This window comes from Mycobacterium sp. 852002-51152_SCH6134967, from assembly GCF_001667105.1.
Lineage (GTDB): Bacteria > Actinomycetota > Actinomycetes > Mycobacteriales > Mycobacteriaceae > Mycobacterium > Mycobacterium neumannii_A.
Map to the genome: position 1 here is coordinate 1 of NZ_LZIK01000016.1, position 115,343 is coordinate 115,343.

97 protein-coding genes and 1 pseudogene (1 of these 98 running past the window's edge) are annotated in these 115,343 nt (G+C 68.5%); 68 read left to right on the forward strand and 30 right to left on the reverse strand.

Annotated features, from left to right (window positions below):
• Nucleotides 1-109: 109 nt before the first annotated feature.
• Nucleotides 110-340: pseudogene (locus tag A5790_RS04685) on the forward strand (transglycosylase family protein); the annotation flags it as partial.
• Between the two features lie 145 nt (nt 341-485).
• Here A5790_RS04685 and A5790_RS04690 read toward each other — a convergent pair.
• Nucleotides 486-1,067, reverse strand: coding sequence for a VOC family protein (locus A5790_RS04690; protein WP_066841638.1), 582 nt, complete (start codon nt 1,065-1,067; stop codon nt 486-488).
• The gene (locus A5790_RS04695) at nt 1,064-2,230 is read right to left on the reverse strand and encodes an FAD-dependent oxidoreductase (RefSeq protein ID WP_066841639.1); all 1,167 of its coding nucleotides are present in this window, start codon (nt 2,228-2,230) and stop codon (nt 1,064-1,066) included. The genes A5790_RS04690 and A5790_RS04695 overlap by 4 nt, the downstream gene beginning before the upstream one ends.
• Before the next feature lie 72 nt (nt 2,231-2,302).
• On the opposite strand from A5790_RS04695, the gene A5790_RS04700 reads away from it, so the two are divergent.
• From A5790_RS04700 to proB, 11 genes are all read left to right on the forward strand, one after another.
• Complete coding sequence (locus A5790_RS04700; RefSeq protein WP_066841640.1) at nt 2,303-4,336, forward strand: S9 family peptidase; 2,034 nt, start codon at nt 2,303-2,305, stop codon at nt 4,334-4,336.
• A 10-nt stretch (nt 4,337-4,346) separates the two neighbouring features.
• Nucleotides 4,347-5,606 (forward strand): trans-acting enoyl reductase family protein, encoded by a 1,260-nt coding sequence (locus tag A5790_RS04705; protein ID WP_064396853.1) that lies wholly within the window; start codon nt 4,347-4,349, stop codon nt 5,604-5,606.
• An 85-nt stretch (nt 5,607-5,691) separates the two neighbouring features.
• Nucleotides 5,692-8,343: a valine--tRNA ligase gene (locus A5790_RS04710; protein WP_066841641.1), complete on the forward strand. Its 2,652-nt coding sequence runs from the start codon at nt 5,692-5,694 to the stop codon at nt 8,341-8,343.
• Nucleotides 8,340-9,815 (forward strand): folylpolyglutamate synthase/dihydrofolate synthase family protein, encoded by a 1,476-nt coding sequence (locus A5790_RS04715; protein WP_082961579.1) that lies wholly within the window; start codon nt 8,340-8,342, stop codon nt 9,813-9,815. The genes A5790_RS04710 and A5790_RS04715 overlap by 4 nt, the downstream gene beginning before the upstream one ends.
• The gene (locus A5790_RS04720) at nt 9,812-10,204 is read left to right on the forward strand and encodes a DUF4233 domain-containing protein (protein WP_066841642.1); all 393 of its coding nucleotides are present in this window, start codon (nt 9,812-9,814) and stop codon (nt 10,202-10,204) included. The genes A5790_RS04715 and A5790_RS04720 overlap by 4 nt, the downstream gene beginning before the upstream one ends.
• Nucleotides 10,205-10,243: 39 nt before the next feature.
• A complete protein-coding gene (gene ndk / locus A5790_RS04725) occupies nt 10,244-10,651 on the forward strand; it encodes a nucleoside-diphosphate kinase (protein WP_066841800.1) in 408 nt (135 codons plus the stop codon).
• A gap of 306 nt (nt 10,652-10,957) precedes the next feature.
• Complete coding sequence (locus tag A5790_RS04730; protein ID WP_066841643.1) at nt 10,958-13,831, forward strand: Rne/Rng family ribonuclease; 2,874 nt, start codon at nt 10,958-10,960, stop codon at nt 13,829-13,831.
• A gap of 183 nt (nt 13,832-14,014) precedes the next feature.
• Entirely contained in the window at nt 14,015-14,338 is a 324-nt protein-coding gene (gene rplU / locus A5790_RS04735; protein WP_066841644.1) for a 50S ribosomal protein L21, read from the forward strand.
• Between the two features lie 46 nt (nt 14,339-14,384).
• On the forward strand, nt 14,385-14,651 hold the full coding sequence (gene rpmA, locus A5790_RS04740) for a 50S ribosomal protein L27 (RefSeq protein ID WP_064396842.1): 267 nt from the start codon (nt 14,385-14,387) through the stop codon (nt 14,649-14,651).
• A gap of 83 nt (nt 14,652-14,734) precedes the next feature.
• Nucleotides 14,735-16,180 carry a GTPase ObgE gene (obgE, locus tag A5790_RS04745; RefSeq protein ID WP_064396840.1) on the forward strand — a complete coding sequence of 482 codons (1,446 nt, stop codon included), beginning with the start codon at nt 14,735-14,737 and terminating at the stop codon, nt 16,178-16,180.
• Complete coding sequence (proB, locus tag A5790_RS04750; protein WP_066841645.1) at nt 16,177-17,301, forward strand: glutamate 5-kinase; 1,125 nt, start codon at nt 16,177-16,179, stop codon at nt 17,299-17,301. The genes obgE and proB overlap by 4 nt, the downstream gene beginning before the upstream one ends.
• A gap of 9 nt (nt 17,302-17,310) precedes the next feature.
• Here the strand turns inward: proB and A5790_RS04755 are convergent, their stop codons facing one another.
• The 4 genes from A5790_RS04755 to A5790_RS04770 form a co-directional block, all read right to left on the reverse strand.
• Entirely contained in the window at nt 17,311-17,982 is a 672-nt protein-coding gene (locus A5790_RS04755) for a hypothetical protein (protein ID WP_156656305.1), read from the reverse strand.
• Complete coding sequence (locus A5790_RS04760) at nt 17,979-18,830, reverse strand: NAD-dependent protein deacetylase (RefSeq protein ID WP_066841646.1); 852 nt, start codon at nt 18,828-18,830, stop codon at nt 17,979-17,981. Before A5790_RS04760 ends, A5790_RS04755 begins: the two co-directional genes overlap by 4 nt.
• Nucleotides 18,831-18,949: 119 nt before the next feature.
• Nucleotides 18,950-19,453, reverse strand: a complete 504-nt coding sequence (locus A5790_RS04765) for a hypothetical protein (RefSeq protein ID WP_066841647.1) — start codon at nt 19,451-19,453, stop codon at nt 18,950-18,952.
• A 172-nt stretch (nt 19,454-19,625) separates the two neighbouring features.
• On the reverse strand, nt 19,626-20,165 hold the full coding sequence (locus tag A5790_RS04770) for a cysteine hydrolase family protein (RefSeq protein WP_064396824.1): 540 nt from the start codon (nt 20,163-20,165) through the stop codon (nt 19,626-19,628).
• Between the two features lie 43 nt (nt 20,166-20,208).
• Between A5790_RS04770 and A5790_RS04775 the strand changes: the two genes are divergently transcribed.
• A complete protein-coding gene (locus A5790_RS04775; RefSeq protein ID WP_066841648.1) occupies nt 20,209-22,263 on the forward strand; it encodes an NAD(+) synthase in 2,055 nt (684 codons plus the stop codon).
• 126 nt (nt 22,264-22,389) lie between these two features.
• Here A5790_RS04775 and A5790_RS04780 read toward each other — a convergent pair whose 3' ends face one another.
• The 5 genes from A5790_RS04780 to A5790_RS04800 all read right to left on the reverse strand — a co-directional run bounded on the left by A5790_RS04780 (nt 22,390) and on the right by A5790_RS04800 (nt 25,771).
• Nucleotides 22,390-22,992, reverse strand: a complete 603-nt coding sequence (locus A5790_RS04780) for an isoprenylcysteine carboxylmethyltransferase family protein (RefSeq protein ID WP_066841802.1) — start codon at nt 22,990-22,992, stop codon at nt 22,390-22,392.
• Between the two features lie 20 nt (nt 22,993-23,012).
• Entirely contained in the window at nt 23,013-23,624 is a 612-nt protein-coding gene (locus A5790_RS04785; RefSeq protein WP_066841649.1) for a cation transporter, read from the reverse strand.
• Nucleotides 23,624-23,953 carry a helix-turn-helix transcriptional regulator gene (locus tag A5790_RS04790; protein ID WP_066841650.1) on the reverse strand — a complete coding sequence of 110 codons (330 nt, stop codon included), beginning with the start codon at nt 23,951-23,953 and terminating at the stop codon, nt 23,624-23,626. Before A5790_RS04790 ends, A5790_RS04785 begins: the two co-directional genes overlap by 1 nt.
• 94 nt (nt 23,954-24,047) lie before the next feature.
• The gene (locus tag A5790_RS04795) at nt 24,048-24,884 is read right to left on the reverse strand and encodes an enoyl-CoA hydratase/isomerase family protein (RefSeq protein WP_066841651.1); all 837 of its coding nucleotides are present in this window, start codon (nt 24,882-24,884) and stop codon (nt 24,048-24,050) included.
• Nucleotides 24,881-25,771 (reverse strand): ribokinase, encoded by an 891-nt coding sequence (locus tag A5790_RS04800; RefSeq protein ID WP_066841652.1) that lies wholly within the window; start codon nt 25,769-25,771, stop codon nt 24,881-24,883. Before A5790_RS04800 ends, A5790_RS04795 begins: the two co-directional genes overlap by 4 nt.
• 74 nt (nt 25,772-25,845) lie before the next feature.
• Between A5790_RS04800 and A5790_RS04805 the strand changes: the two genes are divergently transcribed.
• The 11 genes from A5790_RS04805 to A5790_RS04855 all read left to right on the forward strand — a co-directional run bounded on the left by A5790_RS04805 (nt 25,846) and on the right by A5790_RS04855 (nt 34,311).
• Nucleotides 25,846-27,102 (forward strand): glutamate-5-semialdehyde dehydrogenase, encoded by a 1,257-nt coding sequence (locus A5790_RS04805; RefSeq protein ID WP_064396812.1) that lies wholly within the window; start codon nt 25,846-25,848, stop codon nt 27,100-27,102.
• Between the two features lie 15 nt (nt 27,103-27,117).
• On the forward strand, nt 27,118-27,993 hold the full coding sequence (locus A5790_RS04810; protein WP_066841653.1) for a MoxR family ATPase: 876 nt from the start codon (nt 27,118-27,120) through the stop codon (nt 27,991-27,993).
• Nucleotide 27,994: 1 nt separating this feature from the next.
• The gene (locus tag A5790_RS04815) at nt 27,995-29,443 is read left to right on the forward strand and encodes a VWA domain-containing protein (RefSeq protein WP_066841654.1); all 1,449 of its coding nucleotides are present in this window, start codon (nt 27,995-27,997) and stop codon (nt 29,441-29,443) included.
• A 55-nt stretch (nt 29,444-29,498) separates the two neighbouring features.
• Nucleotides 29,499-30,170 carry a nicotinate-nucleotide adenylyltransferase gene (gene nadD, locus A5790_RS04820; protein WP_082961581.1) on the forward strand — a complete coding sequence of 224 codons (672 nt, stop codon included), beginning with the start codon at nt 29,499-29,501 and terminating at the stop codon, nt 30,168-30,170.
• Complete coding sequence (gene rsfS / locus A5790_RS04825; RefSeq protein WP_066841656.1) at nt 30,167-30,568, forward strand: ribosome silencing factor; 402 nt, start codon at nt 30,167-30,169, stop codon at nt 30,566-30,568. Before nadD ends, rsfS begins: the two co-directional genes overlap by 4 nt.
• 20 nt (nt 30,569-30,588) lie before the next feature.
• A complete protein-coding gene (gene gpgP / locus A5790_RS04830; protein WP_066841803.1) occupies nt 30,589-31,248 on the forward strand; it encodes a glucosyl-3-phosphoglycerate phosphatase in 660 nt (219 codons plus the stop codon).
• Complete coding sequence (gene octT, locus A5790_RS04835) at nt 31,238-31,960, forward strand: diglucosylglycerate octanoyltransferase (RefSeq protein WP_066841657.1); 723 nt, start codon at nt 31,238-31,240, stop codon at nt 31,958-31,960. The genes gpgP and octT overlap by 11 nt, the downstream gene beginning before the upstream one ends.
• Entirely contained in the window at nt 31,951-32,787 is an 837-nt protein-coding gene (locus tag A5790_RS04840; protein WP_066841658.1) for a DegV family protein, read from the forward strand. Before octT ends, A5790_RS04840 begins: the two co-directional genes overlap by 10 nt.
• A 140-nt stretch (nt 32,788-32,927) precedes the next feature.
• Nucleotides 32,928-33,212 (forward strand): ArsR/SmtB family transcription factor, encoded by a 285-nt coding sequence (locus tag A5790_RS04845; RefSeq protein ID WP_369829765.1) that lies wholly within the window; start codon nt 32,928-32,930, stop codon nt 33,210-33,212.
• Nucleotides 33,209-33,694, forward strand: coding sequence for an SRPBCC family protein (locus tag A5790_RS04850; RefSeq protein ID WP_066841660.1), 486 nt, complete (start codon nt 33,209-33,211; stop codon nt 33,692-33,694). The genes A5790_RS04845 and A5790_RS04850 overlap by 4 nt, the downstream gene beginning before the upstream one ends.
• An 8-nt stretch (nt 33,695-33,702) precedes the next feature.
• Nucleotides 33,703-34,311 (forward strand): maleylpyruvate isomerase family mycothiol-dependent enzyme, encoded by a 609-nt coding sequence (locus A5790_RS04855; RefSeq protein WP_066841804.1) that lies wholly within the window; start codon nt 33,703-33,705, stop codon nt 34,309-34,311.
• Nucleotides 34,312-34,330: 19 nt separating this feature from the next.
• Here A5790_RS04855 and A5790_RS04860 read toward each other — a convergent pair whose 3' ends face one another.
• The 3 genes from A5790_RS04860 to A5790_RS04870 are packed head-to-tail and all read right to left on the reverse strand — an operon-like array spanning nt 34,331 to nt 37,009.
• Nucleotides 34,331-35,383, reverse strand: coding sequence for a dihydrodipicolinate reductase (locus tag A5790_RS04860; protein WP_066841661.1), 1,053 nt, complete (start codon nt 35,381-35,383; stop codon nt 34,331-34,333).
• Nucleotides 35,384-35,406: 23 nt separating this feature from the next.
• Entirely contained in the window at nt 35,407-36,213 is an 807-nt protein-coding gene (locus A5790_RS04865) for an SDR family NAD(P)-dependent oxidoreductase (protein ID WP_197696710.1), read from the reverse strand.
• 37 nt (nt 36,214-36,250) lie between these two features.
• Nucleotides 36,251-37,009, reverse strand: a complete 759-nt coding sequence (locus tag A5790_RS04870; RefSeq protein WP_231987602.1) for a hypothetical protein — start codon at nt 37,007-37,009, stop codon at nt 36,251-36,253.
• A gap of 112 nt (nt 37,010-37,121) precedes the next feature.
• Between A5790_RS04870 and A5790_RS04875 the strand changes: the two genes are divergently transcribed.
• The 3 genes from A5790_RS04875 to holA are packed head-to-tail and all read left to right on the forward strand — an operon-like array spanning nt 37,122 to nt 40,449.
• Entirely contained in the window at nt 37,122-37,943 is an 822-nt protein-coding gene (locus tag A5790_RS04875) for a ComEA family DNA-binding protein (RefSeq protein WP_066841662.1), read from the forward strand.
• Nucleotides 37,944-37,948: 5 nt separating this feature from the next.
• A complete protein-coding gene (locus A5790_RS04880; protein ID WP_066841807.1) occupies nt 37,949-39,493 on the forward strand; it encodes a ComEC/Rec2 family competence protein in 1,545 nt (514 codons plus the stop codon).
• 14 nt (nt 39,494-39,507) lie between these two features.
• The gene (gene holA / locus A5790_RS04885; protein ID WP_197696717.1) at nt 39,508-40,449 is read left to right on the forward strand and encodes a DNA polymerase III subunit delta; all 942 of its coding nucleotides are present in this window, start codon (nt 39,508-39,510) and stop codon (nt 40,447-40,449) included.
• Between the two features lie 15 nt (nt 40,450-40,464).
• Here the strand turns inward: holA and rpsT are convergent, their stop codons facing one another.
• On the reverse strand, nt 40,465-40,725 hold the full coding sequence (rpsT, locus tag A5790_RS04890) for a 30S ribosomal protein S20 (protein ID WP_064396786.1): 261 nt from the start codon (nt 40,723-40,725) through the stop codon (nt 40,465-40,467).
• 157 nt (nt 40,726-40,882) lie between these two features.
• On the opposite strand from rpsT, the gene A5790_RS04895 reads away from it, so the two are divergent.
• The 3 genes from A5790_RS04895 to A5790_RS04905 are packed head-to-tail and all read left to right on the forward strand — an operon-like array spanning nt 40,883 to nt 44,349.
• Nucleotides 40,883-42,523 carry a circularly permuted type 2 ATP-grasp protein gene (locus tag A5790_RS04895; RefSeq protein ID WP_318284634.1) on the forward strand — a complete coding sequence of 547 codons (1,641 nt, stop codon included), beginning with the start codon at nt 40,883-40,885 and terminating at the stop codon, nt 42,521-42,523.
• A gap of 15 nt (nt 42,524-42,538) precedes the next feature.
• Entirely contained in the window at nt 42,539-43,510 is a 972-nt protein-coding gene (locus tag A5790_RS04900; RefSeq protein ID WP_064405768.1) for an alpha-E domain-containing protein, read from the forward strand.
• On the forward strand, nt 43,510-44,349 hold the full coding sequence (locus A5790_RS04905) for a transglutaminase family protein (RefSeq protein ID WP_066841664.1): 840 nt from the start codon (nt 43,510-43,512) through the stop codon (nt 44,347-44,349). Before A5790_RS04900 ends, A5790_RS04905 begins: the two co-directional genes overlap by 1 nt.
• 4 nt (nt 44,350-44,353) lie before the next feature.
• Here the strand turns inward: A5790_RS04905 and A5790_RS04910 are convergent, their stop codons facing one another.
• Nucleotides 44,354-45,214, reverse strand: coding sequence for a ribonuclease Z (locus A5790_RS04910; protein ID WP_066841665.1), 861 nt, complete (start codon nt 45,212-45,214; stop codon nt 44,354-44,356).
• A gap of 207 nt (nt 45,215-45,421) precedes the next feature.
• On the opposite strand from A5790_RS04910, the gene A5790_RS04915 reads away from it, so the two are divergent.
• Nucleotides 45,422-45,850, forward strand: a complete 429-nt coding sequence (locus A5790_RS04915; protein ID WP_066841666.1) for a CBS domain-containing protein — start codon at nt 45,422-45,424, stop codon at nt 45,848-45,850.
• Nucleotides 45,843-46,448: a GNAT family N-acetyltransferase gene (locus A5790_RS04920; RefSeq protein ID WP_066841667.1), complete on the forward strand. Its 606-nt coding sequence runs from the start codon at nt 45,843-45,845 to the stop codon at nt 46,446-46,448. Before A5790_RS04915 ends, A5790_RS04920 begins: the two co-directional genes overlap by 8 nt.
• A gap of 100 nt (nt 46,449-46,548) precedes the next feature.
• Here the strand turns inward: A5790_RS04920 and A5790_RS04925 are convergent, their stop codons facing one another.
• Nucleotides 46,549-47,160: a type II toxin-antitoxin system PemK/MazF family toxin gene (locus tag A5790_RS04925; protein WP_066841668.1), complete on the reverse strand. Its 612-nt coding sequence runs from the start codon at nt 47,158-47,160 to the stop codon at nt 46,549-46,551.
• A 21-nt stretch (nt 47,161-47,181) separates the two neighbouring features.
• On the opposite strand from A5790_RS04925, the gene lepA reads away from it, so the two are divergent.
• Nucleotides 47,182-49,095, forward strand: a complete 1,914-nt coding sequence (gene lepA / locus A5790_RS04930) for a translation elongation factor 4 (RefSeq protein WP_231987609.1) — start codon at nt 47,182-47,184, stop codon at nt 49,093-49,095.
• 6 nt (nt 49,096-49,101) lie between these two features.
• Nucleotides 49,102-49,821, forward strand: a complete 720-nt coding sequence (locus A5790_RS04935; RefSeq protein WP_066841670.1) for a sensor domain-containing protein — start codon at nt 49,102-49,104, stop codon at nt 49,819-49,821.
• Between the two features lie 481 nt (nt 49,822-50,302).
• Here the strand turns inward: A5790_RS04935 and A5790_RS04940 are convergent, their stop codons facing one another.
• Both A5790_RS04940 and A5790_RS04945 read right to left on the reverse strand, forming a co-directional pair.
• Nucleotides 50,303-52,339, reverse strand: coding sequence for a glycoside hydrolase family 15 protein (locus A5790_RS04940; RefSeq protein WP_066841671.1), 2,037 nt, complete (start codon nt 52,337-52,339; stop codon nt 50,303-50,305).
• Nucleotides 52,340-52,396: 57 nt separating this feature from the next.
• Nucleotides 52,397-53,638, reverse strand: a complete 1,242-nt coding sequence (locus A5790_RS04945) for an FAD-dependent oxidoreductase (protein WP_082961582.1) — start codon at nt 53,636-53,638, stop codon at nt 52,397-52,399.
• 32 nt (nt 53,639-53,670) lie between these two features.
• On the opposite strand from A5790_RS04945, the gene A5790_RS04950 reads away from it, so the two are divergent.
• From A5790_RS04950 to A5790_RS04975, 7 genes are all read left to right on the forward strand, one after another.
• Nucleotides 53,671-53,868, forward strand: coding sequence for a hypothetical protein (locus A5790_RS04950; RefSeq protein WP_066841672.1), 198 nt, complete (start codon nt 53,671-53,673; stop codon nt 53,866-53,868).
• Between the two features lie 139 nt (nt 53,869-54,007).
• Nucleotides 54,008-54,100, forward strand: a complete 93-nt coding sequence (locus A5790_RS26480) for an Ms4533A family Cys-rich leader peptide (protein WP_353612094.1) — start codon at nt 54,008-54,010, stop codon at nt 54,098-54,100.
• Nucleotides 54,101-54,216: 116 nt separating this feature from the next.
• A complete protein-coding gene (locus A5790_RS04955) occupies nt 54,217-55,230 on the forward strand; it encodes a sulfate ABC transporter substrate-binding protein (RefSeq protein ID WP_066841673.1) in 1,014 nt (337 codons plus the stop codon).
• Nucleotides 55,227-56,114 (forward strand): sulfate ABC transporter permease subunit CysT, encoded by an 888-nt coding sequence (gene cysT / locus A5790_RS04960; RefSeq protein ID WP_082961583.1) that lies wholly within the window; start codon nt 55,227-55,229, stop codon nt 56,112-56,114. Before A5790_RS04955 ends, cysT begins: the two co-directional genes overlap by 4 nt.
• Entirely contained in the window at nt 56,111-56,923 is an 813-nt protein-coding gene (gene cysW / locus A5790_RS04965; protein ID WP_066841674.1) for a sulfate ABC transporter permease subunit CysW, read from the forward strand. Before cysT ends, cysW begins: the two co-directional genes overlap by 4 nt.
• 14 nt (nt 56,924-56,937) lie before the next feature.
• Nucleotides 56,938-57,981 carry a sulfate/molybdate ABC transporter ATP-binding protein gene (locus A5790_RS04970; protein ID WP_066841675.1) on the forward strand — a complete coding sequence of 348 codons (1,044 nt, stop codon included), beginning with the start codon at nt 56,938-56,940 and terminating at the stop codon, nt 57,979-57,981.
• Between the two features lie 68 nt (nt 57,982-58,049).
• Nucleotides 58,050-59,117: a trans-aconitate 2-methyltransferase gene (locus A5790_RS04975; RefSeq protein WP_066841676.1), complete on the forward strand. Its 1,068-nt coding sequence runs from the start codon at nt 58,050-58,052 to the stop codon at nt 59,115-59,117.
• A 3-nt stretch (nt 59,118-59,120) separates the two neighbouring features.
• Here A5790_RS04975 and A5790_RS04980 read toward each other — a convergent pair whose 3' ends face one another.
• Genes A5790_RS04980 through A5790_RS04990 form a run of 3 tightly spaced genes read right to left on the reverse strand, consistent with a single transcriptional unit; the run spans nt 59,121 to nt 62,219 of the window.
• Nucleotides 59,121-59,828, reverse strand: coding sequence for a sirohydrochlorin chelatase (locus A5790_RS04980; protein WP_066841677.1), 708 nt, complete (start codon nt 59,826-59,828; stop codon nt 59,121-59,123).
• Nucleotides 59,829-59,835: 7 nt separating this feature from the next.
• Nucleotides 59,836-60,540, reverse strand: a complete 705-nt coding sequence (locus A5790_RS04985; protein WP_066841678.1) for a phosphoadenylyl-sulfate reductase — start codon at nt 60,538-60,540, stop codon at nt 59,836-59,838.
• The gene (locus tag A5790_RS04990) at nt 60,537-62,219 is read right to left on the reverse strand and encodes a nitrite/sulfite reductase (RefSeq protein WP_066841679.1); all 1,683 of its coding nucleotides are present in this window, start codon (nt 62,217-62,219) and stop codon (nt 60,537-60,539) included. Before A5790_RS04990 ends, A5790_RS04985 begins: the two co-directional genes overlap by 4 nt.
• A gap of 409 nt (nt 62,220-62,628) precedes the next feature.
• Between A5790_RS04990 and hemW the strand changes: the two genes are divergently transcribed.
• From hemW to A5790_RS05010, 4 genes are all read left to right on the forward strand, one after another.
• The gene (gene hemW / locus A5790_RS04995) at nt 62,629-63,768 is read left to right on the forward strand and encodes a radical SAM family heme chaperone HemW (protein WP_197696718.1); all 1,140 of its coding nucleotides are present in this window, start codon (nt 62,629-62,631) and stop codon (nt 63,766-63,768) included.
• Between the two features lie 118 nt (nt 63,769-63,886).
• Nucleotides 63,887-64,402, forward strand: a complete 516-nt coding sequence (locus A5790_RS05000; protein ID WP_066841681.1) for a sigma-70 family RNA polymerase sigma factor — start codon at nt 63,887-63,889, stop codon at nt 64,400-64,402.
• Nucleotides 64,399-65,106: an anti-sigma factor gene (locus A5790_RS05005; RefSeq protein ID WP_066841682.1), complete on the forward strand. Its 708-nt coding sequence runs from the start codon at nt 64,399-64,401 to the stop codon at nt 65,104-65,106. The genes A5790_RS05000 and A5790_RS05005 overlap by 4 nt, the downstream gene beginning before the upstream one ends.
• A 180-nt stretch (nt 65,107-65,286) precedes the next feature.
• A complete protein-coding gene (locus A5790_RS05010; protein ID WP_066841683.1) occupies nt 65,287-70,470 on the forward strand; it encodes a type I polyketide synthase in 5,184 nt (1,727 codons plus the stop codon).
• Between the two features lie 89 nt (nt 70,471-70,559).
• Here A5790_RS05010 and A5790_RS05015 read toward each other — a convergent pair whose 3' ends face one another.
• The gene (locus A5790_RS05015; RefSeq protein WP_066841684.1) at nt 70,560-72,242 is read right to left on the reverse strand and encodes a (2,3-dihydroxybenzoyl)adenylate synthase; all 1,683 of its coding nucleotides are present in this window, start codon (nt 72,240-72,242) and stop codon (nt 70,560-70,562) included.
• Nucleotides 72,243-72,344: 102 nt separating this feature from the next.
• Here A5790_RS05015 and A5790_RS05020 point away from each other — a divergent pair, with 102 nt between their 5' ends.
• Nucleotides 72,345-75,830, forward strand: coding sequence for a non-ribosomal peptide synthetase (locus tag A5790_RS05020; protein ID WP_066841685.1), 3,486 nt, complete (start codon nt 72,345-72,347; stop codon nt 75,828-75,830).
• Nucleotides 75,831-75,834: 4 nt separating this feature from the next.
• On the opposite strand, the gene A5790_RS05025 is transcribed toward A5790_RS05020, so the two are convergent.
• A complete protein-coding gene (locus A5790_RS05025) occupies nt 75,835-76,698 on the reverse strand; it encodes an LLM class F420-dependent oxidoreductase (RefSeq protein ID WP_066841686.1) in 864 nt (287 codons plus the stop codon).
• Between the two features lie 122 nt (nt 76,699-76,820).
• On the opposite strand from A5790_RS05025, the gene A5790_RS05030 reads away from it, so the two are divergent.
• The 8 genes from A5790_RS05030 (at nt 76,821) to mbtG (ending at nt 96,385) form a co-directional block, all read left to right on the forward strand.
• Nucleotides 76,821-78,647 carry an ABC transporter ATP-binding protein gene (locus tag A5790_RS05030; protein ID WP_066841687.1) on the forward strand — a complete coding sequence of 609 codons (1,827 nt, stop codon included), beginning with the start codon at nt 76,821-76,823 and terminating at the stop codon, nt 78,645-78,647.
• On the forward strand, nt 78,644-80,380 hold the full coding sequence (locus A5790_RS05035) for an ABC transporter ATP-binding protein (RefSeq protein ID WP_066841811.1): 1,737 nt from the start codon (nt 78,644-78,646) through the stop codon (nt 80,378-80,380). Before A5790_RS05030 ends, A5790_RS05035 begins: the two co-directional genes overlap by 4 nt.
• A gap of 249 nt (nt 80,381-80,629) precedes the next feature.
• Nucleotides 80,630-81,376, forward strand: coding sequence for a thioesterase II family protein (locus A5790_RS05040; protein ID WP_066841688.1), 747 nt, complete (start codon nt 80,630-80,632; stop codon nt 81,374-81,376).
• Nucleotides 81,366-82,697 carry a polyketide synthase gene (locus A5790_RS05045; protein WP_066841689.1) on the forward strand — a complete coding sequence of 444 codons (1,332 nt, stop codon included), beginning with the start codon at nt 81,366-81,368 and terminating at the stop codon, nt 82,695-82,697. The genes A5790_RS05040 and A5790_RS05045 overlap by 11 nt, the downstream gene beginning before the upstream one ends.
• Nucleotides 82,697-85,636, forward strand: coding sequence for a mycobactin polyketide synthase MbtD (gene mbtD / locus A5790_RS05050; RefSeq protein ID WP_066841690.1), 2,940 nt, complete (start codon nt 82,697-82,699; stop codon nt 85,634-85,636). Before A5790_RS05045 ends, mbtD begins: the two co-directional genes overlap by 1 nt.
• Nucleotides 85,633-90,720, forward strand: a complete 5,088-nt coding sequence (locus tag A5790_RS05055) for a non-ribosomal peptide synthetase (RefSeq protein ID WP_066841691.1) — start codon at nt 85,633-85,635, stop codon at nt 90,718-90,720. Before mbtD ends, A5790_RS05055 begins: the two co-directional genes overlap by 4 nt.
• Nucleotides 90,690-95,087 (forward strand): non-ribosomal peptide synthetase, encoded by a 4,398-nt coding sequence (locus A5790_RS05060; protein ID WP_066841692.1) that lies wholly within the window; start codon nt 90,690-90,692, stop codon nt 95,085-95,087. The genes A5790_RS05055 and A5790_RS05060 overlap by 31 nt, the downstream gene beginning before the upstream one ends.
• Nucleotides 95,084-96,385 (forward strand): NADPH-dependent L-lysine N(6)-monooxygenase MbtG, encoded by a 1,302-nt coding sequence (gene mbtG / locus A5790_RS05065; RefSeq protein WP_066841693.1) that lies wholly within the window; start codon nt 95,084-95,086, stop codon nt 96,383-96,385. The genes A5790_RS05060 and mbtG overlap by 4 nt, the downstream gene beginning before the upstream one ends.
• Nucleotides 96,386-96,392: 7 nt before the next feature.
• Here the strand turns inward: mbtG and A5790_RS05070 are convergent, their stop codons facing one another.
• Nucleotides 96,393-96,728 carry a type II toxin-antitoxin system VapB family antitoxin gene (locus A5790_RS05070; RefSeq protein ID WP_066841694.1) on the reverse strand — a complete coding sequence of 112 codons (336 nt, stop codon included), beginning with the start codon at nt 96,726-96,728 and terminating at the stop codon, nt 96,393-96,395.
• Between the two features lie 177 nt (nt 96,729-96,905).
• Between A5790_RS05070 and hrcA the strand changes: the two genes are divergently transcribed.
• The 8 genes from hrcA to era all read left to right on the forward strand — a co-directional run bounded on the left by hrcA (nt 96,906) and on the right by era (nt 104,185).
• Nucleotides 96,906-97,937, forward strand: coding sequence for a heat-inducible transcriptional repressor HrcA (gene hrcA, locus A5790_RS05075; protein ID WP_064398940.1), 1,032 nt, complete (start codon nt 96,906-96,908; stop codon nt 97,935-97,937).
• 33 nt (nt 97,938-97,970) lie between these two features.
• Entirely contained in the window at nt 97,971-99,116 is a 1,146-nt protein-coding gene (dnaJ, locus tag A5790_RS05080; protein ID WP_066841695.1) for a molecular chaperone DnaJ, read from the forward strand.
• A 68-nt stretch (nt 99,117-99,184) separates the two neighbouring features.
• Nucleotides 99,185-99,925 carry a 16S rRNA (uracil(1498)-N(3))-methyltransferase gene (locus A5790_RS05085; protein WP_066841696.1) on the forward strand — a complete coding sequence of 247 codons (741 nt, stop codon included), beginning with the start codon at nt 99,185-99,187 and terminating at the stop codon, nt 99,923-99,925.
• A 105-nt stretch (nt 99,926-100,030) separates the two neighbouring features.
• The gene (locus tag A5790_RS05090; RefSeq protein ID WP_064419604.1) at nt 100,031-101,074 is read left to right on the forward strand and encodes a PhoH family protein; all 1,044 of its coding nucleotides are present in this window, start codon (nt 100,031-100,033) and stop codon (nt 101,072-101,074) included.
• An 8-nt stretch (nt 101,075-101,082) separates the two neighbouring features.
• Complete coding sequence (gene ybeY / locus A5790_RS05095) at nt 101,083-101,619, forward strand: rRNA maturation RNase YbeY (RefSeq protein WP_064398947.1); 537 nt, start codon at nt 101,083-101,085, stop codon at nt 101,617-101,619.
• A complete protein-coding gene (locus A5790_RS05100; protein ID WP_066841697.1) occupies nt 101,616-102,941 on the forward strand; it encodes a hemolysin family protein in 1,326 nt (441 codons plus the stop codon). Before ybeY ends, A5790_RS05100 begins: the two co-directional genes overlap by 4 nt.
• Before the next feature lie 6 nt (nt 102,942-102,947).
• Nucleotides 102,948-103,274, forward strand: coding sequence for a cytidine deaminase (locus A5790_RS05105; RefSeq protein WP_066841698.1), 327 nt, complete (start codon nt 102,948-102,950; stop codon nt 103,272-103,274).
• Complete coding sequence (gene era / locus A5790_RS05110) at nt 103,271-104,185, forward strand: GTPase Era (protein ID WP_066841699.1); 915 nt, start codon at nt 103,271-103,273, stop codon at nt 104,183-104,185. Before A5790_RS05105 ends, era begins: the two co-directional genes overlap by 4 nt.
• Nucleotides 104,186-104,189: 4 nt before the next feature.
• Here the strand turns inward: era and A5790_RS05115 are convergent, their stop codons facing one another.
• Nucleotides 104,190-104,738 (reverse strand): CAP domain-containing protein, encoded by a 549-nt coding sequence (locus tag A5790_RS05115; RefSeq protein ID WP_064398955.1) that lies wholly within the window; start codon nt 104,736-104,738, stop codon nt 104,190-104,192.
• An 11-nt stretch (nt 104,739-104,749) separates the two neighbouring features.
• Nucleotides 104,750-106,267, reverse strand: a complete 1,518-nt coding sequence (locus A5790_RS05120; RefSeq protein WP_066841700.1) for an amidase — start codon at nt 106,265-106,267, stop codon at nt 104,750-104,752.
• Nucleotides 106,268-106,330: 63 nt separating this feature from the next.
• On the opposite strand from A5790_RS05120, the gene recO reads away from it, so the two are divergent.
• Genes recO through A5790_RS05135 form a run of 3 tightly spaced genes read left to right on the forward strand, consistent with a single transcriptional unit; the run spans nt 106,331 to nt 108,471 of the window.
• The gene (gene recO, locus A5790_RS05125) at nt 106,331-107,191 is read left to right on the forward strand and encodes a DNA repair protein RecO (protein ID WP_064426169.1); all 861 of its coding nucleotides are present in this window, start codon (nt 106,331-106,333) and stop codon (nt 107,189-107,191) included.
• Nucleotides 107,121-108,020: a decaprenyl diphosphate synthase gene (locus tag A5790_RS05130; RefSeq protein ID WP_066841701.1), complete on the forward strand. Its 900-nt coding sequence runs from the start codon at nt 107,121-107,123 to the stop codon at nt 108,018-108,020. The genes recO and A5790_RS05130 overlap by 71 nt, the downstream gene beginning before the upstream one ends.
• 25 nt (nt 108,021-108,045) lie before the next feature.
• Nucleotides 108,046-108,471 (forward strand): hypothetical protein, encoded by a 426-nt coding sequence (locus A5790_RS05135; RefSeq protein WP_066841702.1) that lies wholly within the window; start codon nt 108,046-108,048, stop codon nt 108,469-108,471.
• Here A5790_RS05135 and A5790_RS05140 read toward each other — a convergent pair.
• Both A5790_RS05140 and A5790_RS05145 read right to left on the reverse strand, forming a co-directional pair.
• On the reverse strand, nt 108,460-108,867 hold the full coding sequence (locus A5790_RS05140) for a Fur family transcriptional regulator (protein WP_066841812.1): 408 nt from the start codon (nt 108,865-108,867) through the stop codon (nt 108,460-108,462). The genes A5790_RS05135 and A5790_RS05140 overlap by 12 nt on opposite strands.
• Before the next feature lie 10 nt (nt 108,868-108,877).
• A complete protein-coding gene (locus A5790_RS05145; protein ID WP_066841703.1) occupies nt 108,878-109,252 on the reverse strand; it encodes a metalloregulator ArsR/SmtB family transcription factor in 375 nt (124 codons plus the stop codon).
• A 155-nt stretch (nt 109,253-109,407) separates the two neighbouring features.
• Between A5790_RS05145 and A5790_RS05150 the strand changes: the two genes are divergently transcribed.
• The gene (locus A5790_RS05150; protein ID WP_066841704.1) at nt 109,408-110,802 is read left to right on the forward strand and encodes a glycine--tRNA ligase; all 1,395 of its coding nucleotides are present in this window, start codon (nt 109,408-109,410) and stop codon (nt 110,800-110,802) included.
• A 276-nt stretch (nt 110,803-111,078) separates the two neighbouring features.
• On the opposite strand, the gene A5790_RS05155 is transcribed toward A5790_RS05150, so the two are convergent.
• Nucleotides 111,079-113,085: a YgcG family protein gene (locus A5790_RS05155; RefSeq protein WP_066841705.1), complete on the reverse strand. Its 2,007-nt coding sequence runs from the start codon at nt 113,083-113,085 to the stop codon at nt 111,079-111,081.
• A gap of 59 nt (nt 113,086-113,144) precedes the next feature.
• On the opposite strand from A5790_RS05155, the gene A5790_RS05160 reads away from it, so the two are divergent.
• Nucleotides 113,145-114,401, forward strand: coding sequence for a deoxyguanosinetriphosphate triphosphohydrolase (locus A5790_RS05160; protein ID WP_066841813.1), 1,257 nt, complete (start codon nt 113,145-113,147; stop codon nt 114,399-114,401).
• 31 nt (nt 114,402-114,432) lie between these two features.
• Nucleotides 114,433-115,343 carry the start of a DNA primase gene (gene dnaG / locus A5790_RS05165; protein WP_066841706.1) on the forward strand. The gene runs 1,021 nt beyond the window's last position, so only the first 911 of its 1,932 coding nucleotides appear in the window; its start codon is at nt 114,433-114,435; its stop codon lies beyond the right edge, outside the window.

Below are 115,343 nucleotides of genomic sequence, written 5' to 3' on the forward strand. Positions count from 1 at the left end.
GATGAACGTTCGTACTGCAGTGAGCAAGGGCTTCTTGGCCGCGGCGATCTCCGGAGCGCTTGCGATGGTGCCGATGGCATTGTCCGAGTCGTCGTTGGCCACAGCCAACGCCGATTCGGTGAACTGGGACGCCATCGCCGAATGCGAGTCCGGTGGCAACTGGGCGATCAACACGGGTAACGGCCACTATGGGGGTCTGCAGTTCAAGCAGGCCACCTGGGCCGCCAACGGCGGTGTCGGCAACCCCGCGACCGCGTCGCGCGCCGAGCAGATCCGCGTTGCCGAGAATGTCCTGCGCACCCAGGGCCTGAAGGCGTGGCCGAAGTGCGGACCCCGCGGCGCGACGCCCGCCGTATGGACCACGCCGTCGGGTCCGTCCGCTCCGACCGCACGGACGATGCCTGCCTCGGCGACCGGTTGCGCTTCGATGTCGTCCAGCGGCCTGTTCGGCTTCGTCAACCCGCGTCAGATGTGCACCGCGCTGCTCAACCCGATCGGGACGATCGCCGGAGCACGCTGAACTCGTTGCCCTGCGGGTCGCTCAGCGCCCCGGGAGCCGAGTCGACGCTCCACTGCCAGCGGTTGGGAACGACACGGTCGTCGTCGACGCGGACGAACTTCCAGATGAGGTCCTCCCAACCGGCCGACCCGTAGAGCCACCGCGGCGTCCCGTCGGGACCGTCCCGCAGTTCGGCTCCCACCCGGGGCGCCCACCAGGCGGCGAGCTCTTCGGGCCGGTCGCTGTCCGTGCAGACGGCGAAGACGCGGGCGGGCGGGCCTCCTCCCGGGTCCTGCGGGAACGCGCAGAATTCGTTGCCCTCGATGTCCGCCAGCATCGTCCACCCGGTGTGCTCGGCGAGGACGCGGGCGCCGAGGTCGAGGAGCGACGCGACATCGCGGACGTAGAGGTCCACGTGGACGCGGTTCTTCACCGTCTTCGGGCAGTTCTGCGGTCGGAAGACCAACAGTCTGCGCTGGGCCTCGGCGCCGAGGACCGCGGCCCAGAAGGCGGTCATCGCCGGCGGGTCGGCCGCGTCGACGACCAGCGGGCCCAGCCGCACGGTCACACCGCGAACAAGTCACGGTCGGTCGGCAGCTTGAACGCCGACCGCGACGCCACATCGGCCAGGTGGCGGGCCACCAGGGCTTCGGGTCCCAGCACCGTCGCACGGCTCACGAGCGCACTGATCGCCGGCGGCAGATTCATGACGCGCCCGATGAACCGCGATTCGCGGACCAGCGAGCGGACCCGCGGGCGGCGGAACTTCACGAACCGCGCGAAGGCGGTGGCGACATCGTCGTCGTCATCGAGGAACCTCGCGAGGATCGCGGCGTCCTCCAGTCCCTGACAACCGCCCTGTCCGAGGTGCGGGCGCATCGGATGCGCGGCGTCACCGACCGTCACGACCGAACCCCGCGACCACTGGCGGGCCTCGTCGCGGTCGTAGAGGTCGTTGCGCAGGACGGCCTCAGGGTCGGTGGCGGCCAGGATCTCGGGGATGGGCGCGGCCCACGACGCGAACCGTTCCTGGAGGTAGGGCAGTTCACCCTGCGGCGCCGTCGTCCCCTCGGGTACGCGTTCGGTGGCGAACCAGTAGGTGTGGTCCTCTCCGAGCGGCACGTGGCCGAACTCGACCGCGGGTCCGAGCGTCTCGCCCGCGAGCTCAGGATCGATCGTGCTCTCAGCCACTCCGCGCCACGCGCTGTAGCCGACGTATTGGTTGTGCAGCGGTCCGTTGAGATGACGGGCGACCATCGAATGGGTGCCGTCGGCGCCCACGACGGCCTCGGCCTCCAGCACCGCTGAGTCGGCCAGCCTGATTCTCACGCCGTCGGCGGTCGTCGCCAGCGCCTCGGCCGCCACTCCGGCTTTCAGGGTGCCGTCGGCGAGCGCACCGGCCAGGATCGACGTCAACGCCGAGCGGCGGATGACCACGAGAGGTTCGCCGAGGGCCGTGATGAGGCGTTGCCGTTCGGGTCGCCGCAGCCAGCTGCCGTCACGCCAACGGGCCGCGCCCGCGGTGACCCGGCCGCCGGCCTGACGCACCGGGGCGCCGAGGCCGATGTCGTCGAGTGCGGCCAATGCGTTGGGCCAGATGCTGATTCCGGCGCCGGACGACGTGTCGGCGTGCTCCTCGACGAGCGTGACGTCGTGTCCGCGCTGTTGCAGCGCGACGGCGCTCGCCAGCCCGGCGATGCCTGCCCCGACAACTACGATCCGCTTCGGCATCTGTCGAACGTAGCGCGCCGAGCCCGCAGTTCGTGCAGAGAAGGCGTCCGATCGGTGTGCTACGAACGGGGCATGATCGCGACGGCCCCCGACGCCCTGTCCACCTCGTCTCGCGCCCCTTTCCACGACCTCGACGAGTACGTCGCGTTGCCCCGCCTCTCGGGGCTGGCGCTGTCGCCGGACGGAACACGATTGGTGACCACCGTCGCCCAACTCAACGACAAGAGAACCGAATACGTCAGCGCGGTCTGGGAGCTCGATCCCGCCGGTGCCCAACCGGCACGCCGACTGACGCGAGGGACCAAGGGCGAGTCGGCGCCCACGTTCGCGGCCAACGGCGATCTGCTGTTCATCGCCATCCGCCCGACCCCCGATGACGACGAGCCGCCCGCCGCGCTGTGGCGGCTCCCGTCGACCGGCGGTGAGGCGGCGCAGGTGTTGGCGCTTCCCGGCGGCGTCGAGGCGGTGCGCCCCGCCCGCGAGGAGGACGTGGTTGTGGTGCGCTCACCGCTGATGCCGTCGGCACGGACCATCGACGACGACCGTCGGCTCCGGTCCCTGCGCAAGGACAACAAGATCACCGCGATCCTGCACACCGGGTATCCGATCCGCCACTGGGACTCCGATCTCGGGCCGGGCGAGCCGCACCTGCTCGGCGTCGCGTTGACCGACGATTCCGCCCGCGGTGAGGACGTCCGCGACCTGACCCCCGCGCCGGGCGCTGCATTGCGCGACTCCGACTTCGACGTCAGTTCCGACGGGCGCTTTCTGGTCACCACGTGGCAACGGCCCGCCCCCGGCGCGTCTCGGCATTCGGTGTTGATGCGAATCGACCTCGACAGCGGCGAACGCACGGTGGTGGTGGAGGAGGCCGCCGCCGACGTGTGGAGTCCGTCCATCTCCCCGGATGGTTCGACCGTCGTCTACCTGCGCGAGACGTTCTCGACGCCCGACACCCCACCGCGAATAACGCTGGGCTCCATCCGATTCGGTGACAGTCCACGCGTGCTCACCGACGATTGGGACCGGTGGCCGGCATCGGTGACATGGCTGCGGGACGGCTCGGCGGTGATCGTCACGGCCGATCAGGACGGCAGGGCACCGGTCTTCCGTGTCGACCTCGCCGACGGCGCGGTGACCCAGCTGACCTTCGACGATTACTGCTACTCCGACGTGGTGGTCGCTGCGGGCGGTGTGCTGTTCGCGTTGCGCAGCTCCTACGCCGCGCCACCCCACCCCGTGCGCATCGACCCCGACGGCGCGATCACCGAACTCCCGTGTGCGGCGTTGCCGCCGCTGCCGGGAACGCTGACCGAACTCGAGGCGACCTCCGCCGACGGCACGCGGGTGCGTTCGTGGCTGGCGCTGCCGGCGGGTAACGGCGAGGCACCGCTGCTGTTGTGGATCCACGGCGGCCCGTTGGCCAGCTGGAACGTGTGGTCGTGGCGGTGGAATCCGTGGCTGCTGGCGGCTCGCGGGTATGCGGTGCTGCTGCCCGATCCCGGGATGTCCACCGGTTACGGGCAGGACTTCATCGCACGAGGTTGGGGCGCATGGGGCGGTGCCCCGTTCGAGGATCTGATGGCCCTCACCGACGCCGCATGCGCGCATCCGCGCATCGACGCGTCCCGCACCGCGGCGATGGGTGGATCGTTCGGCGGTTACATGGCCAACTGGGTCGCCGGCCACACCGACAGGTTCGACGCGATCGTCACCCACGCCAGCCTCTGGGCGCTCGACCAGTTCGGCGCCACCACCGACTCGTCGTACTACTGGCTACGCGAGATGACGCGCGACATGGCGCAGGCGAACTCGCCGCACCGCCACGTGGGCGACATTCGCACGCCCATGCTGGTCATCCACGGTGACAAGGACTACCGGGTGCCGATCGGCCAGGCACTGCGGCTCTGGTACGAGCTGCTGACCCACTCCGCGCTGCCCGCCGACGCCGACGGCGACAGCCCGCACCGGTTCCTGTACTTCCCGTCGGAGAACCACTGGGTGCTCACACCCCAACACGCCAAGATCTGGTACCTGGTGGTCCTCGGGTTCTTGGCCAGGCACGTGCTCGGTGAGGACGTCGAGGTGCCCGAGACGCTCGGGTAGCGTCGCGACCATGAGCGCACCGGAGCGGGAATTCGACATCGTCTTGTACGGAGCAACCGGGTTCGTCGGGAAACTCACCGCCGAATACCTGGCCAGGACGGCGCCGGACGCCCGGATCGCGCTTGCAGGTCGATCGCACGACAAGCTGATCGCGGTCCGAGACTCCCTGGGTGGCAAGGCCGCCTCCTGGGCGCTGATCACCGCGGACGCGTCGCAGCCGTCGACACTGAACGCGATGGCCGCACAAACGCGCGTGGTGGTGACCACGGTGGGGCCTTACGCGAAGTACGGTCTGCCGTTGGTCGCGGCGTGCGCGGCCGCCGGCACCGACTATGCGGACCTGACCGGTGAGTCGTTGTTCATCCGCGAGAGCATCGACCAGTACCACAAGCAGGCCGCCGACACCGGCGCCCGGATCGTGCACTCGTGCGGATTCGATTCCGTCCCATCGGATCTCACGGTGTTCGCGTTGTACCGGCGCGCGCAGCAGGACGGCGCGGGCGAACTCACCGACACCAACCTTGTGGTGCGCTCCTTCAAGGGCGGGGTCTCCGGCGGCACGGCCGCGTCGATGATCGAGGTCATGCGGGCGGCGTCGTCGGACGAAGAGGCGCGACGGGTGATGAACGACCCGTACACGCTCACCCCCGACCGCGCCGCCGAACCCGAACTGGGCGGTCAACCCGATCTGCGGTGGCGGCGGGGCGCGGAGATCGCACCGGAGCTCGACGGGTACTGGGTTGCGCCTTTCGTGATGGCCGCGGTGAACACCCGTATCGTGCGGCGCAGCAACGCATTACTCGACTACGCCTATGGTCGGCGCCTGGAGTACGGCGAACAGATGAGTATGGGCAAGTCGGTGCTCGCGCCGGTCGCATCGGCGCTGGCCGCTGCCGGCAACGTCGCGACGATGGCGCTGGGCAGCCGTTACTTCGACCGCGTGCCCAGCAAGCTGGTCGACCGGGTGCTGCCCAAACCCGGCACCGGTCCCAGCGAGAAGGTCCGCGAGAGCGGCCACTACACCGTCGAAACGTACGCGACGACCACCACGGGCACCCGGTATCGGGCCGTCATGTCGCAGAAGGGCGATCCGGGCTACAAGGCGACGGCGGTGCTGCTGGGGGAGTGTGGGCTCGCGCTGGCGCTGGACCGGGACAAGCTGTCTGACCTTCGCGGCGTGCTCACCCCCGCCGCGGCGATGGGCGACGCATTGCTCACCCGCCTACCCGCCGCCGGGGTGACGCTGGAGACGACGCGCCTGCACAGGTAGCGCACGTCACATCGCATCAGGAGCGAAAAGCCGCTCCGTTCGGGGCACTTAGCGACACCGCGCACTGCATTCCTAGAATTGCGGGGTGACCGCCAGCCCCCGATCCTCTGCCGAAGCCCTGCCCAAGTCCTGGGACCCGGCCGCAGTGGAGAGCGACCTCTACGAGGGCTGGGTCAAGGCCGGCTACTTCACTGCCGACGCGACCAGCAGCAAGCCCGCTTATTCGATCGTGCTGCCCCCGCCGAATGTCACCGGCAACCTGCACATGGGCCACGCGCTGGACCACACGCTGATGGATGCGCTGACGCGCCGCAAGCGGATGCAGGGCTACGAGGTGCTGTGGTTACCGGGCATGGATCACGCCGGCATCGCCACCCAGTCGGTCGTCGAGAAGCAACTCGCGGTCGACGGCAAGACCAAAGAGGATTTCGGCCGCGACCTGTTCGTCGACAAGGTCTGGGACTGGAAGCGGGAATCCGGCGGCACGATCGGCGCGCAGATGCGCCGCCTCGGCGACGGCGTCGATTGGAGCCGCGACCGGTTCACCATGGACGAGGGCCTGTCGCGCGCGGTGCGCACGATCTTCAAGCGACTCTTCGACGCGGGCCTGATCTACCAGGCCGAGCGACTGGTCAACTGGTCGCCGGTGCTCGAGACGGCCATCTCCGACCTCGAGGTCAAATACGAAGACATCGAGGGTGAGCTGGTGTCGTTCCGGTACGGCTCGTCCAACGACGACGAACCGCACATCGTCGTCGCCACCACCCGCGTCGAGACGATGCTGGGCGACACGGCGATCGCCGTGCACCCCGACGACGAGCGATACCGCGACCTGGTCGGAACGTCGCTGCCGCACCCGTTCATCGACCGCGACATCGTGATCGTCGCCGACGAGCACGTCGATCCCGAATTCGGCACGGGCGCCGTCAAGGTGACTCCCGCCCATGACCCAAATGACTTCGAGATCGGTCTGCGCCACCAGCTCCCGATGCCGTCCATCATGGACACCAAGGGCCGAATCGTCGGCACCGGAACGGAATTCGACGGCCAGGACCGCTTCGAGGCGCGGGTCAAGGTGCGCGAGGCGCTGGCCTCGCAAGGCCGCATCGTCGCGGAGAAGCGGCCGTACGTGCACAGCGTCGGCCACTCCGAACGCAGCGGCGAGCCGATCGAGCCGCGGCTGTCGCTGCAATGGTGGGTCAAGGTCGAGGCGCTGGCCAAGGCCGCCGGTGACGCAGTTCGCAACGGCGACACCGTGATTCACCCTCCCAGCCTCGAGCCCAGGTGGTTCGCGTGGGTGGACAACATGCACGACTGGTGCATCTCGCGCCAGCTGTGGTGGGGCCATCGCATCCCGATCTGGCACGGCCCCGACGGCCAGACCGTCTGCGTCGGGCCCGATGAGACGCCGCCCGAGGGGTGGGAGCAGGACCCCGACGTGCTCGACACCTGGTTCAGTTCGGCGCTGTGGCCGTTCTCCACCATGGGCTGGCCGGACCACACCCCCGACCTCGCCAAGTTCTATCCGACGACCGTGCTGGTCACCGGCTACGACATCCTGTTCTTCTGGGTGGCGCGGATGATGATGTTCGGCACCTTCGTCGCCGACGACCCGGCGATCACCCTCGACGGTCAGCGCGGACCTCAGGTGCCGTTCCAGAACGTCTTCCTGCACGGGCTGATTCGCGACGAGCACGGTCGCAAGATGAGCAAGTCGCGCGGTAACGGGATCGACCCGCTGGACTGGGTGGAGCTCTTCGGGGCCGATGCGCTGCGATTCACGCTGGCCCGCGGGGCGAGCCCGGGCGGTGACCTGTCCATCGGCGAGGATCACGCCCGAGCGTCACGCAACTTCGCCACCAAGCTGTTCAACGCCACCCGGTTCGCGTTGATGAACGGCGCGGCACCGGATGCACTGCCGGACGCCGCCGAGCTGACCGACGCCGACCGGTGGATCCTGGGCCGGATGGAACAGGTTCGCGCGGAGGTGGATTCGGCCTTCGACGCCTACGAGTTCAACCGCGCGTGCGAATCGCTCTACCACTTCGCCTGGGACGAGTTCTGCGACTGGTACGTCGAACTGGCCAAGGTGCAGCTCGCAGAGGACGTCACGCACACCACGGCCGTGCTCGCCGCGGTGCTGGACACGCTGCTGAAGCTGCTGCATCCGGTGATGCCGTTCGTCACCGAGGTGTTGTGGAAGACTCTGACCGGTGGCGAGTCGCTGGTGATCGCCGACTGGCCGACGCCATCGGGTTTCGAACCCGATCCGGTTGCCGCGCAACGGGTCGCGGACATGCAGAAGCTGATCACCGAGGTGCGTCGCTTCCGCAGCGATCAGGGACTCAACGACCGGCAGAAGGTTCCTGCGCGGTTGTCGGACATCGCCGGCGCGGACCTGCAGGCGCAGGTGCCCGCCGTGCGTTCGTTGGCCTGGCTGACCACCGATGGTGACGGCTTTGCCCCGACCGCGGCCATCGAGGTGCGGCTCTCGCGCGGCACCGTGACCGTCGAGGTCGACACCTCGGGCACCGTGGACGTGGCCGCCGAGCAGCGCCGGCTGGAAAAGGATCTCGCTGCGGCGCAGAAGGAACTGGCCAGTACCACAGGCAAACTCGGAAACGAGGCGTTCCTGGCGAAGGCTCCCGCAGAAGTCGTCGACAAGATCCGCGGACGCCAACAGATCGCCCAAGAGGAAGTCGACCGCATCGCCGCGAGGTTGGCCGCGCTGCGATGACCGACCCGGAGCCGGACGACCGGCCAGAGCCGGACGTGGAGCCGCTGGGGCCTCCGGATCGCGAACCCTCACCGGACGAGATCGCGGCGCTCCTGCAAGTCGAACACCTGCTCGACCAGCGTTGGCCCGAAACGAAACTCGAACCCAGCACGACGCGCATCTCGGCGCTGCTCGAACTGCTCGGCTCACCGCAGCGCGGTTACCCGTCGATCCACATCGCGGGCACCAACGGCAAGACATCCGTCGCGCGGATGGTCGATGCGCTGCTGACGGCACTGCACCGTCGCACCGGACGTACCACCAGCCCGCACCTGCAATCGGCGGTCGAGCGCATCTCGATCGACGGCAAGCCGATCAGCCCCGCGGCCTACGTCGACACTTACCGCGAGATCGAGCCGTTCGTGCACCTGGTCGATCAGCAGTCCGAGGCCGGCGTCCTGGGGAAGGCTGGACCCGCCATGAGCAAGTTCGAGGTGGTGACCGCGATGGCGTTCGCCGCCTTCGCCGATGCGCCGATCGACGTCGCCGTCGTCGAGGTCGGCCTCGGCGGTCGCTGGGACGCCACCAACGTCGTCAACGCCCCCGTCACGGTGATCACTCCGATCGGTGTCGACCACGCCGAGTACCTGGGCGACACCCTCGCCGAGATCGCCGCCGAAAAGGCCGGGATCATCGGCAAACAGGAAGACGACCTGGTGCCCACCGATACGGTCGCGATCATCGGCAGGCAGGCCCCCGAGGCGATGGAAGCGCTGCTGGCCCAGACGGTGCGCGCCGACGCGGCGGTCGCGCGCGAGGACTCGGAGTTCGCGGTGCTCGGCAGGCAGGTCGCCGTCGGCGGGCAGCTGCTCGAACTGCAGGGCCTCGGCGGCCTGTACTCCGACATCTTCCTGCCGCTGCACGGAGAACACCAGGCGCACAACGCCGCGCTCGCGCTTGCGGCCGTCGAGGCGTTCTTCGGCGCCGGGGCACAGCGCCAGCTGGACATCGACGCGGTGCGGGCGGGTTTCGCCGCGGTGACAAGCCCCGGCCGCCTGGAGAGGATGCGCAGCGCGCCAACGGTTTTCATCGATGCCGCGCACAATCCGGCCGGAGCCGCGGCGTTGGCGCAGGCACTGCAGGACGAGTTCGACTTCCGCATTCTGGTCGGCGTCGTGTCGGTGATGGGCGACAAGGACGTCGACGGCATCCTGACCGCCCTGGAACCGGTGTTCGACCAGGTGGTCGTCACGCACAACGGATCACCGCGCGCGCTCGACGTGGAGGCATTGGCGCTGGTGGCCGAACAGAGGTTCGGTCCCGAGCGGGTGGTCACCGCGGCGACGCTGCCCGACGCGATCGAGATCGCCACCGCGATCGTCGAGGAGTCGGCGATCGAGGGTGAACTGCTGGGTGGCGCGGGGATCGTGATCACCGGGTCGGTCGTCACCGCGGGAGCGGCACGCACGCTGTTCGGAAAGGATCCGCAATGACCGAACCGGCGCCGCAGCAGCCGGATCCCTGGAAGAGCTTCCGCGGGGTGATGGCGGGCACGCTGATCCTGGAAGCCATCGTCGTGCTGCTGGCGCTGCCGGTGGTGGCCAACATCGGCGGCGGGCTCACCGCGGCCACCGGCGGCTTCCTCATCGGGATGGCGGTGATCCTGGTGCTGCTGGCCGGTGTGCAGGGCAAGCCCTGGGCGATCTGGGTGAATGTGGGCCTTCAGGTCGTGCTGATCGCGGGTGTGGTCCTCGACGGGGCGATCGCCTTCGTCGGGGTGATCTTCCTGGTGGTGTGGCTGATGATCGCCTATCTGCGCGCCGAGGTCCTTCGCCGACAGAAGAGGGGACTTCTGCCTGGTCAGCAGCGTCCGCCGGAGTAGTCGATTTCGGCGGCTATTCTGTCGGCCGTGACTGAGCCGATTGAACGGACCCTCGTGTTGGTCAAGCCCGACGGCGTCAAGCGGCGTCTTGTCGGTGACATTCTTTCCCGGATCGAACGCAAAGGACTGGCGATCGCCGAGCTGAAGCTGGTGACCGTCAGCGACGAGCTGGCCCGCAGGCATTACGCCGAGCACGAGGGCAAGCCGTTCTTCGATTCGCTGCTCGCGTTCATCACATCGGGCCCGGTCGTGGCGGCGGTCGTCGAGGGTCCACGCGCCATCGCGGCGTTCCGCCAGGTCGCAGGCGGAACCGACCCCGTGGAGAAGGCGGCACCGGGCACCATCCGCGGTGACCTGGCCCTGATCACCCAGGACAACCTCGTTCACGGCTCGGATTCCCCGGAGTCCGCCGCGCGCGAGATCGACCTCTGGTTCACCGGCAAGTAGGGGTTTCGCGACCTGTCTCGCCCAGCCTGGTCGGGCGGGGCGTCGTGATGTGGGATACTCGACTCGGGTGACCGGCCGCCAACGGGGACCGGACACCCGAATGAAGACTTAGACGTGCGCGACCATCGCCACGCGTGATGCGGCGCCGACCGTCCAGCCATCATTCAGACCGGCACCGGGATGGTCCCCCAGTGGGCCGCTCGGAGCGAGACCACAACAAGCTCGGGCGAAGTCACCCGGGTCCATAGCGGAAGCCCTCGCGTGGCCGCGTCAAACACGACGCGCCCGGGGGCTTAAGGAGACTACGTGGCCGAAGATGCCCCCACCGAAGACCTATCTGAAGACACGCGAGGAGCACAGGACTCTCAGCCGGAGTCGTTGAGAGTCGATTCGCTGGCCCAGGTGCTGGGCACCACTAGCGAGCGGGTTCTCGAGGCGCTGACCGCGCTGGACGGCCGCCCTCGCACCGCCGAATCCCCCCTCGGGGAGGACGAGGCTCAACGCGTGCGCGAGGCGCTCGCTGACGCTGCCGACGCGCCGCAGACGCCCGAACCGGCGGATGCCTCCGAACCGACCAACGGAGACGAGCCGGAGTCCCGGACGATTCTGGAGACCCCCGCCGAAGAGGCGCCGCAGCGCGCTGAATACATGCCGCTGTTTGTCGCGCCGCAGCCCGTCCGCTTCGAATACGACGCCGACGCCGACGACGATGACGACGACACCGACGACGACGATGACGACGGCCAGGACAGCGAGGACGACCAGTCCGAGCGGCCCTCCGGTCGCCGTCGCCGCCGCGGTCGGCGCGGACGGGGCCGCGGTCGCGGTGAGCAGAACGGCGACGACGCCGACGGCGACGGGGACGCCGATCAGGGCGGTTCTCAGGGTTCGGACTCCGACGGCGACGACTCGGACGACTCCGACGAGGACAACGGCGACGACGAGAACACCGGCACCGATGGCGCCACCCGCCGTCGCCGTCGCCGTCGCCGTCGCAAATCGGGATCGGCGGACGACAGCGAAGCGACCTCGCCCGACGATCCGCCCAACACCGTCGTGCACGAGCGCGAACCGCGGAAGTCGACCAGAAACGACAAGTCCGGCAGCGGCGACGGCGAGATCCAGGGCATCAGCGGATCGACCCGGCTGGAGGCCAAACGGCAACGCAGGCGCGACGGCCGAGACGCAGGCAGGCGCCGCCCGCCCATCCTGAGCGAGGCCGAATTCCTGGCCAGGCGCGAGGCCGTCGAACGGATGATGGTCGTGCGCGACAAGGTCCGCACCGAACCTCCGCACGAGGGCGCCCGCTACACGCAGATCGCCGTGCTCGAGGACGGCGTCGTCGTCGAGCACTTCGTGACCTCGGCGGCGTCGGCCTCCCTGGTCGGCAACATCTACCTTGGCATCGTGCAGAACGTGCTGCCCTCGATGGAGGCGGCCTTCGTCGACATCGGGCGCGGGCGCAACGGTGTTCTCTACGCCGGAGAGGTCAACTGGGAAGCCGCCGGACTCGGCGGCGCGGCCCGCAAGATCGAACAGGCGCTCAAGCCGGGCGACTACGTCGTCGTCCAGGTCAGCAAGGACCCCGTCGGCCACAAGGGCGCCCGGTTGACGACGCAGGTGTCGTTGGCGGGTCGGTACCTGGTCTATGTGCCCGGCGCCTCGTCGACCGGCATCAGCCGCAAACTGCCCGACACGGAACGCCAGCGTCTCAAGGAGATCCTGCGTGAGGTGGTGCCGCCCGACGCCGGGGTCATCATCCGCACCGCGTCCGAGGGCGTCAAAGAAGAGGACATCCGCACCGACGTCGAACGCCTAGCCAAGCGCTGGTCCGAGATCGAGGCCAAGGCCGCCGACATCACCGCCAAGAAGGCCGGTGCGGCCGTCGCGCTCTACGAAGAGCCCGATGTGCTGGTCAAGGTGATTCGCGACCTGTTCAACGAAGACTTCACGGGCCTGACGGTCTCCGGCGACGATGCGTGGAAGACCATCAACGACTATGTGAATTCCGTTGCGCCCGAACTTCTTCCGCGGCTGACGAAATACGAGCCCGCTTCCGCCGACGGCCCCGACGTGTTCGCGGTGCACCGCATCGACGAGCAACTGACCAAGGCGATGGACCGCAAGGTGTGGCTGCCCTCGGGCGGCACGCTCGTCATCGACCGCACCGAGGCCATGACCGTCATCGACGTCAACACCGGCAAGTTCACCGGGTCGGGCGGCAACCTCGAGCAGACCGTCACCCGTAACAACCTCGAAGCGGCCGAAGAGATCGTGCGCCAGCTGAGGCTGCGCGACATCGGCGGCATCGTGGTGATCGACTTCATCGACATGGTGCTCGAGAACAACCGCGACCTGGTGCTGCGGCGGCTGACCGAGGCGCTGGCCCGGGACCGGACCCGCCATCAGGTCTCCGAGGTGACGTCGCTGGGCCTGGTCCAGTTGACGCGCAAGCGGCTCGGCACCGGTCTGGTGGAGGCGTTCTCGACCCCGTGCACACACTGCAGCGGGCGCGGAATCGTGCTGCACGGCGACCCGGTCGACTCGACGTCGAGCAGCGGACGCAAGTCCGACACCGGCGGTCGGCGCGGCAAGCGCGGAAAACGCGGCGCCAAGTCTGACGACGTCGCCGTGGCCAAGGTCCCGCCGCATCCCGCGGGCGAGCACCCGATGTTCAAGGCGATGGCGGCGGCCAACGGTCGCCATGACGCAGACGACGATGCCGCCGACGAAGACACCACCGACGATGAGCGCCGCGATCAGAAGCCCGAGGAGGTCGCCGAGACCGATTCCGAAGCCATCCGCACCGCGGTGATCGAGTCGGGCGAGGACGATATCGAGGACCTCGAGGACGAGGACTTCGACGAGACCGACTCCGATGAGGACGACGAGGACGACGAGTCCGACGACGATTCCGACGAGGACGAGGACGAGATCGACCTGGACTCCGATGACGACGAAGACGATATCGACGACGACATCGAGGTCATCGGCGCCGACGACTCCGACGACGACTCTGATGAGGACGACGACGAGGACACCGACGGCGAGGATTCGGACGAGGACGAGGACTCCGGCGACTACGACACCAGGGGGGCCGCATCTGCGGCTGTCTCGCGAGGGCGGCACCGGCGTCGCGCGGCCGCCCGGCCTGCGGGCCCGCCAACCAACGAGCGCTGATGTCGTGGCCCGGGGGGGCCGACGAGCCGTGACCTGCGGTGATTTGACCCTCATGCGGCGGCTCAAGTAGCCTTGAGCAGTTGTCGCCAGGCTGGACCATGCGAGTCGGCGGCAGTCGCAAACCCAGACCAGCGCAGCGGCAAATCGCGCGCGCCCAGTGAACGACGTAGGAGTAGTAAGACGATGGCAGCCGAGAAGGTCACGTACGCAATCGTCAAGACCGGCGGTAAGCAGTACAAGGTTGCCGTCGGCGATGTGGTGAAGGTCGAGAAGCTCGACTCCGAGCCCGGCGCCAGCGTCTCCTTGCCCGTGGCCCTCGTCGTCGACGGGTCGAAGGTGACCTCCGACGCGAAGTCGCTGGAGAAGGTCGCGGTCACGGGTGAGATCCTCGAGCACACCAAGGGCCCGAAGATCCGCATCCACAAGTTCAAGAACAAGACCGGCTACCACAAGCGGCAGGGACACCGCCAGCAGCTGACCGTCCTCAAGGTCACCGGCATCAAGTGATGAGCCGTCAGGCGACGGACAGAAAGCACTGAGGGGAACCACAGACATGGCACACAAAAAGGGCGCTTCCAGCTCGCGGAACGGTCGCGACTCCGCCGCACAGCGGCTCGGCGTCAAGCGGTTCGGCGGCCAGATCGTCAAGGCCGGCGAAATCCTGGTGCGGCAGCGGGGTACTCACTTCCATCCCGGCACCAACGTCGGCCGCGGAGGTGACGACACCCTGTTCGCCACCGCTCCCGGCGCCGTCGAGTTCGGTTCCAAGCGCGGCCGCAAGATCGTCAGCGTCGTTCGACCGGCACCGCAGGAGGCCTGACTTCCTGCCGCGAATGTGATGCTGCTAGCGACTTCCCGGCTGAAGCTGGCAGTAGCTCACACTCGTCACGGAAAGGAAGACCGATGCCTCGCTTCGTCGACCGCGTCGTGATCCACGCGCGAGCCGGCAACGGCGGCAACGGCTGCGCCTCGGTCCACCGCGAGAAGTTCAAACCGCTCGGCGGTCCCGACGGCGGCAACGGCGGTCGCGGGGGCAGCGTGATCCTGGTCGTCGACCCCCAAGTGCACACGCTGCTCGACTTCCACTTCCATCCGCACGTCGTCGCACCGTCCGGCAAGCAGGGCGCAGGCGGCAACCGGGACGGGGCCGCGGGCGCCGACCTCGAGGTGAAGGTTCCTGACGGCACGGTGGTGCTCGACGAGGACGGCCGGCTGCTCGCCGACCTCGTGGGCGCCGGCACCCGCTTCGAAGCGGCCGCCGGTGGCCGCGGCGGCCTGGGCAATGCCGCGCTGGCATCGCGCGCACGTAAGGCTCCCGGCTTCGCGCTGCTGGGGGAGAAGGGTCAGGTCCGCGACCTGACGCTGGAGCTCAAGACCGTCGCCGACGTCGGGCTCGTCGGCTTCCCGTCCGCAGGCAAGTCCTCCCTGGTGTCGGTGATCTCGGCGGCCAAACCGAAGATCGCCGACTATCCGTTCACGACGCTGGCGCCCAACCTCGGCGTGGTGTCCGCGGGCGGCAACACCTTCACCGTCGCCGACGTGCCCGGCCTCATCCCCGGCGCCTCGCAGGGGCGCGGACTGGGACTGGACTTCCTGCGGCACATCGAGCGTTGCGCGGTGCTGGTGCACGTCGTCGACTGCGCGACGATGGAGCCTGGCCGCGACCCGGTATCCGATATCGACGCGCTGGAGGCCGAACTCGCCGCGTACACGCCGACACTGCAAGGCGATTCGACGCTGGGCGACCTCGCCGAGCGTCCGCGTGCGGTGGTGCTGAACAAGATCGACGTGCCCGATGCCCGCGAGCTGGCCGAATTCGTGCGCGAGGAGATCGTGCGCCGCTACGGCTGGCCGGTGTTCGAGGTGTCCACCGTGACCCGGGAAGGGTTGCGGCAGTTGACCTTCGCGTTGTGGGAGATGGTCTCGGCGTACCGCGAAGCGCAACCGCCGGTCGTGCCGCGCCGACCCGTCATCCGTCCCGTGCCCGTGGACGAGAGCGGTTTCACCGTCGAGCCGGATGGGCACGGCGGCTTCGTCGTGCATGGTGTCCGGCCCGAACGGTGGGTCGCCCAAACCGATTTCGACAACGACGAGGCCGTCGGCTACCTCGGTGACCGGCTGGCCCGCCTGGGTGTCGAGGATGAGCTGTTGAAGCTGGGCGCGCGGCCCGGATGCGCGGTGACCATCGGTGAGGTCACCTTCGATTGGGAGCCGCAGACACCCGCCGGCGTCGACGTGCCGATGTCGGGCCGCGGCACGGATCAGCGGCTCGAGCAGACCGATCGCGTCGGGGCCGCCGAGCGTAAGGCCGCGCGGCGGGAACGGCGGCGCCCCGGCGGCGAGTCATGACCGCCTCCGCGCGCCCCGATGAGTCGGCGCACCGGGCGGCGGTGCGCACCGCGCGCAGCGTCGTCGTCAAGATCGGTACCACCGCGCTGACCACGCCGACCGGAGTGTTTGACGCCAGTAGGCTCGCGGTGCTGGTCGAGGCCATCGAGAACCGGATGCGGGCAGGCTCGGATGTGGTGATCGTGTCGTCGGGGGCCATCGCGGCGGGCATCGAACCGCTGCGGCTGTCGAGACGGCCCGCCGACCTGGCCACCAAACAGGCCGCCGCCAGCGTCGGCCAGGTGGCTCTGGTCAACGCGTGGAGCGCGGCCTTCGCGCGTTATGAGCGCACCGTCGGACAGGTCCTGCTGACCGCGCACGACATCTCGATGCGAGTCCAGCACACCAACGCCCAGCGCACGCTCGACCGTTTGCGAGCGCTGCACGCGGTGGCGATCGTCAACGAGAACGACACCGTGGCCACCAACGAGATCAGGTTCGGCGACAACGACCGACTCTCGGCGCTGGTCGCGCATCTGGTCGGCGCCGACGCGCTGATTCTGCTGTCCGACATCGACGGGCTCTACGATTCGGATCCGCGAAGGGGTAACGCGCGCTTCATCGCCGAAGTGGCGCAGCCGGAGGACCTCGACGGCGTGGTGGCCGGCAGAGGCAGCCATCTGGGCACCGGAGGGATGGCGTCGAAGCTGTCGTCGGCGTTACTGGCCGCCGACGCCGGGGTGCCGGTGTTGTTGGCCGCGGCCTCGGATGCGGCGACCGCGTTGGCCGACGCGTCCGTCGGAACGGTGTTCGCGCCGCGGCCCGAACGGATGTCGGCGCGCCGGTTCTGGGTGCGCTACGCAGCCGAGGCCGCGGGCGCGCTGACGCTCGACGACGGTGCGGTGCGCGCGGTGGTCACACAGCGGCGCTCGCTGCTGGCCGCCGGTATCACCGCGGTGTCGGGGCGCTTCTACGGCGGCGACGTCGTCGAGTTGCGGGCGCAGGACGGGACGATGGTCGCGCGCGGCGTCGTCGCCTACGACCGCGGTGAGTTGGCCACGATGCTGGGCCGGTCGACGTCGGATCTGTCTCCGGAGCTGCGCCGGCCCGCGGTACACGCCGACGACCTGGTGGCCGTCTAAGCCGGTGCGCTAGCGATCACCCAGCGATCGGATGCGCGCCGAGATTCCCTCGAGCATCGCCTTGATCTGGTCGGCGCGCTCGTCGGCGCTTTCCATCACGTCGTCGTCGGCCGGTTGCACCGTCACGCCGTTGGCCTTCGCGGTCGCCTCGAAGCATTCGCGGACCACCGGATCGGCGAGGATCACCGCCGCCAGCATTCCCGGTGTGAGCTCGCGGGTGCGCAACAGGCCCTCGTAGCGCACCTCCGCCGGGATCCGGATCTCCAGCGCGCCGCCTTCGAGTTGCTGCTTGGCCGCGGCCAGCAGAACCGTCAGCGCAGCGCGCGAGACCACTCCGAGCACCTTGTGCCGGAACGGAAACCACGGCAGCGGCAGCTTATCGATCTGCTTGTCCACTCCGCCGGTGAACAGGTACTCGATCAGGCTGCGGGTGCGGACCTCTTCGACCTCCGCCCATTCCACGGTGTCCCCGTCGAATTCGACCCCGTCCTCGCTGATGGCCACGCCGCCGAAGTGGTTGAGCTTGCGCACCAGCCACCGGAGTTTGTCGGGTGTGAGCGAGTGCTCGGCGATCACGTCGCCGATGCCCAGTGCCCATCGGCCGGTGACCGGCCCGGGATCAGGCCGATGCCGGTCGATCAGCTCACGGAGCCACGAGGCCTCCTCGGAGGTCTGGGTCACGCCGTCATTCCTGTCGACGTCGCGAAGGCGGGCAGCTCGTCGGCCAACAACGCCAGCATGGGCGAGCACCCGTTGTCGATCTTGACCGTCGCCAGCGCATCGCCGCGGGTGGGTCCGCGGTTGATGATCGCGATCGGCATACCCGCCGCCGCGGCGTGGCGCACGAACCGGTAACCCGAGTACACCGTCAGCGACGACCCCGCGACCAGTAGGACATCGGACGCATCGACCATCGAATAGGCTTGAGCCACCCGCTCTTTCGGGACGCTCTCGCCGAAGTAGACGATGTCGGGTTTGAGCATCCCGCCGCAATGCGGGCAGTCGACGACGCAGAACGACGTGGTGTCGCCGACGACGGCATCGGCGTCCGGGGCGACCGCGATGCCGCCCACCGACTCGGCGACCCGCTGGGCGAAGCCCGGATTGGCCGCCTCCAGCAGATCGGCCAGGGCGGCGCGGCTCATCGTATGCGCACAGTCGAGGCAGATCACCTGCGCGTAGGTGCCGTGGAGGTTGACGACGTTGTGGCTGCCCGCCTTGCTGTGCAGCAGGTCGACGTTCTGGGTGATCAGCGCCGACACCGCACCCGCGGCCTCGAGCGCGGCGAGGGCCCGATGGCCGGCGTTGGGCAGCGTGGCATCCATATGACGCCAGCCGAGGTGGTTGCGCGCCCAGTACCGCTGCCGGAACACGGGGTCGGAGGTGAACTGGCGGATCGTCATGGGGTTGCTCGGCGGCGAGTCCGGGCCGCGGTAGTCGGGGATTCCCGAGTCGGTGGACATCCCCGCGCCGGTGAGCACCGCGATCCGCCGGTCGCGCAGCAGGGCGACGAGTTCGGGTGCGTCCACCTGGTCGAGGGTAGTCAGTTCGGCAGCGCTTCGGCCTCACCGCGTGCTAACGGGTTGATTGCACGCAGCGGGTGCGTGCGATCAACCCCTTAGTGCAGTGCGATCGTGTCTGCCGTTGCTCATCGCTGGGTCGGGCAGGCTTCGACGGGGACGGGCATGGTCAGCTCGCCGAACTTCTGAAAACGGAAGGTCACGTCGACGTTGGAGGCGGGCCGAACGGTTTGGGTGATGCCGTCGAGGGTGACGGTGAGCGGCCGGCGCGGTTCGACTGGTTGACCGGTGGCAACCGCGGTACCCGCGTGGATCTCGATCGGAGGGCTCGGTTCGATGCGGGTGGCCTCGGCGGCCGTCGTCGTGATCGCCTCCAGCCGTTCGGTGTCCGCCGGTCGATTGTTGGTGATGGTGAACCGCAACTGTGCGGTGTCGCCGACCTGGATCTCGCACGATCCGGGTAAGTAGCGCGGTACGACGAAAGCGTTCTCGACGGTGGTCTCCGACGTCTGCGAACCGGACCCACGATTGCTGGATTCGCCAGTGGTGAAGCTGCCGCAGCCGGCCAGCAGGAACGTCACGAGCATGGCCGTCGTAAGGGGAGCGGGCTTGGACCGTTTAACTTTCATCATCGAAGCGGGTGCTACCCGCTGCCCGCGGCGCCAAACGTCGACCGATACCCGGTTTGCGTCGGTGCCGCCGGCGTGCGGCGTGGTCGCGCTGGTCAACACCGCCCGCGAGCCGACCGGCGTCAGGACCGACACATCGGCGCGCGGCTTCGAGCATGACCTCGCGTCCGACTGATCACTGCAAACACTTTGCCGCTGGCGTGATTTCGGCGCTCATATTGCTTTTCATCATGGTCAGTGCCGCGTCGCTGAGCTCGGGGTCGATGTGGGCTACGGCGTCCGGTGGCACCACGACGGGGAAGTGCCGGACATAGGCGTCCAGCGCGGTGTAGAGGATGCATTGCTCGGTGACCTGGCCGGTGAGGATGACCCGCTCAGGTTTCAACTGCCCCAGCAGGTATGCCAGCGCCGTGGCGTAGAAGGCGCTGTGACGCACCTTCGTCATCAGGCGGCAGCCCTTCTGCGGGACGATCGGCTCGACCAGGTCCGGGCGCTCACCCTGCAGCGCCGACTGCACGATGTCGCTGAACTCCGCGGTGAAATCGCCGTAGTTGTCGTTGACGTAGATGAGGTCGACATCGTCGCGGTCACGGGCCTCGGCCACGAGCGCCGCAAGGGGATCGATGATCTCGGCGACGTGTGGGATCAGCTTCTCGGCGTCGGGATGGCGGTAGGTGTTCATCATGTCGATGACCAGCACTGCGGTGTCACTCATGGGGACTTGCATACCCCGTTCCGTTTTCGGGCAACAATGAGGCATGGATTTCTACTCGGCGTACCGGCACGGCTTCGTCCGCGTCGCAGCATGCACGCACCACACGACGCTCGCCGATCCGCGGGCCAATGCCGAGTCGGTGCTGCGGATGGCGCGTGCCTGCCACGACGACAACGTCGCGCTCGCGGTCTTCCCGGAGCTGACGCTGTCGGGATATTCCATCGAGGACATCGTGATGCAGGACGCCCTGCTGGATGCGGTCGAGGACGCGGTGCTCGACATCGTCGTCGCCTCCGCGGACCTGATGCCGGTCCTGGTGATCGGCGCTCCGCTGCGCTATCGGCACAGGATCTACAACACGGCCACCGTGATCCACCGCGGCCGCGTGCTCGGCGTGGCGCCCAAGTCCTACCTGCCGACGTATCGCGAGTTCTACGAGCGCAGGCAGATGGCCCCCGGCGACGACGTGCGCGGCGCAATCCGAATGGGCCGCGGAGGCGAGTGGGCCGACGTGCCGTTCGGGCCCGACTTGTTGTTCACCGCGACCGACGTCCCCGGTTTCGTGTTGCACGTCGAGATCTGCGAGGACATGTTCGTGCCGATCCCGCCGAGCGCGTCGGCGGCGCTGGCCGGCGCGACGGTGCTGGCGAACCTGTCCGGAAGCCCGATAACGATCGGACGCTCCGAAGACCGCTGCCTGCTGGCCCGCTCGGCGTCGGCGCGCTGCCTGGCCGCCTATGTGTACGCCGCGGCGGGAGAGGGCGAGTCGACGACCGACCTGGCCTGGGACGGGCAGACGATGATTTGGGAGAACGGCGAATGCCTTGCGCAGTCCGAGCGCTTCCCGAAGGGTGAACGCCGATCCGTCGCCGACGTCGATCTGGAATTGCTGCGATCCGAACGCATCCGGATGGGCACCTTCGACGACAACCGCAGGCACCACGCGGCATCGACGGACACCTACCGGCGGGTGGAGTTCCAGCTCGATCCGCCGACCGGCGACGTCGGGTTGCTCCGCCACATCGAGCGTTTTCCGTTCGTGCCGTCGGATCCCGAACGGCTGGAACAGGATTGCTATGAGGCCTACAGCATCCAGGTGGCCGGGCTCGAACAGCGTCTACGCGCGCTGGATTTCCCCAAGATCGTGCTCGGTGTGTCCGGAGGTCTGGACTCGACGCATGCTTTGATCGTCGCCGCCCGGGCGATGGATCGCGAACAGCGCCCCCGCAGCGACATTCTCGCGTTCACCATGCCCGGATTCGCGACCGGTGAGCGGACCAAGGGCAACGCTGAGCGGTTGGCCGAGGCGCTGGGGGTGACGTTCACCGAACTCGACATCAGCTCCACGGCGGAGTTGATGCTCACCAACATCGACCACCCGTTCGGCCGCGGGGAGAAGGTCTACGACGTCACATTCGAGAACGTGCAGGCGGGGCTGCGCACCGATTACCTGTTCCGCCTTGCCAACCAGCGCGGAGGAATCGTGTTGGGCACCGGCGACCTGTCGGAACTCGCGCTGGGGTGGTCGACGTACGGCGTGGGCGACCAGATGTCGCACTACAACGTCAATGGCGGTGTTCCGAAGACGTTGATTCAGCACCTGATTCGCTGGGTGATCGCCTCCAAGGAGTTCGATGACAGGGTCAACGAGGTGTTGCAGTCGGTGCTCGACACCGAGATCTCGCCCGAACTGGTGCCCGCGGGGGAGGACGAGGAGATCCAGAGCAGCGAGTCCAAGGTAGGACCCTATGTGCTGCAGGACTTTTCGCTGTTCCAGGTGCTGCGCTTCGGGTTCCGGCCCTCAAAGGTCGCGTTCCTGGCCTGGCACGCATGGAGCGATCCGCAGCGCGGCGAGTGGCCGACCGGATACCCCGAGTCGAAGCGGCCGTCGTACTCGCTCAAGGAGATCCGGCACTGGCTGCAGGTGTTCGCCCAGCGCTACTACTCGTTCGCCCAGTTCAAGCGGTCGGCTCTGCCGAACGGACCCAAGGTGTCACACGGCGGATCGCTCTCGCCGCGGGGCGACTGGCGGGCGCCGTCGGACATGTCCGCACGCACCTGGCTCGACGAGATCGAGCGCGAAATCCCTGAGGAGTGACTTCGGGTTTGGCGCCTCAGCTGCTCAGCGGCATCCAGCGCCAGCCCGCTTCCTGCTTGCTGTTCGTCTGATTGCGTGCCATGGCCCCACGCTAACGGCCGAAGACCCGCCCGCTCGGACACCCCGCTACCGGTGTCCCACTCCGGGAAGGAATCGACCGACGGTTGCGAGGTAGTCGCGGTAATCGTCACCGTGCACGGTGAGCAGGTACGGTTCTTCGACGACTCGAACCTGTGTCTCGATCGTCGCGATCAGCAGTACGAATCCGAGCACCGCGACGGGATTCGGTGTGATCAGGGCGATTCCGAAGCCGAACACCATCATCGCGGTGAAGATCGGATTGCGCACCCATCCGAACACGCCGCGACGCACCAACGTCGTCTTCTCACTGGCGTCGACCCCGATGCGCCACGAGTCGCCCATGTCGACCTGCGCGTAGAGCGTTGCGGCGATGCCCGCCACCGCGATCGCGATGCCGGCGATGTTCACCCACGTCCGATCCAGCGGCGCCAGCGGAGCGACGACGTCGGCCAGTTGCAGGATCGGCGCGAACACCGCGGCACCCATCGAAACGACGAACCCCACGCCGGCGAACCATTCGAGCGACAACGGCCGGCCGCTGATACCACGAAAACCGGTCGACCCGGTGCGGCGTTTCTGTTGCCAACTGCGCCAACCGAATCCGAGCAAGGCGAACACCACGAACAGCGCGATGGCGACGATCGGCATGCCCACCCCTTTCTCGACGCTCACCCGCAGCACGGGTCCCCGCGCCACGCCTCGACCCCTTCGCGGACCGCGATCACCGCGACCCCGAGCGCGGCGACGGGGTCGGCCCACGACCAGCCGAACAAGCCGTTGAGAACCAGGCCCGCCAACACGATCGCCGACAGGTAGGCGCAGAGCAGGGTCTGTTTGGAATCGGCGACCGCCGACGTCGACCCGAATTCGCGGCCGGCCCGTCGCTGCGCCAACGACAGCACCGGCATGATCACCAGGCTCAGTGCGGCCAGCACGATGCCGATTACGGAGGGTGCGGCCTCACCTCGGCCGGTCAGCGTCAGCACCGCGTCGGCGGCGACGTACGCGGCGAGTGCGAAGAACGAGCACGCGATGAATCGCAGCGCGGTGTTCTCCCGCGTTTCGGGATCGCGTGCAGAGAACTGCCATGCGACGGCCGCTGCGGAGGAGACCTCGACGACCGAATCCAGGCCGAACCCGACCAGGGCCGACGACGACACTCGGGCGCCCTCGGCCAGCGCGATGATCGCCTCGATGACGTTGTAGGTGATCGTGGCCGCCACCAACCAGCGAATCCGGCGCGCCAGGACCGTACGCCGGGTTTCGCTCGGTGTGGCCATCAGCAGCAGGCGTCGTCGGCGGCGGCGGGGCAGCAGGCCGGATCGACCTCGAGCACCAGACCGACCAGGTCGTCGAGCGCGTGTGCGATGCGCCCATCGGCGAGTTCGTAGCGGTTGCGCCGGCCCTCGGGCTGCGCGGTCACCAGACCGCAGCCCCGCAGGCACGCCAGGTGGTTGGACAGGATCTGGCGGGAGACGCCGATCTTGTCGGCCAGCTCCGACGGATATCCGGGTCCGTCGCGCAGGATCAGCAGAATCTCGGCGCGGGTCGGATCCGACAGGGCGCAACCGAACCGCGACAGCGCATCGCTGCGAGTGACCGTCTGCATGCCGCAAACAGTACATCACGAGCTGAACTATTTCCTTGCGATTTCGGTGTAGTTGGTTGCGGTCAGCGACACCAAGTACACCCAAATCGCGGCCCTAGAGGCGGCCGTCGATGCGCAGGTTCGGGTGCACCCAGTTGGGCGACCGACGCTCCTTGAAGGCCATGAAGCCCTCGATGGACTCGGGCGCGCCCAGGCTGGCCTGCATACCGATGCGGTCGTAGAGGCCGATGTAGTTGTCCAGGCTGGACTTGACGACGGTTCGAGCCGCGGGCGCGGTGCGACAGCACTGGGCGAGGACCTCGCGAGCCGCCTCGGCCAGCTCATCGTGGGGCACCACGCGCGCCACCATGCCCCAGTCGTGTGCCTCGGCGGCGGTCAACGTGCGCCCGGTGAACATCAGGTCGCGGGTGCGCACGGGCCCGATCAGTCGGGCCAACATGTGGCTGTAGTACGTGTCGGCGATCCCGCGGTACAACTCGGGCACCCGGAATGTGGCCCGCTCGCTGACCACGGCGATGTCGGCGCACAGCGCGATCTGCAGCCCACCGCCCTGGCACAACCCGTTCACCGCGGCGACCACGGGTTTGGCGGACTGGCGCAGCGTGTCGAACGGCAACGCGTCCATCCCCAGCGCAGGCCCGAACGTCATCCAGTTGTCGGCACCGCCCCCACCCATGTCCCCGCCGGGTGCGAAGACGTCGCCGGTGCCCGTGATCAGCAATCCGGCGAGATCAGGGTCGCTCTCGACATGCTTGACGGCGTACTTGATGCCGAAGTACATCGCGGGGGTCATCGCGTTGCGCGCCTCCGGCCGGTCGAGCCGGCACACCCCGAACGCACCCTCGCGGGTGAACTTCAGGAACGGGGTGCCGAGCCAGTCGCCGTCGGGAGGCCGGGGGGCGTCGGTGGTGCTCGGCTGGGTGGTCGTCATAACTGCCTTTCTGTTGCTCTGTTGGACACAGCGTCGTCGATGGCTTCGGCATAGGGCGCGCAGTCACCCGCCCCCGGTACGAGTGTCGACAGGGCCGCCGCGGCGCAGGCTCGGCGCAGCGCGACTTCGTGGCCGTCGAGCCAGTGCGTGGCGAGCACACCGGCGAACACGTCACCCGCGCCGGTGGTGTCGACCGCGCGCACCGCGGGGGAAGGGACGCTGAAGCGTTCGCCGTCGCCGAGGTAGCTCGCGCCGCGCGCCCCGCGGGTGATCACGAGGTGGGGGACCGGCCAGTGCCACGCGCCCGCTTCGGTTTCGTTGACCACGACCACATCGGCCAGCTCGGACAAGGCGAGCAGATCGTGCGGCGGGGCCCCGGCCGGCGAGGCGTTGACGATGACGGCCGCGCCTGCGGAGGACGCCACCTGCGCGGCGGCGAGCGCGGTCGCGATCGGGATCTCCAGCTGCAGCAACACGACGTCGCTGTCGGAGATGGCGGCGCGGACCTCGGCGGAGTCCACGCTCAGTGCCCCGTTGGCACCCGGAGCGACCACGATCGTGTTCTCCGCCGACGAGTCCACGGTGATCACGGCCGACCCGCTCGGTCCCGGCACCGTGACAACGCCGTCGAGTGCGACGCCGTTGGCGGCCAGGTGGTGGCGCAACATCTCCGCCGACCCGTCGTCTCCGAGCGCGGCGACCAGTCGCACCGTCGCGCCTGCCCTGGCCGCGGCGACCGCTTGGTTGCCGCCCTTGCCGCCCGGAGCCATCGACAGACCCGACGCCAGCACGGTCTGGCCCGGGCGGGGCAGGGTGCGCACGGTGAAAGTCAGATCAGCGTTGACACTGCCGACCACGCATACCCGGCTGCAGTCCCGCGGCGCCATGGCTCCCAACGCTAATGCAGGGCCCCCGCCTGACACGTGTCGAACGTCCGAACCTCGTTCGATACCCTGGATAAATGAGTGTGGAGGCACCCGTCGGCGCTGTCGGCGCCGATCTGCGCCAGCAGGTGCACGACGCCGCCCGCCGGGCTCGCCTGGCGGCGCGCGCGCTGGCCACCCTGAGTTCGGAAACCAAGAACCGTGCGCTGAACACCGCCGCCGACCACGTGCTGATGTCGGCGGGCCAGATCCTCGAGGCCAACGAGCGCGACCTCGACGTCGCCCGTGCCGCAGGCACCCCCGAGGCAATGCTCGATCGGCTCGCGCTGAACCCGAAACGGATCGACGGCATCGCCGACGGGTTGCGTCAGGTGTCTCGGTTGCCCGATCCGCTCGGTGAGGTGTTGCAGGGCCGCACGCTGCCCAACGGCTTGCGGCTGCGCCAGGTGCGCGTGCCGCTCGGCGTCGTCGGAATCGTCTATGAAGGCCGGCCCAACGTGACGGTCGACGCGTTCGGGTTGACACTCAAATCCGGCAACGCGGTGCTGCTGCGCGGTAGCTCGTCGGCGGCCAACTCCAACGCCGCACTGGTCAACGCGCTGCGGGCCGCACTGGCCACCGAACTGCTCGAGGTGGACGCCGTGCAGTTGCTGCCCAGCGCCGACCGCGCGAGCGTGACGCATCTGATCCAGGCCCGCGGGCTCGTCGACGTCGTCATCCCCCGCGGCGGCGCGGGTCTCATCGACGCCGTCGTCCGTGACGCGACCGTGCCGACGATCGAAACCGGTGTCGGCAATTGCCATGTGTACGTGCATGAATCGGCCGACCTCGACGTCGCCGAACGAATCCTGCTCAACGCCAAGACCCGTCGACCCAGCGTCTGCAACGCCGCCGAGTCGGTTCTGATTGACGCCGCCATCGTCGACCGTGCGTTGCCGCGGCTGACCGAGGCGCTGCGACACGCCGGTGTGACGGTGCACGACGATCCGTCGGACGACGAGTTGCGCGCCGAGTTCTTGTCGATGGACATCGCGGTGGCGGTGGTCGACGGTGTCGATGCCGCGATCGCCCACATCAACGAATACGGCACCGGACACACCGAAGCCATCGTCGCCACCGATCTGGCTGCCGCGCAACGCTTCACCGAACGCGTCGATGCCGCCGCGGTGATGGTGAACGCGTCGACGGCGTTCACCGATGGCGAGCAGTTCGGGTTCGGCGCCGAGATCGGCATCTCCACCCAGAAGCTGCACGCCCGCGGACCCATGGGTCTGCCCGAACTGACCTCGACCAAATGGATCGTGTGGGGCGACGGTCACACTCGCCCCGCCTGAACAGGAGACTTATCCGTGAGCGTCCCCGCGCGCCCAGCGCCGCTCTTCGCTGACATCGAAGATGTCGGCAGGCGACTCGCCGAAACCGGCTATCTTCCCGACACCGCAACCGCCACAGCGGTTTTCCTGGCCGATCGGTTGGGCAAGCCATTGTTGGTGGAAGGGCCCGCCGGGGTCGGCAAGACCGAGCTGGCCCGCGCCGTCGCGCAGTCGACGGGTTCGGGTCTGGTGCGGCTGCAGTGCTACGAGGGCGTCGACGAGGCCCGCGCCCTCTACGAGTGGAACCACGCCAAGCAGATCCTGCGGATCCAGGCCGGGCACGGTGACTGGGACGCCACGCGCGACGACGTGTTCTCCGAGGAGTTCCTGCTCTCGCGCCCGCTGCTCACCGCGATCCGGCGCACCGAGCCGACGGTGCTGCTGATCGACGAGACCGACAAGGCCGACATCGAGATCGAAGGCCTGCTGCTGGAGGTGCTCTCGGACTTCGCGGTGACCGTGCCGGAGTTGGGCACCATCACCGCCGAGCGGCCGCCGTTCGTCGTGCTCACCTCCAACGCCACGCGGGAGCTGTCCGAGGCGCTCAAACGTCGCTGCCTGTTCCTGCACATCGACTTCCCCGATCCCGACCTGGAACGGCGGATCCTGCTGTCGCGGGTGCCCGAGTTGCCCGAGCGCCTCGCCGACGAACTGGTCAAGGTCATCGGTGTGCTGCGGGGGATGCAGCTCAAGAAGCTTCCGTCGGTGGCCGAGACGATCGACTGGGGCCGCACGATCTTGGCCCTGGGCCTGGACACCATCGACGATGCGACGATCGCGGCCACCCTCGGGGTGGTGCTCAAACATCAGTCGGACCAGATCAAGGCGTCCGGCGAGCTGAGGCTCAACTGACATGGCCGTCCGCCGGACCCGACCGCCGCAGCCGCTGGCACCGCACGGCCTGCCCGGTCATCTCGTCGGGTTCGTCGAAGCGCTACGAGCACAAGGTATCTCGGTTGGACCGTCGGAGACCGTAGACGCCGGACGGGTGCTCTCGGTGCTGGGACTGGGCGATCGCGACGCGTTGCGCGAAGGCATCGCGTGCGCGGTGCTGCGCCGCCCCGACCACCGCGACACCTACGACGCGATGTTCGACCTGTGGTTCCCCGCCGCGCTGGGCGCCAGGACGATCCTGGTCGAGGACGACGACGACACCGACGCCGACGAGCCGGGTCTGCCGGCCGAAGACGTCGAGGCGATGCGCGCGGCGCTGCTGGACATGCTGGCCGAAAACCAGGACCTGGCCAACCTCGACGAGCGGATGGCCGCGATGATCGCCCAGATCGTCGAGGCCTACGGCCGGTACAACTCCAGTCGGGGCCCGTCGTACTCGTCGTACCAGGCGCTCAAGGCCATGAATCTGGACGACCTCGAGGGCCGGCTGCTGGCCGGCCTGCTGGCGCCCTACGGCGATGAGCCGACACCGACGCAGGAGCAGATCGCCAAAGCGCTTGCCGCGCAACGCATCAACCAGCTGCGCAAGATGGTGGAGGGCGAGACCAAACGGCGCACCGCCGAGCAGCTCGGCCGCGACCACGTGCAGATGTACGGGGTGCCTCAGCTCGCCGAGAACGTCGAGTTCCTGCGCGCCTCCGGGGATCAGCTGCGCCAGATGCGCCGGGTGGTCCAACCGCTGGCCCGCACGCTGGCGACCCGCCTGGCCGCGCGGCGACGACGGTCGCGCGCCGGTGAGATCGACCTGCGCAAGACGCTGCGCAAATCGATGTCCACGGGCGGGGTGCCGATCGACGTCGTGCTCAAGAAACCCCATCCGGCGCGGCCAGAGCTGGTTGTGCTGTGCGACGTGTCGGGTTCGGTCGCCGGCTTCAGCCACTTCACGCTGCTGCTGGTGCACGCGCTGCGCCAGCAGTTCAGTCGGGTTCGCGTCTTTGCCTTTATCGACACCACCGACGAGGTCACCGAACTGTTCGGGCCCGACGCGGACCTGGCGGTCGCGGTGCAGCGCATCACCCGCGAGGCCGGGGTGTACACCCGCGACGGGCACTCTGACTACGGGCATGCGTTCGTGTCGTTCATGGACCGCTGGCCCAACGCGCTGTCGCCCCGCAGCGCGCTGCTGATCCTGGGCGACGGCCGCAACAACTACCGCAACCCCGAGATCGAGCTGCTCGCCCACATGGTCAACTCGAGTAGGCACGCGCACTGGCTGAATCCCGAGCCACGACACCTGTGGGGCAGCGGCGACTCGGCGGTGCCGCGCTACCAAGACGTCATCACCATGCACGAATGCCGCTCGGCCAAGCAGCTGGCCACGGTGATCGACCAGTTGCTACCGGTCTGACTTGTTCCGCGAATTTGCGTTCCAGCAGAGAAAGTGCGAGTAGAGCCCTGCTGGAATGCCATTTCGCGGCAGCCCCGTAAGCTGGCTATTCGTGGCTCCGCGACGCAGGCTCGGCGTGATGGGTGGGACGTTCGATCCCATCCACAACGGCCACCTGGTGGCCGCTTCCGAGGTGGCCGACCGGTTCGGGCTCGACGAGGTCGTGTTCGTCCCGACTGGACAGCCCTGGCAGAAGGACCGCGATGTCACCGCCGCCGAGGACCGCTACCTGATGACGGTGATCGCCACCGCCGCTAATCCGCGGTTCAGCGTGAGCCGCGTCGACATCGACCGGGGCGGGCCCACCTACACCAAAGACACGCTGCGCGATCTGCATGCGCTCAACCCCGACGCCGATCTGTACTTCATCACCGGGGCCGACGCACTCGCGTCGATCCTGACGTGGCAGAACTGGGAGGACATGTTCGCGATCGCGAACTTCGTGGGCGTCAGCAGGCCCGGCTACGAGCTAGACGGCAAGCACATCGCCGCGGCGGTCAAGGAGTTGCCCGACGATGCGCTGCGGCTGGTCGAGGTGCCCGCGCTGGCCATCTCCTCGACCGACTGCCGGAATCGCGCCCAGGAGAACCGGCCGATCTGGTACCTGGTGCCGGACGGCGTCGTGCAGTACGTGGCGAAGCGCAAACTCTATGCGCAACCGCTGACAACCCAAGGAAAGCATCAATGAGCGCCTCCGACGAAGCCGTTCGCATGGCGACCGTGGCCGCGAAGGCGGCCGCGTCCAAAGTGGCCGACGACGTGGTCGTGATCGACGTGTCCGGTCAACTCGTCATCACCGACTGCTTCGTCATCGCGTCGGCCTCCAACGAGCGTCAGGTCAATGCGATCGTCGACGAGGTCGAGGAGAAGATGCGCCTGGCCGGCTACAAACCGGCCCGCCGCGAAGGCGCCCGCGAAGGCCGCTGGACGCTACTGGACTACGTCGACATCGTGGTGCACATCCAGCATCAGGACGAGCGCAACTTCTATGCGCTGGACCGCTTGTGGAAAGACTGCCCGACCATCCCCGTCGATATCGGTGAGCCGTCGGTGCAGGCAGCCGCGGACGAGGACGGCGGGCCGTGAGGAGGATCCGGCGCCTGGTCATGCTCCGGCACGGGCAGACCGAGTACAACGCGGGCAGCCGAATGCAGGGCCAGCTGGACACCGACCTGAGCGATCTGGGACGTCATCAAGCCGTCGCCGCCGCCGAGGTGTTGGCCAAACGCCGACCGCTGGCGATCGTGTCGTCGGATCTGCGCCGCGCCCTCGACACCGCGGTCGCGCTGGGCGAACACGCCGGAATGCCGGTGAGCGTCGACACCCGCCTGCGGGAGACCCACCTCGGCCAGTGGCAGGGGATGACGCACCTGGAGGTCGACGCCGTCGCGCCGGGAGCCAGGCTGGCATGGCGCGACGACTCGCGGTGGGCGCCGCCGGGCGGTGAGAGCCGCGTCGACGTCGCCGCGCGCAGCAGGCCGCTGGTCGACGAGCTCGTCGACGAACACGCCGAGTGGGGGCTGGACCAGTCCGGCGACGGACCGGACCGGCCGGTGGTGCTGGTCGCCCACGGCGGATTGATCGCCGCGCTGACCGCCTCGCTGCTCGACCTGCCGGTGGACAACTGGCCGATCCTGGGCGGGATGGGCAACGCCAGCTGGGTGCAGCTGTCCGGCCACAGCGCCGTCGACGCGGCAGCCGACGATGTCCGCTGGCGGCTCGACGTGTGGAACGCCTCAGCGCAGGTTGCCGGCGATGTCCTCTGAGCGTCAGACCCTGCTGGTCTTCTGCGATTCCTTGTCCTACTACGGGCCGACCGGCGGGCTGCCTTCCGACGATCTGCGTATCTGGCCCAACATTGTTGCCGCACAACTGGGTTGGGACGTCGAGCTGATCGGGCGGATCGGTTGGACGTGTCGCGACGTGTGGTGGGCGGCCACACAGGATCCGCGGGCCTGGGCGGCGTTGCCGCGGGCCGGTGCGGTCGTGTTCGCCACGGGCGGGATGGATTCGCTGCCGTCGCCGCTGCCGACCGCGCTGCGCGAACTCATCCGCTACGTGCGCCCGCCGTTGCTGCGGCGCTGGGTGCGTGACGGGTACTGCTGGGTGCAGCCGCGCCTGTCGCCGGTGGCGCGAGCGGCGCTGCCCCCGCACCTGTCCGTCGAGTACCTCGAGATGACGCGTGGTGCGATCGACTTCAACCGCCCCGGGATTCCCGTCGTCGCGTGCCTGCCCTCGGTGCACATCGCCGACACGTACGGCAGGGCGCACCACGGCCGCGCGAGCACGGTCAAGGCGCTCACCGAATGGGCTGGGCAGCACGACGTTCCGCTCGTCGACCTCAAGGCGGCGGTCGGTGAGTACGTCATGAGCGGACAGGGCAACCCCGACGGGATCCACTGGAACTTCGAAGCCCATCAGGCCGTCGCGGACTCGATGCTCAAGGCGCTCGCCGAAGCCGGCGTGCCATGTCGGTGATCGTGGTGACCGACTCGTCGTCGCGGTTGGCGCCCGACGAGTTGAAACAGTGGGACATCCGGCAGGTGCCGTTGCATGTGCTGGTCGATGTGATCGATCTGCGGGACGGGATCGACGAGGTGCCCTACGACATTCACGACGTACCGCGCGCCAGCACCGCCGGAGCGGCGCCCGCCGACCTCGCGGACACCTACCGGCAAGCGCTGCGGGACAGTGGCGGCGACGGCGTGGTCGCGGTCCACCTGTCGTCGGCGCTGTCGAGCAGTTACAGTTCGGCGGTTCAGGCGGCCCGCGAGTTCGGATCGTCGGTGCGGGTGGTGAACTCGCGGTCGGCGGCGATGGGGGTGGGCTTCACGGCCGTGGCGGCGGCCAAGGCCGCCGCGTCCGGCTCGGACTTGGATTCGGTTGAGGCCGTTGCTCGTTCGGCGGCTCAGCGCACCCATGCGTTCATCGTGGTGCATCGGCTGGACAACCTGCGGCGAAGCGGACGGATCGGGACCGCGGCGTCGTGGTTGGGGACCGCGCTGTCGCTCAAACCGCTGCTGCGCCTCGATGTCGACGGCCGGCTCGTACTCGATCAGCGGATCCGGACGAGCACCAAGGCGCACGCCGCGATGGTGGACCGCATCGCCGACCTCGTCGGTGAGCGTCAGGCGTCGATCGCCGTGCACCATGTCGACAACCACGACGGCGCCGACCAGGTCGGCGCCGCACTGACCGATCGGCTTCCTCAACTCGAATCGCTCACCGTCACCGATATGGGGCCGGTGCTGGCGATTCATCTCGGCGCCGGTGCGATCGGCGTCGTCGTCCAACTGGCCGTATAACGTCCGCCGAAACACTTTTCCGGCTCTCACCCGCGGTTCACATACACAACAGTGCGCTCAATGGGGCCTTGTGGCAGAGATTGGTAAGTGATAACTTACGGTTCGTGCTGACTTACCAAGAGGGCGACGCCTGGGTGGCGATGGCCGACCGCACCCGGCGGTCGATCGTCGAACGCCTCGCACACCGGCCGATGGCGGTGGGTGAGCTGGCGCGCGAACTTCCGGTCAGCAGGCCGGCGGTGTCTCAGCACCTCAAGGTGCTCAAGCTCGCGGGCTTGGTGTGCGACCGCGCCGACGGCACCCGCCGCGTCTATCAACTGGACCCGGGAGGCTTGGCCGCGATGCGGGCCGAACTCGATCGGTTCTGGATGCAGGCGCTGGCCGGTTTCAAAGAGATAGTCGAGAGCGAAGGAGATCCACCATGACCTCAGCCCAGTCCGCGGTCATCCGCCACGACATCACGGTCAAAGCTCCTCTCGAGCGGGCGTTTCAGGTGTTCACCGCGAGATTCGGCGACTTCAAGCCCCGCGAGCACAACCTGCTCGGCGTGCCGATCGCGGAGACGGTGCTGGAACCCCGCGCCGGCGGTCGCATCTACGACCGCGGTGTCGACGACAGCGTGTGCGTGTGGGCGCGGGTTCTCGTCTTCGACCCTCCGCGCCGCCTCGTCTTCTCGTGGGACATCGGCACGACGTGGCAGGTCGAATCGGATCCGGCGCGGTGCAGCGAGGTGGAGGTGCTGTTCACCGCCGAGGCGGACGGCCGCACGCGCGTCACCCTCGAGCATCGCCACATCGAACGACACGGCGACGGTTGGGATTCCGTGGCTTCCGGTGTCGGCGGAGATGCGGGTTGGCCGTTGTACCTGCGCCGGTTCGGTGAGCTGCTGGAGTTGGAGGCGCAGTGACAGCGCCGATGCAGATGGCACGCGAGGAGCGCGAGGATTTCGCCGCGCTGCTCGACCAGTTGACCCCAGAGCAATGGGATCAGCCGAGTTTGTGCACGGACTGGCGGGTTCGCGATGTGGTCGCCCACGTCATCAGTTACGAGGAACTGAGCCGGCCCCGCGCAGTGGCCCGCATGGCATTGGGCATGCTGCGCCACAGGAATCCGAACGCGATCGGGGTCGCGTTGAACGCGGACAAGTCACCGTCGGAACTCACCGCGCTCATGCGCAAGTACGCCCGGCCGCGCGGCAGCACGGCCGGATTCGACGGACGGATCGCGCTCACCGACGGGATGGTCCATCAACAAGACATCCGCCGACCGCTCGACATGCCGCGCTTGATCAAACCCGAAAGACTGGTCGTTGCATTGGAATTCGCCAAGTACGCGCCCTTCTTGAGGGGAGCGTGGCGGGCGCGCGGGCTACGACTCGTCGCGACGGATCTCGACTGGACTCATGGCAGCGGCCCGGAGGTGCGGGGTAGCGGCGAGGCGCTGCTGATGGCGATGGCTGGGCGAGGCGCTGCGCTCAGCGATCTCGACGGGCCCGGGAAAGCGAGACTGGCGCAGCGGCTCTGAGGATGTGGCGCCGTTGGGTTCACACCGCCGCGCGCCCGGTGATCGGCGGAAGGTCTTTGAGCGTCACGATGCCCGCAGGCGCCGCCACCACTGCGGGTACGGCGTTGGTCACCGGCAGCGCGGTGTAGATCATGCCCAGGCCCATGAAGCCGGGTTCCGTCCAGTCCCTCGGCGGCAGGCAATGTAGCACCGTGCGCATGTTGGGCAGCCCGAACACCTGGATCACATGGCCGTGTTCGAGCGGCTTCGGCGGGGTGACGTGTTCGCCCATGATCCAGTTGAACCCGACGCTGACGACGTTCTTTTCACCCACCCAACCGCGGTGGTAACCGTGGACCCCGGCGACCGTGCCCTCGGGAATCCGCATGAACCCGAGATCGGAATCGCCGGTGGCCGCGGTGAACGTGACGTCGAAGGTCATCCGGTCGAGCGTGGCGCCGATCGCGTCGGCCATCATCGCCGCCGACTCGGCGAACACCTCGCTTTCGCGCCGCACACGTTCGGCCAGGCCGGGGGTGTCCGGATCCTGCGAAAAGCCCATCGCGGTCTGCGTTCCCGCCGACTCATAGGTCGAACAATCCACCGACTCGGTGATACGGATCTCGTCGACGCGTTCGCAGGCGCCCGAGAGCACCATCCCCACCATGTTGCTCATACCGGGATGCGCACCGCTGCCGAAGATCGTCGAATTGCCCTTCTCGCAGGCCTTTCGGATCCTATCGAGGTCCTCGGGGGACTGCTTGCCGCCGGTGATCCACGCCGCGCTCGAGCAGACGTTGACACCTGCCTCGAGAAGCCGAGCCAACTCGTCGATGTCGGGCCACAACGGGTTGTAGCAGCAGGCGTCGGGTCGTTGGGCCAGAAGCGCATCGATGTCGTTGGTGGCCGTCACTCCGGTGGGTTCGGGCCAGCCGGCCAGTTCCGCCGCGTCGACGCCGACCTTGTCGGCGCCGTGGGCGTAGACACCGACGAGCTCCATATCGTCGCGCCCGATGATCGCGTGCAGCGACCGGCGGCCGATGTTGCCGGTCGTCCACTGAATGACCCGCAGCGGCCGGTCGGGTGTCGTCACGAAAACTCCTTGGTGTCGGCGATTCACATATGGGTGCCGCCGTCGACGCGGACCTCGGTACCGGTGACGAAGTAGGCCTCCGGCGCAGCGAGCATGGCGACGACGGCCGCGACGGCGTCGGGTTTGGCGAACATCCCGTCACCGTCGACGGGCAGTGTCGGCATGATCTTGCCGAACAGTGTGTAGTCGGCGTCCTCCGGCAGGCCGGGTCCGACGCTTTGGCCGGATTGCCCTGTGCCGTCGGTCATTCCCGATGAGATCGACCCGGGTTGGACGCAGTTGAACCTGATGCCCTGCTTGCTGAACTCCAGTGCCAACGTGTGCGTCATCGCCTGGATGCCGCCCTTGGACGCCGCGTAGGCCGACATGTAGGGATGCGCGAAGCTCGCCGACGTCGAGCTGAAGTTGACCACCGCCGGGGCAGTGCCGATGCGCAGCGCGGGCAGGGCTTCGCGGGTGACCAGAAACGTCCCGATGAGGTTGATGCGTAAAACCTGTTCGAAGTCGGCAAGCGTGGTGTCGGCAAAGTGCGACGACCGGAGGATGCCCGCGGCGTTGACGAGCGCATCGAGACCGCCCATTGTGGCGACGGCGCGTGCGACCCCGGCTTGCACCGAATCCTCGCTGCCGACGTCCATCACCACGGTGGTCAGTCCTGCGGTCGTCTCACCGGCCTTGGCCTCGGTGTCGGCCAGCCCGGCCTCGCTGACGTCGGCGGCGACCACGGTGCCACCCTCGTCGAGGATCCGCAGGACCGTCGCCTGACCGATACCGGATCCGCCTCCGGTGATCAGCACCCGACGGTCGGTGAACCGCTGCAACGTCGCCACCGGGGGAATGCTAGTGCGTTCGCGCGGCGCGGCTGGGCTATTCCGGGTCTCGCTCGGCGGGGTCTTCGGAGGCGGACGCTTCGGAGGCGGATGCGTCCGCCGGGCGGGAGTCGTCGGCAGGCTCGCCGCCGGCGGTACCGGGGCCGGCAGGCAACGCCGGCGTTTCGGATCCGTCGGGCAACGACAGCGCCACCCCTAGCGCGAGGAAGAACAGGATGAACAACGGCCCGCCGAGGTACGTGTTCATCGGCCCACCCGGGGAGATGAAGCTTCCCGGCGGCCCGATGATCGTGATGGTCTCGATCAGCTGCTCGACGGCGAAGACCGCGGCGACGATGCCGAGCCAGCGGGGGAAGCGTCCCTCGTTGGCCGCCAATAGGATCGGTGCGGCGACCATGATGTTCGCCACGGTCAGCAGGGGTCCGAACATCGTGACCACGTCGGCGAGCGCCCGCGCGGTTCCGGAGCCGAGATCGCCGGGGTGCAGCGATAACCCTGCGGTGAACCAAGTCGCGATGCTGATCTGGACGAGGACGACGGCCGACCCGATGGTGAACACGAACGCGTACGGTCCCGCGAGTCGGTCGCGGGCATGGCCGAGCACCACCACCAGAGCCAGCGCACCGAACGCCAGCAACAGTGCCTGGGTCCGCATCGCGCCGGAGTGTTCGTTGAGATGGGTGACGATGTCGAGGCCCGGGTGGTCGATGCCGGGCAACGCCGGAACCATCAGCAGCGCAACGGCGTACAGCACCGCGAACGCGACGGCCGCGACCATCGGCACTCGACGATCCACAGCAACACTGTAAACATCGGCCCTATCCCCAACGCTCATTTCATCCACAGGGCGAGTCGCCGGCCGCCGCCGGCGAGCCCCGCGGTCGGTTCCCGCGCCTAACTTCACTGGCATGCGGACTGAATTGCCTGCCGAGCGCGTGCAGCGCAGGCTGGGTGGGGAAGTGGAGCCCGAACCGGACGATGAGGGTCGGCCACCGGACACGTCGTTGACGCGCTGGTTGCCGGAATCCGCAGGCAGCGGCGCGGCCGGTTGGCTCGCGGCGGTCCGCGCAGATCCCGGTCGCGCCGGGGTCGTGGCGCTCGGTGGCGTCGGTCTCATTGCCGTGCTGGTGACGGTGTTCGTGCTGCTGCGTGACGACACCCCAGCGGTAGCGGCGGCCAAACTGCCGCCGGTGCAGATGGTTTCGTCGGCCAGCCCGACACCCGGTGGCACGCCGCCCGAACCAGGAGCCCCCGTCGTCGTCAGCGTCGTGGGCCTGGTCCACAAGCCGGGACTGGTCACGCTGGCTCAAGGCGCTCGGATCGCCGACGCGCTCACCGCGGCGGGTGGGCCGCTGGACGGCGCCGACCTGGTGGGGCTCAACATGGCCAGACGGATCGCCGACGGTGAGCAGATCGTCGTGGGCATCGCGCCTGCGGCGGGTGAACCGGCCGCCATGGGGAGCTCGGTCAGCACGGGCGTCGCGGCGCCGGCGTCGACGAACACGCCGTCGACGGGGGACAGCGGCGCACCGGCGGGCGGCACGGTTGACCTGAACACCGCGACGGTCGAGCAGCTCGACACGCTGCCCGGCATCGGGCCGGTGACGGCCGCGGCGATCGTGGCCTGGCGCGACGCCAACGGCCGGTTCACCAGCGTCGAGCAGCTCGGCGACGTCGACGGCATCGGACCGGCGCGGCTGGAGAAGCTGCGCGACCTCGTGCATGTGTGACTCCGGTGGCGGACGCCGACGCTGCCCCACTGGATCTGCGCCTGGTCCCGGCGGCGCTGACCGGTTGGGCGGTGACCGGCGCCGGAATCCTGTGGCCCGTCGGGGGATCAGCGGTCGCCGCCGTCGGCGCGGTGGCGGCCACCGCGGCGCTGGGGTGGTGGGGTAGTGGACGGCGAGCGGCGACCGACGGCAAGGGTGTCGGCGCGAGCGTGCTGGCGGTCGGGCTGGTAGCGGCGGGCTTCGCGATCGCGATCGGTTTGCGGGTCGACGAGGTGCGCGAGCATCCGGTCACCCAGCGCTACGGCACGGCCGCCGCCGTCGTGGTCACCCCGACGGAAAGCCCCCGTGCGCTCGGCGGCAACCGGACGATGTTCCGTGGCGCCCTCGTGGTGCTGGACGGACACGAGATGTCGGGCCGCGTCGTGGTTTTCGCGTCGACCAGTCGCATCGCCGAGCTGACCGCAGGCACACCGGTGGCGTTTCGGGCTCGCATCGGGCCGCCCACGCGACGCGAACTCAGCGTGGCGGTGCTGTCGGCGATCGGCGATCCCACCTACGGCGAGGCGTCCGCCGTCCAACGTGCGGCCGCTGAGGTCCGCGCCGGATTCGCCGAGGCCGCGCGGCGGTCGCTGCCCGCCGATCAGGCGGCGATGCTGCCCGCGCTCGTGCTCGGCGACACGTCGAGTGTGCCGCGTCAGACGACGGCCGACTTCCGTGCGGCGGGTTTGACCCATCTCACCGCGGTGTCCGGGGCGAACGTAACGATCGTGTGCGGCGCAGTGCTGTTGACCGCGGGTTTCGTCGGGCCACGGGCGGCCGTCGGCCTGGCGGCGGTCGCACTGCTGGCGTTCGTGGTGGTGGTGCAGCCGACGGCGAGTGTGCTGCGCGCCGCGGTGATGGGGGCGATCACGTTGTTGGCGGTGTTGTCGCACCGGCGCCGCCAGGCCATTCCCGCGTTGTCGGCCAGCGTGCTGGCGTTGATGATCGGATCGCCAGAGTTGGCCGTCGATGTCGGGTTCGCGCTGTCGGTGTCGGCGACGGCGGCCCTGGTCGTACTCGCGCCGGTGTGGTCGCGGCGCCTCGTCGACCGGGGCTGGCCCAAGCCCGCCGCCGACGCGCTCAGCGTGGCCGCCGCCGCGCAACTGGTCACCGCACCGCTCGTGGCCGGGATGGCCGGGACGTTCAGCGTCGTATCGGTGGCCGCCAATGTCGCGGTGGCCCCGGTGATTCCGCCGATCACCGTGCTCGGCACCGCCGCGGCCGCGCTGGGTGGAATCTGGCCCGCAGGCGCCGACCTGTTGATCCGGTTCACCGGCCCGGAGGTGTGGTGGCTGCTGCACGTGGCTCGCTGGGCGGCGGGTGTGCCGGGGTCGACGGTTTCGGTGCCGTCCGGACTGCCGGGCGTGATGTTGACCGCGGGCCTTGGAGTCGCGGTCGTCCTCGCGTGGCGCTTCCGCTTCGTGCGGATCGCGGCGGGCGCAGCCGCGGTGTGCCTGCTGGCGTGGACGGTGTCGGGGCTGTCGGCCGGCCGTGACACGATCGTGGGGTGAGCGAAGCGTCGCAGTTGCATCTGGTGCTCGGGGACGAGGAGTTGCTGGTCGAACGCGCGGTGGCGGCGGTTCTTCGGGATGTGCGCAAACAGGCGGGCGTCCATGACATTCCGGTCGATCGCCTGCGCGCCGGTGAGGTCAGCACCAGCGAACTGGCCGAATTGTTGAGCCCGTCGCTGTTCGCCGAGGAGCGGGTGGTGGTGTTGGAGTCGGCGGCCGAGGCGGGCAAGGATGCGGCCGCGCTCATCGCCGAGTCTGCGGCGGACCTGCCGCCAGGCACCATGCTCGTCGTCGTGCATTCGGGGGGTGGGCGCGCCAAGGCACTGGCCGATCAGCTCAAGAAGCTCGGCGCGCGGGTGCATCCGTGCGCGCGTATCACCAAGGCCGCCGACCGTGCCGACTTCGTCCGCCGCGAGTTCCGCGCGTTGAAGGTGAAGGTCGGCGAGGACACCGTCACCGCGGTGCTGGACGCGATCGGCTCCGACATCCGCGAGCTGGCGGCTGCCTGTTCACAGTTGGTCACCGACACCGGCGGGGCGGTCGACGCGGAGGCGGTGCGCCGCTACCACTCGGGCAAGGCCGAGGTGAAGGGGTTCGACGTCGCCGACAAGGCGGTCGTCGGCGATGTGGCCGGGGCGGCCGAGGCGCTGCGGTGGGCGATGATGCGCGGCGAACCACACGTCGTGCTGGCCGACGCCCTCGCCGAAGCGGTGCACACCATTGCGCGGGTGCGGCCGCTGTCGGGCGACCCCTACCGGCTGGCGTCAGAGCTGGGCATGCCGCCGTGGCGGGTGCAGAAGGCGCAGAAGCAGGCGCGACGGTGGTCGCACACCACCGTCGCCGAGGCGATGCGGTTGGTGGCCGCCCTCAATGCGGATGTCAAAGGGGCCGCAGCGGACGCGGACTACGCCTTGGAGGCGACGGTGCGGCGCGTCGCCGAGCTCATAGAAGACTGAGCGAACTCGAACGACTCAGAGCTTGTTGAATGCGGAAGCCAGCCCCGACTTGCGGTTGGCGGCCTGGTTCTTGTGGATGACGCCCTTGCTGGCGGCCTTGTCCAGCTGACGGCTGGTCGACGCCAGCAGCTCCTGGGCCTTGTCCTTATCACCGGCCTCGACGGCCGCCCGGAAGCCGCGCACCGCCGTGTGAAGCGACGACTTGACCGACTTGTTGCGCAACCTGCGGCGCTCGTTGGTCCGGTTGCGCTTCTCCTGCGACTTGATGTTGGCCACGCGTGTAGTCCTTCGTAAATCCTGTAGGGGTTTCTCAAAGTCTGATAGGCGCCCGGCACGCGGGCAGCGAGGGTTCAGGTTACCAGCGGAGTGGGTAAATGCCCAAAGTGAGTCCTCTGGCCTGCCGAAACGTCCGAAGTGTTGCAGCATGGCAGGGATGAGCCTGCGTACCCTGCCGACCGAGTCCACGCGACAATCGCGGAGCCCACGTAGGCAGGACAAGCGATATCAGGGCGTCTTCGCCGGATACAGCGATCTCGGTAGCTACGCCGAGGCCTTCGACGAGATGTTCGACGCCCAGGGCAACGTGCGGGGCCCCTACAAGGGCATCTACACCGAGCTCGCCCCGTCGGATGCCTCCGAGCTCGAAGCTCGCGCCGAGGCGCTCGGCCGCGCGTTCATCGACCAGGGCATCACGTTCTCGCTGTCCGGCCAGGAACGTCCCTTTCCGCTCGACCTGGTTCCGCGAGTCATCTCCGCGGCGGAGTGGACGCGCCTGGAACGCGGCATCATCCAGCGGGTCAAGGCGCTCGAGCTCTACCTCGACGACATCTACGGCGAGCAGGAGATCCTGCGCGACGGCGTCATCCCGCGCCGGCTGATCACCTCCTGCGAGCACTTCCACCGCGAGGCCGCGGGCATCGTTCCGCCCAACGGCGTGCGCATCCACGTCGCGGGCATCGACCTCATCCGCGACGCCAAGGGCGACTTCCGCGTGCTTGAGGACAACCTGCGCTCGCCGTCCGGGGTGTCGTACGTGATGGAGAACCGCCGCACCATGGCGCGGGTGTTTCCGAACCTGTTCGCCACCCATCGGGTGCGCGCCGTCGGCGACTACTCGTCGCATCTGCTGCGGTCGCTGCGCAACGCGGCGGCCAACAACGTCGCCGACCCGACCGTCGTCGTGCTCACGCCCGGCGTCTACAACTCGGCGTACTTCGAGCATTCGCTGCTGGCCCGGCAGATGGGCGTCGAGCTGGTGGAAGGCCGCGACCTGTTCTGTCGCGACAACGCCGTCTACATGCGCACCACCGAGGGGGAGCGGCAGGTCGACGTCATCTACCGCCGCATCGACGACGCGTTCCTCGACCCGATGCAGTTCCGGCCGGACTCGGTGCTCGGCGTCGCCGGTCTGCTCAATGCGGCCAGGGCCGGCAACGTCGTGATCTCCAGTGCCGTCGGCAACGGCATCGGCGACGACAAACTCGTCTACACCTACGTGCCGACGATCATCGAGTACTACCTCGGCGAGAAACCGCTGCTGGGAAACGTCGACACGTTTCGGTGCTGGCTCGACGACGAGCGCGAGGAAGTGCTCGACCGCATCGACGAACTCGTCATCAAACCGGTCGAGGGCTCCGGCGGCTACGGCATCGTGTTCGGTCCGGACGCCTCGGAAAAGGAGCTCGCCGCCGTCGCCAAGAAGATCCGCAACGACCCGCGCGGCTGGATCGCCCAGCCCGTCATGCAGCTGTCGACCGTGCCCACCCAGATCGGCGACCAGCTGGTGCCGCGGCACGTCGACCTGCGCCCGTTCGCGGTCAACGACGGCGACGACGTGTGGGTGCTGCCCGGCGGGCTCACCCGCGTCGCGCTGCCCGAGGGCTCGCTGGTGGTCAACTCGAGCCAGGGCGGCGGGTCGAAGGACACCTGGGTGCTGGCGTCGCGCACCTCGGTCGCCGACCGCGAGCTCGGCGCCGCCGAAGTGGTGCGCAAGCTGCCCAAGTCCGCGCGTGGGCCCAAGGCCGAAAGCAGCGACGGGCAGACCCAAGACCAACAACAACAACAGCAGCAGTAGAGGGGTGGTGCGCTGATGTTGGCCCGCAACGCCGAATCCTTGTACTGGATCGGACGGTACGTCGAACGCGCCGACGACACCGCCCGCATCCTCGATGTGACCGTGCATCAACTGCTCGAGGACTCCAGCGTCGACCCCGACCAGGCCTCCCGGACACTGCTGCGAGTGCTGGGGATGGAGGCTCCCGACGCGCCGCTGGATGTGTGGTCGCTGACCGACATCGTCGCCTTCAGCAGAGGCACCCAGGGGTCGATCGTCGACGCCATCTCGGCGGCTCGCGAAAATGCCCGCGGCGCACGCGAAGTCACGTCCACCGAGATCTGGGAGTGCCTCAACACCACTTACAACGCGCTGGCCGAGCGGGAACGAGCCGCCAAGCGTCTCGGACCGCACGAGTTTCTCTCGTTCGTCGAGGGCCGCGCCGCGATGTTCGCCGGGCTGGCCGACTCGACGCTGTCGCGCGATGACGGCTACCGCTTCATGGTGCTCGGCCGGGCCATCGAACGGGTGGACATGACTGTGCGACTGCTGCTTTCGCGGGTCGGGGACAGCGCGTCGTCACCCGCGTGGGTCACGTTGCTGCGGTCGGCAGGCGCACACGACACCTATTTGCGCACCTACCGCGGCGTGCTCGACGCCGGTCGCGTGGTCGAATTCATGCTGCTGGACCGGCTTTTCCCACGGTCGATCTTCTATTCTCTGCGGCTTGCCGAACACAGCCTCGACGAGTTGATGAACCGACCCCACAGCCGCCTCGGCGCCACGGCCGAGGCGCAGCGGCTACTCGGCAGGGCCCGCAGCGAGCTGGAGTTCCTGCGCCCCGGTGTGCTGCTCGAGTCGCTGGAACAGCGGCTGGCCGGCCTGCAGAAGACCTGCTTCGATGTCGGTGAAGCGTTGGCGCTGCAGTACTTTCACTCCGCTCCGTGGGTGGCGTGGCACGACGCGGGTCACAACGGCACGCTCGTCATCGAAGAGGGAGAGCTCTGATGTGGCGGATGCGGGTCGTCCATTCGACCGGATACGCATACAAGTCGCCGGTGACGGCGTCGTTCAACGAGGCGCGGCTGACGCCGCGATCGGACTCGCGGCAGAACGTGATCCTCAACCGCGTGGAGACCGTCCCGGCCACCCGCAACTACCGCTACGTCGACTACTGGGGAACGGCGGTGACGGCGTTCGACCTGCACGCACCGCACACCGAGTTGGAGGTGACGTCGTCGTCGGTCGTGGAGACCGACGTCGACCAAATGTCCGGACGCGAAGTGACATGGGAGGACTTGCAATCCGAGGCCGTCGTCGACAGGTTCGACGAGGTCCTTGCGCCCACCCACTACACGCCCGCGAGCAAGCGCATCCGCCGGGTCGGTCAGCGCATCATCAAGGAACACGCGCCGCACGAGGCCGTCACCGCCGCCGCGTCGTGGGTGAGCAGCGAGTTGGCGTACGTCGCGGGCACCACCGGAGTGCACTCCTCAGGGCTGGACGCGTTGCGCGAGGGCAAGGGCGTCTGTCAAGACTTCGCCCACCTGACGCTGATCCTGTTGCGCTCCATGGGCATTCCCGCCCGTTACGTGTCGGGGTATCTGCATCCCAACCACAAAGCGGTGATCGGCGACACCATCGACGGGCAGAGCCACGCCTGGGTGCAGGCCTGGACCGGTGGCTGGTGGAATTACGACCCCACCAACGACGCCCCGATCAACGAGCAGTACATCAGCGTGGGTGTGGGCCGGGACTACTCCGATGTCACCCCGCTGAAGGGGATCTACTCCGGAGAGGGCTCGACCGACCTCGACGTCGTCGTCGAGATCACCCGGTTGGCCTGACCGGTCAGACGGCCGGCTTCGCCGAGATTCCGGGATGCACCTCGACGCGCAGCAGATCGTCACCGAGTTCGATCTGCCGGTCGAAGACCGACGCGGCGAGTGCGCGCCAGTCCTCTTCCTGTCCGGGTTCGATTGCGGGCACGTAATGGGTGAGGATCAAGATTCCCACGCCCGCGCGCGCCGCGGTCTCCGCCGCTTCCTCGACCGAGGAGTGGTAGTCGCAGATGTCGCGGATGCGCTGCATGGGCATCCGGTCGACCAGATCCTTGCGGATCACGGTGTGCACCAACGCCCCTGCGCCTGCCGCCAGTTCGTCGAGGCTCTCGCACGGGACGGTGTCGCCGGCCAGCACCACCGAGGCGTCGGCGTGCTCGACGCGGAAGCCGATCGTCGGGGCGACCGGGCGGTGGTCGGTGGGCGCGACCCGGATCGTCACGCCGTCGCGGTTCCACACCTCACCTTCGGTGTACTCGTGCACCTCCACCGGGGGCGGGGCCGTCAGGTCGGCGTGGTGGGCGATGCGGTATCCGATGTCGAAGCCGAACGCCTTGAGGGTGTGCTCGACCACCTCGGCGGTGCCCGGCGGTCCGATGATCTGCAGCGGCGTCTGCTCGGGCGTGAACGTCGACACCCAACGGCTGATGATCACGTCGCCCAGATCCGCGATGTGGTCGCTGTGCAGATGCGTCAACAGCAGCGCCGACAATCCGTTCGCCGGCGCTCCCGCGGCCGTCAGACGTTGCTGTACACCTCGACCGCAGTCGATCAGAAACGTCTGCCCGCCAGCGCGCACGAGCGTCGACGGGCCCGCCCGGCGGGCGTCGGGGATGGGACTTCCAGTGCCAAGCAGTGTGACCTCGATCATGGCCCCACATATACCCGAGGGCCTCGTCGAATTGGCGCCAATAGGCGCCGAAACGGTATTCCGGCAGCCATGTCCTCGACTTTGCGCTGCTGAAATGCCGTTTCGCGACTTGCGCACCCGAGTGTGACCGGGTTGCAACCTCGCAAAGCCTTCCGCGCCGACTCAGTCCAACCTAGCCTGTGAGGAAGATCACGAGCGGAGGCAAGGATGCGGATCGCGGACGTGTTGCGGAGCAAGGGCGCCGCGGTGGCCACGATAACTCCGGAGACGTCGGTCTCGGGATTGCTCACCGAACTGGCGGTGCACAACATCGGCGCCATGATCGTGGTGTCCCCCGACGGTCTGATGGGGATCGTCTCCGAGCGCGACGTCGTGCGCGCGCTGCACCGACGGGGCGGCGAACTGCTCACCAAGCCGGTGTCGGAGATCATGACCACGCTGGTGGCGACCTGCGCTCCCGACGATTCGGTCGACAGCCTGAGCGCCCTGATGACGACGAACCGGGTCCGGCACGTGCCGGTGATGGAGAACGGCAGGCTGGTCGGCATCGTCAGCATCGGCGACGTCGTCAAGACCCGGATGGAAGAGCTCGAAACGCAGCAGGAGCAGCTGCAGGCCTACATCACCCGTGGCTGACGTCGAGGTCGCTCCGGCGGCGCGGCAGCACGTGCGCCAGATGTCGGGGGTGCTGGCGCGCGCGTTCTACGACGACCCGGTGATGAAGTGGATGCTGCCGAACGACGCCGCGCGGGAGCGAGCCCTGTCACGGGTGTTCGCCACGATGATTCGCCACCACTTCCTGCGCACCGAAGGAGTCGAGGTGGCGGGCGGCCGGCGCATCGGGGCCGCCGCGCTGTGGGACCCGCCCGGCGAGTGGCGGCAGACCGGGCTCCAAGAGCTGCGGATGATGCCGGCATTCATCCGGGCGATGGGAGCCAATGTGCGGCGCGGCCAGGCGATGGCCGAGCTGATGAAGCAGCACCACCCCGAGGAGCCGCACTGGTATCTGGGGGTGATCGGCAGCGATCCGACGGTGCGCGGCACCGGATACGGGCAGGCGCTGATGCGCTCGCGCCTGGACCGCTGCGACGCCGAGCACGCGCCCGCGTACCTCGAGTCCAGCAACCCCGACAACATCGCCTACTACCGGCGCTTCGGGTTCGACGTCACCGGCGAGATCGCGTTGCCCGACGGCGGCCCGCCGATGTGGCCGATGTGGCGCCAACCGCGTTGATCCGGTGTGCGTGGGCCCCGCGAAGCTGACGAGTGACCGCGTAATGCCAGAAATCTACGGCGTGTCGCGGACGAACACGGTCGCTCGCGGTGACGAGGGTTCAACTCCAGGAGTATTCGGCACGTAGCCGCGCGGCCACGACCTCGAACTTCTCGCGGGCCAGGATCGCGCCTTCGCGACGGATGCCATCTTCGGGCACATCGAGCACCCGGTCCAGGCGCACCCAACTCGCCCGCCCCTCGTAATCCCAGGTGCCCGAGCCGATGGCCACCCAGTCCGGGTCGTCTCGATGGTGATCCTGGCTGGACAGCATCAGGCCGAGCAGCGTGGACCGGTCGCGGCCCACCACCAGCACCGGCCGGTCCTTGCCCTGCGTCGGGTCGTCCTCGTAGACCACCCACGTCCACACGATCTCGCCCGGATCGGCGCGCCCGTCGAGGTCGGGGGCGTACACCACCTTGCGGGCGCGGTGGGCGGTGGGCACGAAGTGCCGGCTGACCGGTCGCCCGGCGGTGATCGCGGGCGCCTCGTCTCTGGATGCGCCGGCGATCGCGTCCAGGCCGATCCGGATGCCCTGCTGGATGCCGCGCTGCACGGTCTCGGACTGACCGATCTGACGGATGATCTTCGGCGCCTCGTTGAACACCAGATTCTCGGCATACCTTTGGAATGTCTGCAGTGGTTTCCAGGGCGCAGGCATATTTCCGAGCATAAGCGAGCGCCGCCCAGCGCGATTGTGTGCTTCCGGCGCTGCCTGGATACGCTGGTGGCACCCGAAGTCCGCGTTCACCAGGAGATTCCCATCAGCACTTTCGCCGATCAGACCTTCACGGCGCCGGCGCAGATCCGGAACTTCTGCATCATCGCCCATATCGATCACGGCAAGTCGACGCTGGCCGACCGGATGCTGCAACTCACCGGTGTGGTCGCCGATCGCGATATGCGCGCGCAGTACCTCGACCGGATGGACATCGAGCGCGAGCGCGGCATCACGATCAAGGCGCAGAACGTCCGGCTGCCATGGAAATTGGGGGACCAGGAATACGTCCTGCATCTCATCGACACCCCCGGGCACGTCGACTTCACCTACGAGGTGTCGCGCGCGCTGGAGGCGTGCGAAGGTGCGGTGCTGCTCGTCGACGCCGCCCAGGGCATCGAGGCCCAGACGCTGGCGAATCTCTACCTGGCCCTGGATCGCGACCTGCACATCATCCCGGTGCTCAACAAGATCGACCTGCCTGCGGCCGACCCCGACCGGTACGCCGCCGAACTCGCCCACATCATCGGCTGCGAACCCGAGGACGTGCTGCGGGTCTCCGGGAAGACCGGCGCGGGCGTGGCCGACCTCCTCGACCACGTCGTGCGCGAGGTGCCGCCGCCCGTCGGCGACGCCGACGCACCCGCGCGGGCGATGATCTTCGACTCGGTCTATGACACCTACCGCGGCGTGGTGACCTACGTCCGCGTCGTCGACGGCAAGATCGTTCCGCGCGAACGCATCAAGATGATGTCCACCGGCGCGCATCACGAACTGCTGGAAGTGGGCATCGTCTCGCCCGAGCCCAAGGCCTCCGCGGGTCTCGGCGTCGGCGAGGTCGGATATCTGATCACCGGCGTGAAAGACGTGCGCCAGTCCAAGGTCGGCGACACCGTGACGACCGCCCGCCACGGTGCGGCCGAGCCGCTCACCGGATACCGGGAGCCGCGACCGATGGTGTACTCGGGGCTGTATCCCGTTGACGGGTCGGATTATCCGGTCCTGCGCGACGCGCTGGACAAGCTGCAACTCAACGATGCGGCGCTGACGTATGAACCGGAGACCTCGGTGGCGCTCGGATTCGGTTTCCGCAGCGGCTTTCTGGGCCTGCTGCACATGGAGATCACCCGCGAGCGTCTTGAGCGCGAGTTCAACCTCGACCTGATCTCGACGTCGCCGAACGTCGTGTATCGCGTTGTGCAGGAGGATGGTTCAGAAATCACGGTGACCAATCCGTCGGACTGGCCGGACGGCAAGATCCGCACGGTTTACGAGCCGATCGTCAAGACCACGATCATCGCGCCCAGCGAGTTCATCGGAACCATCATGGAGCTGTGCCAGTCGCGGCGCGGCGAACTCGGCGGCATGGACTACCTGTCCCCGGAACGGGTGGAGCTGCGCTACACGATGCCGCTGGGCGAGATCATCTTCGACTTCTTCGACGCGCTGAAGTCGCGCACCCGCGGATACGCCAGCCTGGACTACGAGGAGGCCGGTGAGCAGGAAGCCGACCTGGTCAAGGTCGACATCCTGCTGCAAGGTGAGCCGGTCGACGCGTTCAGCGCGATCGTGCACAAGGAGTCGGCGTACGCCTACGGCAACAAGATGACCACCAAGCTCAAGGAGCTGATTCCGCGCCAGCAGTTCGAGGTTCCGGTGCAGGCAGCGATCGGTTCGAAGATCATAGCTCGCGAAAACATCCGCGCGATCCGCAAAGACGTGCTATCGAAGTGCTATGGCGGGGACATCACCCGCAAGCGCAAGCTGCTCGAGAAGCAGAAGGAAGGCAAGAAGCGGATGAAGACCATCGGCCGGGTCGAGGTGCCCCAGGAGGCGTTCGTGGCCGCCCTGTCCACCGACTCGTCGGCCGCCGACAAGGCCAAGAAGTAGGACGGCGTGCGCTCGGCGGCGATGACGGCGGCGGCCGTGGGCGCATGCGCGATCCTCGCCGGCTGTTCGGCGCCCGCCGGTGATGCCCCGGCCCCGCAGATCGCCGAGGTGGCCAAACCGTCGCCGAACCGGATGCTGGACCAGGCTTTGCCCACGGCTGAGGAGCTGACCACGATGTTCGGGGCCAGCGGCTTCATGGGTCAGGTCGTCGAAGGTGGCGCCGACATGCTGCTGCAGGGCGTCCGGGAGGCCGAGGCGAGCCCGCCCGACTGTGTGAGCACCGGTTACCGGTTGGAGAAGGTGGTGTATCAAGCCAGCCCGGTGCGGTCGGTGGTCAGCCAGTCGTGGGCCGGAGGTGACGCCAACGGCCCCACCGTCACCGGGTTCTTCGGGGTGGTCGAGTTCATCGACGCCGATGCCGCGCAGGAGTTCTTCGCCTCATCGGCCGACAAGTGGCACCGATGCAACGGCCAGACGCTGGTGTTGAGCCAACCCGACCGCGGCGCACAGGGATCCAGCCGGATCACCGAGGTCGGCGTCGACGACGAGATCGTCTCGGCGGTGGTGATGCAGGACGCCGGATCGACGGTTCAGCGGGCCCTCGGTGTGGCAGGCGATTGCATCGTGGAGGTGGAGATCACCGACGTCGCCGGCCCCAGCCCGACCGGCGCCCGGCACGCGACCGCGGTCGCCGACCTGATGATGGACAAGATCGGCCAGTCCTGAGCATTCGGTCGAGATTGTCGGTTACGTCGCGAATCTGTTGGAGCTGACCGCGCGAACACGACGACGACAAAATCACTGGGTCGAACAGACCGCGGTGCTCTACACGTCGGCCGAGGAGGCGCAGCATTTCTTCAACTCGTCTCGAGAGACGTGGGGGGTTACACCAATTCCACTGTGGGCGTGAGAAATTCATGCGACGTATACTTGTGGAACTCGGTCAGGTTCGTACCGACGGCAAGATGGTCGCCCAGGTTACGACGCAACAGGATGCCGACGGCTTGTGCTTGCCAGCATGTGCTGTCGACTGCATCGAACCTGACCGTCGAGGCGTGGCCGTGCAGTTACTCGATCGGCGACGAGGCGGCCACCATCGCGCAGGACATGCTCGCCACGCGGCCAGATAACACCGCGCCGAGACTGGGCTTTCTGACGACCGGCGGCGGAGATCCATCAAAAACAGCAGTCTCGCCGAAAAGGCGATCTACATCGGGGCGTTGGCCGGGACGAAGACTCCGGAGCTGTCGGCTTCCTCCTCGGCCCGGATCACGTGCACGACCGCGTTGATCAACGCCAGGTGGGTGAACGCCTGCGGGAAGTTGCCGAGATGGCGGCCGGTGCGCGGCTCGATCTCCTCGGCATACAGGTGCAGCGGGCTGGCGAACGACAGCAGCCGTTCACACAGGTGTTTGGCGCGGCTGATCTCGCCGATCTCGACCAGGGCCGACACCAGCCAGAACGAGCAGATCGTGAAGGTGCCCTCCTCGCCGGACAGCCCGTCGTCGGTCTCGTCGACCCGGTAGCGCAGCACCAGGCCTTCCTCGGTGAGCTCGTCGGCGATCGCCAGCACGGTCGCGCGCACCCGCGGATCGTCGGGCGGCAGGAACCGCGTCAGCACGGCCAGCAGCAGCGAGGCGTCGAGCGCGTCGTCGCCGTACCGCTGCGTCAGCACACCGCGGGAGTCGACGCCGTGTTTGAGCACGTCGGCCTTGATCTCCTCGGCGGTCGCGCGCCACTGCTGCGCGTAGGACTTCTCGCCCTGGAACTCGGCGAGTTTCGAGCCGCGGTCCAGCGCGACCCAGCACATGATCTTGCTGCTGGTGAAGTGTTGCGGGTCGCCGCGTACCTCCCATATCCCGCGGTCGGGCTCCTTCCAGTGCTTGATCGCCTCTTCGACCTGCTGCTTGAGCACCGGCCACAGCGTGTCGGAGATCTGCTCGCGCGACTTGGCGTGCAGATACACCGAATCGAGCATGGTGCCCCAGATGTCGTGCTGCATCTGGTTGTACGCGCCGTTGCCGAAGCGCACCGGCCGCGCCCCGTCGTATCCGGACAGGTGGCGCAGTTCCTCCTCGACCAGCGTGCGCTCGCCGCCGACGGCGTACATCACCTGAAGTGGGTGTCGCTCACCGTTGTTGGCGCCGGACACATCGGCGATGAACGCGAAGAAGTCGTCGGCCTCGCGGTCCAGGCCCAGTGTGTAGAGACCCCACAGCGCGAAAGTCGAATCGCGCACCCACGCATAGCGGTAGTCCCAGTTTCGTTCGCCCTGAGGCGTTTCCGGCAGCGACGTGGTGGGCGCGGCCAACAGCGCACCGGTCGGGGAGTAGGTCAGCCCCTTGAGCGTCAGCGCGCTGCGCTGGAGGTAGGCCCGCCACGGGTGGTCGGGGAAGTCGCCGATGTTGATCCACTGGCGCCAGGCCTCGCTGGTCTGCCACATCTTGTCGGCCGCCTCTTCATAGGTCTGTGGCGCCGGATGCTTGGACCACGACAGCGCGACGAACGCCTGGTCGCCTTCCTTCATCCGGGTCCGGGCCCGAGCCTCGTGGCCCTCCAGGCCGAGCCGCAGGTTCGTGGTGAGCCGAAGCGTGGGGTGCGCATCGGCGTCGCGGCTGGCGCGCGCGATCGCCTCGCCGTACGCCTGCGCGGAGTACTCCCACGTCGCGGGGATCCGGTGGTAGTCGAACGCGGGCTCGCAGTTCATCACCAGTTCGACGGTGCCGCTCACGCATCGCACGGTGCGCAGCAGGATGTGCTCGGCATCCCAGTCCATCGGTGTGCGCCGATGGGTGCGCGAACGGGTCTCGAGGTCATGCCAGGGACCCATCACCAATGCCTCGCGCACGATCAGCCACCCGGTGTGGGTCTGCCACGTCGTCTCCAGGATCAGGCTGCCGGGCAGGTAGCGCCGGGCCGAGGGCACCGTCACCCCGTAGGGCCCCAACCGGAAATGGCCGGCGCCGCGATCGAGGATGGCGCCGAACACACTCGGCGAGTCGGGCCGCGGCACGCACATCCACTCGACCGACCCGGCCGATGAGATCAGACACGTGTTCTCGCAGTCGGACAGGAAGCCGTAGTCGGCGATGGGCGGAAACGGGTTTCGCAACGCTCCGGTGGGCGCGTACGGCGTCGGTGCGGTCACGGTCAGCGGGGTGTTGTCCGTGACGGCCTGAGCCGGCTTCGCCCCGTTCTCGGTCTCCGTTGACCCGTCCGACGGCCCGGTTTGTTGCAGAACCATGCCGCCATCATCGACTGCCGACGCGCTCGCCGTCTACTTGTTGGCCGTAACGGCGCGTCAGCGGCGGGCGAAGGCCGGAATGCGTTCCGGTAGGGGACCGATCGCCACACCGTAGGCCGCCAATCGGCGCAGCAGCGGAAGCCCGGCGGCCACCCGCACGAACCGTGGCGCCTCGGCCTGGCCGGTCGAAGCGACGGCGACCGCGATGACACGGCGGTGGATCAGCCTTTGCACCGACTGGATCAGCGCGGCGGGCAGCCAGCGCCGCGCCTGCACGCGGGCCAGATGCCTGGTTGACAGGCTGCCCGAGCGCAACGGACCCGCCAGGATCCGGCCTGCGGCGACGGCGTCGGCCACCGCGAGGTTGATCCCCACCCCGCCGACCGGCGACATCGCGTGGGCGGCATCGCCGATGAGCAGCAGGCCGTCGCCGTACCAGCGCCTGAGCCGGTTCAACTGCACGTCGAGCAGCTTCACGTCGTCGAACGACGTCACCGCCCCGATGCGGTCGGCCAGCCACGGCACCAGCGCCACCACACCGCGATGCAGCGACCCGATTCCCTGCGCCCGCAACTCCTGGTCGCGGCCCTTGGGGATGACGTAGGCGCACTGATAGTAGTCGCCGCGGTCGATGACGATCTGCGCGTGCCCGGCCCCGAGGACACCGGCGAGCCCGTGCGGGTCGTCGGGATCGCGGGGCAGCCGGAACCACCAGACGTCCATCGGCACACCGAAGTCCTTCGGCTTGAGCCCCATCTCGGTGCGCAGCGTCGATGACCGCCCATCGCAGGCGACGGTCAACGTCGCGCGCATCTCGCGCTCCTCACCGTCGGCGCTGCGGTAGCGGACACCGACCACCCTGTCACCGTGACGGATCGGGCCGAGCACCTCGGTGCTGCGCAGCAAGGTGAACGACGGCTCTCGTTGAGCGGCAGTGGCCAGCAGCTCCAGGAAATCCCACTGCGGAACCAGCGCAATGTGTTTGTGCGGACCGGGAATTCGCTGCAGATCCATGGTGACCGGCGTGTCCTGCACCGTCATCGACAGCGTGCCGATCTCTCGGTGCGGAATCGCCGCGAACTCATCGGACAGCCCCAACTCGTCGAGCAGCCGCAGCGTGCTGGCATGCACGGTGTCACCGCGGAAATCGCGGAGGAAGTCGGCGTGCTTCTCCATCACCGTGACGTCGACCCCGGCGCGGGCCAGCACCAACGCGAGCATCATGCCCGCTGGACCGCCGCCGGCCACGATGCAGGTGGCGTTACCGGCACGCAGGGCGGGGTCGGAGTCGGCGGCCACGCCCCCATCTTCGCATCGCCTAGGCTGGCCGCGTGGGTGGCTTTCTGAGTTGGTGGGACGGTGTCGAGCTCTGGCTCACCGGCCTGCCGTTCGTCGCCCAGACCGCGATGGTGATGCCGGTGGTGCTCGCGTTGGCGTACGGCACCGCGGTCGTGCTCGACGGCGCCCTCGGTAACGGGATCAGGTTGTGGCGCCGTGTTCGCCACGACGAACGGGATGCTGATCAATGAGCGGCGGGATGCCGCGGTCGCGGGTGACGCTGGTGCTCGTCCTCCTGGTGATCCTGGTGATCGTCATGTGGCTGTTCACTCGTTGACGCCGCCGAACTTTCACCGAGCAGGCCGCGGAAACTCTGTTAGGCTTCGCGCCATGCAAACAGCGTCCGGCAACAAGAGCGGCCATGTTCTGGCCCTCATTGCCGTGAGTTTCAGCGCTGTTGCCGATGTCTGTTGTTGTTGCTGACTCCTCCGCCCGTCCCGGTTCGGTGTCGGTAACGGCTGCCAGATGACGCCTCGCGCTGATCCATCGCCTTCCCGTCGGGACGGGTTCCACCGAAGTCCCCCAACGAAAGGTCCCCGATGGTCAACATCCGCAAAACCTGGCGCGCCGCGGCGGCGCTGGCCACCACCGCCACAGTGCTCGCCGCATGCGGAGGCGGCTCGAGCGATGTGGTCGGAGAGGGCGGCGGGAACGGAGCTGACACGACGCTGACGCTGGTCGCCTATGCCGTGCCCGAACCCGGCTGGAGCAAGATCATTCCCGCATTCGCCGCGACACCGGAAGGTAAAGGCGTCGGCGTCACGACGTCGTACGGCGCCTCGGGCGACCAGTCGCGCGCCGTCGTCGACGGTAAGCCCGCCGACATCGTGAACTTCTCCGTCGAGCCGGACATCACCCGACTCGTTAAGGCCGACAAGGTCACCGAGGACTGGAACGCCGACGCCACCAAGGGCATCCCGTTCGGATCCGTCGTGTCCTTCGCGGTGCGGCCCGGTAACCCCAAGAACATCAGGGACTGGCCGGATCTGCTCAAGCCCGGCGTCGAGGTCATCACGCCCAGCCCGCTGAGCTCCGGGTCCGCCAAGTGGAACCTGCTGGCGCCGTACGCGTGGGCCAGCAAGGGCGGACAGGATCCCCAAGCCGGTCTCGACTACGTCACCGAGCTGGTGACTCAGCACATCAAGCTGCGCCCGAGTTCGGGCCGTGAGGCCACCGACGTGTTCCGGCAGGGCAGCGGTGACGTGCTGCTGGCCTACGAGAACGAGGCGCTGCACTTCGGCTTGGAGTACGTGAACCCGCCGGAGACCTTCAAGATCGAGAACCCTGTCGCCGTGGTGTCGTCGAGCACGCACCTGGACAAGGCGAACGCGCTGAAGAACTTCACCTACACCCCCGAGGCGCAGAAGCTGTGGGCCGAGGCCGGTTTCCGTCCCGTCGATCCCGCGGTGCTCGAGGAGTTCCGGGACAAGTTCCCCGCGCCCGCAAAACTATGGACCGTTGACGACCTCGGAGGCTGGGCGACACTGGATCCCGAGCTGTTCGACAAGGACAACGGCACCATCACCAAGATCTACACCCAGGCGACCGGATGACCCCTTCCGTGAACGCGTTGGGTTCCCCGTATCCTGACGGGAGCCGACCCGAACCCACGAACGGCGAGCGAACAATTAGCCTCTGGGGCCCCCGGTATGGGACCACCTCGCTACGGGTTGGTGCGGCGACGATTTGGCTGAGCATCATCGTGCTGCTGCCGTTGGCCGCGATCCTCTGGCAGTCGGCCGGCGGCGGGTGGCAGGCGTTCTGGCTTGCGGTCACCTCGAACGCGGCCGTCGCGTCGTTCAAGGTGACGCTGACCGTGTCGTTCGGGGTGACGGTGGTCAACCTGGTGTTCGGGCTGTTGGTTGCCTGGGTGCTGACCCGCGACGAATTCGTCGGCAAGCGGCTGATCGACTCAGTGATCGACTTGCCGTTCGCGTTGCCGACGATCGTCGCCAGCCTGGTCATGCTGGCGCTCTACGGCCCCGCCAGCCCGGTCGGGCTGCACCTGCAGCACACCATATGGGGTATCGGGGTGGCGTTGCTGTTTGTCACCCTGCCGTTCGTGGTGCGATCGGTGCAGCCGGTGCTGTTGGAACTGGACCGCGAGATCGAGGAAGCCGCGGCATCGTTGGGGGCCAACAACTGGATCATCTTCACCCGGGTGATGCTGCCCGCACTTCTGCCGTCGCTGCTGTCGGGCGCCGGTCTGGCGTTCTCCCGCGCGATCGGCGAGTTCGGTTCGGTGGTCCTGATCGGCGGCGCCGTGCCTGGCGAGACCGAAGTGTCCTCGCAGTGGATTCGCACCCTGATCGAGAACGACGACCGTACCGGCGCCGCCGCGATCTCGATTGTGCTGCTGGCCATCTCGTTCGTCGTGCTGTTCATCCTGCGCGCGATCGGATCGCGCGCCGCCCGACGCGACGCCTTGGCGCAATGATCCTTTCGCCGGTGGTCAGACACCTGCTTCGCTACCTCGCGCTGACCTACATCGTCGTCTTGGTCGTGGTGCCGGTGGGCCTGATCCTGTGGCGCAGTTTCGCCCCGGGCTTCGGAACCTTTATTGATTGGATAACCACCCCGGCCGCGGTATCCGCTCTGCAACTGTCGCTCTTGGTCGTCGCGATCGTGGTGCCGCTCAACGTGCTGTTTGGTGTGCCGACCGCGGTGGTGCTGGCGCGGAACAAGTTTCGCGGCAAGAGTCTGATGCAGGCCGTGATCGATCTGCCGTTCGCGGTGTCGCCTGTGGTGGTCGGTGTCGCGCTGATCCTGCTGTGGGGCTCGGCGGGGCTGTTCGGATTCGTCGAGAACAACCTCGGCTTCAAGATCATCTTCGGGTTCCCCGGCATCGTGCTAGCCAGCGTCTTCGTCACGGTGCCGTTCGTGATCCGTGAGGTTGAACCGGTGCTGCACGAGATAGGCACCGATCAGGAGGAGGCCGCTGCCACGCTAGGCTCGCAGTGGTGGCAGACGTTCTGGCGGGTCACGCTGCCGTCCATCCGGTGGGGTCTGACCTACGGCGTCGTGCTCACGATCGCACGCACCCTCGGTGAGTACGGGGCCGTGCTGATGGTGTCGTCCAACCTTCCAGGCTCTTCGCAGACGCTCACACTGCTGGTGTCGGACCGGTACAACCGAGGTGAAGAGTATGGGGCGTATGCGGTGTCGACGCTTTTGATGAGTGTGGCGGTCGTGGTCTTGATTACGCAAGTGTTGCTCGACGCGCGCCGGTCCAGAGCCAGCAGATAGGCGGAAAGGGAAGTATGAGCAATGCGATAGCCGTGCGAGGCGCCAACAAGCGATACGGCGACTTCGCGGCCCTGGACAATGTCGATTTCGAAGTACCATCCGGTTCGCTGACCGCATTGCTAGGGCCCAGCGGGTCCGGGAAGTCGACGCTACTACGGGCCATCGCGGGCCTCGACCGGCCCGATTCCGGCACCGTCACGATCAACGGCCGCGACGTCACCAACGTGCCGCCCCAGCGGCGCGGTATCGGTTTCGTGTTCCAGCACTATGCGGCGTTCAAGCACCTGACGGTGCGGGACAACGTCGCGTTCGGGCTGAAGATTCGCAAGCGGCCCAAGGCCGAAATCAAGCAGAAGGTCGACAATCTCCTCGAAGTGGTCGGGCTAGCCGGTTTCCAGACTCGTTACCCGAACCAGCTCTCCGGAGGGCAACGTCAGCGCATGGCGCTGGCCCGCGCGCTGGCCGTGGACCCACAAGTGCTGTTGCTCGACGAACCGTTCGGTGCGCTGGACGCCAAGGTGCGAGAGGATTTGCGCGCTTGGCTGCGCCGGTTGCACGACGAAGTGCAGGTCACCACGGTGCTGGTGACGCACGATCAGTCTGAGGCGCTCGACGTCGCCGACCGGATCGCGGTGCTGAATAGAGGCCGCATCGAGCAGATCGGTTCCCCCGCAGAGGTTTACGATGCACCAGCCAACGCGTTCGTGATGTCGTTTCTAGGTGCGGTTTCCTCGCTGAACGGTGCGCTGGTCCGACCGCACGACATCCGTGTAGGACGCAACCCAGACATGGCGATCGCTTCCACCGACGAGTCGGTGCAGTCCACCGGAGTGGTACGCGCGATCATCGACCGAATTGTCATGCTAGGCTTCGAAGTTCGTGTCGAGTTGCACAGTGCGACGGACCAGACGCCCTTCACCGCGCAGATCACCCGCGGCGACGCCGAGGCGCTCGGGCTGAAGGAGGGGGACACTGTCTACGTCCGCGCAACCCGGGTGCCACCGTTGCCCGGCAGCACACAGGATCCACCCGACGATGAGGCCGTGACGAGGGCCTGAGTCGGTTGGGCCGAAGATGGGGCAATTGCCCCATTACGCCAGGTTGACTTCCTGGTTGAGTTGCTCGCATGAACACCAGCACCCCGACCCAGGTCGATCCGGACAAACTGATGGAATTCGTCTTCCGCGCGGTCGAGGAGGCCGGCGCGGCACTCAACTGCGCACTCGTCGTGATGGGCGACCGCCTCGGGTACTACCGGTCGCTTGTCGAGCACGGGCCGAGCACCCCAGCCGAGTTGGCCGAACGCACCGGCACCGACGCGCACTACGCCAGGGAGTGGCTCAACGCGCAAACCGCCGGCGCCTTCGTCGAATACAACCCGGCGACCGGTCGTTATCGGTTGCCGGCCGAGCAGGCCGTGGCGCTCACCGACGAAACAAGCCCGGCCTTCGTCGGCGGTCTCTTCCAGATCGCGCACGGAACCGCATCGGACGCTGGACACATCTTCGAGGCGGCCCGCGCAGGCGTCGGCGTCGCTTGGGGGGATCACAACTCCGACGTCCATGTCGGGTGCGAACGGTTCTTCCGCCCGACCTACGCCGCGCATCTGGTCGACGATTGGATCCCGGCGTTGGACGGTGTCGTGGAGAAACTCAGGAGCGGCGCCCGTGTCGCCGATGTCGGTTGTGGACACGGAGCGTCGACGCTGCTGATGGCCGAAGCCTTTCCCGCCTCGACGTTCGTCGGTGTGGACGGACATGCGAAGTCCATCGAGGTGGCCAGTGCGCGGAACGGGATGCCGGGAGCGGTCAGCTTCCAGACCGCGGCCGCGGACGCGTTCGCGGGTGGGCCGTACGACCTGGTCACGATGTTCGACTGCTTGCACGACATGGGCGATCCAATCGGCGCCGCACGCCACGTGCGGGAGGTCATCGCTGAAGACGGCACATGGATGGTGGTCGAGCCGGCCGCCGGTGACCGGGTGGAGGACAACCTCAACCCGATCGGGCGCGCGTACTACGGCTTTTCCACGTTGCTGTGCACACCGTCGTCATTGGCTCAACCGGTCGGGATGGCGCTCGGCACTCAGGCGGGCCCGGCCCGCATTCGAGATGTCGTGACAGCGGCCGGGTTCCGACGGTTCCGGCTGGCCGCGCAGACCCCGTTCAACAACGTGTTCGAGGTCCGGCCCTGAGGACTACGCAGCGACGGTCCCGGTGGCGGTGATCGCGTCGTACCGGTCCATCACCGTCGCCGCGACGAGGTTGTGCGACCCGAGCGGTTCGGCCATCGCAATACCTTGAGCCCCAGCGTATTCGGCGACGCGATCGGTGATCCGGCCGTGCGCCAAAAACCACGGAGCGATGACCAGGCGTCGGGCCCCGCGGGCACGCAGGCGCTCGGCGGTTTCGGCGACACTCGCGTACGGTCCGGTGGCGAACGCGACTTCGGCTCCCGCCCAACGCGTTCCGGAGCGCAGAGACTCAGCGACCGTGGCGGTCCTGGCGTTCGCGGCGGGATGCGACGAGCCGACCGCGACGATGAGGACGCCAAGGCCGTCGTCGTCGGGGGAGACCCCGAGCTCGGCCAGCCGCTGCCGCAGCACGCTCAACAGCGCCGGGTCCTCGCCGAGCACCTCGGCCCGATCGACCACCGCGCGCGATTCCTCGATCACCGTGGGGATGTCGATGCGTGCGTGGAAGGCACTGGCCAAAAGGAACGGTACGACCACGGCCGGGGCGTGCAGACCGCTCAGGGTGTCGAGCAGGCTGGGGCCGTTCTGTTCCAGGAACGCCGGACGCACGTCGAGCCACGGACGCAGGCGCCGGATCCGGCCTGCCACCGCATGCGTCACCGCCGCCGAGCGTGGGTCGGCGCTGCCGTGCGCGGTCAGCACGAGGGTCACAGTGACCTCACGATGCGTGCAGCCCGCATTCGATCTTGCCGGTGCCTGCCCAGCGGCCGCTGCGCGGATCGGCGCCTTCGACGGGCTTGGCCGTGCACGGTGCGCAGCCGATCGACGGATAGCCCTCGTAGACGAGCGGATTGACGAGCACACCGTTGGTGTCGATGTAGTTCTGCATGTCCTCGTCGGTCCAGGCCGCCAACGGATTGATCTTCACCAGCCCGAAAGCCTTGTCCCAGCTGATGAACGGCGCGTTGGCGCGCGTAGGCGCCTCGACGCGGCGGATGCCGGTCACCCAGGCCGAGTAGCCGCGCAGCGCCGCCGAGAGCGGCTCGACCTTGCGCATACGGCAGCACTCGTTGGGCTCCCGCGCGAACAGGTCCTTGCCGAACGACTCGTCCTGCTCGGCCACGCTCTTCTCGGCGGTGACGTTGACGATGTTGACGTCGTAGACCGCCTCGACGGCGTCGCGGGTGCCGATGGTCTCGACGAAGTGGTACCCCGTGTCGAGGAAGAGGATGTCCACGCCGGGCCGCACCTCTGCAGCGAGATCTATGAGCACGGCGTCCTGCATGTTCGAGGCGACCACGTAATTGCCACCGAAGTTCTCGTCGGTCCAGCGCAGCAGGTCATGCGCGCTCGCGCCCTCGAGTTCGGCCGCGCCGCGCTCGGCGAGCCCCTGCAGATCGGTATCCGTGGTCAAATCGGTCACCTCAAGTCCGCCTCGTCCGCTCGTATCGCCCACGTTGCGAAACGCTCGCCCTGCTCCCTTTGTTTCACGAAGTTGCGAACGACCCGGTCGATGTAGTCGCCGAGCTCACTGGACAGCACCTTGTGCTGGCGCAGCTTGCGGCCGAAACCGCTGTCCAGACCGAGGCTGCCGCCCAGGTGCACCTGGAAACCCTCGACCGAGTTGCCGTCACCGTCGTCGACCATCTGGCCCTTGAACCCGATGTCGGCGACCTGGATGCGCGCGCACGAGTTCGGGCAGCCGTTGATATTCACGGTGATCGGCACATCGAGCTGCGCGTTGATGTCCTCGAGCCGCTTCTCCAACTCCGGAACCAGCACCTGCGCGCGGGTCCGCGTCTCGGTGAACGACAACTTGCAGAACTCGATACCCGTGCAGGCCATCAGGTTCTTGCGCCAGTGCGACGGCTCCGGCGGCAGCCCGAGCGCCTCGAGGCCCGCGGTCAGCTCGGCGAGCTTGTCGTCGGGCACATCGAGGATGATCAGCTTCTGGTAAGGGGTGAACCGGATGCGGTCCGACCCCGCCGCCTCGGCGAGATCGGCCACCTTGGTCAGGATGGTGCCGGAGACCCGGCCCGCGATCGGTGCGACGCCGACGGCGTTGCGTCCGTTCTTCAGTTTCTGGATGCCGACATGGTCGATTGGATGCTTGACCGGTTCGGGTGCGGGCCCGTCGATCAGCTTGCGACCCAGGTACTCCTGTTCGAGAATTTCACGGAACTTTTCTATACCCCAGTCCTTTATCAGGAACTTGAGCCGGGCCTTGGACCGCAGCCGCCGATACCCGTAGTCGCGGAAAACCGCAGTGACCGCCTCCCACACGTCGGCCACCTCGTCAAGCGGAACCCACGCCCCGAGCCGCTGCGCCAGCATCGGGTTGGTTGACAGACCGCCACCCACCCACAGATCAAGCCCGGGGCCGTGTTCGGGGTGGTTCACCCCGATGAAGGAGATGTCGTTGACCTCGTGGGCGACGTCCTGCAGACCGGAGATCGCGGTCTTGTACTTGCGCGGCAGGTTGGAGTACTCGGGGTTGCCGATGTAGCGCCGCACGATCTCGTCCAGGGCCGGCGTCGGATCGAGCACTTCCTCCAGCGATTCGCCGGCCAGCGGCGAGCCCAGCATTCCGCGGGGGCAGTCACCGCACGCCTCGGTGGTCTGCAGACCGTGAGCGGCCAGCCGCTCCCAGATCTCGGGCACGTTCTCGACCTCGAGCCAGTGGTACTGCAGGTTCATCCGGTCGGAGATGTCGGCGGTGTCGCGGGCGAAGTCGATGGAGATCTGGCCCAGCGTGCGCAGTGCGGCCGCCGACAGCGCCTTGCCGTCGCAGCGCACCCGCATCATGAAGTACTTGGCCTCGAGCAGGTCGGCGTTCTCGTCACCGGTCCAGGTGCCGTCGTAGCCCTGCTCACGCTGGGTGTACAGGCCCATCCAGCGGAACCGGCCGCGCAGGTCCTGCTTGTCGATCCCGTCGAAACCGGTCTTGGAGTAGATGTCGATGATGCGGGCGCGCACATTGAGTGCGTCATCGTCCTTCTTGAACTGCTCGTTGGCGTTGAGCGGCTCGCGGTAACCGTGGGCCCACTGGCCCTCGGCGCGGGGCTTCTTTGCGGGTTTCGGCTTGGATTCCGCTGTGGTCATGGTTTTGGCTCCTTTGCGGAGCCGGATCGCGCGTCATCGCCGGGGCTGTCCGGCGGCGCAGATCCGGCGGCCAGCTGAAGTACGGGTGGGCTGGGTCTAGATCAAGCGCGTCAAGGCAGACAGCAACACGTACACACGCGCTTGAAGTCGACGTGCCGACGCACCACCAGCGATACACGCTTGGGGAAGATGCGGGGGGCAGTCACGTCGGCCATTGTGCCACGAATCGCCGCACCTGCCCTAACCGGGCGAGATTTGCGCTCATGGTGAGCAGAACCTCGTCGAGAATGCATCCACGCATCAGAAGTTCGACTGCACGCCTGCCTGAGTGCAATCTCGCGGCAGGCGGACAATTGCAGACATGGTCCGAACCGTAGCTGCCGTGAACCGTGCGCGGGTGCTGCCGCCGATGACCCCTGTGCAGGGGCGGCCGTTCGGCATCTACATCCACGTGCCGTTCTGCGCGACCCGCTGCGGCTACTGCGACTTCAACACCTACACGCCCGGCGAGCTGGGCGGCGCCAACCCGGACGGGTGGCTTGCGGCGCTGCGGATCGAGTTGGCGCAGGCGGCGGCGCATCTGGGCCGCATCCCCGAGGTCGACAGCGTGTTCGTCGGCGGGGGCACACCGTCGCTGCTGGGCGGGCCCGGGCTGGCCGCGGTTCTCGACGCCGTGCGGGCGCACTTCCCGCTGGCGCCGGGTGCCGAGGTCACCACGGAAGCCAACCCGGAGTCGACGTCTCCGCTGCTGTTCGACCAGCTGTTGGCGGCCGGGTACACCCGGGTCTCGCTGGGCATGCAGTCGGCGGCTGCCCATGTGTTGGCGGCTCTCGACCGGAAACATTCGCCGGGCCGGGCGCTCGCCGCGGCGCGGGAGGCCCGTGCGGCCGGGTTCGGCCACGTCAACCTCGACCTGATCTACGGCACGCCGGGGGAGTCCGACAACGACCTGCTGCGCTCGGTCGACACCGTCGTCGAGGCCGGCGTCGACCATGTCTCGGCCTACGCTCTGGTCATCGAGGACGGCACGGCGATGGCCCGGCGGGTGCGCCGCGGCGAGCTCGTGCCGACCGATGACGACGTGCTGGCCCGCCGCTACGAGCTGCTCGACGCGCGCCTGGCGGAGGCCGGCTTCGCCTGGTACGAGGTCTCGAACTGGAGCAGACCGGGCGGGGAGTGCCAACACAACATCGGCTACTGGAACGGCGGCCAGTGGTGGGGTGCGGGACCGGGCGCGCACGGTTTCGTCGACTCCGTGCGCTGGTGGAACGTCAAGCATCCGAGCGCGTACGCCCAGACCCTGGCCGATGGTCGACTGCCGGTGGCCGACTTCGAGCATCTTGACGCCGGCACCCTGCACATCGAGGACGTGATGCTGCGGGTGCGGTTGCGCGACGGGCTGCCGACGAACGTGCTCAGTGCGCCCGAGCGGGAGCGCGCCGACGTTGCGGTCGCCGACGGGCTGTTGAGCCGGGTTGACGACCGTCTGGTGCTCACCGACCGCGGCAGGCTGCTGGCCGACGCGGTGGTCCGCGACGTGCTGGACTGATCGCCGGGGAACTTCGGCTCCGAAATTCGCCCATAAGCTCACGTTCGCGCGCCGGACATTGAACGATTCTCTGGTGGACGTCGTAGTGATCAGCGATGACGACTGCGGTGGATGAGCGATGACTCCCGACCCCGCGCAGGCCGAGTTGCTGCGCGCGATCCACGACGAGCACAGCCAGGCGCTGCTGCGATACGTGCTGCGGCTGACCCGCGGCGACACGCCGTTCGCCGAGGACGTGGTGCAGGAAGCGCTGCTGAGGCTGTGGCGCAAACCCGAGATCCTGCAACAGCCGGGTGACGCCGCGCGGGCATGGCTGTTCACCGTCGCACGCAACCTCGTCATCGACGACCGGCGCAGCGCGCGGTTCAGCCGGGAACTGCAGACCGACGACCTGCCCGAGCGGCCGTCACTCGACGCGATCGGTCCCGCGGTCGACAAGTGGGTGCTGGCCGAGGCGCTGAAATCGCTCAGCGCCGACCACCGCACCGCCATAGTGCGCGCCTACTATTTCGGGCAAACTGTCGCCGACATCGCCGCACACGAGCGGATCGCCCCGGGCACCGTCAAGTCCAGGCTCCATTACGGGTTGCGTGCGTTGCGGATGGCGCTGCAGGAAAGGGGGGTGGTCCAATGAGCGACAAGTTCGACCGGACACCCGTCGCCGACCTCGCCGAATGGGATGCGGCCTACGTGCTCGGCGCGCTGAGCCCGCAGGACCGTCGCGCCTACGAGGACTACCTCGCCGCGAACCCGGCGCGTGCCGCCGAGGTGGCCGGCCTGGCCGAGATGCCCGCGATGCTGGCTGCGCTCAGCCGCGAGGAGGCCGCGGCGCTGATCGATGCGGACGAGGGGTCCGCTGTCGAGCAGTCCGCCGATGTCGCCTCGCTGGCGCAGGCCGCGGCCAAGCGTCAGCGGCGGTCACGCCGCACGATGCTCGCGGCGACGGTCGCGGTCGCGGCCGCGCTGGCGGTCCTCGGCGGTGTCGTGGGCGCCACGGTTTTCCCCCGCACATCGTCGGTGCAGACAGTGGCGATGGAGCCGATGCAGCCCGGCCAGCGCCAGGGCCTGACCGCACAGCTGGCGGTCACCGACAAGAAGTGGGGCACCGAGCTCAACTGGGCCTGCGAGTACACCAAGGACTGGGCGCGCGACGTCGACAGCTACGACATCGTGGTGACGACGCGCGATGGCGTCCAGACGGCTGTGGGTTCGTGGCGTCCGGCCGGAGACGAGGCGACCGGGCTGTCGGCGGCGACCAGCATCCCGACCGCGGAGATCCGCAGCATCGACATCCGGGTGTCGGGCAGCGACGAACCGCTGGCCGTCCGCACCTTGTGACGGTTCGGACGTGCCTCGACCGTCGGCGGATTGACGTCGCGGCAAGCTGATTCGAACGTGATTGGCACCACGTTCGCCAGGCCTGCGTAGGTTCCACAAATGAGCCCGGTTATGCCAGTATTGCGGCCATGGCGTGTGGCTTCTTAGGCAAGGCTATCCAGGCTTCGGGACTCAGCTGACGTGACCGATACCGCACCATCCGAGGATTCCGCACGCCCCGACCCGGTCGCGATCATCGGGATCGGTTGCCGCGTTGCCGGTGCGATCGGCACCCCGGAACAGTTCTGGACCTTCCTGCTCGACGGCGGCAGCGACGTCCGCGAGGTTCCGCCGGAGCGCTGGGAGCCATACCTTCAGCGCGATCCCCGCAACGCGGCGGTGCTCAAGGATGTCACCCGGTGGGGAACGTTCCTCGACGACCTGGCCGGGTTCGACGCCGAGTTCTTCGGGGTCTCACCGCGCGAGGCCGAACTGATGGACCCCCAGCAGCGGTTGGCGCTCGAGGTGAGCTGGGAAGCCCTCGAGCACGCCGGCGTTCCGCCGAAGTCGTTGGCGGGCAGCGACACCGCGGTGCTGATGGGCGTCAACTCCGACGACTACGGCAAGCTGATCATGGAAGACCTGCCGGGCATCGAAGCCTGGACCGGCATCGGAACGTCGCTGTGCGGCATCGCCAACCGCGTCTCACACCTGCTCGACCTGCGCGGCCCCAGCGTCGCCCTCGACGCGGCGTGCGCGGCTTCGCTGGTCGCGGTGCACCAGGCGTGCCAGATGCTCAATGCCGGCGAGACCTCGCTGGCGCTGGCTGGCGGGGTCAGCGCGTTGATCGGACCGGGTCTGACCCGGGTGCTCGACGTGGCAGGCGCGACCGCGCCCGACGGCAGGTGCAAGACCTTCGATGCCTCGGCCGACGGCTACGGGCGCGGCGAAGGTGCGGGCGTGGTGGTGCTCAAGCGCCTCGCCGACGCGCTGCGCGACGGCGACCACGTGTACGCGGTCGTGCGAGGCGGCGCGGTGGCGCAGGACGGGCGCACCGTCGGCATCATGTCGCCCAACGGCGACGCGCAGGCCGACATGTTCCGGCGCGCATGCCAATTCGCCGGCATCGCGCCCGAGAGCGTCGGCTTCGTCGAGGCGCACGGTACCGGCACCCCCTCCGGTGACCCCACCGAGGTCGGGGCGCTCGCGTCGGTCTACGGGGCGGGCCGCCCCGCCGATGCGCCGTGCCGGATCGGGTCGGTGAAGCCCAACGTCGGTCACCTCGAAGGCGGCGCCGGAGTGGTGGGACTCATCAAGGCGGCGCTGGCGTTGCACCATCGGACCATCCCCCCGACGGCGGGTGTCACCTCGCTGACTACGGCCGTCGACTGGGCCAACAGCGGCCTGCGGGTGCCGACGCGCGTCGAGCCCTGGGACGGCGCCGACGGTGCGCCGCGGCGGGCCGCGGTGTGCAGTTACGGCTACGGCGGAACGATCGCCCACGTGCTCCTCGAGGAGGCGCCTGCCGCCCAACCGTCCGCGCACCACCCTCCGGCGCAACAACTTCCGGCGATCATCCCCGTCTCGGCGCGCAACGTCGCCCGATTGCGCACCCAGGCGGGTGCACTCGCTGATCACCTGCGAGGCCACCCCGCACCGATCGACGAAGTCGCGGCGACGCTGTGGACGCGGCGTTCACACGAACCGGCCAGGGCCGCCGTGGTGGCCGACGACACCGACGGTGCGGCGGCCGCGTTGACCGCACTGGCCGAAGACATCCCCGACCCGTCCGTGGTGACCGGTACGGTGCTGCCCGCCGCGGTCAACGGCGCGGTCTGGGTGTTCTCGGGTCACGGCTCACATTGGACCGGTATGGGTGGCGAACTGCTCACGGCAGCACCGGAATTCGCCGCGGTGATCGACGCGATCGATCCGGTGTTCACCGTGGAGCTGGGGTTCTCGGCGCGCCAGGCGCTGACCACGGGAGAGCTCGGCGGCACCGACCAGGTGCAGGCGCTGACGTTCGCGATGCAGGTGGGTCTGGCCGCGATGCTGCGTGCGCGCGGCGTCACCCCGGCGGCGGTCATCGGACACTCGGTCGGCGAGGTCGCGGCCTGTGTCACCGCAGGGGCTTTCGATCTCACCGTCGGTGCCGCGGTGGCGTGCTACCGCGCCCGCGGCTTCCGGTCGGTGATGGGCAAGGGCGCGATGGCGCTCGTGCGGCTCCCGTTCGCCGAAGCCGAGCGGCGGTTGGCCGGGCGGACCGACGTGGTGGCGGCGATCAGCGCGTCGCTGGAGTCGACCGTGATATCCGGCACGATCGAGGCGGTCGACGGTGTGTGCCGAGAGTGGACCGAGCAAGGCTTCATGGTGCGCCGCGTCAACACCGACGTCGCGTTTCACAGCCCCGCCATGGATGCGCTGACCGGCGAGCTCGGACGCCTCACGGCTTCACTCCCGCCGTCACGCACTCCCGAGATTCCGCTCTACACAACGGCGTTGGCCGATCCCCGCTCGGCGGCGCCACGCGATCAGCATTACTGGGTGGCCAACCTGCGCGACCGGGTGCGGTTTGCGGAAGCCGTTTCGACGGCCATCGAGGACGGGCATCGGCTGTTCCTCGAGGTCTCGGCGCACCCGGTGGTGGCGCACTCGATCGTCGAGACGCTCACGACGGCCGGTACCGACCAGCACGCCGTCGTCCCGCTGTTGCGTCGTGATCGCCCCCTGATGCATTCGGTGGCAACGGCGGTCGCCGCGCTGCACTGCCATGGTGCACCGGTGCAGCACCAGCTGTCATCGGCACCGTGGGTGGCAGATCTCCCGGTGACGCAGTGGCACCACCGCCACTTCTGGCGCACTCCCACCCCTCCGCCCGGCGGCCGGGGTGTGCACGACGTCGACACCCACACCCTGCTCGGGGGCCGGATCGAGGTGACCGGCGCGGTCGCCTCCAAGATGTGGCAGACCCGCGTGGATCTCGACTCCCGTCCGTATCCGGGCGACCACCCGGTGAAGGGCACCGAAATCGTGCCCGCCGCCGTCATCGTCAACACCTTCCTCGGCGCGGCCAACGAGCTGGACACGCGCTGCGACCGTGCGGGCAGGGACCTCGTCGACGTCCGGCTGCGCACCCCGGTGGCGCCCGGACGCGCCCGCGACGTGCAGGTGGTCCTGCAGGACCACGGGCTGACCTTGGCCACCCGCCTCGTCGACGACGACGAGGACACCGTCGACGGCGGCTGGCTGACCCACAGCAGCGCGGTGGTCGCAGCCGACGACGACATCGAAGACCTCCTGGGGGAGGTGCTCGACGAGTCGTCCGTGCGCGACGGCTGCCGTGATCCACTGCCCTCGAACCACGTCGTGGACACGCTGGCGACGCTGGGTGTGGCCGCGATGGGATTCGACTGGGAGATCCTCGAACTGCACGGCGGCGACGGCGAACTGCTCGCCAAGGTCGCCGCGCGCGGGGACCATACGACGCCGGACACCTGGGCCCCGCTGCTGGATGCGGCGACCTCGGCGGCCTCCACGGTGTTCGACGGGCCACCGCGACTGCGGATGCCCGCCCACATCGACCGCGTGCAGGTGCACGGCCGAGCGCCGGCGGTGGCGCTGCTGCACGTTCGGCGCAGGCCCGGAACCACCACGACCGACGTCTTGCTCGCCGAAGAGTCCGGCAAGGTACTCGCCTCGCTGACGGGTATGTCGTTCGAGGAGCTCGAAAACCCTTCCGGCAGTGATCTTTCCCGGATGCTGCACCGGCTCTCGTGGCATCCGGTGCCGTGGCAGGCCGACAGCCGGCCCGGGGCGGTCGTGATCGTCGGCGGAGACACCGCCATCCGCGAGTTCGTGACGCGGGACCTCTCGGCTGCCGAGGTGCCGCATGCGCTTTACGGCGATGCGGCCGAGATTTCCTCTGCGGCTGAGTCGTTCGACCGTGACACCGTCGTGCTGGTGCTCCCGAGCACGCACGACACACCGGAACAGTCGGTCGCGGTGGTGACGCAGACGCTGCGCGGACTGCTCGACCACGGCGCCAAGGCGCGGATGTGGGTGCTCACGCAGGGCGTGTACGAGGGCGCGAACGTGGCGCACGCACCGCTGTGGGGGTTGGCAAGGGTCGCTGCCGCCGAACACCCGAAGACCTTCGGCGGCGTGATCGACGTGGCCACAGCCGAACTGCCGGTCGGGGTCCTCTCATCGGTGCAGGGCCATCCGGTCGTGGCCTTCCGCGACGGTGCCGCCCAATCGGCTCGGCTGTCCGCGGCGGGGCGGGGGACCGGAGCGCCGATGCAATGCTCGGCAGGCGGCACCTATGTCATCACCGGCGGCGCCGGCGCGCTCGGCTTGCGAATGGCGCAGCGGCTTGCCGACATCGGCGCACGGCGACTGGTGTTGCTCTCCCGCAGCGGCATGCCCGATCGTTCGCAGTGGCAACCGGATTCGGAGCTGGTCCACACGGTCACCGCACTCGAGGAGCGCGGTGTGTCCGTGCGCGTGGTGGCGTTGGACATCGCCGCGGCAGGGGCGGCCGACGCGCTGCGCGCCGCGCTGCGCGATCTGCCTCCGGTGCGCGGGGTGATCCACGCCGCCGGTGTCGAAGCGGGTGCGCTGTTGGTCAACACGACGCCAGAGGACTTCACCGCGGCGATGCGTCCCAAGGTCGACGGAACGCTGACCCTTCACGAGGTCTTCCCACCCGAACAGTTGGACTGGCTGGTGCTGTTCTCGTCGTGCGGCTACCTCGCCGGCTTCCCCGGCCAGGGCGCCTACGCGTGCGCGAACTCGTTCCTCGACGGGATGGCGCGCCACCGGCGGGCGCTCGGTGACCGCACCGTCAGCGTCGCCTGGACCGCGTGGCGCGGCCTGGGCATGGGCTCGACGTCCGGGTTCGTGGCGGCGCAACTGGACGCGCTGGGCATGGACACCATCGGGGCGGACGAAGCGATGCGGGCACTCGACCTGGCGATGCGCCACGACGATCCGAACGTTGTTGTGCTGCCGCTCCTTCCGGCGGCAGCGTCGGTGCCGATGCTGGCCGACGTGGCGCCCACCGAACTCGATGCCCCGGGAGGCGACGATGCACCGGAGGTGAGCCTGGTGGACGCCGACCCCGAACGCGTCGCCCAGGTCGTCACCGCCGCGGTGGCCGCACAGTTGGGCGTGGCCGAGGCCGACGTCGACACCGGTTTGCCGCTGGTGGAGGTCGGCGTGGACTCGATCATGACGGTCGGGCTGCTCAAGCAGCTGGAGAAGCAGACCGGGTTGTCGTTACCGCCGACACTGCTGTGGGAGTACCCGACGGCGGCGGCAATCTCAGAACGCCTCGTCGAGCTGCTCGGCGCACCGGAGGGTGCGTTGACGGTCGAGGTGTCCTGACCGAGAACCCGCCGAAACTGAAGGTTCGCACGAGAAACCGCCAGTAATTGCTGCAGTTCTTCAGTTTCGACGGCGCGTTCAAGCTCGCGTCACGACGTGAGCGCAGTAACGACCTTCTTCTTGTCGACCTTGCCGACCGCGGTCTTGGGCAGCGCGGGCAGCGGTGCCAGCACGTCGGGCCTGCAGTGCGCCGACACCCCCCGCTCGTCGAGGAACTGGTTGAGCTCGGCCAGGGTGATCGGGGCGCCCTTGAATACGACTGCGGCGCAGATCTTTTCGCCGAGAAACTCGTCGGGCAGCGCCACCGCCGCCGCGGTGTCGACCGCCGGGTGGGCGAACAGATGCTCTTCGAGGTCCGACGCCGACACCGTCTCACCGCCGCGGTGGATGACGTCCTTGATGCGGCCGGTCACCTCGACGTAGCCGGCGCGCGGGCCCTCGGCGAAGATCCGCACGCGGTCGCCGCTGCGGTAGAAGCCGTCCGGGGTGAACGAGCGCGCGTTCGCCTCCTCGGCGCGGTAGTAGCCGTTGAGCGTGTAGGGGCCCCGCACCAGCAGCTCGCCCTCTTCACCGGGCGCCACCTGCGCGCCGGACTCGTCGACCACGCGCATCTCGTCGTGCGGAGACATCGGCCTGCCCTGGGTGTTGACCACGACGTCGACCGGATCGCCGGGGCGGGTGAAGTTGAGCATGCCCTCGGCCATGCCGAAAATCTGCTGCAGCCCGGACGTGAGCGCGGACAGGATGTACTCGGCCTCCTGCGGTGTCATCCGCGAACCGCCGACCTGGACGAGCCGCAACCCCGTCGGCAGCACCGGCTCCCACTCGCACGCCTGGGTCCACACCTTGGCCAGCGCGTTGACCAGCGCGGTGACCGTGACCCTGTGCCGGTCGATCAGCGCGAACGCGGCTTCCGGACTGGCATCGGTGGTGAAAACCGATGTCGCGCCGACGGTCATCGACCCCAGCAGTCCCGGACACGCAAGCGGGAAATTGTGCCCGGCGGGCAACACCATGAGGTAGACGTCATCGCCGGTCAGGTGGCACTCCTGGGCGCTCGTCCTGGCGGTGTAGAGGTAGTCGTTGTGGGTGCGGGCGATGAGCTTCGGCAGTCCGGTGGTGCCACCCGACACCAGTAGGAGGGCGGGCGCATCGGGGTCGACCGGCGGCCGCTCGGCGAGGGGACCGTCGAAATCGGCCAGCGCGGACCAGGATTGGAACCGGCCGGGGTCGCCGTGGACGAACATGTGCCGCAGCGCCGGGTTGTCCCTGACGAGTTCCTCGGCCAGCTCGCGGTAGTCGAACCCGCCGACCGAATCGGGCACGATCAGGCCCACCGCACCGCTGACCGCGGCGAAATGGTTCAGCTCCGCCGACCTGTGCCCCGGCAGGCACATCACCGGGACGACGCCGGCCCGCAGCACACCGAACAGCGCAACGGCGAACTCGCAGGTGTTCGGCAACTGCACCAGCATGCGGTCGCCGGGGAGGATGCCGTGGTCGGCCAGCGCCGCCGCGATACGCTCGGCGCGGGCGTCGAGTTCGGCGAACGTGTAGCTGACGTGGTCGTCGATGACGGCGGTCCGATCGGGCCACGCCGCGACCGCATCTTTGAGGATCGACTCGAGTGGTTCATCGGTCCAGTAGCCCGCGCGCCGGTACTCGTCGGCGCGGTCTGCGGGGAACGGCACGAAACCCGTCATGAGGTCGCCGAGCCCGCCTTTCCGAAGCGGTTGATCTGCTTGTGGGCACTGCTCGAAACCGGTGCTCATGAAGGATGCGACCCCTTGGGGTAGGTGTGTTCGGTAGGTCGCATATAAGGTAGCGTGCCCCGCGTTAGTTAGGGCAGCCTGTACTAATCCGGAGGACGCGTCGTGGGTGTGGATGAGACTGGTTCGTCGACAGAGCGAACAACCGATCGCACCGTCCGCGAGGAGGTCGCCGAACTCCTCGGGGTGAGTCCCGACGAGGTCGACCCGCACGCCGACCTGATCGCCTCCGGGCTCGACTCGATCCGCATGATGTCGCTGTCGGGCCGGTGGCGCAAACAGGGTATGGACATCAACTTCGCCGCTCTCGCGGAGAATCCCACCGTGGCGGCGTGGTCGGCACTGGTGGCCGAGCGGTCCGGGGGCGGCGGCGCCGAACCGGCGGCCGAGCCCGCGCAGACCGGCGACGAAAACCAACCCTTCCCGTTGGCGCCGATGCAGCACGCGATGTGGTTGGGCCGCAACGACGATCAGCAGCTCGGCGGCGTTGCCGCGCACCTGTACGTCGAATTCGACGGTGCCGGCGTCGACCCCGAGCGGTTACAACACGCGGCCACCAAACTCGTTGCGCGCCACCCGATGTTGCGCGTCGAGATCCTTCCCGACGGCACGCAGCGCATCGGTGACCGCGGACTGCCCGTGACGGTCCACGACCTGCGGGACCTCGACGCCGAGGCCGCCGAGCAACGACTCGAGTCCATCCGGCACGAGAAATCGCACCAGATCCTCGACGGCGACGTGCTCGAGTTGAGCTTGTCGCTGCGGCCCGACGGTCGCACCCGGCTGCACGTCGACATGGACATGAACGCCGCCGACGCGGTGAGCTACCGCAAGTTCATGGCCGACCTCGCGGTGTTCTACCGCGGCGGCGATCTTCCCGATCTGGGTTACACCTACCGGGAGTACCGCGCCGCGCTGGCCGCGTCCGATCCGGGCCCCTCCGACGAAGACGTGCGGTGGTGGGCCGAGCGCATCCCCGACCTTCCCGAATCGCCCGCGCTGCCGCTGATTCCGCCTGCCGAACAGGACGACCCGCGGCGTAGCGTGCGGCTCTGGCACATCTTCGACGTCCCGACCCGCGACGCCTTGTTCGCCGCCGCGCACCGCCGTGGCATCACGCCCGCGATGGCCGTTGCGGCGTCGTATTCCCATGCGCTGGCGCGCTGGTCGAGCGGTTCGCGGTTCTTGCTGAACCTGCCGATGTTCGGCCGTGAGCCGTTCCATCCCGACGTCGAGAAACTCGTCGGCTGCTTCACGTCCTCTCTGATGCTCGACATCGACCTCACCGACGCCCGCACGCCCGCACAGCGGGCACGCGCCGTGCAGGAGACGCTGCACAACACCGCGCGGCACTCGAGGTACTCGGGCCTGTCGGTGTTGCGCGACCTCGGTCGCCACCGCGGCAACCAGGTGCTGGCACCGATCGTCTACACCAGCGCACTGGGGCTCGGCGACCTGTTCGCCGGCGAGGTCACCGACCAGTTCGGGGCACCGGTCTGGACGATCTCGCAAGGCCCGCAGGTGCTCATCGACGCGCAGGCCACCCCGCTCGCCGACGGCCTGATGATCAACTGGGATGTGCGCGTCGACGCGTTCCGGCCCGGCGTGGCCCAGGAGATGTTCGCCTACCACCTCGCCGAGCTGACCCGGCTCGCGACCGACGACGCCGCCTGGGACGCACCCGATCCGCCCGCGGTGCCCGAGGCTCAGCGAGCCGTGCGGCAGGCGGTCAACAGCACCACCGCGCCGCCGAGCGGGGAGGCGATCCACGACGGGTTCTTCAACCGAGCGCTCGCCGCCCCCGACGCCCCGGCGGTGTTCAGCGGCGACGGCGAGATGACCTATGGAGAACTTCGCGACCGGGCCCTGAGCGTGGCGGTGACGTTGCGCGACAACGGGGTTCGACCCGGTGATCTCGTCGCACTGGTCGGCCCCAAGTGTGCCGAACAGATTCCCGCGGTGCTCGGCATCCTCGCGGCGGGCGCCGCCTATCTCCCGATCGGTGCGGACCAACCCGCTGAGCGCACCGCCCGGACTCTCGAGTCGAGCACGGTGGCCGCGGTGCTCGTTTGCGGCGGCGCGCGGGCGAACCACACCGGCGTGCCGGTCATCGCCGTCGCCGACGCGCTCACCCGCGACACCGACGCGCAACCCGTCCAGACCGACCGGAATTCGCTTGCCTACGTACTGTTCACCTCGGGTTCGACCGGCGAGCCCAAGGGTGTCGAGCTCACCCACGACGCGGTGATGAACACCATCGAGTTCGTCTCCGAGCACTTCGGATTGCACCGGGGCGATCGCAGCCTGGCGCTGGCCTCGTTGGAGGCCGACATGTCGGTGCTGGAGATTTTCGCGCTTCTGCGCGCGGGCGGCGCGGTCGTGGTGGTCGACGAAGATCAGCGCCGCGATCCGGACACCTGGGCGCGGTGGATCCAGCAGCACGGGGTGACGTTCCTGAACTGGATGCCCGGATGGCTCGACATGCTGCTCGAGGTCGGCGGTGACCGGCTGACCGGCTTGCGGGTGGTGCTGCTCGGCGGCGACTGGGTGCGACCGGAACTGATTCGAGCCCTGCGCAACTCGGCTCCGGGCGTACGCGCCGCCGGTTTGGGCGGGGCGACCGAGACCGCGGTGCACGGCACGATCTGCGAGGTCGACGATCCGCCCGCGCACTGGACGTCGGTGCCCTACGGCGTCCCGTTCCCGAACAACGCCTGCCGCGTGGTGGCCGCCGACGGGTCGGACTGCCCCGACTGGGTGCCCGGCGAACTGTGGTTCACCGGCCGCGGCATCGCGCGCGGATACCGCGGGCGACCCGACTTGACGGCCGAGAAGTTCGTCGAGCACGACGGCCGAACCTGGTACCGCAGCGGCGATCTCGTCCGCTACCTGCCCGACGGGACACTGGAGTTCGTCGGCCGTGTCGACCACCGGGTCAAGGTCAGCGGATACCGCATCGAACTCGGTGAGGTCGAGGCCGCGCTGAAGCGGGTCGTCGGAATCGACGCCGCGGTCGCCGCCGTCATTCCCGGCGAACGTGATGTGCTCGCGGCGTTGGTGCGCACCGACGATCCCGCGGTCAACGCGCGGACGGTCACCGAGGCCATGACCCATCTCGTGCCCGCCCACATGATCCCGAAGATCATCGCGGTGTCCGACCGCATCCCGTTCACCGTCAACGGCAAGATCGACCGCAAGGCCGCGGCGCGGCTGCTCGCTGCCGTGGAACCGCCCGCGGCACAGGAGTACCGGGCGCCGGCCACACCGTTGGAGTCGGCGTTGGTGGCGATCGTCGCAGACGTGCTCGATGTCGATGGCGACGTGCGCGTGGGTGTGGACGACGACTTCTTCTCCCTCGGCGGGGATTCCGTGCTCGCCACCCAGGTGGTCGCCCGGGCGCGCGACTGGCTGGACACCCCGACGGTGTTGGTCACCGACATGTTCGCCGCCCGGTGCGTCGCCAAACTCGCCGACCGACTTCTGGGCCGCGAACCCGACGCCGAGCGGCTCAACGCGGTCGCCGAGGTGTACCTGGAGGTCGCGCGGATGGACAGCGCCGCGGTGCTGTCCGAGCTCGAGTCGTCAGCCTAGGGTTTCAGCGAAGGGCACTGGCCAATCGCCGCCACTGCTCGCGCGGGAACTCCCGCGGGTCGGCGGTCAGCACCTGAACGCACACGTGATCGGCGCCGGCGTCGTGGTGCTGCTGGACCCGGTTCAGCACGGTCTGTTCGTCGCCCCAGGCGATGATCGCGTCGAACAACCGGTCGCTGACCGTATCCACGTCCTCCTCGGTGAAGCCCGTCCGCAGCAGGTTGTTGCGGTAGTTCGGCAGCGGCAGATACGAACGCAGCCAATCGGTTCCGACCGAACGCGCCTCGTCGCGGTCGGTGGTGAGCAGCACGGTCTGCTCGGGCAACAGCAGCGGGCCCTTGCCCAGCCGCTCGCGGGCATACCTTGTGTGGTCGGGGGTGACGAGGAAAGGGTGCGCACCGCGTGCCCGGGTCGCGGCCAGTTCGAGCATCTTCGGACCAAGAGCCGCGAGCACCCGGTTGGCGACCGGAACCGGCTGCGGGGTCGCATCGATCCCGTCCAGGTACTTGCGGGTCGCGGCGAGCGGCTTGCGGTAGAGGCCCGGTTCCCTCCGGTCGATCAGTGGCGCATGGCTCACCCCGATGCCCAGAAGAAAGCGCTCGCCGTGGCCTTCGGTGAGCGCCGCATAGCGGGCGGCCACGTCCGCGGGCTCGTGCATCCAGAGGTTGAGAATCCCGGTGGCGATCACCACCCGCTTGGTCGCCTTCAGCAGGTGCTCCACCGAATCGAGGACCGGCCCGCCACCGATGTCGGGGACCCACAGGGCCGAGAACCCGAGATCCTCCAGCTCCGCTGCGGCCTCGGCCGCTTGACCCTGGTCGCCGTAGCGCAACTGCGAACTCCAGATACCGACGCCTGCCAGGTCCATGAACGATCCCTTCGAAAGGTGTGAGCCCGTACTCGACGCCTTCACGTTACGTAGCGGCCGCCGCCTCATAGGCGAACGGTAGGGTTAGGCGACCCTTACCCACCGCTAGACCTGGAGGGTGCATGACCGCTGTGCAACCCGCGCCCGCCATCGAGACGGGTTCCCCCGAAACCCCGGCCGATGCGGCCAAGCGCGCAGCCACCTACGACAAGCTCGCGCTGCAGCAGCTGCTCGCGCCCACCCGGGCGCGCTCGTCGCGCGCGCAGCGGTACCAGCTGCTGGCTTCGGCGGCGACCATCGTGCCCTTCATCGGCATCGTGGAGATCGGCCGTGAACTGCTCGCCGACGGCCCACCGGACACCGCCAGGCTCTGGACGGTCGTCGCCATCGTGGTCGTCGCACTGCTGGTGCGCACGCTCGCCGGCGGTGCCGCGCTCACGATCACCCACTTCGCCGACGTCGATCTGCAGCGGTCGTTGCGGCTGCGGATCGTCGACAAGCTCGGCCGGTTGCCGCTGGGCTGGTTCGGCAGCAAGTCGTCGGGCGAGGTGAACAAGGCCGTCCAGAACGACGTCGGTGAACTGCACTTCCTGGTCGCCCATTCGGCGGTGGAGAACACCGGAGCGTTGGCGACCCCGCTGTTCGGCCTCATCTACTGCTTCTACCTCGACTGGCGGCTGGGCCTGCTGGCAATGGCCACCGTGCCCTTCTACATCGGCATCTACCTTGCGCTGGGGCGCGACTCCCGAACGCAGATGGAACGGCTCGACCACGGGGTCGAACGGATCAGCGCCACCATCGTCGAGTTCATCGCCGGGGTGTCGGTGGTCAAGACGTTCGGGCAGGCCGGCAAGGCGCACAAGCGCTTCGCCGACGCCGCCGACGAGTTCAACGAGAGCTTCGCGGGATGGATCGGGCCGCTGGTTCGGGTCAAGGCGGTGTCGTCGGTCTTCATCGACACCCCGGTGCTGCTGCTGGCCAACTTGGCCGGCGGATATTGGTTCGTCCGCAGCGGCTGGGTCAGCCCGATCGAGGTGCTGGGCTCGACGCTGGTCGCGGTGACCATCCCGGCGGCCGTGCTGACCGTCGGTTACTCCACGCACATCAAACGCCAGGCCGCGGCCGCCGCAGGGCGACTGCAGCGCCTGCTGGACACACCGGTGCTGCCCGTCGCACGCGAACCGCAGGTACCGCAGGACAATTCGATCCGATTCGAGGATGTCCGGTTCTCCTACGACGGCGAGAACACCGTCCTGCACGACGTGTCGCTCACACTTGAAGCCGGTACCATCACCGCGCTGGTCGGGCCTTCGGGCAGCGGCAAGTCGACGCTGGCCACCCTCGTGCCGCGCTTTCACGACGTCACCGCGGGCGCGGTGCGCGTCGGTGGCGTCGACGTTCGCGACATCGCGCCCGCCGAGCTGTACCGGCACGTCGGGTTCGTGCTGCAGGACGTGCAACTGCTCGGTATCAGCGTCGCCGACAACATCCGCCTCGGCCGCGCCGACGCCACCGACGAGGACGTCGTCGCCGCGGCCAAGGCCGCCCGCATCCACGACCGAATCCTGCAGCTACCAAGGGGATACGACTCGGTCATCGACGAGGACGCGCACTTCTCCGGCGGCGAAGCTCAGCGCGTCAGCATCGCGCGCGCCGTGCTGGCTGATACGCCGATCCTGGTGCTCGACGAGGCGACCGCGTTCGCCGACCCCGATTCGGAGGCCCAGATCCAAGAGGCGTTGTCGCGGCTGATCGTCGGGCGCACGGTGCTGGTCATCGCGCACCGGCTCGGCTCGATCGTGTCCGCCGACAACGTGGTCGTGCTGGATCAGGGACGCGTCGTCGAACAAGGCAGGCACGACGAGCTGCTCGCAGCGGGCGGGCAGTACGCGCGCATGTGGCAGTCCTACACAGCAGGCCATGCACGGGAATGGGAGGTGGCCCGATGATCCGGGGCTTTCTGCAGATCCTCGGCCCGCAGCGGGGCCGGATGTTCAGCTTTTTGGCGGTGGTGACCGTCTACGGCATCCTGCACGGCCTGGTGATGCTGCTGCTGGTGCCGGTGACGGTGTCGCTGTTCGACGGCGACTACGTGGCCACCGGCCGCTGGCTGGGCCTGATGGCGATCACCGTGCTGGTCGCGTCGGTGCTCAGCTACGTTCAGGCCAAACTCGCGATCCGTATGGCGCTGACCACGATGCGGCTGCTGCACCACCGGCTCGGTGACCACATGGTCACTCTGCCGCTCGGGTGGTTCAGCCGCGAGACGGTCGGCAAGGTGTCCCAGATCGCGGTCAAGGGAACGGTTTTCGTCGGCACCAGCGGCGGCAACCTGGTCACCCCGCTGGTGGTCAACACCGTCAGCGCGGTGACCGTGGTGGCCGGGCTGTTCTACTTCGACTGGCGGATCGGGCTGGTCGCTCTGGTCGGCGGGGTGCTGCTGGTGATGTGCGGGCGGTTCGCCTCCCGGTTGATCGCCGGCGCCGAGGTGCGCACCCACGATGCGGCGATCGAGGTCAACAACCGGGTGATCGAGTTCGCGCGCTACCAGCCCGTGCTGCGGGCCTTCGGACGCACCGGGGCCGACTACACGCCGCTGGGCGACGCGCTGCAGACGCAGCATCGCGCCGGACGCGCCGCCCTGTGGCAGTCGGTGACCGGGCTGCTTCTGAATGGCGTTGCGGTGCAGGCGGTTTTCTCTGCGCTGATCGCGGCGGGTGTGTGGATTGCGGTGTCCGGCGACATCAACCCTGTCACGCTGGTGGCCATCCTCGGGCTGGCCGCCCGGTTCGCCTCACCGCTCTCACAGCTGGCCGAACTCGGGTCCGCGGTCAGGCTGGCGACTGCGGAGCTGGAGCGCATCACCTCCATCCTGGACACCCCGTCGTTGGCCGAGCCGGCCACCGCGAGTGCGCTTCCGGCGCCCGGCCGCGTCGAGCTCGACCGTGTCGCGTTCGGCTACTCGGATCGCAAGGTACTCACGGACGTCAGTTTCGTCGCCGAACCAGGCACCATGACCGCGCTGGTCGGCCCGTCGGGCTCGGGGAAGTCGACGATCACCAAGCTGATCGCGCGCTTCTACGACGTCGACGGGGGCGTGGTCCGGGTCGGGGGCGTTGACGTGCGCGACCAGCTGACCGCCGACCTGATGGCGCAACTGTCGCTGGTCTTCCAGGACGTGTACCTGTTCGACGACACGCTGTGGGAGAACATCCGCATCGGTCGGCCCGACGCCGACGACGCCGCCATCGTGGAGGCGGCTCGCACCGCGGGCCTGTTGTCGGTCGTCGAGCGTCTGCCCGACGGCTGGCAGACCCGGGTCGGTGAAGGCGGTTCGGCGCTCTCGGGCGGCGAACGGCAGCGGGTGTCGATCGCGCGGGCGCTGGTCAAGAACGCGCCCATCGTGCTGTTCGACGAGGCGACCAGCGCGCTGGACCCGGAGAACGAACATCACGTCGCCGAGTCCATCCGGACGCTGGCACAGCACAGCACCGTCATCGTGATCGCACACAAGCTGTCCACGGTCACCGCCGCCGACCACATCGTGGTGCTGTCGGCCGACGGCACGGTCGAGGACCAGGGCAGCCATGCCGAGCTGATGGCCCGCGGCGGCCAGTACGCGCAGTTCTGGAACCAACGCGTTGCCGCCAGCGGGTGGGTGATGGCCGCCGCGGAAGGATAACTGCGTTCGCGCACGTCAGACCCGGTACAACTACGCGAAGCGGCGAAGCCGGCAGGACCTGGACGCCCCTTAGTGGAGGGGCGACGTAGGCGTGTCCGGGGCGCGAAGGATAGGGTAACCTCACTTCCGATTTAGGACAGCCTGCGCTAATCACACGGAGGAATTCATGAGTGTTTTCACCGCGGAATCGCAGGCCCGCTCATCGCACCTGTCCGGTCTTCGACGCCGCCCCGACGCGACTCCCACGCGATGATCGACGAACGGAGCCAGCTAACCTTCGCGCCCTGGATCAAACGGTCCGCGGGGCAGTCATCAGACGGAGCGACCATCGTCTTCCCGCACGCCGGCGGCGCGGCCGCGGCCTACCGCGCGTTCGCCTCGGCGCTGGCCCGCACCGGTGACGACGCGTACGTGGTCCAGTACCCGCAGCGCGCGGACCGGCTGCGCCATCCCGCACCGGAGACGGTGCAGGACTTGGCCGCCGACCTCTTCGCGGCGGGGGACTGGTCCGAGCTGGGACCGCTGCGCCTGTTCGGCCACTGCATGGGTGCGGTGATCGCATTCGAGTTCGGCCGCGCGGCCGAGCGCAACGGCGTTCCCGTCCGCCAGCTGTGGGTCTCGGCGAGCCAGGCGCCCTCGACCATCGCCACCTCACCGCGCTTGCCGACGGCCGCGACCGAAGTCGTCGCCAACATGGTCGACCTCGGCGGGACCGACCCCCGCCTGTTGGCCGACGAGGACTTCATCGAACTGCTCGTTCGCGCGGTGCGTGCGGACTACGAGGCGTTCAACCGCTACGCGTGCGAACCCGACGTCCGCCTCGCCGCCGACATACACACCATCGGTGGCCGCGACGACCACCGAATCAGCCCAGACATGTTGCGCGGATGGGAAACTCACACCCAAAATGCCTTCACGCTGTCGTTGTTCGACGGTGGACACTTTTACATCAACGACCATCTCGACGCCGTCGCGGAGTTGGTCAATGCCGGTTAGCACGCCCGACGGCGTCAGCGACGATCCGATCGTCATCGTGGGGATGGCGATCGAGGCGCCGGGAGGAATCGACACCGCCGAGGACTACTGGGATCTGTTGGTCAACCGCCGCGAGGGCCTGTGCCCGTTCCCGCGGGACCGCGGCTGGTCGGTCCGCGACATCCTCGACGGGTCGGCCCGCGACGGGTTCAAGCGCATCCACGATCTCGGCGGATTTCTCGCTCGGGCAGCCGAATTCGATCCGGAGTTCTTCGGGATCTCACCACGGGAAGCGGTCGCGATGGACCCGCAGCAGCGGGTCGCGCTGCGGGTGGCGTGGCGGGCACTGGAGAACAGCGGCATCAACCCCGACGACCTCGCGGGCCACGACGCCGGCTGTTATGTCGGCGCTTCGGTGATGGGCTACGGTCCCGATCTGGTCGAATTCTCCAATCTCACCGGGCATTTGATGTCGGGCACCGCGCTCGGCGTCATCTCGGGGCGCATCGCCTACACCCTCGGTCTGGCCGGGCCCGCGCTGACCATCGACACCTCGTGTTCGTCGACGCTGACCGCGATCCACACCGCGGCACAGTCGCTGCGGTCGGGAGACTGCGACCTGGCGCTGGCCGGCGGTGTCTGCGTGATGGGCTCGGCCGGCTTCTTCGTCGAATTCTCCAAACAACACGCGCTGTCCGACGACGGTCACTGCCGCCCTTACAGCGCTCAGGCCAGCGGAACCGTATGGGCCGAGGGCGCGGCCATGTTCGTCCTGCAGCGCCGGTCGCGCGCGCTGCGCGACGGACACCACGTTATCGCCGAGTTGCGGGTGACCTGCCTCAACCAGGACGGCCGCTCCGTCGGGCTGACCGCACCGAGCGGCCCGGCGCAGGCGCGGTTGTTCGCTCGGGCCCTCGAACAGAGTGGTCTGCGTCCGCACGACATCGGGATGGTCGAGGGGCACGGTACCGGCACCCGGCTCGGGGACCGCACCGAACTGATCTCGCTCGCCGGAACCTACGGCGCCACCGAACCCGGCCGAGGCCCGCTGCTCGGCTCGGTGAAGTCCAACCTCGGCCACACCCAGGCCGCCGCGGGGGGCCTCGGCCTGGCCAAAGCCCTGATCGCCGCCGAACACGGCGCCATCCCCGCCACCTTGCACACCGACGAGGCCAGCCGCGAAATCGACTGGGACAGCCAAGGATTGCGCCTGGCATCGGAGCTGACACCGTGGCCCGCCACCAACGGTGAGCGGTTCGCGGCGGTGACCGCGTTCGGCATGAGCGGCACCAACGCCCATGTGATCGTGTCGGTTCCGTCGAGCCGTCCCGAGGCGGCGTGATGGCCACCGGTTTCCCCGACGGCCGGGTGCCGGTCGTGTTGAGCGCGCACGCCGAGGAACTGCTGGCCGCCGACGCCGAGGCGATACTGCGCTACCTCGATCGCGAGCCCGACGTGGCGGCGGTGGCCGCAACCTTGCTGCGCACCCGGCGCATACGCAGGCACCGCGCGGTCGTGCGCGCCGCCGGCACCGCCGAACTGGCCGAAGGGCTCCGAGCGATCGCCGACGGCGGTACGCACCCGCTGATGGCCCGCTCGTCGCAATCAACGGCGGCGCGAACGGCTTTCGTCTTCCCCGGACAGGGCAACCAATGGCCGTCCATGGGGGCGGACGCCTATCGGCGGTCTGCGGTGTATCGCACGCACGTCGACCGGTGCGCGGAGGCGTTCGTCGCCGCAGGCGAGCCGTCACCGCTGCCGTACCTGACGGCGGAGACCAACGGCGGGTCCTGGACGCAGACGCAGATCCAGTCAGCGCAGTTCACCCATGCCGTCGCGCTGGCCCAGATCTGGCGCTCATGCGGAATCACACCCGACCTGGTGGTCGGGCACAGCCTCGGTGAGGTCGCGGCCGCCCACGTCGCCGGGACCATCACGCTGCCCGACGCGGCCGCTGTGGTCATCGCCCGAGCCAGGGCAGTCGAGCGGCTCTCCGGCGACTACGGCATGGCCGCGCTGGGGGTTTCACTGGCCGACGCCGAGCGGTTGATCGAATCGACGCCGGGATGGCTTGAGGTGTCGGCGGTCAACGCCGGCGCGTCGGTGGCGGTGTCGGGGGAGCGCGGGGCGATCAGCGCGCTCGTCGCGACCGCAACCGAGCACGGTCTGTTCGCCCGCGAACTGGACGTGAACTATCCCGGACACACCAGTGCGCTGGAGCGGCTGCGCGAGGACCTCCTCGCGATGCTCCCAGACACCGAGTTCGCCGATGCCCCAGTAGAGTTCATCGGCTCCACCACTGCCGACGTGGTGCCCGGGGGCACCGGGTTCACCTCATACTGGTACCAGAACCTGCGCAACACCGTGCGATTCGACAGGGCCGTCGCGGCCGCGGGTCGCCGCGGCGCCGCGGCGTACATCGAGATGTCGGCGCATCCGGCCCTGCTGTTCGCGCTGGGCGACCTGCTGGGCGACGAGGACCCACTGATCATCGGATCGGGGCATCGCGACCTTGCCGCCATCGACACGCTGTCGGCCAGTATCGCCACCGTCGCGGTGGCCAACCCCGAATTTCGTTGGGCCGACCTGGTCGACGTCGCTGCGCAACCCCGGTTGCGCGGCTTCCCGAACGCGCCGATGCGGTCGGTGCGGCTGTGGGCACAACCGCAGCCGCTGGCTTCGGTCTACGGCCTCACCGTCGCCCGTGAGAAATGGGACGCCACCGCTGCGCGCTCAAAGGAGACCGCGCAGCGCGTCGCCGTCGTCGAGCTTGCCGGCCCGCGCGGGTCGCTCGGTGCACAGCTGCGGACGGCGCTGCGGGACAACGGATCCGACGTGGTCGAACCGGCCGACGCCGAACTCGTCGTCGCCGTCGCACCCCTGCTCGACCATCCCGACGCCGAACGCGCGGCCCACGACATCTCCCAGCTCGTCGGAGAGGGCCTGCTTGATTACGTCGACGCGTCGGGACCGCACTGCCGCGCGGTCTGCCTCGTGACGGTCGGCGGTGAGCACGTCCAGCCGGGGGAGCCGGTCGCGTTGCCCGCGCAGACCGCCCTGGCGGCGATGCACCGCAGTCTCGGCTTCGAGCGACCCGAGCAGGCGTTTCGGCATCTCGACCTGCCTTCCTGGGAGCCCGACGACACCCTGGCCGCCGCGGCGGTCAGCGCACTTCTGTCCGGCGGCGACGAGGTTGCCGTGCGCGACGATGGTTCGGGTCCAGCGGTTTTCCTCCGCTCCGTCGGGGAGGCGATGGAGCCCGCACCCTCGTGGCTCTCGGTGTCCGGCGCGTTCGACGACGTCGTGATCACCGGCGGTAACGGCGCGGTGGCATTGCATTTCGCCCGGTATCTGGCCGCTCACGGGGCACGCCGCATCGTGCTGCTCAGCCGCCGCGGTGTCGACGCCGCCACCAAGGCCGAACTCGCCGCGATCGCGCCGGGCCTCGACGTGGTCGCGCCGCGGTGTGACATCACCTCTACCGAGGAGATGGCCGCGGCGGCCGAGGAGTTCGGCGCCGACGGTGCGTCCCTGCTCATCCATGCCGCGGGCGCGGCGGCCTTCGCCGATCGGGACGAGCTCACGCCGGAGACGTTCACTGAGGCGGCCGCCGCGAAGATCGGCGGGCTGGCCAGGGCGACCGAGCTCTGGCCGATGCGCCGGGACGGTCGAATCCTGGTGTGCTCCTCGGTGTCCGGAGTGTGGGGTGGACGCGGACACGCCGCATACTCGGCCGCCAACCGGATACTCGACGTGATGGCGGGCCAGCTGCGGGCCAAGGGCCAACACTGCGTGGCCGCCAGGTACGGACTGTGGCGCGGCAGCGGCATCGCCGACGCAGACGAGGTGACCAAGATCGAGCGGTCCGGGCTGCTGGCGATGTCCCCGGACGCCGCCGTCGAGGCCAGCGTGCGCGACCACGGCGAGGATCCGCTGCTGTTCAGCGCCGACCAGGCCCGTTTGCGGGTGTTCTTGGGGAGCCGGACGGCCGAGCATGCCGAGACAACCGTGGCCACAACCGAATCGGCGGGCGATACCACGGCGGTGGTGACGTCGGAGCTGGGTGCGGTGCTCAACATCGAGGCGAGCTCGATCGACCTCGAGACATCGCTGCTCGACCTGGGGGTCGACTCGCTCCTGGCTTTGGATCTGCGTAAACGGCTGCAACGGGCGACCGGACACAAGGTGTCGCTGGCGGTCCTGCTCGGCGGCGTCACCGGCGGCGAACTCATCGCCGACCTCGACAGCAAAGAACGATCAGAGAAGGTAGACAACGCGTGACTGACACGGTCGATATCCGCGAGCAGGTGGAGGACCGCCGGCTGGAGCTGTTGCGCCGCAAGCTCGCCGAGCGGGGTCTGCGCGGTGAGAACACCTCGACCGGCGAACAAGACGGACTGTCCGACGGCCAGCGCCGCATGTGGTTCGTCCAAGCGGCCGACCCGACCGGGGTGATCCTCAACATCTGCCTGTCCTACCGGCTCACCGGCGACCTCGATGTCGCCCGGTTGCACGACGCCGTCAACGCGGTCGCCGCGCGTCACGCCGCGCTGCGCACCACCTACGGCGTCGACGAAGACGGCGAACCACAACCGAGCGTCCACGACGACCTGACCCCGGGCTGGACCGTGCACGACCTGACCGAGCTGTCCGAGCATGCGCGCCGGCTGCGCTTGGAGGTGCTGGCCCAGCGCGAGTTCTGCGCCCCCTTCGATCTGAGCACCGACTCGCCGCTGCGGCTCACCGTTGTGCGCACCGCGCCCGACGAACACGTCATGTTGCTCGTGGCGCACCACATCGCCTGGGACGACGGCTGCTGGCCGGTCTTCTTCGGCGATCTCACGCGCGCGTACGCCGGTGAGGCCTTGGCGCCCGCGGTCACACCACCGTCGCACGCGCTGGGCCCGGTCGACGAGGACCTGGACTACTGGCGCAAGACGCTCGCCGACCCGCCGGAGCCGCTGGAGCTGCCCGGACCGAACGGCTCTGCGGTGCCGACGAACTGGCGTTCGCAGCGGCTGACGCTGCAGTTGCCGGATGCGACGGTCGAGCGGATCGCCGCGCTGGCCAAGGAGGCGGGCGCGACGCCGTACATGGTGCTGCTGGCCGCCTTCGGGGTACTGATGCAGCGCTACACCCATGCCGACGACTTCCTGGTCGCCGCACCGGTGCTCAACCGCACCGCCGAGACCGAGGACGTGATCGGGTACTACGGCAACACGGTGGCGCTGCGCCTGCGCCCAGGCGCTCACGAGAGCTTCCGCGACGTCCTCGCACACGCCCGCGACACCGCGGTCGGTGCGTTCGCCCATCAGCGCGTGAACCTGGACAGGGTGGTGCGCGAACTGAACCCCGACCGCCGCCACGGTGTGGAGCGGATGACGCGGGTGACCTTCGGCGCGCGCGGCGCCGACTCGCAGGGGTTCAACCCGCCCGGAATCACCTGCCGCCGAGCCGAATTACGCGGTCATCTCACCCAGCTGCCCTTGGGCTTCATGGTGGAGTTCGACGCACCCGGGATCGTGGTGGAGGCCGAGTACCTCGTCGAGATCCTCGACGCGCCGCTGGTGCGCCAGCTGCTCGAGCACTACGCGGTGCTGCTCGACGACGCGCTGCATCGCCCCGATCTCCCCGTCAACGAACTCGAACTGATGGCGCCCGAAGACGTCGAATGGTTGCGCCGGGTCTCGGCAGGAGAAGAATTCGACACCGTCCCGTCGACCATGACGGCTCTGGTGGAGGCGCAGGCGGCGCGCACACCCGACGCCGTCGCCGTGGTCTACGAGGGACGCAACTACACCTACCGCGAGGTCAACGAGTCGGCGAACCGGTTGGCGCACTGGCTGATCGAGCGTGGCATCGGCACCGAGGATCGTGTGGCGGTGCTGCTGGACCGCTCACCGGAGCTGGTGATCACCGCGCTCGGCGTGATCAAGGCGGGCGCGGTGTATCAGCCTGTCGACCCGACCTACCCCGAGGATCGACTGATGTTCATCCTGTCGGACTCCGATCCGAAACTGGCCATCCGCGAACCGATCACCGACCTCGACCGGTTCCCGACCACCAACCCCACCGACGCCGAGCGCGTCCGCCCGCTGTACCCGGAGAGCACCGCCTACCTGATCTACACCTCGGGTTCGACCGGTCTGCCCAAGGGCGTCCCGGTGGCCCACAAGCCCGTCGCCGAATATTTCGTCTGGTTCAAGGGCGACTACGGGATCGACGACAGCGAGCGGCTGCTGCAGGTCGCCTCGCCGAGCTTCGACGTCTCGATCGCCGAGATCTTCGGCATGCTCGCGTGCGGCGGTCGGCTGGTCATTCCGCGCCCGGACGGGCTTCGCGACGTCGGCTACCTCACCGACTTGCTGCACGACGAGGGCATCACCTCAATGCATTTCGTGCCCTCGCTGCTGGGCCTGTTCCTGTCGCTGCCCGGCGTCAACCAGTGGCGGACCCTGCAACGGGTGCCCATCGGCGGCGAGGCGCTGCCCGGTGAGCTGGCCGACAAGTTCCACGCCACATTCGACGCGCTGCTGCACAACTTCTACGGCCCGACCGAGACCGTCATCAACGCGAGCCGGTACAAGGTCGAGGGTAAGCAGGGCACCCGCATCGTGCCCATCGGCAAGCCCAAGATCAACACCCAGATCCACCTGCTCGACGACGCCCTGCGGCCTGTCCCGGTCGGGGTGATCGGCGAGATCTACATCGGCGGAACCCATGTCGCGCACGGTTATCACGACCGGCCCAAGCTGACCGCGGAGCGGTTCGTCGCCGACCCGTTCAACCCCGGAGGCCGGCTCTACCGATCGGGTGACCTGGCCCGCCGCAACGCAGACGGCGACATCGAGTTCGTCGGTCGCGCCGATGAGCAGGTCAAGATCCGCGGGTTCCGCATCGAACTCGGCGAGGTGGCCGCGGCGATCTCCGTCGACCCGAGCGTCGGCCAGGCGGTCGTGGTGGTCAGCGACCTGCCCGGGGTGGGCAAGAGTCTCGTCGGCTACGTCACGCCGGCCGAGGACATCGAATCGGTGGATGTCGAGCGGATCCGCAACCGGGTCGCCGCCGCCCTGCCGGAATACATGACCCCGGCGGCCTACGTCGTGCTCGACGAGATCCCGATCACCGCCCACGGCAAGATCGACCGGGCGGCGCTACCCGAACCTGACATCGACTCCGGCGCGGCGTTCCGCGAGCCGGCCGACGGTACCGAACGCCGGATCGCCGACCTGTTCGCCGAACTGTTGGAACGCGACCGCATCGGCGCCGACGACTCGTTCTTCGACCTCGGCGGCCACTCGCTGCTGGCCACCAAACTCGTTGCCGGGGTGCGCAGTGCGTTCAACGTCGACATCGGTGTGCGCGAGGTCTTCGAACTGGGCACCGTGGCCGCCCTGGCGCAACGGATCGCCTCGTCATCGACCGCCGGCGGCCCAACCCGCCCCAGGCTGGTCCCCGTCCCACACGACGGGCCGCTGCTCATGTCGGCCTCGCAGCTGCGGATGTGGTTCCAGTACCGCATCGACGGACCGAGCCCGGTCAACAACATCCCGTTCGCGGCCCGCATCAACGGGTCCTGCGACGCCGACGCGTTCGTGCGCGCGGTGCGCGACGTGGTGGCCCGGCACGAGGTGCTGCGCACGACATACCGCGAAATCGATGGTGCGCCATATCAGATCGTCAACGACGAACTGGAGGTCGCGGTGCGCCGCGCCCACGGTGCCGACGACGACTGGCTGGACACCGAGCTCGGCAAGGAGCGCAGGCACGTCTTCGACCTGGAAGCCGACCCACCCGTTCGCGCGGCCGTGCTCGCAACGCCGGAGGCGCACGTGGTCTCGCTGGTGGTGCATCACATCGCCGCCGACCACTGGTCGGCGATGGTGTTGTTCACCGACCTGCTGACGGCCTACCGAGCCAGGCGCGCCGGTGAGGCACCGGGTTTCGCGCCGCTGCCGGTGCAGTACGCGGACTACGCGGCGTGGCAGGCGGCCCTGCTCGGCGAAACCGACGGGCCCGTCGCCGCGCAGCGCGACTACTGGCGCGCGCAGTTGGCCGGTCTGCACGAGGATCCGGGCCTGACCCCGGATTTCCCGCGCCCGCCGGTGCTCAGCGGGGAGGGGGACGCCGTCGAGTTCGGTATCGACGCCGCCACCCGCGGCAAGCTCGCCGAACTGAGCCAGGAGCTCGGCGTCACCGAGTTCATGCTGCTGCAGGCGGCCGTGGCAGTCGCGCTGCACAAAGCCGGTGAGCGCCCGGACATTCCGCTGGGCACCCCGGTCGCGGGCCGCACCGAGGCCGAACTCGACCAGCTCGTCGGCTTCTTCATCAACATCGTGGTGCTGCGCAACGATCTGACCGACAACCCGACGCTGCGCGAGGTGCTACGCCGGGCCCGCGACACCGCGCTTGAGGCCTACGCCCACCAGGACCTGCCGTTCGACCAGGTGGTCGATGCGGTCAGCCCGGCGCGGTCGCTGTCGCGCAACCCGTTGTTCGGTGTCGTCGTGCACGTGCGGGAGGCGCTGCCCGCCGACCAGGTGATCGAATCACGGCCCGACGGCGACACCACGTTCACCGCGCTCGAGCCGCCGTTCGACGTCGCGCACGCCGACCTGTCGGTGAACTTCTTCGGCGCCGACGACGGCTACCGCGGCCACGTCATCTACCGCACCGACCTGTATCGGCGCAGCACCGCCGAACGGTTCGTCGGGTGGTTGAATCGTGTGCTGGCCGCCTTCGCCGACGATTCCGGTCAACGGGTGCGCGACGTGCAGATCGCCGACGGCCAAGAGCGCCGGCTGGTGCAGCGGTTCAGCGCGGCGGCATCGGCCAGCGTGCTCGACGGCTGGCGCGACCCGGTCGCGATCGGCGTGGTCGGCGACGTCTACGAGCACGCCGTCGACGAGACCGGCGCCGACCTGCGTGCGACCGGCAGACGTGGGCGCTGGACCGCCGACGGTGAACTGGAGTACATCGAGGCCGTCGAGGCGCGTCGCCCGGCGACGCCTGCCGGGCCGGCCGAACCCGTGCGCACCGAAACCGAGCGCGTGCTGGCATCGCTGCTCGCCGAGGTCGTCAACGTGGCCGAGGTGAACCGCACCGACGACTTCTTCGAGCTCGGTGGCGATTCCATCCTCGCGGTTCAGCTCGCCGCCCGGGCGCGCGACGTCGGGCTGGCGGTCACTGCGCGAATGGTGTTCGAGCACCCCACGATCCACGAATTGGCTGCCAAGGTGGACGGTGGCGCGGAGACGGAGACGCCCGACGTCCATCACGAGCCGATGGCGGCCTCGGGCCTGTCGGCCGACGAACTGGCGGCGGTCACGTCGATATGGTCGGCGTCCCAAGAGGGCGCACCGTGACCTCGACGCAGGCCGAACCGAAGGTCGCCATCGAGGACGTGATGGCGCTCAGCCCGCTGCAGCAGGGGCTGTTCTCGCTGGCGCAGCTGAGCAGCGCCGAAGACGGCGGCGAGGACCCGTATGTCATCACCATGGCGGCCGATGTCACCGGATCGCTCGACGCGGGCCTACTGCGCGAGTGTGCGGCCACGATGCTCGCCCGCCACCCCAACCTGCGGGCGAGTTTCGTTCGGGCGCAGAGCAAACCGGTCCAGATTGTGCCGAACCGCGTCGACGTACCGTGGCGTCACATCACCGCGGCGGCCGACGAGGTCGAGGCGCTCGAGACCGATGAATATCGCAGGCCGTTCAACCTCGCGCGCGGACCGGCGATCCGGTTCCTGTTGATCGAGGTGCCCGAATCGCACTGGCGGTTCGTCGTCGTGGCCCACCACATCATCATCGACGGGTGGTCGCTGCCGCTGTTCGTCGGCGAGCTGATCTCGCTGTACCGCTCGGGCGGCGATCCGTCCGTACTACCACCGCCGCCGCGCCCCTACCGCGACTACATCGGCTGGCTGGCCGGCCGCGATCAGGAGACCAGCCGCGCGCTGTGGCGTGAGCACCTCGCCGGCCTCGACGGCCCGACGCTCGTCACACCCGCCCTCACCTCCGGGGAGCCGCCCACCGGTGAACCGTACCGTACCGAGCTGCGCCTGGATCGGGACGCTACGCAGCAGTTGGCCGAGGCCGCCCGGTCCCGCGGTGTCACGGTCAACACTCTGGTCCAGATGGCTTGGGCCGCGGTGCTCTCGGCGTTCACCGACCGCTCCGATGTGGTGTTCGGCGTGACGGTGTCCGGACGCCCCGGCGAGTTGGCTGGCGTGGAGACCATGGTCGGGCTTTTCATCAACACGGTGCCGCTGCGGGTCCGGCTGGACCCGACGGCCCGAGTGGGCACCCAATGCGTTGCGCTGCAACGCGAAGCGGCCAAGCTGCGCGACCACGGATACCTGCCCCACAACGAACTGCGGGCCGTGGGTGGCATCGGCGAGATGTACGACACCCTTCTCGTGTACGAGAACTTCCCGCCCGGCGGCCTGGTCGGTGGCGGCGACTTCGAGGCCAACGGCGCGACATTCCGGCCTGCTGCGTTGGAGAGCGTGTCGCACTTCCCGGTCACCATCGCCGCGCACATGATCGACGACCAGCTCACTGTCCTGGTCGAAGTCGTCGAAGGGGCGCTGGGCCAGATGACTCCCGAGTCGCTCGGGCATCGGTTGCTCACCACCACACAGCGACTGATCACCGGCTGGGATCGGCCGCTGCGCGACGTCAGTGTCCTGCTCGACGGCGAGGGCGCTATCGCAACCGCCGAACCCGCGCCGGCGAGCGAACATCTCGGCGTGCACACCGCGTTCGCCGAAGCCGCGAGCGCGCGGTTGGGTTCACCGGCGCTGAGTTGGTCCGGCGGTGAGTTGACCTACCGACAGCTCGACGAGGCGGCCGATCGGCTCGCCACCGTGCTGGTGGCCAAGGGTGTAATCGCCGAAACGCCTGTTGCGATCCGCCTTTCGCGAGGACCGCAGTATGTCGTCGCGATGCTGGCGGTGCTCAAGGCAGGCGGTGTGATCGTGCCGCTGGACCCGGGGATGCCCGCCGAGCGGATCGCCGACATCCTCGACCAGTGCGCTGCGACCGTCGTCGTCGACGATGCGATGCTCGCAGACGTGCCGTCCGAGACCGCCCAGGACTTCCGGCCGGTGACCGCGCTGCCGGGTCAGGCCGCGTACATGGTGTTCACCTCCGGCACCACCGGCAGGCCCAAAGGTGTCATCGGAACCCATCAGGCGCTGCTGGCCTACGCCGAGGACCACGCCCGAAATGTGCTGCGCCCCGCGGCGGCTCGGTTGCGTCATCCGCTGCGGGTGGCGCACGCCTGGTCGTTCACGTTCGACGCCGCATGGCAGCCGCTGGCCGCCCTGCTCGACGGGCATGCGGTGCACATCGTCGACGATCACATCCAGCGTGACGCCGAGGCGCTGGTCGAGACGATCGGCCGGTACGGGATCGACCTGATCGACACCACCCCGTCGATGTTCGCCCAGCTGCACGCGGTCGGACTGCTGACGACGGTGCCGCTCGGGGTGCTCGCACTCGGCGGCGAGGCCGTCGGCATCCCGGCGTGGAACCTGATCCGCGACGAGTGCGCGCGTACCGGCATGGCGGCCTACAACTGTTACGGCCCAACCGAAACCACCGTCGAAGCAGTCGTCGCCACGATCGCCGAACACGACCAACCGACCATCGGGCATCCCACGTCGCCCAGCAGGGCCTACGTGCTGGACTCGTGGCTGCGGCCGGTACCCGACGGTGTGCCGGGCGAGTTGTACCTGTCGGGCGGCCAACTGACCCGCGGCTATCTGGGCCGGTTCGGCGAGACCGCCTGCCGGTTCGTCGCCGACCCGTTCGGGCACGGCGAGCGCATGTACCGGACCGGCGACGTGGTGCGGCGCCAACCCGACGGCGCGCTGGAGTTCCTCGGGCGCTCCGACGCACAGGTGAAGATCCGCGGCTTCCGGGTGGAGCCGAGCGAGATCTCGGCGGTCCTGCACACCCACCCCGCGGTGCGCCACGCCCACGTGGTGGTGCGCCAGCAACGGTGGGGCGCACGACTGGTGGCGTTCGTCGCCGCCGAACCCGCGCCCGCGGCCTCCGAGTTGCGCGCCATGGTGTCAAAACGCCTGCCGCGCTACATGGTTCCGCACTCGATCGTGGTCATCGACCAGATGCCGCTGACCACGCATGGCAAGGTCGACGAGGCCGCACTGAACGCGATCGCCGTCGCCGAGGGGCCCTCGACCGCGCCGGAGACCGAGACCGAGAAGGCGCTGGCCGCCGTGCTCTGCCAGTTGCTTGAAAGCCCCGACGCCACCACCATCGATGTCAACGCGGACCTTCTGGCCCTCGGCCTGGACAGCATCGTCGCGCTGTCGGTGGTGCAGGCCGCCCGCAGGCGCGGAATTCCGTTGCGCGCCAGGCTGATGCTGGAGTGCGCGACATTGCGTGAGCTCGCCGAGGCCATCGAGAACGAGTCGGCGCTAGCCGAGCACGACGACGACCCCGATGGTCCGACGCCCGTGCTGCCCAGCGCGCACTGGCTCTACGAACGCGGCGAACCGCGACGGTTGGGGCAGACCGAGGCGATCCGGTTGCCCGACGGCGTCACCCGAGAAACACTCGAGCAGATTCTGCGCGCCGTGGTCGGCGGACATCCGATACTGCGAAGCCGGATCGACCGGCAGACGATGACGCTCGTCGAGCACGAGCCACAAGATCTGCTGACCGAGGTGCCCGTAGACGACGACACGGACGAAGCCCTCGTCGCAGCCGTAGCCGAACACGCCCATCGGTCGGTGGAACGCCTTGACCCCGAACAGGGTTCGCTGCTCGCCGCGGTGTGGCTGCACCCGCCCAGCGGGCCCGGCATCCTGCTGCTGACCGCCCATGTGCTGGCCGCGGACCCGGCGTCCTGGCGGATCCTGTTGGCCGAACTCGACGCGGCCTGGCACACCATCGCATCGGGCCGCGAACCGGCGCCCATCCGCGAGCACACCACCTACCGGCGCTGGTCGAGGCTGCTGCGCGAGCGGGCGTACACGCTTGACATGGCCGACTTTTGGGCGGCTCAACTCGACGGCGAGGACCCACCGCTCGGCGCCCGCAGGCTGCGCCCGCAGACCGATCGGGTCGGCGACGTCGTCGTGTCGATGGCGGTGACCGACACAGACCTCACCCTGCGGTTGCTCAACGCGTCCGAACCCGCGCCGCACCTGCTGGCTGCCGCGGCGGCGCGCACCGTCACCCGCTGGCGGCTGCACCGCGGCCAGGACACCCCGCCGCCGCTGTTGGCCCTGGAGACCCACGGCCGCGCCGACAACCTGATCGACACCGTCGACACCTCCGACACCGTCGGCCTGCTCACCGCGATCTACCCGCTGCGTGTGCAGACCGCCCGCGATGTCGGCGAGATACCCGGTGACGGCATCGATTACGGGCTGCTGCGCTATCTGCGGCCCGACACCGCCGAACGCCTGGCGGCGCTGCCCGAACCGCAGGTGTTGCTCAACTTCCTGGGCCGGGTGCACGCGGGGTTCGACGGCGGTGCGCTGCGTCCGGACCGGACACTGCTGGCGGGGGTGTCGCCGCTGCCCGAACCGCGGCTGGCGGTCCGGCACGAATTGACCGTGCTCGCCGCCGTGCTCGGCGACAGCGACGCGCCGGTGCTGGGCACGCAATGGCGCACGCTTCCCGAGATTCTGTCCGCCGACGATGTCGCCGCACTGCAGACGATGTGGCTGGAATCGCTACGAGAGGTCGTTTCATGAGCCGGACGCTTGCGGTGGTGGGTGCGGGCGCCAAGGCCGTCGCCGTCGCCGCCAAGGCCGCCGAACTTCGCGACATGGGCATCGATGTGCCCGAGGTCGTCGCCGTCGAGAAGACCGGCGTGGCCGCCAACTGGCAGGCCGACGGCGGCTGGACCGACGGGCAGCACCGGTTGGGCACGAGCCCGGAGAAGGACGTCGGCTTCCCGTACCGCTCAGCCCTGGTGCCGCGGCGCAACGCCGAACTCGACGAGCGCATGACGCGGCACAGCTGGCAGCAGTACCTGATCTCGACGGGCCAGTTCGCCGAGTGGGTCGACCGCGGACGGCCCGCCCCCACCCATCGCAGGTGGAGCCAGTACCTGCGCTGGGTCGCGGGCAACGTCGAGATGAACGTGGTCCGCGGCGAGGTGCGCGGCATCTCGGTCGACACCGAATCGGGCGAGCCGCGGTGGGCGCTGCAGACGCCCGACCGCACCGTGACGGCCGATGGCCTGATGATCACGGGCCCCGGTCAGCCGGAGCGCTCGATCCTGCCGGGCAATCCGCGGGTGCTGTCGATCGCGCAGTTCTGGCATCGCGCGGCGCAGTACGAGCTGATCCGCGCCGAACGCGTGGCGGTCATCGGCGGGGGAGAGACCGCGGCGTCCATGCTCAACGAGCTGTTCCGGCATCGTGTTTCGACGATCACGGTGATCTCGCCGCAGGTGACCCTGTTCACCCGAGGCGAAGGATTCTTCGAGAACACGCTGTTCTCCGACCCCACCGGCTGGACCAGCCTGACCATGACGGAGCGCCGCGACGCGCTGTTACGGACCGACCGCGGGGTGTTCTCCGCCCGAGTGCAGGAGGCGCTGCTCGCCGACGACCGGATCCGCCACCTGCGGGGCCGGGTCGCGCACGCGGTCGCCCGCGAAGGCCGTATCCGGTTGACGCTGAGCACAACTCAGGGCGGCGAATCGCTCGAGACAGTGCACGGTTTCGACCTGGTCATCGACGGCTCGGGCGCCGACGCGATGTGGTTCGTGCCACTGCTCGGCCAGGACGCATTGGATCTGCTGGAACTCGGCCTCGGCGCGCCGCTGACCCCGGATGTGCTGCAGGAGGCCATCGGCGACGACCTCGCCGTCTCCGGGTTGCGGCCCAAGCTCTTCCTGCCGGGTCTGTCGGGACTTACGCAGGGGCCGGGCTTTCCCAACCTGTCGTGCCTGGGCCTGTTGTCGGACCGCATCCTCGGCGCCGACCTGGGCGCGGCCACCGGCGCGTCACCGAAAGGACATGAGCGTCAATCAGTTCGGTGACGCGGTTCTAGACCTGTCGCGCCTGGGCCCACGAGTCAGCCGGGGACGGAACGTCCATGTCGAACACGCGCGCGTGCAGCACCGTGCGGTTGCGCAACGCGGCCCGCACCGCGCGGTGCAACCCGTCTTCGAGGTAGATGATGCCCTTCCACCGCACCGCGTGCGGGAACAGGTCGCCGTAGAACGTTGAATCCTCGGAGAGCAGTCGGTCGAGCGCGAGCACCGTGGTGGTGGTGACCAACTCGTCGAGGCGGATCTGGCGCGGGGGGATCTGCGCCCATTGGCGGTGAGACAACCCGTGCTCGGGGTAGGGCCTACCCTCCCTGACTCCCTTGAAGATCATCGGGCCAGCGTCCTTCGAGTCGTCCCCCGAGTCCTCCCCGGACTGTGACAACAAGAAGCAAGGCTAATGCACCGCGATCGCGCCTGTTGCACGTGTCGAAGAGCCGCGCACGCGCTATCGGCGCTGTTGGTGCCCCTAAAATGGGTGACAACGCGATTCGAGGGGTAGGTGAGCAACATGGGTAGCGCCGACGACCGCCGGTTCGAGGTGCTGCGCGCGATCGTCGCCGACTTCGTGGCCACCAAGGAGCCGATCGGGTCGAAGACGCTCGTCGAGCGGCACAACCTCGGGGTGTCCAGTGCGACCGTGCGCAACGACATGGCGGTGCTGGAGGCCGAGGGCTACATCGCCCAGCCCCACACCAGCTCCGGGCGCGTGCCCACCGAGAAGGGCTACCGCGAGTTCGTCGACAGGATCGACGACATCAAACCGCTGTCGTCGTCGGAGCGCCGCGCGATCCTGTCGTTCCTCGAATCCGGCGTCGATCTCGACGATGTGTTGCGCCGCGCCGTGCGCCTGCTCGCGCAGCTGACGCGCCAGGTCGCGATCGTGCAGTACCCGACGCTGTCCACCTCCACGGTCCGCCACCTCGAAGTGGTCGCGCTCACCCCGGCCAAGCTGCTGCTGGTGGTGATCACCGACACCGGCCGGGTGGACCAGCGCATGGTCGAGCTGGGCGACACGCTCGATGAGCACGACGTGAGCAAGCTGCGTGACCTGCTCGGTCAGGCCCTGGAGGGCAAACCGCTGGCGGCCGCATCGGTGGCCGTCGCAGACCTGGCCTCCCAGCTGCACGGGCACGGCGGGCTCGCCGACGCGGTCGGCAGGTCGGCCACCGTGCTGGTCGAGACGCTCGTCGAGCACCGCGAGGAGCGGCTGCTGCTGGGCGGCACCGCCAACCTCACCCGCAACACCGCCGACTTCGGCGGCTCCCTGCGATCGGTGCTCGAGGCGCTCGAGGAGCAGGTGGTGGTGCTGCGGCTGCTGGCGGCGCAGCAGGAGGCGGGCAAGGTGACCGTGCGCATCGGCCACGAAACCGAGGCCGAGGAGATGGCCGGTACGTCGGTGGTGACGACCGCGTACGGCAGTTCGGGCAAGGTGTACGGCGGCATGGGTGTGTTAGGGCCCACCCGAATGGACTATCCGGGAACTATCGCTAATGTCGCTGCGGTTGCTCTCTATATCGGGGAAGTCTTAGGCAGCCGGTAGACCCGGCACAGGTGGAAGGTCAGGCAAGTCAGCGTGGCACGCGACTATTACGGGCTGCTCGGCGTGAGCAAGGGCGCATCGGATGCGGAGATCAAGCGCGCCTATCGCAGGTTGGCGCGCGAACTGCATCCCGACGTCAATCCGGACGAGGCCGCTCAGGCCCGGTTCAAGGACATCAGCGCCGCCTACGAGGTGCTCAGCGATCCGGAGAAGCGCCGCATTGTCGATCTCGGCGGCGATCCGCTGGAGTCGGCGGCGAACGGAGCCGGTTTCTCCGGTGGCTTCGGGGGCCTGGGCGACGTGTTCGAGGCGTTCTTCGGCGGCGGCGCGACCACCCGCGGGCCGATCGGCCGGGTGCGGCCCGGGTCGGATTCGTTGCTGCGGATGCGGTTGGACCTGTCGGAGTGTGCGACCGGCGTGACCAAGCAGGTCACTGTCGACACCGCGGTGCTGTGCGACCTGTGCCACGGCAAGGGCACACACGGCAACTCCGCGCCGATGGCCTGCGATACCTGCGGCGGTCGCGGCGAGATCCAGACGGTGCAGCGCTCCCTGCTGGGCCAGGTCATGACGTCGCGGCCCTGCCCGGTGTGCGGCGGGGTCGGCGAGGTCATCCCCGATCCCTGCCATCGTTGCGGCGGCGACGGCCGCGTGCGCGCCCGCCGGGAGATCAGCGTGAAGATCCCGGCAGGCGTCGGCGACGGCATGCGGGTGCGGTTGGCGGCACAGGGCGAGGTCGGACCGGGCGGGGGACCCGCCGGCGACCTGTACGTCGAGGTGCACGAGCAGCCGCACGCCACCTTCCTGCGCGACGGCGACGATCTGCACTGCACCGTCTCGGTGCCGATGGTCGACGCGGCGCTGGGCACCTCCGTCACTGTCGACGCGATCCTCGACGGGCCGACCGAGATCGCGATCCCCTCCGGCACACAGCCCGGCGCCATCGTCACGCTGCGCGGTCACGGCATGCCGCATCTGCGCTCCGGGGTACGCGGTGACCTGCACGCCCACATCGATGTCGTGGTGCCGTCGCGGCTGGACAACGAGGACGCCGAACTGCTGCGCAAGCTCAAGGCCAAGCGCGCCCGCGACGTCGCCGAGGTGCGCTCGGCACAGCCGACGGCCGCAAGCGGCGGCGGGCTGTTCAACCGGCTGCGTGAGACGTTCAGCGGCCGCTGACGTGGTCGTGATCCCGCTCGGATGACGACCCGGCCACAGATTTCGACCCGGACGCCTCGGTAACGCCGATGTCCGCGGCGCTGTTCTACGTCGACGCCCTGCCTGGGGTCGGTGAGCTCGCGGTCGTCGAGGGCGACGAGGGCTTCCACGCCGCCAATGTGCGCCGCATCCGGCCCGGTGAGCGCCTGCAGCTCAGCGACGGCGTCGGAGAGCTGGCGCACTGCGAGGTCGACGAGGTGGCGAAGGGCAGGCTGACGGCGCGGGTGCTGGACCGGCGCTTCGTGCCGCCCCCGTCACCGACCGTGACCGTCGTGCAGGCGCTGCCCAAGTCGGATCGCTCGGAGTTGGCGATCGAATTGGCCACCGAGGCGGGCGCGGACGCGTTCGTGGCCTGGCAGGCCGCCCGATGCGTGGCCCGGTGGGACTCGGGGGCCAAGGCCGAAAAAGGTCTGCGCCGCTGGAGTGCGGTGGCCCGCTCGGCGGCCCGACAGTCGCGGCGGGCCCGCATCCCCGAGGTCAGCGGCCCGGTCTCGACGACCCAGTTGGTCGACCGACTCGGAGACCGGGACGCCGTCGTGCTCGCGCTGCACGAATCGGCGACCCAGCGACTCGCCGATGTGCCGGTCACCGCGGCCGATGCGGTGGTCGTGGTCGTGGGACCGGAAGGCGGCATCGCCGACGACGAGCTGGCCGCGCTGTGTGATGCAGGTGCGACGGCCGTGCGGCTGGGGCCCACGGTGCTGCGGACCTCCACCGCCGCGGCGGTCGCGCTGGGGGCGCTGGGCGTGCTGACCGATCGGTGGTCGTGATGGGCGGGCGCCTTATCCATTGGGTCGTGTCGCTGACCAGCGGTAAACTGTGAACAGACATCAGCAACGGCCAGGCCAGAACCAGAAAGCAGGCACTGAACCCTCTTGACGCCCCGCGAGACGACCGCTGACTCTGATCAGTCTTCTGAGTCGGTACGCAGCAGCATCAACATTCCGCCCGACCTCGTCGTGGGCCTATTGGGTTCCGCCGACGAGAATCTGCGCGCGCTCGAGCGCATCCTGGCGGCCGACATCCATGTGCGCGGCAACGCGCTGACCCTGTCCGGTGAACCCGCCGACGTCGCGCTCGCCGAACGGGTGATCTCCGAGCTGATCGCGATCGTGTCCAACGGCCAGGCGCTGAACCCCGACGTCGTGCGGCACAGCGTCGGGATGCTCACCGGCACCGGCAACGAGTCGCCCGCCGAGGTGCTCACCCTCGACATCCTGTCGCGGCGCGGTAAGACCATCCGGCCCAAGACGCTGAACCAGAAGCGCTACGTCGACGCCATCGACGCGCACACCATCGTGTTCGGCATCGGTCCCGCGGGCACCGGCAAGACGTATCTGGCGATGGCCAAGGCCGTCAACGCTTTACAGTCCAAGCAGGTGTCGAGGATCATCCTCACCCGGCCGGCCGTCGAGGCCGGTGAGCGGCTCGGCTTCCTGCCCGGCACGCTGAGCGAGAAGATCGACCCGTATCTGCGCCCGCTCTACGACGCGCTGCACGACATGATGGACCCCGAGCTGATCCCGAAGTTGATGAGCGCCGGGGTGATCGAGGTCGCGCCGCTGGCGTACATGAGGGGCCGCACGATTAGCGATGCCTTCATCATCCTCGACGAGGCGCAGAACACCACCGCCGAGCAGATGAAGATGTTTTTGACCCGGCTGGGCTTCAACTCGAAAATCGTTGTGACGGGCGATATCACGCAGGTCGACCTGCCCGGCGGGGCCGCTTCGGGCCTGCACGCGGCGATGCGGATCCTCGACGGCATCGACGACATCCACTTCGCCGAGCTCACCAGCGCCGACGTCGTGCGGCACCGGCTGGTCTCGGAGATCGTCGACGCGTACGCGCGACACGACGAGCCCACGCAGCTGAACCGGGCCCAGCGCCGCGCCTCCGGCGGCCGAGCCCGACGGTAGCGGCCGATATGAGCATCGAGGTGTCCAACGAGTCGGGCATCGACGTCTCCGAAGAGGAACTGATCAGCGTCGCCCGCTTCGTCATCCGCAAGATGAAGGTCAACCCCGCGGCCGAACTGTCGATGGTGCTGCTCGACACCGCGGCGATGGCCGATCTGCACATGCGGTGGATGGATCTGCCGGGCCCCACCGACGTCATGAGCTTCCCGATGGACGAACTGGAGCCGGGCGGACGGCCCGATGCACCCGAGCCCGGCCCGGCCATGTTGGGTGACATCGCGCTGTGCCCGCAGTTCGCCGCAGATCAGGCCGCTGCGGCCGGGCATTCGCTGGGCCAGGAGCTCGCGTTGCTCACCGTGCACGGGGTTTTGCACCTGCTGGGCTACGACCACGCCGAGCCCGCCGAGGAAAAAGAGATGTTCACACTGCAGCGTCAACTGCTCGAGGAGTGGGTCGCCGACCAGGTCGAGGCCTACCACCACGACCGCCAGTCGGAGAAGGAACGCAGGCTTCTCGACAACTCCCGATACTTCGACGAACTGTGACCGGCGTCGGACAGTTGATCTTCGCGATCGTCCTCGTCTTCTTCGGCGGGTTGTTCGCGGCGATCGACGCGGCGCTGAGCACGGTCTCGATGGCGCGCGTCGAGGAACTCGTCCGCGACGAGCGACCGGGAGCGGTGCGGCTGGCCAGGGTGATGGCCGAACGGCCCCGCTACATCAACCTGATCGTCCTGCTGCGCATCGCCTGCGAGGTCGGGCCGACGGTGCTGTTGGCCGCCTATCTCGACGGGCATCTCGGCGTCACCTGGGGGTTGTTCGTCGCCGCCGCGATCATGGTGGTGGTCAGCTTCGTCGTGATCGGCGTCGGCCCGCGCACGCTCGGCAGACAACACGCCTACACGATCGCCTTGCTCGCGGCCCTTCCGCTGCAAGCGCTTTCGGTGCTGCTGACACCGATCAGCCGGTTGCTGGTGCTGCTCGGTAATGCGCTGACGCCGGGCCGAGGTTTCCGCAACGGTCCGTTCGCCTCCGAGATCGAACTGCGCGAGGTGGTCGACCTGGCGCAGCAGCGCGGTGTGGTGGCCGACGACGAGCGGCGCATGATCCAGTCGGTGTTCGAACTCGGTGACACCCCGGCACGCGAGGTGATGGTGCCGCGCACCGAGATGGTGTGGATCGAAAGCGACAAGACCGCAGGGCAGGCGACCTCGCTTGCGGTGCGCAGCGGCCACTCCAGGATCCCGGTGATCGGGGAGAACGTCGACGACATCGTCGGTGTCGTCTACCTCAAAGACCTCGTGCAGCGGACGTACTACTCAACCGACGGCGGTCGCGGCACCAAGGTCTCCGACGTCATGCGGCCCACGGTGTTCGTACCGGATTCCAAGCCGCTCGACGAGTTGCTGCGCGAGATGCAGCGCGACCGCGTCCACATGGTTCTGCTGGTTGACGAGTACGGCGCGATCGCCGGCCTGGTCACCATCGAGGACGTCCTCGAGGAGATCGTCGGCGAGATCGTCGACGAGTACGACGCCGGCGAAGTGGTGCCCGTAGAAGACTTGGGCGACAACCGTTATCGCGTCTCGGCCCGATTGCCGATCGAGGACCTCGGCGAGCTCTACGACATCGAGTTCGACGACGACCTCGATGTCGACACCGTCGGCGGTCTTGTCGCGCTGGAACTCGGCCGCGTCCCGCTTCCGGGCGCCGAGGTGACGTGGGACGGGCTGCGGCTGCAGGCCGAAGGCGGGCCGGACCCCCGCGGGCGGGTGCGCATCGGCACGGTTCTGGTCAGCCGCACCGAGACTCCGCAAAGAGAAGACCACGGCGGTGATGACGATGAGCGCTTGCGCGAAGAGCGGTGAGGCACGATGACCGACCTGGACAGTGAGGACGCCAAGCTCGTGACGCTGGCGCGCGGGGCGATGGCGCGGGCGGAGGCCGGCAGCGGCGCCGCTGTCCGCGACCGTGACGGCCGCACCTACGCGGCGGCTCCGGTGGCGCTGACGGCGTTGGAGCTGACCGCATTACAGGCCGCCGTGGCCGCAGCGGTGTCGAGCGGCGCGACCGGGCTGGAGGCCGCAGTGGTGCTCGGCGGCCCGGCCGACGACGCGGGCGTGGCCGCGGTGCACGAGCTGTCCGCAGACGCGACGGTGATCGTCACAGACCGATCCGGGCGCCCGGTGCGAAACCTATGAGCGACGAATTCCGTTCGGGCTTCGTCTGTTTCGTCGGCCGGCCCAACACCGGAAAGTCGACGCTGACCAACGCGCTGGTCGGGGCCAAGGTAGCGATCACGTCGAACCGCCCGCAGACCACCCGGCACACCATTCGCGGAATCGTGCACCGCGAGAACTTTCAGATCGTGCTCGTCGATACCCCGGGGCTGCATCGCCCGCGCACGCTGCTCGGGCAGCGGCTCAATGACCTGGTCAAGGACACCTACTCCGAGGTCGACGTCATCGGATGGTGCATCCCCGCCGACGAGAGGATCGGTCCCGGCGACCGCTGGATCCACGACCAGATCCGAGCGGTCGCACCCAAGACCACACTGGTCGCGATCGTCACCAAAATCGACAAGGTGCCCAAGGACCGCATCGCGGCGCAACTGGTGGCGGTCAGCGAGCTGGTCGGACCCGACGCGGAGATCGTTCCGGTGTCGGCGACCGCGGGGGACAACCTCGACGTGCTCGTCGACGTGCTCGCCTCCGACCTGCCGCCGGGACCGGCTTTCTACCCCGACGGCGAGCTCACCGACGAGCCGGAGGAGACCCTGATGGCCGAGCTGATCCGCGAGGCCGCGCTCGAAGGTGTCCGCGACGAACTACCGCACTCGCTGGCCGTCGTCATCGATGAGGTCACCCCGCGCGAGGGCCGCACACCCGAGCAGGGCGAGCTGATCGACGTCCACGCCATCCTGTTCGTCGAACGCGAGAGCCAGAAGGGCATCGTCATCGGCAAGGGCGGCGCCAGGCTGCGCGAGGTCGGCACCGCCGCGCGCCAGCAGATCGAAAAGCTGCTGGGCACCAAGGTCTACCTCGACCTGAGGGTCAAGATCGCCAAGAACTGGCAACGCGACCCGAAACAACTGGGCCGCCTGGGCTTCTAGCGCGTCAGCTCTGGGCGCCCGAGCCGGGCTCCCCGAACGGCCGTCCCGGGCCGTGTGCCGGTGGGGCGCCGTCGCCCTTGCCGTAGACCGCCACCACCACCGTGCGATCGAGCGCGTTGGCCGACCACACGCCGATGTCGACGTTCGAACAGTCGGCCATGATGGCTTTGTAGTCCGGCCGGTGATACCACTGGTTGAGCAACTCGATGCCGCTCATCGCCAGCGCGGGGTTGATGGCCACCGTCTCCGTCACCGGGCCCGCGTAGCCGGCGTTGCGCGCACGGTCGGCGACCGTGCTGCCGTCCGAGCCGATGTCGCCGCCCAGCGCGCGGTTGTTAAGCACGTCGTTGGTGTGCCATTCGGCGGCCAGGCGCAGCTTCGGGTTGATCTTGATGTCGGTGTCGCAGCCGGCCTGCTTCTGGATGGTGTAGACGTTGGCCACCACACCGTCGTTGAACCGCTTGTTGTCAGCGGCCGCGGTCGGAACCCCGGTCACCAAGCCGCCCACCAGCCCGAGAACCGGTAACGCGCACGCATAACCCAGCGCTCTCATGCCGGGAGACTCTACGCGACCTCGTCGGAGACGTCCTCGGGTTCGCGCCGGTCGGAGGCCGCTACCGGCTTGTCGGATGCCGCGGGTTCGGGGTCGGGGGCGGGTGCGGGAAACCACCATGGCTCGGGCTGGCGTACCGTCCAGCCGTTGATCGCCTCCAACTCCGCGGCCAGCGAGATCAGCAACGGCTCGCTGTTGGCCGGGCCCATCAGCTGAACGCCGATCGGCAGGCCTTCGGAGGTGAACCCGGCCGGCACGTTGATCGACGGCCAGCCCAGCAGATTCCACGGCCAGGTCACCGGGCACGCCTTGATCATCGTGCGGTCGGTGGCCAGCCCGCCGAGCTCGTCGAACTCGTGCACCTTGAGCGGCGGCTGCGCGGTTGTGGGGGCCAGCACCACATCGGCGATGTTGAAGATGTATCCGATGCGGCGATGCGCGCGGGCCTCGCGGGCGCGGGCCTTGCGCAGCACGTGCTCCGACAGCAACCGGCCGGTGCGCAGGTTGGCCTTGGTCCGCTTGTCGAGCGTGACGCCGTGGCCGAGCCGATCGGCCCACTCCAGCAGCCCCGACGTCGACCGGGACAGGAAGTTCCACGACATCTCGAGGCTGTAGTCCGGATCGGCGCCGAACACGCTGTGCCCGAGGTCTTCGAGCTGAGCGGCGACGACGGCCATCGCCGCCTGGATTTCCGGGTGCAGCTTGGCGCGGAACACCGTGAACGGGAACTTCGTCGACATCGCGACCCGCAGGGGACCGGGCGCCTGCGCCACGTAGTCCGAAACCTTGACCGCTGGGGGCTGATGGCGATCGCCTGCGACGTTGCCGGACGCGGCGTCGAGCACCAGCGCCGCATCGGCGACGGTGCGTGCCAGCACGCCGTTGACCGTGATCCCGTTGAAGGCCTCGGGCAGCGGCCATGTCGAGATTCGGCCGCGCTGCGGTTTGATGCCGACCAGATGTGTCCATGCGGCGGGGATGCGCACGCTGCCCGCCCCGTCGGAGCCGATCGCGGCGGTCACCAGCCCGGCTGCCACCGCGGCGGCGCTGCCGCCGGACGAACCGCCGGGTGTGTGATCGCGTGACCACGGATTGCGGGTGTGGCCGAAGGCGGGTCCACTGGTGAACGGCCACTGACCGAGTTCGCAGGTGTTGGTCTTGCCGACGATGACCGCCCCCGCCGCCTTCAACCGCCGCACCACCTCGGCGTCCCCGGTGGCGGGGCGGACGTTGCCGTCGGCGCCGAACCGGGTCGGATGGCCCGCGACGTCGACGTCGTCCTTGACCGCGATCGGGATGCCCAGCAGGGGATACTTCGAAAGATCCTGGCCTGCGGCGCGTTTGCGGTCCGCGCGGGCGGCGTCGATGAGGGCCTGCTCGGTGAACACCACGCGGAACGCGTTGAGCGTCGGTTGGCTGGCCGCGATGGCGTCGAGGGAGCGCTGAACCAGTTCCACCGACGTCATGGAGCCGCTCGCTAGCTGGAAGAGCTGTTGAGTGAGGGTGGGGAATCGCGCGTTTTTGACCATCGAGTAGAAGCTTATCGGCGGTGCGGATCGGAATCTGACGGACCGCAGTGGGAGACTGAACCGATGCGGCTGTATCGAGACCGGGCGGTGGTGCTGCGCCAGCACAAGCTCGGCGAGGCCGACCGCATCGTGACTCTTCTCACCCGCGATCACGGGTTGGTGCGGGCGGTGGCCAAGGGGGTTCGGCGCACCCGCAGCAAATTCGGTGCCAGGCTGGAGCCGTTCGCGCACATCGACGTTCAGCTGCACCCGGGCCGCAACCTCGACATCGTCACCCAGGTGCAGGCCATCGACGCGTTCGCTTCCGACATCGTCAGCGACTACGGCCGTTACACCTGCGCCTGCGCGGTGCTGGAGACCGCGGAGCGCCTGGCCGGTGAGGAACGCGCGCCGATGCCCGCGCTGCACCGGCTGACGGTGGCCGCGTTGCGGGCGGTGGCCGACGGCGGCCGGCCCCGTGAGCTCGTGTTGGACGCGTACCTGTTGCGCGCCATGGGGATCGCGGGCTGGGCACCGGCGTTGACCGAATGCGCCCGCTGCGCTGCCCCGGGCCCCCACCGGGCGTTCCACGTGGCGGCCGGGGGCAGCGTGTGCGTGCACTGCCGACCCTCCGGATCGGCGACGCCGCCTCAGGCCGTGCTGGACCTAATGGCCGCGCTGCACGACGGGGACTGGGAGTACGCCGAGACGTCGACGGCGTCGCACCGCAGCCAGGCCAGCGGGCTGGTGGCCGCGCATTTGCAGTGGCATCTGGAGCGCCAATTGCGAACGTTGCCGCTGGTGGAACGGGTGTACCGGGTGGATAGGAGTGTCGGCGACCAGCACGCGTCGGTGGTCGGGCAGGATGTGCCACATGGCGAGCGAACGGGATGGGCGGAGGAAGAAGGCTCCGCCGACCTACCCACAGCTGCCTCCGGCGCCTGACGACTATCCCACGTTCCCGGACAAGTCGACGTGGCCCGTCGTCTTTCCTGACATTCCTGCAGGAACCAACGGCCGGTTCGCGCGCCCGCCCCAGCACACGTCGAAGGAGGCAGCGCCGCGCATTCCTGCCGATCAGGTGCCCAAGCACGTCGCCGTCGTCATGGATGGCAACGGGCGCTGGGCCACCCAGCGTGGCCTGCACCGCACCGAGGGGCACAAGATGGGTGAGGCCGTCCTCATCGACATCACCTGCGGGGCAATCGAAATCGGCATCAAACACCTGACGGTGTATGCGTTCTCCACCGAGAATTGGAAACGCAGCACCGAAGAGGTGCGCTTCCTGATGGGCTTCAACCGGGAAGTGGTGCGTCGCCGCCGGGAGAACCTCAACGACATGGGCGTGCGGATGCGCTGGGTCGGCTCGCGGCCCCGCATGTGGCGCAGCGTGATCAAGGAGTTCGACATCGCCGAGCAGATGACCGTCGGCAACGACGTCATCACGATCAACTACTGCGTCAACTACGGCGGACGGACCGAGATCGTCGAGGCGACGCGCGAGCTCGCGCGGTTGGCCGCCGACGGCAGGATCAAGCCGGACCGCATCAGCGAGGCGACGTTCGCCAAGCACCTGCACCGCTCCGACATCCCCGACGTGGACCTGTTCATCCGGACCTCGGGGGAGCAGCGCGCCAGCAACTTCCTGCTCTGGCAGGCCGCCTACGCCGAGTTCGTGTTCCAGGACAAGTTGTGGCCGGACTACGACCGCCGCGACCTGTGGGCCGCCTGCGAGGAGTACGTCAACCGCAACCGTCGCTTCGGCAGAGCCTGATGATGTACCTGAGCGGGAGAGCGTGATGGCAATGCAGGAGCGGCTCGGCGAGATCCTCGAGGGCGTGGTGCCCGTGACGCGAGAGGACGACGGGGCGGTCACCGTCCACCACGACGAGACCTTCGCCTCGCTGCGCACGGTGGCGGTCGCCGAAGGCCTGGAATTGGTGTCGCTGACCCAGATCCTGGCCTGGGATCTGCCGCTGGATGCCAAGCTGCGCGCCGCGGTCGCCGAACACGCCCACAACACGCTGCTCGGCACGGTGTCGCTGGCCTCCAAGAGCGCGCCGAAAGAGATTGCCGCGGGCGCCAAGCGCAACTCCAAGAAGGCTGCGGATGTGCTGCTGCGCTACAACTTTCCGGCCGCCGGGTTGACCGATGACGCGCTGCGCACGCTGATTCTCATGGTGCTCGCGACCGGCGCCGAGGTGCGCCGGGCGCTAGTCGGCTGAACCGTTCGTCGTCGTGCACTGCCCGCACACGCCGAAGATTTCGATCGTGTGGCTGATGTCGGAGAAGCCGTGCTGTCGGGCGATGTCGGCGGTCCAGGTCTCGACGTCGCCGCCCTGGATCTCCACCGTCGAACCGCACGCGCGACAGACCAGGTGGTGATGGTGGTCCTCCGAACAGCGGCGGTACACCGACTCGCCGGTGTCGGTGCGCAGCGTGTCGACGACGCCTGCGGCCGCCATCTGTTGCAGGGTGCGGTACACGGTAGTCAGCCCGATGCCTTCGCCGCGGCGGCGCAGCTCGTCGTGCAGTTCCTGTGCCGAACGGAATTCGTCGACGTTCTCGAGCAGGTCCGCGATGGCTGCGCGTTGCCTCGTGGCGCGCACTCCCATGCTCATCGGCATGTGATCACTCGTGCGCCTCGCCCGCGTGCGTGACCGCCGCGACGACGATGTCGGCGAGGTGATGATCGACGAGGCGGTACATCACCTCGCGCCCGGACCGTTCACCGGCGACGACACCCGCGGCCTTCAGGATGCGCAGGTGCTGGCTGACCAACGGCTGGGGCACCGCCAGCGCATCGACGAGCTCGTGCACGCAGCGCGCCGACTCCCGCAATTGCAGCACGATCGCGATCCGCACCGGGGCGGCCAACGCGCGCAACAGGTCGCCGGAGGTGTCGAGCACGTCACGCGGTGGCAGGTCGGGATACGGTGCGCCGCCGTGGTCGTGGGCGTCCCCCGTGGCGACGCTTCCGTCCGCCAAAGTGGAAACGATTTTCATTACGGCCAACAATACATGCGCTTCTATGCATGTCAACGCTGGGATACGGCTGCCCAATGGCCGCGAGCGACCGTGTCTGTCCGCGAAATCGCGGCGTGTCGCCGTGCAAATGCGGTCGCTCGGCGGTGGTGAGCGGGTCGCTAGGCTATGCAGTCGTGGCTCACTCTTCCTCGATCATCGACACCGTTGCGAACCTGGCCAAACGGCGCGGGCTGGTTTACCAGGCGGGGGAGATCTATGGCGGCACCAAGTCGGCGTGGGACTACGGCCCGCTCGGCGTGGAACTCAAGGAGAACATCAAGCGCCAGTGGTGGCGGTCGGTGGTCACCAGCCGCGACGATGTCGTGGGCCTGGACTCGTCGATCATTTTGCCCCGCGAGGTGTGGGTGGCGTCCGGGCACGTCGACGTGTTCAACGATCCGTTGGTCGAGTGCCTCAACTGTCACAAGCGGCATCGGCAGGACCACCTGCAGGAGGCGTACGCGGAGAAGAAGGGGATCAGCGACCCCGAATCCGTGGCGATGACCGAGATCGCATGCCCGGACTGTGGGACCAAGGGTCAGTGGACCGAACCGCGGGATTTCAACATGATGCTCAAGACCTACCTCGGTCCGATCGAGAGCGAAGAGGGCCTGCACTATCTGCGGCCGGAGACCGCGCAGGGCATCTTCGTCAACTTCGCCAATGTGGTGACCACGCAACGCAAGAAGCCGCCGTTCGGTATCGCCCAGACGGGTAAGAGTTTCCGCAACGAGATCACGCCGGGCAACTTCATCTTCCGGACCCGCGAGTTCGAGCAGATGGAGATGGAGTTCTTCGTCGAGCCGTCGACCGCACGCGAGTGGCACCAGTACTGGATCGACGAGCGGTTGCAGTGGTACGTCGAACTGGGCATCGACCGCGACAATCTCCGGCTCTACGAGCATCCGAAGGAGAAGCTGTCGCACTACTCCGACCGCACCGTCGACATCGAGTACAAGTTCGGATTCCAGGGCAACCCGTGGGGCGAGCTGGAGGGTGTCGCGAACCGTACCGACTTCGACTTGTCAACGCACACAAAGCATTCCGGTGCGGACCTGTCCTATTACGACCAGGCCAACGACACCCGCTACGTCCCCTATGTGATCGAGCCGGCGGCCGGCCTGACGCGGTCGTTCATGGCGTTCCTCGTCGACGCCTACGCAGAGGATGAGGCGCCCAACGCCAAGGGCGGCGTCGACAAGCGCACAGTTTTGCGGCTGGATCCGCGGCTCGCTCCGGTCAAAGCCGCGGTGCTGCCGCTGTCGCGCAACGAGGCCCTCTCGCCGAAGGCGCGCGACCTCGCCGCCGAACTGCGTAAGTGCTGGAACGTCGAGTTCGACGACGCGGGCGCGATCGGGCGGCGCTACCGTCGCCAGGACGAGATCGGCACCCCGTTCTGCGTGACGGTCGACTTCGACACACTCGAGGATCAAGCCGTCACCGTCCGCGAGCGCGACGCGATGACGCAGGACCGGGTGTCGCTCGACAACGTCAGCGACTACCTCGCCGCTCGTCTCAAAGGCTGCTGACTAGCGGCGCGCGCGTGCGTGTCACTCCCTTGCCGCGAGCGTGCGTGTTTGCCCACGCCACGCCGCGAAAATTGAGCACTGCACGCACTCTCACTCGTCGCTGAGCGTGCGTGTCTGTCGACAACACACCGTTGTAAGGCAACAGTTTTCGCACCGTCGCGCTGCGTCGAGCGTGCGCGAGCTGCGCAAAAGCAGCGGCGTGTCCTGAGCAAACACGCGCGCTCGCGGTGCAAAGGAAAGGTGCAAAGGAAAGGTGCAAAGGAAAGGTGCAAACGGCTAGAAGCGGCCGCCGCCGCCGAACATTCCGCCACCGCCACCGGACCCGCCGAACGAACCGGGGCTGAACCCGCCGCCGCCGAAGCCACCGAAGCCGCCGCGCATTCCTCCGCTGAGGATGTTTCCGATGAGGATGCCGCCGATGATCGCGCCCATGTTGCCCCCACCGCCGCGGCCGCCGCCGCCGAACGGACCCATGTACGAACTGTGCGCGTTCTGAACGTCGGCGTTGGCCAGGTTCTGCGCCTGTGACGCGAGCATCGCCGCACCGTTGGCGTGCTTGATGGCCTCGGCCGGATCGGTGGCCCGCCGCTCTTCGGCGGCGCCGATCTGACGGACGGCCTCGGCCAAACGGGTCCGGGCCTCGGGACCGACGATGCCGCGACGGGTGTCGATGAAGTCCGACACCGACCGGACCCGCGACCGCGCCGTGAACAGCGCCTCGTCCAAGGCTCGGTTGAGGCGGTCAGCGGCCTCCCGCTCCTGCTCGACGGCGGCCAGCAGCCGATCGAGATCCGCGTCGGCCTTCGTCAGTTCGGTGAAAGTGCCCAGCGGGTCAGCGGCTTTGGAGCGCTGCGCGGCGGCGACGGCAGCCGCTGCCGCGTCACGCGCCTCGGCCAACTGCGCGGCCTGCGGCACGTTGCCCTGCTGCAGCAACGCGCCGGCCTGCTTGATGCCGTTCTGGATGTCCTCGATCGCCGCGGGCAACGTGGCAGCGGCGCGACGGATGTCACTGGCGGCGCTGTCCACCGCGTCGAGCAGACCGCGCGCCTGCACCAACGCCGACTCCGCCGCTCGCACACATTCGACGAGCTCACTCTGCTGGCCCGGCACCGGGCGGGCGGCAAGGTCGCGCCCACGGCTGATGCTCGCATCAGCGAAGTCGAGCAGTTCTTTGGCCGCGTCGACGTTGCCGGCAACTGAACTCAATGCCGTCGCGTCGAATTCGCCGTACAGTTCGGCCACTTTCCGGCGGGACGGCTCGAGCCGGGCAGTGATGTCGACCACCCGCTGCGTCATCGAGTCCAGTTTCGACGGGGCGTTGATCACCAGGTTCCGCAGCTCGGTGAACGCGTCGCGCTGCGCGTCGAGCTCACGGTCGGCCTTGGCCGCCGCGACCACCACCCGGGTCAAGAGGTCGCGCCGCTGCGCCGGGGTTTCGGGGATGGCGTCGTCGAGGATCTGCCGGACGTTAAATGCCTGGGCGAGTGTCGTTCTCGCGTTGTTGACCGCCCGCGTGAACGGCTCGGTCCGTGAGGTGCCGAACTCCTCGACCGCCAACTCCAATTCGTGGTCGCTGGTCCGCACCGCATTGTCGACCTCGACCACCATCGCTCGCGACAAGTCGTCGAGCGCGTCCAGCGACACCGCCGCCAGCGCCTGCGGGTCGCTCGGGTCGACTCTGCGCGCAGCGGCGAATTCGGCCTCCCGGCGCTTGCGCTGCCGTCGTCGGCGCCAGATCATCAGCACCACCACCGCGAGCGCGATCACTCCGAGGGCGATGAGCAACCCGACCCAGCTCAGCGTCGAACCCGAGCTGCCCGACCGGGCGAGCCCGTCGGCCGCCGCGACCGCCGCACCTGCCCAATCGCTGTTGCGTAGTGCAGGCTCTATGCCGTTGCGCCGCACGCTTTCCACCCGGCTCGAGCTCAACTCCGTTGCGCTGTCGGGCACCAGGAAGGCGTACGAACGGTCAACCGTGGCGACCGCCAACAGCGCGTCGTAGGTGCCCAGGTCGCTCGTACGCATGGTGTTGCGCGCCCACGTCTCGGCCGGTTGACCGGAGAAGGTATCGACGTAGACGACCCACAACCGGGTCCTGCGGCTGTTGTAGAGCGAATCGACCGCCGAGGTCACCTCCGCCCGAGCGGCGCCGTCGAGGACGCCCGCGTTGTCGGTGACGTAGCCCGGCAGCCGAAACGGCGGCTCGGCAGCCGCCGTCGGCGCGATGAGTGCACCGGCGGTGAGCATGGCGAGCACGAGGGTCAGCAAGCGGACGAGGCGCATGACCGCCAATCTAGTGCGCAACACGGTCAAGCCGGTTGGTGCTGGCAGACTATCCGTCGGTGACAGGCAACGGAGATCCCTACGACGAGTTCGACCGCCAGCGATGGGTGGACGAGCCGCCGAAGAGCGCTGCGCTGCCCGGTACCGACACCGAGCACCGCACCGATTTCGCGCGCGACCGGGCGCGGGTGCTGCACTGTGCGGCGCTTCGCCGGCTGGCCGACAAGACGCAGGTGGTCGGCCCCCGCCAGGGCGAAACGCCGCGCACCCGGCTGACCCATTCGCTGGAGGTCGCCCAAATCGGCCGCGGTATGGCGATCGGCCTGGGCTGCGACCCCGACCTCGTCGACCTCGCAGGCCTGGCTCACGACATCGGTCACCCGCCCTACGGCCACAACGGCGAGCGCGCCCTGAACGAGATCGCCGCCGACTGCGGCGGCTTCGAGGGCAACGCCCAGAATTTCCGAATCCTGACCCGCCTCGAACCGAAAACCCTTGACACAGAAGGTGGTAGCGCGGGGCTGAACCTCACTCGGGCCGCGCTGGACGCCGTCACCAAGTACCCGTGGCGGCGCGGGTCACGGCAGGCCAAATTCGGTTTCTACTCCGACGACGTACCCGTGGCCGATTGGGTGCGCACGAACGCGCCCGACGAGAAACCCTGCCTGGAGGCGCAGGTCATGGACTGGGCCGACGACGTCGCCTACTCGGTTCACGATGTCGAGGACGGCGTGGTTTCCGGCCGCATCGACATGCGGGTGCTGGCCGACAAGGACGCGGCGGCCGTGCTGGGTCGGTTGGGGGAGTCGAGCGGGATGGGTGCCGGGCTGCGGTCCGACGACCTGGTGGCCGCCGCGGCGCGGCTGTCGAGCCTGCCGGTCGTGGCCGCTGTGGGTAAGTACGACGGCACACTGGCCGCATCCGTCGCGCTCAAGAAGTTGACCAGCGAACTCGTCGGCCGGTTCGCCTCGGCGGCCATCGCGGCGACCCGCGAGGAATCCGGCCGGGGCCCCTTGGTTCGTTATCAGGCCGACCTGCGGGTCCCCGATCTGGTGCGGGCCGAGGTGGCGGTGCTCAAGATCCTGGCGCTGCAGTTCATCATGTCGGACCCTCGGCATCTGGACCTGCAGGCACGACAGCGCGAACGCGTCCACCGGGTGGTGGCTTGGGTCGCCGCGGGCGCACCGGCGACGCTCGACCCGATCTTCGTGCCGGCGTTCAACGCCGCCGGTGGCGACGGCGCCCGACTGCGGGTGGTCATCGACCAGGTCGCATCCTTCACCGAGGGCCGCCTCGAGCGGTTGGAACCCGCCTAGGCGCTCGCCAGGGGCGCTCTAGACTGGCCCGGTGGCCGGCCGCATTCCTGATCGCGACATCGCGGCCATCCGCGACCAGGTCCGCATCGAGGAGGTCGTGGGCGACTACGTGCAGTTGCGGCGCGCGGGCGCGGACTCCCTGAAGGGGCTGTGCCCATTCCACGACGAGAAGTCGCCGTCGTTCCACGTGCGGCCCAATCATGGCCACTTCCACTGTTTCGGCTGCGGCGAGGGTGGCGACGTCTACGCCTTCGTCCAGAAGATCGAGCACGTCAACTTCGTCGAGTCGGTCGAACTGCTCGCCGACCGCGTGGGCTACACGATCACCTACACCGGCGCCTCGACCACCAACGTGCAGCGCGACCGCGGCAGCCGCAGCAGGCTGCTTGCCGCTAACGCGGCAGCCCAGGAGTTCTACGCGACGACGCTGGAGTCCGACGAGGCCGCACCGGCGCGACAATATCTGATCGAGCGCAACTTCGACGGCCAGGCCGCCAAGCGGTTCGGCTGTGGCTTCGCGCCGTCGGGCTGGGACACGTTGACAAAGCACCTGCTGCGCAAGGGTTTTGAGTTCAAAGAGCTCGAGGCGGCCGGCCTGTCCCGGGAAGGCAAACGCGGCCCGATGGACCGCTTCCACCGCCGGCTGCTGTGGCCGATCAGGGCCAGTGGCGGCGAGGTGATCGGCTTCGGCGCCCGCCGGATCTTCGACGACGACCCGATGGAAGCCAAGTACGTCAACACCCCTGAGACCGTTCTGTACAAGAAATCGTCGGTGCTGTTCGGGTTGGACCTGGCCAAGCGCGACATCGCCAAGGGGCATCAGGCGGTCGTTGTCGAGGGCTACACCGATGTGATGGCGATGCACCTGGCCGGGGTGACCACCGCGGTCGCGTCCTGCGGAACCGCGTTCGGTGATGAGCATTTGTCGATGCTGCGCCGACT

Excerpts from the sequence above, each read along its gene's own strand:
- A5790_RS05045 (WP_066841689.1), top strand. The coding sequence starts at position 81,366 with ATGCCGGTTAGCACGCCCGACGGCGTCAGCGACGATCCGATCGTCATC.
- A5790_RS04770 (WP_064396824.1), bottom strand. The coding sequence starts at position 20,165 with ATGAGTGACACCGCAGTGCTGGTCATCGACATGATGAACACCTACCGC.
- A5790_RS04915 (WP_066841666.1), top strand. The coding sequence starts at position 45,422 with ATGCGGATCGCGGACGTGTTGCGGAGCAAGGGCGCCGCGGTGGCCACG.
- mbtG (WP_066841693.1), top strand. The coding sequence starts at position 95,084 with ATGAGCCGGACGCTTGCGGTGGTGGGTGCGGGCGCCAAGGCCGTCGCC.
- A5790_RS04785 (WP_066841649.1), bottom strand. The coding sequence starts at position 23,624 with ATGGCCACACCGAGCGAAACCCGGCGTACGGTCCTGGCGCGCCGGATT.
- A5790_RS05130 (WP_066841701.1), top strand. The coding sequence starts at position 107,121 with ATGGCGAGCGAACGGGATGGGCGGAGGAAGAAGGCTCCGCCGACCTAC.
- A5790_RS05030 (WP_066841687.1), top strand. The coding sequence starts at position 76,821 with ATGACCGCTGTGCAACCCGCGCCCGCCATCGAGACGGGTTCCCCCGAA.
- A5790_RS04805 (WP_064396812.1), top strand. The coding sequence starts at position 25,846 with ATGAGTGTGGAGGCACCCGTCGGCGCTGTCGGCGCCGATCTGCGCCAG.
- rpmA (WP_064396842.1), top strand. The coding sequence starts at position 14,385 with ATGGCACACAAAAAGGGCGCTTCCAGCTCGCGGAACGGTCGCGACTCC.
- hrcA (WP_064398940.1), top strand. The coding sequence starts at position 96,906 with ATGGGTAGCGCCGACGACCGCCGGTTCGAGGTGCTGCGCGCGATCGTC.
- A5790_RS05085 (WP_066841696.1), top strand. The coding sequence starts at position 99,185 with ATGTCCGCGGCGCTGTTCTACGTCGACGCCCTGCCTGGGGTCGGTGAG.
- A5790_RS04765 (WP_066841647.1), bottom strand. The coding sequence starts at position 19,453 with ATGATGAAAGTTAAACGGTCCAAGCCCGCTCCCCTTACGACGGCCATG.
- cysW (WP_066841674.1), top strand. The coding sequence starts at position 56,111 with ATGATCCTTTCGCCGGTGGTCAGACACCTGCTTCGCTACCTCGCGCTG.
- A5790_RS04775 (WP_066841648.1), top strand. The coding sequence starts at position 20,209 with ATGGATTTCTACTCGGCGTACCGGCACGGCTTCGTCCGCGTCGCAGCA.
- A5790_RS05000 (WP_066841681.1), top strand. The coding sequence starts at position 63,887 with ATGACTCCCGACCCCGCGCAGGCCGAGTTGCTGCGCGCGATCCACGAC.
- A5790_RS05105 (WP_066841698.1), top strand. The coding sequence starts at position 102,948 with ATGACCGACCTGGACAGTGAGGACGCCAAGCTCGTGACGCTGGCGCGC.
- A5790_RS04875 (WP_066841662.1), top strand. The coding sequence starts at position 37,122 with ATGCGGACTGAATTGCCTGCCGAGCGCGTGCAGCGCAGGCTGGGTGGG.
- ybeY (WP_064398947.1), top strand. The coding sequence starts at position 101,083 with ATGAGCATCGAGGTGTCCAACGAGTCGGGCATCGACGTCTCCGAAGAG.
- A5790_RS04940 (WP_066841671.1), bottom strand. The coding sequence starts at position 52,339 with ATGGTTCTGCAACAAACCGGGCCGTCGGACGGGTCAACGGAGACCGAG.
- A5790_RS05035 (WP_066841811.1), top strand. The coding sequence starts at position 78,644 with ATGATCCGGGGCTTTCTGCAGATCCTCGGCCCGCAGCGGGGCCGGATG.
- A5790_RS04910 (WP_066841665.1), bottom strand. The coding sequence starts at position 45,214 with ATGATCGAGGTCACACTGCTTGGCACTGGAAGTCCCATCCCCGACGCC.
- proB (WP_066841645.1), top strand. The coding sequence starts at position 16,177 with ATGACCGCCTCCGCGCGCCCCGATGAGTCGGCGCACCGGGCGGCGGTG.
- A5790_RS04795 (WP_066841651.1), bottom strand. The coding sequence starts at position 24,884 with ATGACGACCACCCAGCCGAGCACCACCGACGCCCCCCGGCCTCCCGAC.
- A5790_RS04925 (WP_066841668.1), bottom strand. The coding sequence starts at position 47,160 with ATGCTCGGAAATATGCCTGCGCCCTGGAAACCACTGCAGACATTCCAA.
- cysT (WP_082961583.1), top strand. The coding sequence starts at position 55,227 with ATGACCCCTTCCGTGAACGCGTTGGGTTCCCCGTATCCTGACGGGAGC.
- era (WP_066841699.1), top strand. The coding sequence starts at position 103,271 with ATGAGCGACGAATTCCGTTCGGGCTTCGTCTGTTTCGTCGGCCGGCCC.
- A5790_RS04840 (WP_066841658.1), top strand. The coding sequence starts at position 31,951 with ATGTCGGTGATCGTGGTGACCGACTCGTCGTCGCGGTTGGCGCCCGAC.
- octT (WP_066841657.1), top strand. The coding sequence starts at position 31,238 with ATGTCCTCTGAGCGTCAGACCCTGCTGGTCTTCTGCGATTCCTTGTCC.
- recO (WP_064426169.1), top strand. The coding sequence starts at position 106,331 with ATGCGGCTGTATCGAGACCGGGCGGTGGTGCTGCGCCAGCACAAGCTC.
- A5790_RS05025 (WP_066841686.1), bottom strand. The coding sequence starts at position 76,698 with ATGGACCTGGCAGGCGTCGGTATCTGGAGTTCGCAGTTGCGCTACGGC.
- A5790_RS04815 (WP_066841654.1), top strand. The coding sequence starts at position 27,995 with ATGGCCGTCCGCCGGACCCGACCGCCGCAGCCGCTGGCACCGCACGGC.
- nadD (WP_082961581.1), top strand. The coding sequence starts at position 29,499 with ATGCCATTTCGCGGCAGCCCCGTAAGCTGGCTATTCGTGGCTCCGCGA.
- A5790_RS04900 (WP_064405768.1), top strand. The coding sequence starts at position 42,539 with ATGTTGGCCCGCAACGCCGAATCCTTGTACTGGATCGGACGGTACGTC.
- A5790_RS04700 (WP_066841640.1), top strand. The coding sequence starts at position 2,303 with ATGATCGCGACGGCCCCCGACGCCCTGTCCACCTCGTCTCGCGCCCCT.
- A5790_RS05140 (WP_066841812.1), bottom strand. The coding sequence starts at position 108,867 with ATGAGCATGGGAGTGCGCGCCACGAGGCAACGCGCAGCCATCGCGGAC.
- A5790_RS04970 (WP_066841675.1), top strand. The coding sequence starts at position 56,938 with ATGAGCAATGCGATAGCCGTGCGAGGCGCCAACAAGCGATACGGCGAC.
- A5790_RS04715 (WP_082961579.1), top strand. The coding sequence starts at position 8,340 with ATGACCGACCCGGAGCCGGACGACCGGCCAGAGCCGGACGTGGAGCCG.
- A5790_RS05145 (WP_066841703.1), bottom strand. The coding sequence starts at position 109,252 with ATGAAAATCGTTTCCACTTTGGCGGACGGAAGCGTCGCCACGGGGGAC.
- A5790_RS04720 (WP_066841642.1), top strand. The coding sequence starts at position 9,812 with ATGACCGAACCGGCGCCGCAGCAGCCGGATCCCTGGAAGAGCTTCCGC.
- A5790_RS04705 (WP_064396853.1), top strand. The coding sequence starts at position 4,347 with ATGAGCGCACCGGAGCGGGAATTCGACATCGTCTTGTACGGAGCAACC.
- A5790_RS04800 (WP_066841652.1), bottom strand. The coding sequence starts at position 25,771 with ATGGCGCCGCGGGACTGCAGCCGGGTATGCGTGGTCGGCAGTGTCAAC.
- A5790_RS05070 (WP_066841694.1), bottom strand. The coding sequence starts at position 96,728 with ATGATCTTCAAGGGAGTCAGGGAGGGTAGGCCCTACCCCGAGCACGGG.
- A5790_RS05155 (WP_066841705.1), bottom strand. The coding sequence starts at position 113,085 with ATGCGCCTCGTCCGCTTGCTGACCCTCGTGCTCGCCATGCTCACCGCC.
- A5790_RS05060 (WP_066841692.1), top strand. The coding sequence starts at position 90,690 with ATGGTCGGCGTCCCAAGAGGGCGCACCGTGACCTCGACGCAGGCCGAA.
- A5790_RS04790 (WP_066841650.1), bottom strand. The coding sequence starts at position 23,953 with ATGCAGACGGTCACTCGCAGCGATGCGCTGTCGCGGTTCGGTTGCGCC.
- A5790_RS04990 (WP_066841679.1), bottom strand. The coding sequence starts at position 62,219 with ATGACCACAGCGGAATCCAAGCCGAAACCCGCAAAGAAGCCCCGCGCC.
- A5790_RS04850 (WP_066841660.1), top strand. The coding sequence starts at position 33,209 with ATGACCTCAGCCCAGTCCGCGGTCATCCGCCACGACATCACGGTCAAA.
- A5790_RS04695 (WP_066841639.1), bottom strand. The coding sequence starts at position 2,230 with ATGCCGAAGCGGATCGTAGTTGTCGGGGCAGGCATCGCCGGGCTGGCG.
- A5790_RS05005 (WP_066841682.1), top strand. The coding sequence starts at position 64,399 with ATGAGCGACAAGTTCGACCGGACACCCGTCGCCGACCTCGCCGAATGG.
- rplU (WP_066841644.1), top strand. The coding sequence starts at position 14,015 with ATGGCAGCCGAGAAGGTCACGTACGCAATCGTCAAGACCGGCGGTAAG.
- A5790_RS04780 (WP_066841802.1), bottom strand. The coding sequence starts at position 22,992 with ATGCCGATCGTCGCCATCGCGCTGTTCGTGGTGTTCGCCTTGCTCGGA.
- A5790_RS05040 (WP_066841688.1), top strand. The coding sequence starts at position 80,630 with ATGATCGACGAACGGAGCCAGCTAACCTTCGCGCCCTGGATCAAACGG.
- A5790_RS05120 (WP_066841700.1), bottom strand. The coding sequence starts at position 106,267 with ATGGTCAAAAACGCGCGATTCCCCACCCTCACTCAACAGCTCTTCCAG.
- gpgP (WP_066841803.1), top strand. The coding sequence starts at position 30,589 with ATGCTCCGGCACGGGCAGACCGAGTACAACGCGGGCAGCCGAATGCAG.
- mbtD (WP_066841690.1), top strand. The coding sequence starts at position 82,697 with ATGGCCACCGGTTTCCCCGACGGCCGGGTGCCGGTCGTGTTGAGCGCG.
- A5790_RS04905 (WP_066841664.1), top strand. The coding sequence starts at position 43,510 with ATGTGGCGGATGCGGGTCGTCCATTCGACCGGATACGCATACAAGTCG.
- A5790_RS05135 (WP_066841702.1), top strand. The coding sequence starts at position 108,046 with ATGGCAATGCAGGAGCGGCTCGGCGAGATCCTCGAGGGCGTGGTGCCC.
- A5790_RS04955 (WP_066841673.1), top strand. The coding sequence starts at position 54,217 with ATGGTCAACATCCGCAAAACCTGGCGCGCCGCGGCGGCGCTGGCCACC.
- A5790_RS04895 (WP_318284634.1), top strand. The coding sequence starts at position 40,883 with ATGAGCCTGCGTACCCTGCCGACCGAGTCCACGCGACAATCGCGGAGC.
- A5790_RS04975 (WP_066841676.1), top strand. The coding sequence starts at position 58,050 with ATGAACACCAGCACCCCGACCCAGGTCGATCCGGACAAACTGATGGAA.
- hemW (WP_197696718.1), top strand. The coding sequence starts at position 62,629 with ATGACCCCTGTGCAGGGGCGGCCGTTCGGCATCTACATCCACGTGCCG.
- A5790_RS04855 (WP_066841804.1), top strand. The coding sequence starts at position 33,703 with ATGCAGATGGCACGCGAGGAGCGCGAGGATTTCGCCGCGCTGCTCGAC.
- A5790_RS04845 (WP_369829765.1), top strand. The coding sequence starts at position 32,928 with ATGGCCGACCGCACCCGGCGGTCGATCGTCGAACGCCTCGCACACCGG.
- A5790_RS05115 (WP_064398955.1), bottom strand. The coding sequence starts at position 104,738 with ATGAGAGCGCTGGGTTATGCGTGCGCGTTACCGGTTCTCGGGCTGGTG.
- A5790_RS26480 (WP_353612094.1), top strand. The coding sequence starts at position 54,008 with ATGCAAACAGCGTCCGGCAACAAGAGCGGCCATGTTCTGGCCCTCATT.
- rsfS (WP_066841656.1), top strand. The coding sequence starts at position 30,167 with ATGAGCGCCTCCGACGAAGCCGTTCGCATGGCGACCGTGGCCGCGAAG.
- A5790_RS05015 (WP_066841684.1), bottom strand. The coding sequence starts at position 72,242 with ATGAGCACCGGTTTCGAGCAGTGCCCACAAGCAGATCAACCGCTTCGG.
- obgE (WP_064396840.1), top strand. The coding sequence starts at position 14,735 with ATGCCTCGCTTCGTCGACCGCGTCGTGATCCACGCGCGAGCCGGCAAC.